Raw genomic sequence first — 113748 nt, forward strand, 5'->3', positions numbered from 1 at the left:
CGGCCCTGGGTACTCGCTCGCGGGAATCAACACCTCACGAGGGGATTCCCTACACGTGCGCGAAGGCGGAACAGAATGCCGCCGCGATCTGGTTCTTCAACGATTGCAAGAGGTGAGTCCTCGATCACGTCCATTGTGGAGGCTCACATACCTTCGCCGACGACAGCGGCGAACCGCTCCGGGGCGCCGGGGCGAGGGTTCACCCCCGGCCCGGCACGTCGGGCCGGTGGAGCGCGGCAACGCCGCCGAGCCCGTTGGCGCCTGAGCGGCCGACTGTGCGCCGCGTGGCCGAGCGGACCGTCAACCGCCCGGTCTGCCGACGCGCTGAGTCCCAGTGGCGGTGTCGGTCGGGCGTCGAGCGGGTAATGGTGGGTGACGGCGTCGCAGCCGAGGACCGGGGTGGAGGAGCGGCCGTGCACGGGGATGTCGATCAGCAGCCGGTGACGGTCGAGGACGTGGGTGACGACGGCGTGGTGATCGCCGCCGTGCACGGCGACTTCGACGTCGACAGCTTCCGCGACGTGCGCGAAGCGTTGTTCACCTGCCTCAACGGCCGGGCGTCCGCGCTGGTGGTCGACCTGGGCGACGTGGGGTTCTTCGGGTCGATGGGCATCGCGGTGCTGGTGGAGGCACGGCAGCGCGCCGACGTGGTGGGGGCCGGGTTCGCCGTGGTGGCGGGCAGGCGCACGGTGGCGCGGCCGATCCGGATGACCGACACCGAGGACCTGCTGCGGCTGCACCGCACCCAGGACGAGGCGCTGGCCTCGGTGCGCGGCCGGTCCGGGCAGGAGACGGACACCGGGTTCTCGTGGTGGTCGTCGTGACGCCGCCCCGGTTCACGCCGCCCGCTCCGCACCGCCGCTGGTCACGTGGCCGAACGCGGCCATCGGCCCGACCTGTCGGCATCCTGGCGTAGGAGGCCCACCGGCCCCCGGCTCGACTACGCTCGAAGGGGCGGAGGGAGCCGGCGATGACGGACGAGGAGCTCGTGGTCGAGTTCGCCCTGACCCGACTGGACAACCCCGGGCTCGACCTGGAGGAGATCGCCGCGCTCGTGGTCCGCCGGGTCGGTCACGACCGCATGCTGGAGTTCGCCTCGCGGAACCTGGCCACGCGCGGCGAGCTGCGGGGCGCGGCGTTCCCGTCCGCGGTCGAGCACGTGCTCCGGGTCGTGCTGACGCTGCGCGGTCCCGCCGACTGAACGGCTCAGAGCGCCTTCACGGGCGCGCGGTCGGCGTACTCGACCAGCAGGTCGGCCAGGTGGTCCTCGATCGGCATGGCGGGCGGCACGGGGCGTCCTGGACGACGGCCGGCGACCAGGTCCGAGACGAACACCGTGACCGCTTCCGGCGACGGCAGCACCGGCGGGCCGAGGTAGGTCAACGCGACCAGGTCCGCTCCCCGGCCGACCTCGATCCCGGCGCACCACCCGGTGTGCTCGTCCCACACCAGCGCCAGGTCCTTGTCCGGGTGCCGCGGCACCCGTTGGTCGAGGGCGATGTACGCCGTGGCGTCCGGCGCGCACTCGTACCAGCACGACTCCAGGTCGACGCCCAGCCTCCTGGCGATCAGCCGCAGGTACTGCCGCAGGCCCCGGTCCTCCGGGCCGTCCGCCTCGATCCCGACCATCGACGACCTCCACCCGCGACGGGTGCCGCCACGGCAGGCCCGCCATCTCAATTGGGCCCAGTCTGCATCCACTCGACGACCGAGGGCATTAGGCCGTTCGGATGAGACGTGGTGACGTGGAGTGTCCACCGATCGGCGTAGCCCGAGGTTTCAGACGCTGCGCAGCACCGAGACGACGACGCCGAGGACCTCGGCCCGGTCTCCGTCGATGACGTCGTACGCCGGGTTGCGCGGCTCCAGGAGCACGTGGCCGTTGCGACGTCGGTAGACCTTCACAGTCGCTTCACCGTCGATCATCGCGGCCACGATCTGGCCCGAGTGCGCCTCGGGCTGCTGCTTCACCACGACGATGTCGCCGTCGCAGATCGCCGCGTCGACCATCGAGTCGCCGCGCACCCGCAGGCCGAACACGGCGCCGCGACCGGTCAGCTCGCGCGGCAGGGTCAGGACGTCGTCCACGTGCTCCTCGGCCGCGATGGGCGTGCCGGCCGCGATGTGGCCGACCACCGGCACGGGCACCGAGTCGGCGGCCTCGCGCGTCGACGGCTCCCGCAGGAACAGTCGCACGTCCATCGGCCGGGACACGGCGGCGCCGCGCCGCAGGAAACCCTTCTCCTCCAAGGCCGCCAGGTGCTTGGACACCGAGGACGACGACCGCAGGCCGACCGCGTCGCCGATCTCCCGCGTGCTCGGCGAGTACCCGTGCCTGACCACCCAGTCGCGGATCGCGACGAGGATCCGCTGCTGACGCGGCGGGAGGGTGGAGGTGTCCAGGTGCTCGAAGGCGTCAAGATCGTCGTAGGCGGTCACCTGCGGAATGATAGAGCGGGGCGCCGACGGCCGCGCGCAGGCATTGGGTTGCCGGACCGGTCGCCCGGCAGAACCCCGTGCCGTCGTCGTCCCCCGGGAGCACGACTTCCGCGTGCCGCGCCCCGACCACTGTGGACGCCCCGCGGTACCAGGACGACCCGCTCGGCCGAGCACGCCGAAGGAGTGACCTCCGACCTGGCGGTCGACGTCGGAGATCACTCCCGCAGCGTCACGTCACCGCGATTCGTGGGCGTCCACGGCGAGTTGCCGCAGTTCGGCCGTGCACATCATGAACCGGTCGGTCGGCAGGTGCTTGAAGTAGTAGCCCACGTCCGCCCCCAGCGCGAACACGTGGACCGGGACCCCGGCCCGCCTGCCCGCCTCCGCGGACTGGCGCAGCCCGGACATGACGGCCGGGTGCCGCGTCTGGTACGAGGAGGCGACCCGGTGGTTGCCCCGGTCCGCGGCGAGGTAGAACTGGGTCAGGTCCTTGGTGCCCATGAAGATCTCGCTCGCGCCCGCCTCGCAGAACCCGGTCACCGAGTGGACCGCGGCGGGAGTCTCCACGAACACCGACAGCGGCACGTCGTCGGGCAGTTCCAGCCGGTCCCGCAGGCGCAGGAACTCGTCCTCGTCGTTGATGAACGGCACCGCGAAGCTCACCCGGTCCACCTCCGGCCCGAGCCGTTCCCGCACGTAGGCGCGCAGGGCCCGGAACGCGTGCGGGTAGTGCGGCTCGTGCAGCAGCCAACGCGCGCCGTGCAGGCCCAGTTCCGGGTTGGACTCGTGGTCGACGTCGACCACGCTGGTGATCTGCGCGGCGTCGTCGGACCGGAGGTCGAGCAGCCTCATCACCAGGCGTTGGCCGGGGAGGAGCTCCTTGACGATGGCGCACAGCTCCGCGCCGATCGCGGCGCCGTAGCGCTCGGCCTCGGGAATGCCCGCGCGGAGCGCGTCGAGCGGGCTCAGCCCCGAGGAGAGGCAGACGAACTCCTCGCGGATGAAGAACGAGGTCACCTGGTCGACGCGGGGTTGGATCGCATTCGTCGATTGGATGTCGGTCGCGTCGGCGATGACGACGCAGACCGAACGGAGGTCTTCGGGGGTGACGGTGGGGTATTCGACCGATTGCGCCGCGACGTCGGCTTCGCCGAGGGTGACCGACTCGCGGTCGGTCCGCACGGTCACGTTGCCGATCAGCCCGGCGAGTTCGGCGTGCGGAATCCGGAGCACCGGAATTCCCCGCGATCGGCACAGGGATTCCATGTGACCGGTCCGGCCGCCACCGGAACAGACCACGGCGGCCGACTTGACGATCGTGTCGTACAACTCGGGGCCGAGCATGTCGACCACGAGCACGGAACCGGGCAGGGGTCTTCCGGTGTGATTGGCGATGCCGCGAACACTCGTCGACGGCGAACCGACGAGCAGGACCCCTGGGATCTCGCGCGGGCTCACAGCACCCTCCTACCGATTCCGGCCGATTTGCGGACCTGGCGGGCGAGTCGGCCTGGCTGCCGACCTTCGGGGCCGACGTCGTGGCGCACGACGTCGGCCCCGGGTTTGCGTCGAACACGACGAACCATGGTCACGAGCCTCGCAGTCGGCCGACCGGCGCGGCATCTTCTCTCGTGCGAGGTAGTGGTTCATTCGTGCCGTATCGGCGGGAGCTCTTGGGCAATCGCGGAGTAGTCGGCGGGGTCGGGGGTCGCGTAGAAATGGTGGAGCGGGGCCCGGTTCAGCCGACCGGCTCCACCGCCCCTTCGAGACCCAGCAGGAAACGGAGTTCGCGCGGGGTCACGGAGAGGTCCGTCAGCTTCGTGGTGGCGGCCGAGTTCACCGCGAACCGCAAGGCCCGGTCGGTCGGCGGCGTGGCGCTGTCGCGGGTGGCCAGGGCCCGGACCCGCTGGATGGACTCCTCCAGCAGGGCGGCCAGCGCTTGGCGGTCGTCACGACGGCGGGCGGCCATTCGCCGGACGTCGAGCGTGACCGAATGCGAGACGGCCTCGCGCAATTCGGGATCGGCCGTTTCGGTCAACGCGCCGACGAGCCCGCCTGCGCTCTCGTCGAAACACGATTCGAGCCGGTGCAGCGTGGTGGCCGCGACTTCCACCGAGTGGTTCTTGATCGCGGCGAGGTTGAACGTGAACGCGCCGGTCCGACCGTTCCGGATGATCTCGTCGCCCTCGCGCGGGCTGCCGACGACGGAAACGGGACCGGACGGCGTGCCGTCGTGTCCGAGGAGTCGGCCGCAGGGATCGACTTCGAGACCGCGCCCGGTGCGCCGGTGCGCGACGGCGATTCCCTTCCGCAGCAGGTTCGACCACAGCGTCGAGTCGGCGCGCTCGTAGTTCGTCTCGCGCCCGAAATTCGAGACGACGAGGTCCGCCTCGATCGTCCGCGTCGAGCCCTGCCCCGCGACGGACAGGACGAGCGTGCCCGTTCCGGTCGCCCGGATCTGCTGCACGCGACCGGTGGTGAGCACGATCTGCCCGCCTTCACCCATGGCCGCGTCGACGATATTCGTGGTATAAGCCATTGCGCTCACCCGAAGCACGGCCAAGAGGCTCCCGTAGCTGTCGAGAAGCGCGCGGAGCTCGTCCGTGGGAATTCGCTCCAGGATCGCGGGCAGGTAAGGCTCCCACGACTTGGCGACCCGTTCGGTCACCACGACCGGAGATACTTCGGGATGCTCGCGGGTGAGGATCGCACACGCGCGGTCCCATTCTTCCCGGAATCGGCGGACGAATTCCTCCCGCCCTTCGTAGCTGTCGGCGAGCAGTTGCGGCGCCGGTAACTCGAGCACTTGGTGCTGGTGGTTCGACGGATAAGTGCGGGGCGTCAGCCCGGAACCGGAGATCATGTGGATCCGACCTTCGTGCCCCTGGCGTAACAACAGCGTCGCCGAGTCGTACGCGCTGAGCAACGTGCCGACGATGGCCACGACGCCGTCCTTGCGCACGTCGAGCAACCGCTCGATACCGCTCTTGGAATACGGGCTGCGCACGAACGCCGGGTGCCCCAGCACCTCGGCCGCGAACGCCGGGTACTTCGTCTCCAACCCGGTGGCGAGCACGACGTGGTCGGCCTCGAGGACCACTCGCCCGTTCCCGGCGCCGTCGGACGGGTCGGCGAGGCCCTCCACCACGACGTGCGCGTGGTCGTCGAAGACCTCCACGTCGACCGCTTCCCCGTCGACCTCGACCAGCGTCACACCCGCCGCCGCCTCGCGGACGGCCTCGGCGAGGCGGCTCTCCAGGTAGTCCTGGTAGATCCGGCGCGGCGCGGGACCGGACTCGGTGAACTCGAAGTCGCGCCAGTCCCGCGGCCAGTCCGACCGGTCGGCCTCGTGGTTGGCCCAGCGGATGAAGTCGTCGACGTCCTCGCGGAATGCCGACATGCGGCCCGCCTGGATGTTGAACACGTGGTGCCAGTGGTTGCTCTCGCGCTGGTACGCCACGCCGGAGTTCCGGTAGTCCGGACGGCGTTCCACCAGGACCACCTCCAATGGCTCGCGGGCGAACCGGAGAAAGCGGATGGTGGTCGCGGTGCCGGCCAAACCCGCTCCGACGACGACAACCCGGCGGAACCGGTCCAAGCTTTTCACCATGCCACCTCTGTTTCCCTCTGGCGCTACCCGCCGAAGCCCGGGCCGACGCAGCCGAAGCCGCGCCGTTGCGGACCGCGCATTGGGTGATCGGCCAGTAGAATACCGTCGATCATGCGAGGTGGACATGCCGTGAGTGCCGCGTGACCCAATCGTTCCTCGGAATTTCGCTCGGCCGCACCGGGCGTTCGACGCGTTCGACGCGACGATCACCGCCGCTCACGGCGCCAGGACCGGATCCGGGGTCGTCCACGATGGATGTCCACGCATTCCCGAAGCTATTCCCGCAGGGGTGCTTGACAATTCTCCGCGCGCCCCTCCGACGGCGAATCCGCAGAAGTGCGGACAAAGCAGCGGAGGCTGCCGACGGCGGTGGGTCGAGGACCTCTCACGACAGCCGGGAGGGGCAGGCGTCAGGAACCGCTCGACCGCGACGCGGCGGACGTCATCAGCGCTTCGGCCAGACCCCGTCCCCGCTTGGCGGGACCGTCCGCGCCGAACGACTGGCCCGACGCGTGCAGGCCCTCGAAGACCAGCATCAGCCGGTCGGCCAGCTCGTCCGGGTCCTCGACCTCGAGCTTGCCGGTCAGCTCGCGCATCCGCTCCCTGGTCCACGTCTTCGCCACGAGGGCGTTCTGGTGCGCGGGCAGCTCGGGCTCCGGGAACTCGGCCATCGAGATGAGGAACTTGCAGCCGCGGAACGTCTCCGAGGAGAGCTCGTTGATCACGATGTCGAACACGGCCAGGATCTGGTCGCGCGGATCGGGGCCCGCTCCCTCGACCGCGGCGGCGAACTGGGTGCGGAACTCGATGTCGGCGCGCTCGACGTAGGCGCCGACGAGGTCGTCCTTGGACGCGAACAGCCGGTAGAGGGTGGTCGGCGCGACCCCGGCCTCGGCCGCGACGAGGTCGACGCCCGTCGCGCGGATCCCCCTCAGGTAGAACAGGTCCCCGGCCACCCGCAGTACGTGGGACCGGGTCTCGGCAGCGGTTCGGTGCACGGGTTCCCCTCGCCATCACCATGCTAGGGACGGTTCCCTAAAGTCTACTCCCGCACCACTGGCCCCACTATTCCCCGAGAGATCCACTCGCCGCGGCGACCGCGCACCGGGGCCGGCTCACCCCTCGCCGCGGCCCGCGAGCCACGTGGTCCGGCGCGACGCCTCGACCTCGAACGGCAGGCGCACCACGGCGACCGGCGGTCCGGCGAGGTCGGCCGCGTCCAGCACCAGCACCTCGTCACCCGCGACGGCGACCACCCAGCCCTGGCCCTCGTCCTTGCCGCCGGGCACGAACACCGGCTGGCCGGGAGTGGCGCCGAGCTCGCGGCGCCACGTGCAGCCCAGCGCCACGTCGTGGCGGACGATCGCGTCGCCCGCCGTGCCGAACACGAAGCGGTGGCGGCGGCCCGCCAGGCGGTCGTCGACGACGCCGACGTCCATCGCGGGCAGCTCGACCCGGCGCACGCCGCCGGTGGCGAGGTCCAGCGTGTGGCGACGCAGCACGCCCGGCGCCCAGACGGCGTCCACGACCACACGACCGAGGTCCTCGTAGGCGTTGACCAGGGACAGCACCTCTCCCCCGGCCACCTCGAACCAGAGCGGCCGGCCGTAGGCGAGCAGGCCGATGCGCGTCGGGCCGGTGGCCGGGCCGGAGTACGGGTCGCGCAGGCCGACCAGGTCGGCGGCCCGGCTGTAGTACGGGGCCGAGTCGAAGACGACCACGAACCGGTCCGTCACGCCGACCGCGCGCATCCGCGGCGCGCCGTCCAGCGGGAACGGCTCGGCCCGCAGCACCTCGCCGTCATCGGCGAGCGTGACGTGCTCGGCGTAGCCCAGGTCCGGGTGCGACACGGCCGTGTGCCACACCTCGCCGTCGAAGACCGGGCGGGCCATCGTGGCGCCGGAGGGCAGGTCCGCCGGCGCGAGGGCGGCCGGCCTCGGACCGCGGTACCACCGCGCGCCGTCCGGCCCGAGCCGGACGCCCGACACGCCGTACTTGCCGGACCAGACCAGAGCACCGTCCAGCTCGGCGGGCAGCGCACCACGCACCACCAGCGCCTCCGCGACCTCCCGCACCGACGCGACCACGCCAACCACCCCGTCCCGACGTTCCATAACACTGTCTTACTACTATTTATAGCGGCGTTATGGAACGCCGTCAAGCCGATCCGGCCCCTCACGGCACGTGTACCCGGACGGCCTATTGCGCCAATCCCCCGTCCCGCCCGTCGGACGCGCGGCGGCCCGGCCGGCCGTCACAGCTGGTCACCCAGCGGGTCGGGCGCGCTCGTGGAGGACTCGATCCCGGTCCTCGTGCCGCCACCGGCGTCGAGTCGGCGGCGCCGGGTGACGTCGTGGTCGAGCTGCCGCGCCAGGCGCGGGATGGTGGTCGAGGTCAGGTAGCCGTCGGCGCCGGCGTCGAGCATGCGCCGGACCGGGCCGTGGTAGCTGACCGCGAGGCCGTCGTCCTCGACCTCGGTGACGATGACGCGGGCTTTCGGGAACATCGACCGGAGCAGGCCGATCAGCTGCGGGCTGCCCGGCGGCGCCAGCAGCACGTCGGCCGTCTTCGGCGCCGCGTGCAGGTCGAGCACGATGTAGTCGTCGCCGAGGGCGGCGGACAGCGACGCCCGGGCCGACCTGGACAGCTTCATCGCGGTGGCGACCACGGTCACGTCGTGCACCGACGGCCCCGGTCCGGCGTCCACGCGCGGTCCGGCGGTGGCGGTGACCGTCGCGATCGGGCTGCCCCCTCGCGTGACGACCAGGCTCCCGCCGGGGCCGAGGGCGTCGATGAGCCCGACGACGTCCTCGGGCAGCCGGTTCGCGTCGATGTGTCCGCGTTCGTCGATCATGTCCATGGGACGGGTAGGACCCCTGCGGCGTTGGCCGGAGGGCGGTCCGGACCGAGCGGCAGCTGAACCCGTCCGGCGTATCGCCCACACCTCGCGCCGACTCGCAGGTCAGGGCGTCTTACCTGCCTTCACCCGATCGACGCGCGCCTTGACCTGGGTGTTCCGGGGGCCGACGCGGGGAGGTGCCCGTAGCCGTGCGCGACGACCCGAGCCTCGGCGAACGCATCAGACGAGCCCGGTCGGCCCGCCGACCCACCCGGGCGCAGCCGGCCGAGGAGGCGGAGGTCGGCGTCGACCTCATCCGGAAGCCGGAGCAGGGCGTCCGGCACGGGTGACACGCTGTGCGGGCGAGGAACGTCTCGGCGTTGTCCCGGGCCAGGCTCGGCGTGGACGTCGACGTCCGCGGCACGCCGGGTGCTGTTCGAGATCTCCAGTGCGAGCGCGGGGGTTCGGCGGGCACACGTGGTCTGGCCGAACTGATCCCGGACACGGCAACGGCACCTCGCTGTGGGGCGAGGTGCCGTTGGGAGGCGCCGCGAGCTACAGCGGCACGTTGCCGTGCTTGCGCGCCGGTGTCGGGCGACGCTTGTCGCGCAGCATCGCCAGACCCCGGGCGACCGCGGACCGGGTGTGCGCCGGGTCGATCACGTCGTCCACGAGGCCCCTCTCGGCCGCGTAGTACGGGTGCACGAGCTGTTCGGAGTACTCCGCCAGCAGCTCGGCCCGCAAGGCGTCCGGGTCGGCCGCCGCGGCGAGCTCCTTGCGGAAGATGACGTTCACCGCGCCTTCCGCGCCCATCACCGCGATCTCGTTGGTCGGCCAGGCCAGCGCCAGGTCCGTCCCGATGGACCGGGAGTCCATCACGATGTACGCGCCGCCGTACGCCTTGCGCACGATCACCTGGATGCGCGGCACGGACGCCTCGCAGTAGGCGTACAGCAGCTTCGCACCGTGCCGGATCACGCCCGCGTGCTCCTGCGCCGTGCCCGGCAGGAAGCCCGGGACGTCCACAAGGGACACGAGCGGGATGCCGAACGCGTCGCAGAACCGCACGAACCGGGCCGCCTTCTGGGACGCCTCGATGTCCAGCACGCCCGCGAACACCAGAGGCTGGTTGCCGACCAGCCCCACGACCGCGCCGTCGATCCGCCCGAACGCCACCACCACGTTGCGCGCCCACCCCTCGTGGACTTCGAGGAACTCCCCGTCGTCCACCAGCTCCTCGATGAGCGTGCGCATGTCGTAGGGCTTGTTCGGCTCGACCGGCACGATCGAGGCGAACTCCGGCCGCACGTCGTCCACCGCGCCGACGGCCTCGCGAGCGGGCGGCGACTCCAGGTTGTTCGACGGCAGCATCGACACCAGGTAGCGGACGTCCTCCAGGCACGACTCCTCGTCGTCGTGCACGAACGACGCCACGCCCGACAGCTCGCCGTGCACCGACGCGCCGCCCAACTCCTCGTGCGTGACCTTCTCCCCCGACACGGCCTGCACCACGTCGGGACCGGTCAGGTACATCTGCGCGGTGCCGCGCACCATGAACGTGAAGTCGGCCAACGCGGGCGAGTACGCCGCGCCGCCGGCGGACGGACCGAGCACCACCGCGATCTGCGGTATGACGCCGGACGCCTCGACCTGGCGGCGGAAGATGCCGCCGTAGCCGTCGAGCGCCATCACGCCTTCCTGGATGCGCGCGCCGCCGCTGTCGTTCAGCGCGATGATGGGCGAGCCGGTGTCGATGGCCATGTCCATCACCTTGTGGATCTTCGCCGCGTGCGCCTGGCCGAGCGAACCGCCGAAGATGGTGAAGTCCTGCGCGTAGACGAACACGCGCCGTCCTTCGATGGTGCCCGAGCCCGCCACCACGCCGTCGGTGTGCGGGCGGTGCTCGGACACCTTCAGCCCGTGCGCCTGGTGCCGCCGGTAGAGCTCGATCTCGGTGAACGAACCCGGGTCCAGCAGCATCTCCAGGCGCTCACGCGCCGTGTGCTTGCCGAGCGAGCGCTGCCGGCGCACCGCTTCGGTGTTGGACACCGCGCGGTCGCGCAGGTCGTCGTTGCGCTCCCGCAACAGGTCCATCGTGCGGATGGGCAGTTCGGGCCGGAAGTCCGAGTGCCCGTTGACTTGGTCGATCCCTGAAGTGGTCATCGTCGGCCTGCCTGGCGATCGGTCACCGCACCGGTGTCGGCGAGCCACCGCACCGTGTCGGTGACCGTGTCGGCGAACGGACGGGGTTTGAGGTCGAGCGTGCTCGCGGCCGGGTCGACCCGGACCGCCGCGCCGACCGTGGCGATCGCGCCGTACTCGGCGGGGATGTGCCACGGCCAGAAGGGTTGCACCAGGTCGACGAACCGCCCCACGGGCGTCATCATCGCCGCGGGCAGGAAGACCGCCGGCAACGCGCGCCCGGTGGCCTTCCTGATCCCGTCGAGGTACTCCCTGATCGTCAGGTAGTGCCCGGGCCCGAAGTGCCGGCCCGTCACGTCCGGGGACAGCAGCGCCGCGTGCAGCGCCGCCGTGTCCCGGACGTCGCCGATCTGCAGCCCGCCCGAGGGCCACATCGGCATGATCCCGCGCAACGTGTTGCGCAGCCGCTCCACCTGGTCGCCGAGCTTCGGGTCGTGCGGCCCCAGGAGGGGCGGCGGGTAGCTGACGACCACCGGCGCCCCCTCCTCCTGGTGCCGCCTCGCGATGGCTTCCGACGCGGCCTTGGTCGCCGCGTACGGCTCCCGGGTCGTGCCGACCGGCGACTGCTCGCGGATCACCCGCACCCCGGGCCCGAACAGCGCCGCGATGCTCGACACGTGGACGATGCGGCCCGCACCGGCACGGCGGGCGGCGGACAGCACCACCTCCGTGCCGTGTGCGTTGGTCCGCAGCATCTCCGCCCGCCTGCGCCGGTCGAACGAGTACACCGACGCCGCGTGGACCACCGCGTCCGCGCCGCGCACCGCCGCGTCGACCGACCGCTCGTCGGTCACGTCGCCGACGACGACGTCCACGGCGTCGGGCGGCACCTCCAGCGGTCGCGTGGCGGCGTCCACCGCGTCCGCGTCCCGGACCAGCAGTCGGACCCGGTGGCCGGCGCGCACGAGCTCCGCCACCGTGTGCGAGCCGACGAAACCGGTACCTCCGGTGACGGTCACCAGCATGTGCACTCCCTCCCGAAGCGGGCGGACCCGCGGGTCAGACCTGGTGGAACGAGCTGCTGTAGAACAGCAGCGCCGACGCGTCCGCGCCGCGGCTGGAGCTGAGGACCTGCCCCACGAAGATCGTATGGTCCCCGCCCTCGTGGAACTGCACCAGCTCGCACTCCAGCCAGGCCAGCGAACCGTTCAGCAGCGGCGCGCCGGTGTGCGGCCCCTCGATCCAGTCCACCGCGTCGAACTGCTCCGGCCCGAGCGGCCGGCGCTTGTCGGCGAAGAACTTCGCGGTGTCCCGCTGGTCCGCGCCCATGATCGACACGCCGAACCGCTTGGCGTTGGAGATCGCGTCGTGCATCACCGCCGAGTGCGAGATGCAGCAGAGCACCAGCGGCGGGTCGAGGGACACCGAGGTGAACGAGTTCGCCGTCATGCCGTGCGCGTGCTCGCCACCGACCGTCAACACCGTGACCCCGGTCGCGAACAGGGACATGGCGTCCCGCAGCGAGGTCTCCACCATCGTGGGCGCCGCCTCGTACATGTCCGTCATCCCCCCAGCCCGGCGCGGGCCAGCGCCGGGGCCTCGGCGTAGGGCGCGAGCGCCTTCCGCAGGTCTTCGGGCACCCGGGAAGGCACCGTGTTGGTGTTCGGGCCGCGCATGCACGCGATCCGCTGCCTGCCCTTGGCGACCAGGACCTCCTGGCCACCGGTGACCTTGACGTAGTCGAAGCTGAACTGGACCTGCGTCTGGGTCAGCTCCTCCAGCCGCATCCGCACCGACAGGTCGTCGAAGAGGGTGATCTCGGAGAAGAACTCGCACTCCACCTTGAGGGTGAACAGCTTGAGGTCGTCCTGGAGGTCCTGCAGCACGCTCGGCGCCTTCTCCTTCAGGAACATCTCCCGGCACCGCCCCTGCCACCGCAGGTAGTTCACGTAGTACACGTTGCCGACGAGGTTGGTCTCCTCGAACCCGACGGTGTGGCGGATCTCGTAGTAGTCGGTCATGTCAGCTCTCCTCGCCCACGAGCACCGCGAACACCACCGGCTCGGCCCGGTCGATGACGGTGGTCACCCAGGTGGCGACCTTGGCGTCGCCGGTCGACAGCACGGCCCAGCCGTCCGGGTGGACCCGGTCGACGGTCAGCGCCTGCGTGGTGGAACCGGTCTTGCGCAGGCACTCCAGGGCACTCCACACGCGGGTGCCGGAGATGGCCGCCGTCTCGCCCACCTCGGAGGCGAGCAGGTCGCGCACGGCGATCAGGTCGGCGCCGAGCAAACCGGACCAGTCCTCCTCCGACCGGGCGATGGCCTCCTCGACGTCCACGCCGAGGGTGCCGCCCGGGGCCGCCGCGACGAACGTGACGCCCGCGCTGTGCGACGCGGACACCTCGGCGCCGTCGACCTCGGGCTTGCCGTCGGGCCGGTAGTGCACCTCGACGGGACGGTCCAGCGCCCGGCTGAGCGCGAGCGCGGTCTGCGCGCGGCGCTCCGGCGAGGCGTCGGTCGGGTCGGGCTCGACCACGACCGCGCGGCTGCCGCCCAGGACCCGCTCCAGCGAGCGCTCCAGGTACGAGCCGAGCATGGTCGGCGTCCACGGTCCCGCGCCGTCGCGCTTGCGCACGGCCCGCAGCACCAGGCCCTCCCACCGCTCGACGAGCCGGCCGTCGGGGTCGCGCACGTCGAGGTCGTAGGTGTAGCTGTCACCGTCCTGCGACCGCTCGCGGGCGTCCAGCACCACGTACTGGGCCAGCTGGTCGACCGGCGCGGCCAGGTAGAGCCGCTCCACGCTCTGCGGCAGCAGCGTGGCGTCGGGGACGCAGCACTGGATGGCGTGCATCATCACGTCGCGCGTGCCCGGGTCGGCCAGCATCCGGTCCTGCGGCAGGAACGGCGCGAACCAGGTGGCCACGGACGTCGTGGCGACCTCGGCCACCGCGTGCCGGGCGCTCGCCCGCCGGTAGCCCTGCAACCGCTGGAACCGCTTGCCCTGGAACAGGACGCTGCCGTACAGCTCGGTGACCGGGTCGACCGGCACCAGCGGCAGCACCGGAGCGCCGTCGACCACGTCGCCGGGGATCGCCGGCCGCGGGAACCGCAGTCGGGCCCGGAAGTGGTCGGCGGAGAACCCGGTGTCCTCGGCCCTGATCGCCACGTCCACCGTCTCGGCGTCACGGGCCAGCGCGGCGATGCGCACCGTCAGCGATCCTCCCGGCCGCACGACCACCGGCCGCAGGAACTCCACGTCCTCCAGCATCGGCGGCGCGTCGTGCCCGGTGAGGGCGCTGGCCACCTGGGTCATGGCCTCCATGCCGATGACCGCCGGGAACAGCAGGTCGCCTTCGAGCAGGTGGTCGCCCAGGTACGGGTCGCTGCCGTCGGACAGGTCGGCCTCGGTGACCAGCTCGACCGCCGGGTAGTGCACCAGCACGCGGTCCACGAACCGGGCCAGCGGCAGCTCGGTGCTCGCCATCTCCAACGTCGGCAGGCCCGCGGCGCGGCCGGAGACCACCAGCACGGGGCCCACGGTCGGGTCGGCCAGCACCTCGCGCAGCACCGCGATGCCCGCGTCGGTGGAGATCGGCGTGATGCCGTCGCGCATCAGCGCCTCGACCACGCCCAGCCGCTCGCCCATGCCCGCGCCGGACCAGACCGACCACTCCAGGGCCAGCACCCTGGCCTGCGGGTGCTTCACGCCGAAGTCGACGGTCAGCTCGCTCATCCAGTCGTTGGCGGTGGAGTAGTGCGCCTCGCCGCGCAGCCCCGCCCGGCCGATGATGCTGCCGAACGTGACCAGGAGCTTGATCCGCTCCGGGTCGACGGCGTCGAGCACCGCGTTGAGGCCGGTGATCTTCGGCGCCAGCGTGGCGTGGAAGTCCTGTTCGGACAGTCCCGTCAGCGCCTTCGGCTCGTTGCGGCCCGCGCCGTGCAGCACGGCGGTCACCTCACCCAGCTCGGCGCGGAACTTGGCCACCGCGACGGCGATCTGCTCGGTGGAGGTCACGTCGGCCCGCTCGTAGCGGTGCTTGATGCCCGCCGCGGTCATCCGGGCGAGGTTGGCCGCCAGCTCGGGGTCGGCGGCCGGGTCGGCCCGACCGATCAGCGCCAGGGACGCGCCCGAGTCGGTGGCCATCGCGATGGCGCACTCGGCCGTGATGCCCTTGCCGCCACCGGTGACCAGCAGCACGTCGTCCGAGTCGAGCGGCGATCCCTCGGCCTGACCGGACACCGCCCGCAGCACCGGCACGGTCCGCACGCCGTCGGCGTCGTACCGGACCTGCGAGAAGTCCGTCGTGGCCGCGACCTCGGCCGCCACCCGGCGCACCGCGTCGGTGTCGTCGGCGAGGTCGACCAGCGTCACCGGGATGTGCGGCGCCTCCAGGTGCAGCGTGCGGGCCAGGCCCGACGCGCCGAGCTTGTGCTGCACGACCGCGAGCCTGCGACCGGACGCCAGCACGTCGCGCGCGGCCTCCAGGAACAGGCCGACGTGCGCGTCACCGCCCTCCGGCGGCAGCAGCAGGAGCACGCCGTCGCCGGGCAGGCCGGCCTTCAGCGGCTCGGCCAGCGGGTGGCCCTCGGGCGCGTAGACGGTCCACTCGCCCACCGGTCCGGGCGTCGCCGCGAGGAGCTCGCGCTCGACGTGCTCGACCAGGAACGGCCGCACCCACGGCGCGACGCCGGGCACCTCGCCGTTGTCGCGTTCGTCGGTGTGCGCCGTGTCGGCCAGGTTGTCGATCAGCTCGGCGAGCTCGCCCATCCGCACGGTGGCGAAGTTGGTCGTGCCCTCCAGGGCCGGGCGGCCGAGGCTGCGGGTGACCTCGTTGACCAGCTGGCCGACCGTGATGGAGCTCAGGTGCAGGTCGTCCAACGGGTGCGTGTTCGCGGTGATGGCCTCCAGCGGCAGCTCCACGCGCTCCGCGGCCAGGCGGCGCAGCAGTTCCAGCGTGGACTCGCCGTCGGAACCCGTGGTCGCCTCGGACTTCGCCGCCTTGGCCGCCGCGGAGGCGGCCTGCTCGGCCGAGCGCACGTTCGAGTCGAGGGCCGGCGCCGTCTCGCAGGGGCTCGCCAGGAACGTCATCGAGCCGTCCAGCGGCAGGTCGCGGATGACCCGGTCGTTGAACAGGACCTCCGTGCGGACCGGCGCGCCGAGCACGTGCGCGGCGGCGACGACGGTCAGCAGCGAGGTGAGCGAACCGCTGTCGGTGTCGACGGAGAGCGCGGGCTTGTCGGGCGCGATCTCCTCCAGCAGGCCGGTGAGGACGCGGCCGGGGCCGACCTCGACGACCAGGTCGGTCACCGCGGCGGCCTTGCCGGCGGCCTCGTGGAACCGGACCGGGAGAGTGATCTGGTCGCGCAGCAGCTCGCGCAGGTCGGTGCCCGGCTCCAGCACGTCGCCGGTGACGGTGGAGTGCACCGGGCGGATCAGCCGGCCGAAGTCGAAGTCGACCAGCCGCTCCGCCATGGCCTCCGCCGCCGGGGACACCAGCGGCGAGTGGAACGCGTGGGAGACGTTGATCCGGGTCGCCTGCACGCCCGCGGCCCGGGCCACCGCGCACACCCGGTCGACGGCCTCGGCCGGGCCGGACAGCACGGTCTGCGCCGGGCCGTTGTAGCCGGCGATCACGACGTCCTCGCCGGCCGCCAGCTCGAGCGCGCGCTCGGGCGTCGTGCCGAGGCCGGCCATCGCGCCGCCGCCCTTGCTGGCGCTCGCCATGACGCGACCGCGCTCGGCGGCCAGCGACAGCACCCGGTTGGCGCTCAGCGCGCCGCCCCAGTGCACCGCGGACAGCTCGCCGAGGCTGTGCCCGACCGCCGTGTGCGCCTGGATGCCCAGTTCCCGCAGCACGTTCAGCGCGGCGAGGGAACCGGCGACGATGCGCGGCTGCGCCACCTCCGTGGCGACCTGGTCGCCGTCGGTCGGCAGGCCCGCGGCCTGGAAGACCTCCTCGGCGACGGGGAAGCGGCGGCGCAGGGCGCCGACCACACCCCGGCCCGAGCCCTGGCCCGGGAACAGGAACGCCAGGCGGGGCTCCGAGGCCCGCTCGTCGAGGAACACGCCGTCGGCGGCGTCGAAGAGCGTGGTGCCCTCGCTCACCGCGACGATCAGCTTCTCGACCTTGCGCTCGGCCTCCTCGGGCGTGCGGGCCACGACCGCGCCGCGCAGCGCCGAGCCGGTGAGCCGCGCGGCCAGCGCCGACGCCAGGTCGCCGAGCTCGGCGAACGCCAGCTTCGGCAGCAGGGCGGCGACCTCGGCGACGCGGTCCTTCAGCGTCGTGCGGTCGGGCGCGTCGAACAGCAGCACCTCGGCGTCCTGGCGACCGGCGACCAACGCCTTCGTGCGGACGTCGAGCTGCTCGCGGCGAGGCGCGTCGGGCGCGGCCTCCAGGGCGATGTGGGTGTTGATGCCGCCGAAGCCCATGGCCGACACGCCGGCGCGCACCGGCTGGTCCTCCGGCCACAGCTCGGCCTCGACCGGCACGTACATCACGGCGTCGTCGGCGGTCAGCTTCGGGTGCGGGTCGTAGTGGCCCGTGCCCGGAGGGATGACCTGGTGGTGCACGGCGAGGGCCGCCTTGATCAGTCCGGCGACCCCCGCCGCGGCCTTGGTGTGCCCGAAGTTGCCCTTGACGGTGCTCAGCGCGGCGGGTCGGGCGTTCGGGTCGGCGTTGCGGCGGGCCGAGGACAGCGCCTCGATCTCCGTCTCGTCGCCCAGCGCCGTGCCGGTGCCGTGGCCCTCGAAGTAGGACACCGACTCCAGGCCGTAGCCCGCGCGGCCGTAGGCGCGGTGCAGGGCCAGGCGGTGGCCGTCGGCCTCGGGACGGGTGATGCCGCCCTTGCCGTCCGACGAGACGCCCCAGCCGGCGATGGTCGCGTAGATGCGCGCGCCCTTGGCCAGGGCGTCCTCTTCTCGCATCAGCACGAGCGAACCGGCGCCCTCACCCGGCCAGAAGCCGTTGGAGTCCTTGTCGTAGACCTTCATCACGCGCTTGGCCAGCGCGCCGGTCTTGGCGAAGCCGATGACCTCGAACGGGTCGATCGACAGGTCGACACCGCCCGCGATGGCCACGTCCATGTCGCCCTCGACCAGCGACTTGGCGGCGGTGGCGACCGACAGCAACGACGAGGAGCACGCGCCGTCGACGGTGTAGCCGCCGCCGCGCAGGTCGAAGTAGTTGCAGATGCGGCCCGCGATCGTGTTCGCGAGGCCACCCGCCAGGGTGTCCTCGTTGATCTCCGGGAACGGGGCCTTGTAGTCCACTTCCAGCTCGCTCAGGAAGCCCGCGATCTCGTCCTCGGGCCAGCCCTTGCCGGCCAGCGCCGCGGCGACCGTGCGCCGCACGTACGGCCAGCGCAGCCGCATGATGTTCGCGCGGGAGAACTCACCGGTGAGGCTGTTGCCCAGCACCACGCCGGTGGACCGCTTCGGCAGGCCCTCGCCGTCGGGAAAACCCGCGTCGGCCAGCGCCTGGGCGGTCACGTCGAGCGCCAGCCAGTGCGTCAGGTCGGTGGAGCGGAATGTGCTGCCCGCCACGCGGTAGTGGACGCGGTCGAACTCGAAGTCGCGCAGCACCGCGGCCTTCGTGCTGTAGAAGCGGTCGGGCGCCTCGGGGTCGGGGGAGTAGTAGTCCGCCTGGTTCATCCGCTCGTCGGGCAGCCTGCGGAAGGCCCGACGACCGGCCAGTACGTTTTCCCACAGTTCCCCTGTGGAACCGGCATCGGGGTAGCGCAGGCCGATGCCGACGATTGCGATCCGCTCACTGCTCATGCTTTCACCGTCTTTGTGGACATCGGGGATTCGGGATAATCCGTTAAACGGCCGTGCGCATACACAACAAAGGCTCACGGCACTTCGGAAAATGTGCTCGACTTAATACTGCACGACCAACCGACGGCTTGCTTCTCCTATTTTGCCCTCTGACCTGCGCTTTTCCATAACAGCGTGATTCGATTTCTCCGCGCAACGGCGGTCGCGCCGCCACGTCGGCCACCTCGGCCGTCCGCCCCCGACCCACCCGCCGAGGACCGGCGGACCTGCGGGTTCCGGCCGCCCGAACCCGGCTCGACGTGGTGGATCCGTTCGGCCCAGCAAGTGCGCACGATCGAAGAAATCCACGTTGCATCACACTGAGATGCTTCCCGGGCCCCACCAAAGGCGCTGGTCACCGGGCACCCGTCGACCGCACCGCACCGCTCCGGAGAGGGATCACATGGCGCGCACCGGCACCAACCAACAAGACCGACTGGAGCCCACACCGACCGTCGGCACGTCGACGTTCGTCACCGGCAACTTCCCGCGCAGGCGCGGGCTCATCGTCCTGCTCGCCTCCATCGCGGGCTTCCTGCTGACCGTCGTGTGGTCGGCGCACTTCGTCGACTCGGTGATCGGCGACAACGTGGCCAACTCACTGCTGGGCCACGACGCCAAGGAGACCCCGATCCAGGGCATCGCGGCCGGCATCGCGTTCGCCTTCGTCAGCGGCATCGCGGGCACGTTCACCGCGTGCAACATCGCCGCCTTCGGCGCCGTCGCGCCGATGCTCGGCTCCACCCAGACCCGGTGGGCGAAGCTCGCCGCCACGCTCAAGCCGATCGGGTGGCTGTCCGTCGGCATGATCCCGGTGTCCGCGCTGTACGGCGTGCTGGTCGGCATCGTCGGCACGCGCATGCCGCAGTTCTCCACCGCGGCCAACGCGCCGGGCACGCTGAGCAGCCGCAGCATCCAGTCGTTGATCGTGTTCGGCGTCATCGGCCTGGTGATGTTCTACCTGGGGCTCGCCGCGCTCGGCCTGGTGCGCGACCCGTTCCGCAAGATCTCCCAGCGGTTCCCCAACGCCCCGATGGTGTTCATGGGCGTGCTGATCGGCGGCTTCCTGATCGGTCGCCCGTTCGGCCTGTTCCGGAAGATGTTCCGCGACGCGGCGGAGAGCGGGAACCCCCTGTACGGCGCCGCCGCGTTCACCCTCCAGTCGGTTGGCAACATCATCATCATGGCCCTACTGTTCCTCGCGCTGGCCTACTTCACCGGCGGCCGTTTGCAGCGGTGGCTCACCGCCAAACCGAGCAGGATCGCCACTGTGACGGCCGTCGCCCTGATCGTGGCCGGCGTCTTCACCTTCATGTACTGGGACATCAGGCTGCTGGCCCGGCGGGAGATCATCCCCTGGTACCCGACGGCTCCGTGGGCCTGATCACTTCGAGGGGAACAAGGACACCATGGGCATTCCGACCGAGCCGATCGGCAGCGTCCCGCGTCCCGCGGAGCTCGTGCAGGGCTTCCGCGACCACGCGGAAGGCCGGATCGACGCCGCTGCGCTGCGCGCGCTGACCGACAAGGCGTTAGCCGACACGGTGAGCCGGTTCGAGGCCACCGGTTCGCCGGTGGTCACCGACGGCGAGCAGGACAAGCCGAGCTTCCTGACCTACCCGGTGGCGGGCATCGCCGACCTGGCGGCGGGCGGGCCGGTCGTGCCGTTCGCCGACGGGCACACCCGCCAGCTGCCCGTGCTCACCAGCGGGCCGTTCCGCTACGCCGCGCACGCCGTGGACCAGCTGCGCAACGCGCAACAGCTCACGTCGCTGCCGGTGAAGCAGCCGGTGATCGCGCCGTCGGCGTTGAGCCTGCTCTACCCGGCCGACGGGATCGACGGCTACTCGCGCGACGAGTTCACCGCCGACCTCGTCAACGAGACCGAGGCCGACATCCGCGCCTGCCTGGACGCGGGCGCGGCCGTGGTGCAGCTCGACTTCACCGAGGGGCGGCTGTCGCTCAAGCTCGACCCGTCGGGCGGGTTGCTGCGCGACTTCGTCGCGCTCAACAACGCGGTGCTGGAGCGGTTCTCCGAGGCGGACCGGGCCAGGATCGGCGTGCACACGTGCCCCGGCGGCGACTGGGACTCCACCCACAGCGCGGACGTCGACTACGCCGACCTGCTGCCGGAGCTGTTCCGGATCAAGGCCGGCCGGTTCTACGTGCAGCTGGCGAGCGAGCCCGACCGCCGTCGGGTGCTCGCGGTCATCAAGGAGCACCTGCCCGCCGACGCGCGGATCTTCATCGGCGTGACCGACTCGATCGATCCCCGGGTGGAGACGGCCGAGGAGGTGCGGGACCGGGTGCTGGAGGCGGCCGAGTTCATCCCCGTGGACCGACTGGGCACGTGCGACGACTGCGGGTTCGCCCCGTTCGCCGACGACACCTCCACCTCGCGTGACACGGCGTTCGCCAAGATCTCCGCGCGCGTCGAGGGCACGAGGCTGGCCACGGAGGCGCTCGGGGTCTGATCGGCGCCGCGCGACGTCGGCACGGCCGTGCAGCCGTGCCGACGTCGTCGGGTCGGCGAGCCCCGTCCGGACGGCTCGCGCGCCACCGCCCGCACCGGACGCTCGGCGCGGGCAGTGGCGCACCGAGCGGGCAGGTGGCGGGGTTCGGCCGAGGAGGAGGTGCATCAGCGTGCTAGCGCGGAGAGGGCACGGCCAGTTCGGCGCCGGGCGAGTTGCGGGTGTCCAGCTCGGGCAGCGCGAGCAGGATCGGCAGGTCCAGCGCGCACGACGCCCTGGTCTCGATGTCCGCTTCCGCGGTCCGGCCCGTCCACACGGTGACCGCCTCGGTGGCGCCGACGAACAGCGGCCGTCGCTTCGACGGGTTCGGGTCGAGGTCGTCGACCGCGACCACGGCGGCCCGGAGGTGGAACTTCCCCTCGGGCATCGCCTCCAGCCGGTACGGCCCCGCGCCGTCGCGGATGTCGCACGCGACCGGGATGCCCTGCGCGATCGGGTCCTTGAACGCGCCCACGTACACGCGCACCGGCGTCCCGGTCTCCGGCACGCCGACCCACCCGGCCACCGCGCCGGCCCGGGTGTCGTTCGCGGGTCCGGAGAACGACGACAGCGACAGCATGCCGCCGGAGGACAACGCGCGGTAGCGGGCGGGCGGCACGCCGACGCTGCGGGTGAAGCGGCTGGTGAACGTGCCGAGACTGTTGTACCCCACCATGTACGAGATCTCGGTGACGCTCAACGACGTCTCCAGCAGCAGCTGCTTCGCCTTGGTGAGGCGGACGGCGGTGAGGAACCGGCCCGGCGAGGTGCCGGTCAGCGTCCGGAAGACCCTGGAGAAGTAGAACTTGCTCAAGATCGCGGTGTCCGCCATGTCGTCCAGCGAAAGCGGCTCGTGGTAGCGGTTCCACATCGTGTCGATCGCGCGCTCTACCGCACTCTGCACAGCACTCCTCCATCCCCCTCGGTCAAGCGGTCTCGACGAGCGCCCCGGACGGCGGCGGTCTCCCGCTCCCCGTGGCCCGCCGTCAACCCGGATCGGACCCCCGCCGACCCGCCGCGCGCCGCGGCCAGGTCCGCGCGGTCACCGGACAGGTCCGGCACAACACCCCGCCCGACGCGGCCCCCCTGGACCTGCGCCCACCCGGTGTGGAACTCGGCCGCGCCCCGGCGACCGTCGAACGGCAGGCGGTCGCGGACCGCGGCGCACGTCGTCGAGCCGGCACGGGTGGCTCGGCGAGACCGGCGTTCCTCCGACGACGGCTCGACGTCGAGCGGTCGACGTGCTTCGGCCACCTCCGCACAACCCGTGGAGCACGTCCGGCCGACGCCCACCGCCGGTGTCCCACCGGTGAAGCCGCGCACCGGGGACCCGGTTCCCGGCCCGAACGGCGCCAGGACCCGGCGCCGCGGCGACCAGTGCAGGTTGGCCAACGTGTCCTCCCGTCGCTCTCCGGGCCGCCGCGGCCGGCGGCCCGATCGAGGATGCACCCCGGGTGCGAACCGATCTACTCCACGCTTGCGGTGCGGGCGGCGGAACGGCGCCTACCGCCACCCCGCGCCCACCGCCGCGGGCTCCTGCGCCCGATCGCGCAGCCGGACGTTGACCCGCAGGTTCTCCCCCGCGCCGACGGCGATCGTGTGCCCCAGCCCGCCGGCGAGCACCACCCCGGGACCGGGGCGCGCACCGCGCAACGCGACCGCGATGCAGCGGGTGGCCGTGGCGCCGACCACGAGCTCGCGGTCGAGCGGACCTTCGACCAGCGTGCTGGGCGCCGCCCCGACAGCCGGGATCAGGTCGTCGATGATCCCCACGGTGACCACCGACGCGTCGGCGTGCGCGGGCACGTCCAGCGTGCCGACCACCGAACCGCTGCCGCCGAACCGGGGCGTCGGCATCGCGCTGAACACTCGCGAGCCGGTCTCCAGCGGATTGTCGAGATCCGGCAGCGCGACGGCCGCCAGCAGACCGCTGACCTCGGGGTTGCGGTACTGGGTCGGCGAGAGGCCGACCGCACGGGTGAACCTGGTGGTGAACGTGCCGACGCTGCTGTACCCGATCGTAGAGACGATGTCGGCGACGGTCATCCACGTGGTCAACAACAGCCGTTTGCCCTCGAATAATCGGACGGCCGCGAGGTACCGGCCCGGCGGCATGCCCACGGTCGCGTGAAACATGCGGGAGAAGTGGAACGGACTCACCAGCGCGGCAGCTGCGACATCGCGCAGCGTAAGTGGTTCGTAGTAGTTGGAGCGCATCAGCTTGATGGCGCGATGGACGGCATCGTGCACAGTCTTTACCTTTCGGCCTGAATTGCGATCGGATCATTCGCGGCACGGCGCCACCACAGCCGGAGAACACGAACCGGCTGATGGGAGCCGTTGGGAAAGCCGCGACGGTGCGGCGGAGCCTATCCGTACCCACCCATTTCCGGGAATACGGCGGCACTTCTCGCTGGCCCGATCTTCACCACCCCAGATGGCCTTTGTGCGAAGCCCCCATAACTCCGCACCGTGAAGGACGCTAGCAGGGCCGGGTGCCGCTGGTAATTACCCGGGAACGAGAACCGCAATCTGCGAGACGCCTGTAGGCCGTTGTGCCCAACCCGCAGGGCCGCACGGACGCACGCGGACGCATCCGACCACCGAACAGCCCCGCCACTGGTCACCAAGAGTGACCGCTCGTAGACGTACCCCCGAGGGCTCCCGCCCGTCCCAGCGGGAATCACGCCCGTCAACGCCGGCACACATCCGTCCGCAGTGGTACGGATCACCTGACAGGCGTCGCGACCGTCGCCACCAACGGCGTCGCACTGTCACCCGAGGCGTCCTGCCGGCCGCGCCGGCCACCACTCCCCTGCCCCTGATGAGCGATGCCACGTCAGCTGGCATCACAGCCAGTGACCACCGCCTGGAAATTCCACCCGACCATTCCCTCCATTAGCCTACCAGCGAGTCGGGACCCCCGTCGCGGCACTCGACGCGAAAGTCGGGGCACTGCCACCAGGCTTCCACATCGGGATCCCGCAGGCCGGCACCGCGGTCCACGTCCTCCGCACGACCGCAGAACCCGGCCGATAGATCACCCTCGAAAGCCCACTGCCCGGCGTTATGCCCGGCGACTTCGCGACCGATTCCCCAATTTCCCCGGTCGATCCGGAGCACTCGCGAAAGCACCCCCTTGCTTGACCGATGCGACCTGCGTTAGCGTTAGCGGACACGATGCTAGGGATGGTTCCCTCACATCAACCGAACCGTCGACCGAAGCCACGGGCGAACGTCCGACAACCGGGCGCCCCGAAGCCGACCACCGGGGCCGGAAACGGGAAGGTGGGAATGAGCGCAGAACCGAGGATCGGCGGCCGGCGGGCCGCCGGCGGCTCCGCCGACCCCAAGCCCCCGTCGATCTCCGTGGCCGCCAGGACGACCAGCTTCATCAAGCCCATCGCGGACTCGGCACCCCAGGCCGGCTCCGCGGTGGCGCCCGCGGTGGTGGAGAGCGCGGCGCACCGAGTCGCCCGCTCCACCACGGGCGAGGCAGCGGTAATCCCCCGACCGCTGCCTCGCCCCACACCGCACCCGTCGGCGCGGTGACGGAACGCTCCGATGTAGACGGTCGCCGGCCGTTCCCCTTCCGGCGCTTGGCCTTCCACCGCGTGGCCTTCCACCGCGACGACGCCCCGCTCCGCAAGAGCGTCACGGACGTCGGTTCGGCTTGCCGAACGGTTCCCGCGATGGGCGAATCGGGCGTCGAAGCACGGCGACCACGCCACGTCACCGCGATGCCGGGCGTCGACGCGGCCGCGCCGCCGCGCCGCTCCCGACGGGGCCCGTCCGCCCGCCGGCCGCGCGACCGATCAGCGCGAACACGCTCCGAGACCGTTGACCACGCGCCGCGACGATCCGGGTCGTTCCGGCCGCGTTCCGGTCGGACCCGGGGGTGTCCGACCGGAACCACAGGCTCGCGCGGGAGCCGGTGACCCTCGATGGGGGCGAGGAAAAGTCACACGGATGCCGCAGGTTAGCATAACAACGTTACACAAAGAATAACGGCGTTGTGCAACACTGTCAAGGTGAGTCCTCGCAAGCTGGATCCCGGAACCCGAGCCGCCCTCGTCGACATCGCGGCGAGACTCCTCGCCGAGCACGGCGCCGAGGCGCTGTCGACCAGGAAGATCGCCGCCGAGGCCAACACGTCGACCATGGCCGTCTACACGCACTTCGGCAGCATGAGCGGGCTCGTGCGGGAGATGGTGCACGAGGGTTTCGCCCGCCTGGAGCGCCAGTTCGCCCGGGTGCGCCGGACCGACGACCCGGTGGCGGACATGGTCCTGCTCGGCTACGCCTACCGGCAGAACGCCAAGGCGAACTCCCACCTGTACGCGGTGATGTTCGGCGGGCAGTCGCTGGCCGGGTTCTCCCTCACCGAGGACGACCGCCAGTACGGCCGGTACACGCTCGTCACGGTCGTCGACTGCGCCACCCGCTGCATCGAGTCGGGCCGGTTCCGCCAGAACGACCCGCTGCTGATCGCCCACGAGATGTGGATCGCGACGCACGGCCTGGTCAACCTCGAGCTCGGCGGCTACCTGATCGACCCGGTCGACGCCGACCGCTGCTACGACTCGATCCTCAACGGCCTGCTCATCGGTGTCGGTGACGATCCCGCCCTGGTGGCCGCCTCGATGGCGGCGTCGTCCAAGCGCAGGGGGAGCGAGGCCGAGGCCGACTCGGAGCCGGCGGGCGCGGGCACCCGGCGCTGACCGCGCCCCGGGCCCGGCGGACAGGGCGCAGGGGCCCACGTGAACGCGGGCAGCCACCGGCCCTGTCGTCGGTCCGGCGAGGCGATCCGCGTGGTGGGTGCGCACCACGAGGTCGCGCACCGTCCACTCCGGACGCACCCGCACGTCCGGCTCCCGCCGGCCGGCGGCGCCGCGAGGTTCCCGGACGGCGCGGTGCGCGAGGTCGTCCGCCATCCGCGCTTGACTCGGTTCGCGCTCCTGGCCGGCGCACGGCGTGGCCAAGCGTCAGGTTCCGCGGTGCGGCAGCGCGCAATCGGGTGAACGCCGTCGTGTGTCCGACTCACCTCACAATCCGGAGCGAGTCGTGCGGACGCACCGGGTCCCGCGACATTCCGCGCCGCCGCGGGTAGCTACGGCGCACCGAAGGGCCATTGGGCCATTCGCGAGCCACTGGGCCGTTCGCCCGCGCTGAGTCGTCCCGAAGGCCCGCCGTCCCGGCCGGGACGGCGGGCCTTGTCGGAAATCCCCGTCAGCTCGCGGCAGCCGCGTCCACTGCCACCGTGCGGATGTACTGCAGTGCGAGCAGGACCGACGGGTCGAGCGCGTCGATCGGGCGCAGGTTCAGGTCGACGTTCTCGACCCGGGCGCCCGGCCTGACCGACACCGGACCACAGGACGCCACGTTGAGCGTCCTGCTCCGGCCTAACGACCCCATGCCCGAAACAGCGCCCCGCCCCAGCGCCACAGAATGGGCCTGCAGGTGCCAGGTGCCGGGCGGCACGTCGGTGAGCACGTACGGTCCCGGCCGCTGGAGCATCGAGCAGTGCACCGGCTTCCCCCGCGGCACCTGTTCCGGGAACAGGTTCAGGAAGATGATCGCGGGCGGGCTGCCCAGCGGCACGCGCACCTCCCCCTGCACGGTGGACGAGCGGGTGTCGGGACCCCGCCTGGCCAACGGGGTCGGCTGGGTCAGCCCGCCCAGCTGGCGGTACGTCGTCGGCGGAACACCGACGGCGGCGCGGAACTTCGAGCTGAACGTGCCGACGCTCGTGTACCCCACCCGGTGGCTGATGTCGGTGACGGTCAACGAGGTGCACACGAGCAGCCGTTTGGCCTCCTGCACCCTGATCGCGGCCAGGAATCGACCCGGCGAGACGCCGGTAACACGCTGAAAGGTTCGTGAGAAGTGGAACTTGCTGTACATGGCGGTTCGAGCCATGTCGTCCATCGTGAACTGCTCGCCCAGGTGCTCGTGCATGAAGTCGATGACCCGACCTACCGCCCGTTCTATTACACCCTCCACTACGACCCCCATTCGTAGTCAATGACCGGTGAATCCCGCCGCCCAAGCAGGCGGACGACTCATCGCAACGCGATCAATCGGCGCGCCGGCGAGCGGCACTTCCCCAGTGAACCGCCAGTAAACCCCAGTGAAACCCCAGTGTCCCCAGGTGCTGACGATTTCGGGCAAGCTACCAGGGGCGCGACAGCCTGCACAAGCAGCAAAGACGGCGTTGACGAGCACGTCCGGTGATGATCCCTTGCCCCATCCGATGGAATCGTGAACGCTCCTCGCCTCCATTTACCGCGCGCACTGGACTCACATTCCGTCATCAACTGGACTCGGCTACTGCGCCTTCCGGGTGATGCCGGCGACCACGGCTCAACCACCCGGGTCGGACCTCCGACCACCCGATCGGCGGCCAGAGGTCGTCCCGACAGATATGGCGGCGACCGGCCGCGACGCGTTTCAGCCGAAATGTCGCAATCGGGAGGATGTGCCCGCCCCCACCCGGGGAGGAACGTCGGGACAACGGCCGATCGCGGCACAACGGCCATTCCGGCCACCGCCGACCTCGTCGGGGTCACGGCACGGCGGTTGAATTCCGTGACGCGGCAAGGCAGATCCGGCTCACCACCAGGCCTGGCAGCGGGCGGCGGGAACACCCTCCCGCGGACCGCACAGCACGGCGCGGCGCGCCCCGGCGGGTTGGGGCCCGCGGGGCGCGCGCGTCCGGCCGCGCGGATGGGCCGGTACCAGCCCATCCGCGCCGGCGGCGGTCACTCAGCGGACCGCCAGAGCGCTCCGCTCGGACGAGCTGGGGGTCCCGTCGCGGAGTCGGAGCACGGCATCGGCACGGAGTCCGGCCACCGGGCCGGTGCGCGGCGACACGACCTGACAGGTCGCGGCCACTGGCACCCCCGAAGCTTCGGTCCGCAGTCGACGTCGTGAACCACACGCTACCGATCTTGGTCCTAAAAAGCAACTAACTGGTACGCAGTTCGTAGCAGGAGCGGTCCGACGCTCGCGACACCTCGACGCCTTAGCACCCGCACCGCGGTTCCCGCTTCCTGCGAAAGTGTGCATTTCTTCCGCTGGTGGAGGTCGTGAGAGCAGTTCGCGCAACCGCAAACCAGAAGAGGAGCAGCGCATAGGAACGCTATATAGTCGACGTGCGGTTGCCGCGCGGTCATCGGGGACGACCACCGTACCGGCGCGTGGACCAGTGACCTTCTCCACGATTGCGCACTCCGCACGATGGCGTTCTTGGCGCGCCCCGAACCCGGTATCGTCGCTGGTCAGGGCAATTGGCCCGATCGAGGCCGGCGCAGCAGGAGGAATCCATGGTCGACACTCAAGCCCATACCCATTCGACGGGTGGTCCGCTCAACACGATCCGGCACAAGCCCGCGCTCTACGCCTTCACGTTGATCGTGCTCGCGCACTGGGCGGAGCACATCACCCAGGCCGTGCAGATCTACGCGTTAGGTTGGCCCGTGCCGCAGGCCAAGGGCGCGCTGGGCCTGTGGTTCCCGTGGCTGGTCACGTCCGAGGTCATGCACTACGGCTACGCGCTGGTCATGCTCGTGTTCCTCTTCGCGCTGCGGAAGGGGTTCGTCGGCCGCTCGAAGACGTGGTGGACGGTCGCGCTCGGCCTGCAGTTCTGGCACCACATCGAGCACCTGCTGCTGTTCATCCAGGCGTCCGCCTCGACGAACCTGCTCGGCAAGCCGGCGCCGACGAGCATCATCCAGCTGATCATCCCGCGGGTGGAGCTGCACCTGTTCTACAACACCGTGGTGTTCATCCCGATGGTCATCGCGATGGTGCTGCACATGCGGCCGTCGCCGGAGGAGCGCTCGGAGATGCAGTGCTCGTGCGCGGTCGGCGCGTCGGCCTGATCACGTGCACAACCACGGCGCCGTCGGCCTGCCGCTCGGCTTCACCCTCCTGCGGCTGATCCTGCTCGGCGCGGTGACCGTGGTCGCGGGTTGGGCCCTGGTCCGGCCGTTCGTGCCCGCCGCGTCGGGGTTGTCGACCCGGCGGGCGGTCACCGGGTTCGCCGGCATCGGCGGCGTCGTGGTGCTGCTCATCGCGGAAGCGTCGTGGATGCCACCGCCGGCCGCGGTGGCGTTGATCGGTCTGCTCGCCGTGCCGCCCGCGTTGCGGGTCGAGCGGCCGGTGATCGGCCGGCTCGTGGTGGTGGCCGCCGTCCTCGCGACGGTGGCCGCCGGCACGTGGTTCGCCGGACCGCCGTCGTCGTTCGCCTACATCACGTTGATGGCCGCGTTCGTCGCGGTGTCCTGGCTCGCGCTGTGCCCGCCGACCGCGATGGTGCGCGTCGTCGGCGCGGCGTTGGGCCTGACCCTGCTGGCGGGCCTCGGCCAGGTCACGATCGCCGGGCAGCTCTCCACCCCGGCCGCCGGCGACCCGCTGCTGACCCGCGTGGCGCTCGGCGGGGGCCCGGTGGACGTCCTCGTCGTGCCGCACATGCCCGGCTGGAACATCGTGCACACCACCGACGCACCGCTCTCGGTCGGCAACGCGCCGAACGCCCTGGTGCCCGCGCAGCCGCGCGACGGGACGACGGGCCGGTGGGCGTTGGTGTGGCTGCCGGAAGGGCGCAGCGACCTGTGGCTGGACCGGGCAGGCACGCGGACCACCGTCCCGGTGGACACCGGCCGCGTGGCGTGGTCCGGCCCGGACGTCCGCGGCGCGGAGGGTCCGGACTACGCGTCAGCGGTGTTGGCGGCGAAGCTGATCGGCAAGCGCGGCGACCTGCCGTGGCCCGGCCTGACCGAGGCCGACGCGGCGGCGCTGCGCGCGGCGGTCGCGTCGATCGGCGGGCCGTTCTCCGTCGTGGCGGACGACTCGCGGCGCGCGGCCGAGGCGGAGGCGGTGGTGCGCGAGGAGGCCGCACGCCTGGGCCACGCCGTCACACCCGGGTCGTCGGACGCCCTGGTGCTCGGCGGCACACCGCCACCGGACGCGCGACACCACCTCGCGCCGTGGCTGACGCCACCGGACTTGACCACGCCCGAGGCACGCCGGTACGCGCAGACGCTGTCGGCCGCCTTCCCCGGCGCCACGCCGTCCCGCTCGGGCCTCGCGGCCTGGTCCGGCTGACGGTCCTACCGCGGCTCGTCGTCGCCACCGAGCTCGACCGCGCCGAACACCTCGTGCAGGCTCGCGTAGTCGGTCGTCGGTATCGCCCGCAGCGCCTGGACCGCGGTCGGGTCGCCCTTGCGGATCGCCGCGTCGAGCAGGTCGTCCTTGCTCGCCGGGAAGTGGACGTCGGTCAGGCAGTCCTTCAGGTGGTCGCGGGTCAGCGTGCCGGCCATGACTCCTCCAGCTCTCTCGCCTGCCGGTGCGGTACCCGCGACCCCGGCCGCGAAACGCCTACCTGGTCGGCACGCGCACGACGACCATCCCGTCGAGCAGCCACGCGTCGATCCGCTCCACGTCCACCTCGGCCGGCACGGTCGCGCAGTAGTAGTAACCGCGAGGGGAATCGGCCGGGCGCACCGTGATGCCCACCCGGTCGCGCCGGATCGGCGTGCCGTCGGGCCGCAGGTCCCGGTCGCGGATCTCCACCCGCACGTCGCGCGGTCGCACGTCCTGCAGCAGGGTGGCGAAGAAGTAGGCCTGCTCGGTCACCGCGACGTCGACGAGCAGGGGCCGCTCGTCGGCCGTGGCCAGGTCCCACTCCCGGCCGAGGTTCCGACCGATCCGGTCCCACCACACGTCCATCTCCGCCACCGGATCAGGCCCGCGGCTGGGCCCCGTGCCGGGGTCTCGGCGTCGGACTGTCAGCCGCTCGACCACGACGCCACCTCCCGTTTACCTGGTCCTCACAGTGGGAAGTACCCCGGTCGAGGAACGTCCATGCTCGGTCGAACGGGTGAACCGACACCGTCCGTGGCGAAGCTGACGGGTGAACGCGATTCGGCCGAACGCGCCGGGGTACTCCACCCGGGCAAGCGACCGTCCCCAGGAGCATGGAGGAGGACCCGCCCATGCACCGCGAGAGCAGCAAGCACGGCCCGATCAAGGACGACGAGCTCAAGCACGAGTTGGAAGGCACGTTGCGCGGCAACCGCCCGAGCAGGGCCGAGGAGTGGCGCGATCCCGAGCCGCCCGCGGACGACGACGTGACCGTGCCCGGCATCGACGAACCGCGGTAGCGCCGCGGGGACAGACCCTCCACTTCGGACGGTTCACCCGTGAACCGTCCGAAGTGCCTTGTTCGTTGTTGCTCGATCCGCCGCCGGGGCGTTGACCACGGGGCGGGGCGTCATTAGCGTCGGTCACGTGACCGCTGAACGCATCGCTCCCGTTGTCCCGACAGACGACCTCGCCGGCGCGGTCGAGCGGTGGTCCGCGTTGCTCGGCGTCGCGCCGACGTTCGTGGACGGCGACCGCTGGGCGCAGTTCGACGTGGCGGGCGGGCGGCTCGCCCTGTCCGGCGCGGACCGCGTCCACGACGGTCCGGCCGTGTTGGTGAAGGTGCCCGACCTGGACGAGGCGCGAGCCCGCGCGCAGGCCCTCGGGTTCCGGGTCGGCGACATCACCACCGGCCCGCACGAGCGGCGTTGCGTGGCCGTGGGACCCGACGGGTACGCGGCGATCCTGCACAGCCCGTTGGGCTGAGCGCTCCCGTCACCGGCGGTCGCGTGGCCTGTCGCCGCGGCGCGGGATCAGCGCAGCGGCCTGACGACCGCTCGGGCCAGGGCCTCGGCGTGCGCGCGTGGTGCGGCGGCGGCATCGGGGCCCTCGGCGTAGTAGCGCAGGAACGCCTCCTGGAAGCACGCGCCGACGAGCAGTGACGCCGCCGCGTCCGGATCGGCGTCCGGTGCGATCCGGCCGAGCGCCCGTTCGGCCCGCAGGTACTCGGCGAACGGCGTGGCGGCCTTCTCCGGACCGCCGCCGTGCCTGCTCATCGCCACCCGGTGGGCGGCCATCCGCTGCGGGTCCGAGAGCAGCGCGGCGAGCATCGGGATCGACCGCTGGTAGAAGTCCAGCACCGCGTGCGCGAGCTCGGCGAGGTTGTCCTCGACATCGCCCTCGCCCGGTCGGACCGACACCCGGGACAGGCCGGGCAGCCGTTCTTCCAGCACGGCGAGCAGCAGCCGTTCCTTGTCGCCGAAGTACTTGTAGAGCGTGGGTTCGGAGACCTCCGAGGCGTGCGCGATCTCCTTGGTGGTGGCCTGCGCGACGCCGCGCGTGCGCAGGATCTCCGCCGCCGCGTCGAGGATCCGTTCTCGGGTGCCCATGCCGTCCCACCTCACCGTTTGACAGGTTAGTGAATACTAGCCCCCCATAGGGGCTAGTATTCACTAACCACTCTGGGGGCGGCATGTCGAGCGGGAAGCGGGCGATCATCGCGCTGTGCGCGGTGCTGGTGGGAGTGCTCGGCGTCGCGGGCGCCGTGGGGTACCTGGCGTTCGTCCGGCCGCCGGTGAACCCTCCGGCCGAGGCGTGCGGCGGGGAGGGCGTGCCGGGGTCCGGGCCGGTCGTCGTCGCGGCCGGCGCGAGCACGACCAGGGGGACGCTCGGCGCGGACTGGGTGGGCGCGCTGCGCGATCGCGGGCACCGGCTGGTCAACGCGGGCGTCAACGGCCACACCACCGCCGACCTGCTGGCCAGGGTCGACGCGGACGTGGTGGCGTGCCGACCCGACGCGGTCACGCTGCTGATCGGGACCAACGACGTGCGCGGCGACGTCCCGCTCGACGAGTACCGGGCCGACCTCGGCGCGATCGTGGCGCGGGTGCGGTCGGGGACGACCGCCCGGATCGCGCTGCTCTCGTTGCCGCCGCTGGGCGAGGACCTCGACGGCGCCCTCAACGTGGAGCTGCGTGACTACAACGCGGTGGTCGAGGAGATCGCCACCGAGGCCGGCGTGTCCTACCTGCCCCTGCACGAGCGGATGGTGGACGCGCTCCGGGAGCGGGACGACGAGCCGACGCCTTTCGGGTTCGACTTCGGGGTGGCCTACCTGGCCGCGGCCGAGCACCACCTGCTCGGGCACGAGTGGGACGAGGTGGCGCGGGGCAACGGCCTGCGCCTGCTGGTGGACCACGTCCACCTGAGCGACCGCGGCGGGGCGATCGTCGCCGACCTGGTCGACGGGTGGCTGTCCACACCGGACTCGGGCCGGTAGGTCCGGTCCCCCGACCCGCGCGCACGCCGGCGCACGCGGGTCGGGGGACCGGGGATCAGGAGATGGCGCCGACCGTCAGCAGCACGTTCGCGTAGTGCCGGCCGTCACCGGTGGCCACGCACACCGCCAGCTCCGGTGCGCGGCAGGCCGCGTAGAAGTCCTGCCGCGCCAGCGGTTGCAGCGGCAGGCCGGGGCCGAGCACGCGCTCGTAGTCGGTCCACGCTTCCGGCGTGCCCAGGTCGTCGGGCCGCATGGTGTGCACGGCCTCCACCGGGATCGCCGACAGCACCGGCTCCAGCACCTCGTCGACCGTGACGAGGCCGGGGCGCAGGTTGAGGTGGATCACCTCGGCGCGGTGGTGGACGTTGGTCCGGTGCGCGTAGTTGGCGTCCGCGAGCAGGACCTTGGACCCGTGGCCCGCCGTGGCCAGGGCGTGCAGCAGCGGCGGGTGGATCAAGGGGAAGCGCAGCACTTTTCGGTCACTCCAGGATGAACGTGGCGTCGGCGCGTGCGACGGCGTCGGGTGCGGTGGTCAGGTTGACGGTCGTGCCGTTGTGGCGGATGTACTGGCCGGGGAAGTTGGTCGACTCGAAGGACACCGCGGAGGCCGAGGCCAGACCCGCGCGGCGGTGGAAGGAGGCGTCGGCGCGGAAGACGGCGCTGCCGTCGTTGCGCTCGACCCACATCTCGTGGTTGCGGTGCCGCAGGTAGTAGCCGGGGAAGTTGGTCGACTCCAGCGACACCGTGCCGGAGCCGTTCAGGCCCGTCACGACGCGGAACTGCGAGTCGGCCAGCGGGTTGACGTTGGCCTCGATCCGGCCGCGGTACTCCCAGTGCCGGATGAAGCGGTCGGGGTAGTTGTACGACTTGAGCCGCACGGGCGTGACGCCGTCGGCCACCGGGATGCCGAAGTTCGGCGTGCCGTCGGAGTTCCAGTAGACCTTCTGCACGCGGGTGCGGCGGTTCGGGTCGCGCAGAGGGTCGCCGGAGATGTCGCGGTAGCTGCGGTCGTGGTAGACGAGGATGTCGCTCTGCCCGTCCTCGGAGACGGTGAACGAGTTGTGCCCCGGACCGTACTGGCTGGTCGACGCGTTGGACGCGAACACCGGGTTCGCGCTCTTGGTCCACGACGAGGGGTTGAGCAGGTCGGCGGACGCCGACGCGGTCAGCATGCCGAGGCAGTAGTTCGCGTCCGTGGCGCTGGCGGAGTAGGTCAGGAAGACCCGGCCGTCGCGCTGGATCACCGACGGCCCCTCGGCCACCTTCACCCCTCCCCTGGTCTCCCACGCCAGCGTCGGCACGGTCAGCCTGGCCACCGACCCCGTGATGGACCACGGGGTGGCGCCCATGCGGGCGAGGTAGAGGTTGGAGTTCGTGGAGATGCCGGGCTCGGCCTGCGCCCAGGTCAGGTACCGCACGCCGTTGACCACGAAGGTCGACATGTCCAGGGAGAAGCTGTCCCACGGGACGTTGACCTTGCCGCGCTCGGTCCACGTGCCGGTCAGCGGGTTGGCGCTGCCGTTCTCCAGCACGTAGGGGCGGATCCGCCAGATGTCGTCGGTCCGGCCGGCGGCGAAGTAGACGTACCACTTGCCGTTGATGAAGTGGATCTCCGGCGCCCAGATGTGCGCGCCCATCTCACCCGACGAGTGCTTGCGCCAGATCACCGACTCCGGGGCGCCTGCCAGGCCCTGGATCGTGGTCGCCCGGCGCAGGACGATCCGGTCGTACTCCGGCGCGGTCGCGGTGAAGTAGTAGTAGCCGTCGGTGTGCTTGAAGATGTGGGGGTCGGCCCGCTGGTTCGCCAACGGGTTCGTGTACTGCACGGCCGGCGAGGCCTGCGCGGCGGGCGTGATGACGACCAGCCCCGCCAGCGCGGTCACGGCCACCACCGCGACCACCGCCAGCCTGCGGGCTGCCCACCGGGGAACGGCACTGTTCATCGGGTCCACTCCATCGTGGCGCGTCGGGATGCGGCTGTTAACGCTAACAGCGCGGGTCGTCAAGCCTCAATACCTCTTTACGAGACGATTGAGGCTTGAGAACCGTGGAGCCGCGTCCGCGTGACATTCGCACGCCAAAGCGGCTGGTTACCGGCATGATCCGCAGCCAGGGCTGGTGTTAGCGATAACATTGCGCTACCTTCGCCGACAGCGCGAGCACCGACTTGCCGGGTGGGCGGACGCGACTCTCCCCCGTCCGCACACCCGGCCCCCACTCGAAATCCGCCGTGGACTCGCCGGGTCACACCGCCAGCTCGTCGACGACCCGCCGCAGTCGCACGGCACGCGCGGCCGGCGTCCTGGCCTTCATCAGCCGGAGGAGCAGCGCGTACTGCCCCGTCCGGCCGAGCCGCTCGAACCGCTCGCGCGCGCGTTCGTCGCCCGCCAGCGCCTCTGCCAGGTCGGGCGGCACGGTGGCGTCGCGCTGCCGCTCGTAGGCCGCGTCCCACCGGCCGTCGGCCCTGGCCGCCTCGATCGCGGCGAGGCCGGGTTCCCGCACCCGCCCGGCGGCGATGAGCGCCTCGGCCTTCTCGACGTTGACCCGCGACCACGAGCCGCCCGGTCGGCGCGGCGAGTAGCGCTGGAGGTAGTGGTCGGCGTCGAGGCCCTTGCGGTGGCTGTCGATCCACCCGAAGCAGAGGGCGACGTCGAGCGCCTCGGCGATGGTGACCGACGTCCGGCCCGACCCCTTCTTGGCGATCTTGAGCCAGACGCCGTCACTCGTGCCGTGGTGCTCGGCCAGCCACGACTCCCACTCCGCGGCGTCGGCGAAGTCGAGGGCCGGGGTGTCGGTGAGCGCGTTCATGGGCCCATCGTGCGGGGTGAAAGTGCTCACCGAGTGAGCACTTTCAGGCATCGGACTCGCGCCGCTCCGCCATCGTGTCGGGCGCGGACTCGGGGACCTCGGTCCGCACGTCGGAGTCGCGCAGCACCTCGCGCGCCTGGGCCCGCGGGTCGGCGCTGCCGGTCCGCCGTTCCTCGGGCAGCAGGTTCGCCCTGGTCCGGGACCTGCGGTCGACGTCGTTGCGCCGGTCGAACACCGCCGGCCGGTCGAGGTCGTGCGCACGCCTGACGCGCGCCTCCTCGGCCTCCGGGAGGTCCGTCGCGCCGAGGTCGAGCGGTTCCTGGTGCGTCATGGCCTAGCCATACCCCAACGGCCGCCGGTTGACGCGCGTGCGATCACGGCGCGACCCCCGTGCGGTCACGACGTGGCGCGGACCCGGTTGTGGTGCCGGCGCGCCTTCAACCGGTTGCCGCAGCCCGTCATCGAGCACCACAGCCGCCTGCCGGTGCGCGAGACGTCCTGGAAGTGCAGCACGCACTCCGGGTTCGCGCACTTGCGGACGCGGTCCGGCGCCGCCTCGCGCAGCACGACGAAGTCGCGCAGGCATGCCCAGGCGGCACGCCACCGCGGGTCGGCGACGTCGTCGTGCTCGACCGGGCCGCGCTCGTCGACGGTCAACCGCACCCGGCCGTGGTCCAGCAGCGCGTTCAGGGCGGCGTGGTCGGCCGGGTCCGCGATCACGGCGGCCACCGCGGCGCGGGCCTCGCGGAGCGCCCGCCGCGGCACGGGCCGGGCGGGGTCGAGCTCCCGGTCCGCGAGCCACGCGGCGGTGAGGTCGTCGTGGTCGAGCAGGTCGTAGGCGACACCGCCGGCCACCCACCGGGTGTTCAGCAGGTCGATGCCCAGGGGTTGGTCCGCCAGCGGGCGCGCGGGCCACCCCTTGGCCAGCAACGCGCCGGTCACGGCGTCATCGGCACCGAGCACCGGGCACACCTCCCCCGATCTAACCGTTCCGAGTCGCTTGACAGGTTAACACGAGCCTGCTTACCTGGGCGCATACCTAACCGTTCAAATCATTTAGAACGGTTAGAATCTTCCAGTCAGGAGCAGCCGATGACCTCGTTCCGGTACGCCGACATCAACGGGCAGCGCGTGTTCTACCGGGAGGCGGGCCACCCCGACGCGCCCGTCCTGGTGCTGCTGCACGGCTTCCCCACCAGCTCGCACATGTTCCGCGAGTTCATCGGGGCACTCGCCGACCGCTACCGCGTGATCGCGCCGGACCACGTCGGCTTCGGCCACAGCGCCGCGCCGTCGGTCGACGAGTTCGACTACACGTTCGACGCGCTCACCGACATCACCCTCGGCCTGCTGGACCACCTCGGCGTGCGGCGGCACGCGCTGTACGTCCAGGACTACGGCGCACCCATCGGCTTCAAGATCGCGTCACGCCACCCCGACCGCGTCACCGCCGTCATCACGCAGTCCGGCAACGCCTACACCGAGGGCTTCACCCCGTTCTGGGAGCCGCTGTTCGCCTACGCCGCGAACCCCGGTCCCGACACCGAGCCGGCGGTGCGGGCCCTGCTCACGCTCGACGCCACCCGCTGGCAGTACACCCACGGCGTCAAGGACCCGGGCCGGATCGACCCGGGCACCTGGGCGCACGACCAGGCCCTGCTCGACCGGCCCGGCAACGCCGAGGTGCAACTGGCCCTGTTCCGGGACTACCGCAACAACCTCGACGCGTACCCGGTGTTCCAGCGGTACTTCCGCGAGACGCAGGTCCCGCTGCTCGCCGTGTGGGGGCGCAACGACGAGATCTTCGGCCCGGACGGCGCGCTGGCCTACCGGCGCGACCTGCCCGAGGCCGAGATCCACCTGCTCGACGCGGGCCACTTCGCGCTGGAGGACCAGCTGGACACCATCGCCGGGTACACCCGCGGTTTCCTCGGCCGGGTCCTGGGCTGATCAGACGGCCTGTGAGCGCTAACAGCACCAGCTGTTCCAGGTGCACAGCCTGCCTGTTATCGCTAACAGGCAGGCTTGCCCGCCTCGCCCGGCCTGCGCTACGGTGCCCAGGAAGCGCTCCCAGTCCGGCCGAACCGGCAGGCGACCGGGAGCGCGTCACGATTCCTGCTCGCAAGGAGGCGACGCACGGGTCCGCGCAGGCTGTCCGCTGCCGGGTCGAGGCGCCGAGCCTCCCCGTTCCCAGCACCGCTCCAGTCCATTCAGGACATTAACGCCGCCGCGTCCAGTCCACCCCGAGAGTATCGAGGAAACCGTGGCTGCATTGAGAAAACGCGCTCTCGCCACCTTCGCCACCGCACTCGCCATGACCGGCGTGACCGTCGTGGCCGCGCCCCCGGCGTCGGCCTACCCGGGACCCGGCGTGGTCACCGGCGACACCCGGGTGCACGACCCCAGCGTCGTCAAGAGGCCCGACGGCACCTACCTGGTCGCGCACACCGCGGACGGCATCGGCCTGAAGACCTCGACCGACCGCACCGCCTTCCGCAACGCGGGAGCCGCGTTCCCCAACGGCGCCTCCTGGACCACCACCTACACCAACGGCAGCCGCAACCTCTGGGCGCCGGACATCTCCTACCGCAACGGCCAGTACTACATGTACTACTCGGCCTCGTCGTTCGGCTCGAACCGGTCGGCGATCTTCCTGGCCACCAGCCCCAGCGGCAACGCGGGCACGTGGACCCACCGCGGCCTGGTCATCGAGACGCGCACCAGCGACAACTTCAACGCCATCGACCCCGACCTCGTCGTGGACGACCAGGGCCGCTGGTGGCTGAGCTTCGGCTCGTTCTGGTCCGGTCTCAAGATGATCGCGCTGAACCCGTCCACGGGCCTGCGCTCCGACTCCACCGTCCGCGCCATCGCCGGCCGCAACGGCGGTGCGATCGAGGCGCCGAACATCGTCAAGCGCGGCAACTACTACTACCTGTTCGTGTCGTTCGACTACTGCTGCCGCGGCGCGCAGAGCACCTACCGGATCATGGCCGGCCGGTCGACCAGCGTCACCGGCCCCTACGTCGCCCGCAACGGCACGGCCATGACCTCCGGCGGCGGCACCGAGATCCTCGCCGGCCAGGGCAGCGTCCACGGGACCGGGCACCAGGACGTGTTCTCGGACGCCGACAGCGACATCCTCGTCTACCACTACTACGGTGACGACGGTGCGTCTCGACTGGGCATCAACCTGCTGGCCTTCGATTCCGCTGGGTGGCCTTACGTCCGATGATCGTCGACCGGCTGTCCGCCACCGTCCGCCGCGGCTCGCGGCGGGCGGTGGCGGCGGCCCGGATCCGCGGCACCCGTTCGGTGGGAGCACGGCTTCCAAAGTGGGCATTGACGTTGGCGCAACCTGCTCGTAGCCTCCCGGAAAGCGCTTTCCCCTCTGCACCGCGCGCCACGCCCTGGGAGCGGTCGAGACCGGAGGAACCGAATGGGTGCACTGAAACGTTTCAGAGGCCGAGTCCTGGCGACGTCGATGGTCGCGTTGTTGGCAGTCGCCTGTGGCGGCAGCGGCGGCAGCGGCGACGAGACCAAGGCCGGTCCCGCCACGCTGCGGTTCTCGTGGTGGGGGAACGCCGAGCGCGCCGAGTTGATGCAGAAGGCGATCGACCTCTTCCAGAGCAAGAACCCGGAGATCAAGGTCACGCCCAGCTTCCAGGAGTTCGAGGCGTACTGGCAGAAGATGGCCACCGAGACCGCGGGCGGCAACGCGCCGGACGTGCTGCAGATGGACTTCGCCTACATCCGCGAGTACTCGGACCGCAACGCGCTCTACGACCTGAAGAAGCAGGACGGCAAGAACCTCGAGCTCGGGGACCTGCTCGAAGGGCTCAAGGGCGCGGGCGAGATCGACGGCAAGCTGTACGGCGTGCCGACGGGCGGCAACACGTGGGGCTACATCTACGACCCCGCGTTGTTCGCCCAGGCCGGCGTCGCGGAGCCGAAGGAGGGCTGGAGCTGGGACGACTACCGCGCCACCCTCAAGACGATCGCGGACAAGACCGGGGTCTCCGGCGGCGGCAACTACGTCGGCAGCTACTACAACCTGGAGCTCCAGCTGCGCCAGGAAGGCGGGCTGCTGTACACCGAGGACGGCAAGCTCGGTTTCGACAAGGCGCGCTTGAAGGAGTTCATGGAGGAGGGCAAGGCGCTGGCGGACGGCAAGACCGTGCTGCCGATCGAGAAGGGCGTGCAGATCAAGCCCGCGTTCGCGCTGGAGCAGAAGCTGGTCGCGGGTGACCTCGGCTGGGACAACTTCATGTCCCGCTACGCGAAGGCCAACCCCGGTCTCAAGCTGGGGCCGGTGCCGACCGACAAGGCGGGCACGTCCGGGCAGTACCTGAAGCCGTCGATGCTGCTGAGCGTGTCGCAGAAGACCGACCACCCGGCGGCGGCGGCCAAGCTGGTGTCGTTCATGGTCAACGACCCGGAGGTCGGCAAGATCTTCGGCGCGAACCGGGGCCTGCCGCCGACGAACGCGCAGCGCGCCGCGGCCCAGCTCGAAGGTCCGCTGGCCGCCGTGGCGGCGTACGAGGACGGTTTGAAGGACAAGTTCGGCAAGACGCCTCCCGCGCCACCCAAGGGCGCCGGCACGTTGGAGCAGGCGTTCATCCGGATCACCGAGGAACTCCAGTACGGCCGCATCACCGTGGACGAGGCGGTCGACCAGTTCTTCACCGAGGCGGAAGAGACCCTCGGGTCGTGAGCCGGGCGACGATCGCGCCGGACCGGCGCGCCGAAATCGCCACCGACGGCGGGGCGGGTCCGCGCAAGCGGGCCCGCCCGTCGGGCGACGGCCTGGCGGGTTACCTGTTCCTGTCACCGTGGATCATCGGGATCGTCCTGCTGACCCTCGGGCCGATGGTGACCTCGCTGTACCTCTCGTTCACGGACTACGACCTGTTCAACACCCCGACGTGGATCGGGTTGGAGAACTACCAGCGGATGTTCTCCGACGCGCGGTGGCTGCGGTCGGTCGAGGTCACCGCGATCTACGTGGCGCTGGCCGTGCCGATCAAGCTGGTCGCCGCGCTGGCGGTGGCGATGCTGCTCAACAGCAAGCGTGGTGGCCAGGGCTTCTACCGGGCGGCGTTCTACGGGCCGTCGCTCATCGGCGGCAGCGTCGGCGTCGCGATCGTGTGGAAGATGATGTTCAGCGACGACTCGGTGGTCGACCAGCTGCTGCTGCGGTTCGGCATCGACACCGGCGGCTGGGCGGGTAACCCGGACTTCTCGCTGATGATGCTGGTGCTGCTGGCGACGTGGCAGCTCGGCGCGCCGATGGTGATCTTCCTGGCCGGGCTCAAGCAGGTGCCGCGGGAGCTGTACGAGGCGGCGCAGGTCGACGGCGCCGGCCGGGCGCGGCGGTTCTGGTCGATCACGTTGCCGATGATCTCGCCGGTGCTGTTCTTCAACCTGCTGCTGGAGACGATCAACGCCTTCCAGGTGTTCACGTCGGCGTACGTGGTGGGCGGGCCGAACGGGCAGCCGGCGGGCAGCACGTTGTTCTACACGATCTACCTGTTCGACCGCGGTTTCGGCGACTACCGCATGGGTTACGCGTCGGCGATGGCGTGGATGCTGCTGCTCGGCGTCGGCCTCGTCACCGTGTTCCTGTTCCGCACCGCACGGGGTTGGGTGTTCTACTCCGGGGACTCGGGGGACAAGCGATGAGGCAGTCGTTGACCAGGGTGCTGTGGCACGTCGGCGTGCTGGCCCTGCTCGCCGTCGTGCTGTACCCGATCGTGTGGGTGGCGGCGGCGACGTTCAAGCCGTCCGAGACGATCATCGGCAGCCTGCAGCTGTTGCCGACCGCGCCGACGCTCGCGAACTACGAGCGGGTGTTCGAGGGCGTGGTCGGTGTCGGCGTCGGCCGGTTCTTCTGGAACTCCGCGGTGCTGGCGGTGCTGTCGGTGGTGGGCACGGTCGCGTCGTCGGCGTTGGCGGCGTACGCGTTCGCCCGACTGCGGTTCCGCGGCCGGACGGTGCTGTTCGGGATCATGATCGCGACGCTGCTGCTGCCGTTCCACGTGTTGATCATCCCGCAGTACGTCGTGTTCCAGAACCTGGACCTGGTGGACACGTACGTGCCGCTGCTGGCGGGCAAGTTCCTCGCGTCGGAGGCGTTCTTCGTCTTCCTGATCGTGCAGTTCATCCGGCAGCTGCCGCGTGAGCTGGACGAGTCGGCGAAGATCGACGGTGCGGGGCACTGGATCGTGTTCTGGCACATCATCCTGCCGCTGTGCCGGCCGGCGCTGATCACCACGGCGATCTTCACGTTCATCTGGAGCTGGAACGACTTCTTCGGGCCGTTGATCTACCTGAGCACGCCGGACAAGTACCCGCTGCCGTTGGCGTTGCAGTTGTTCATCGACGAGTCGACGGGTTCGGACTTCGGCGCGTTGATGGCGATGTCGATGCTGGCGCTGGTGCCGGTGATCCTGTTCTTCTTGTTCTTCCAGCGGTTCCTGGTGGAGGGTGTGTCGACGTCCGGGCTGAAGGGGTGAGCCGGTGAAGCGGTTCTCGTTGTTCGGCGAGTGCTTGATGGCGGGGTTGCTGGTGCTGCTGGCGGCCCTGCCGGTGGTGACGTTGGTGCCGGCGCTCGCGGCCGGGTGCGCGCACATCAAGGCCCACGTCGACGGGGAGACCACGTCGGTCCGGTCGTTCTTCGAGCGGGTGCGGTCGGCGTTGCCCGGTGGGTGGGTGGTGTCGGTCGGGGTGGTCGGCGGCTTCGCCGTGCTGGTGGTGGACGTGGTGTTCTTGCGGACGCGGGTCGCCGGTGGCGGTGTCGTGGCCGTCGTCTGCGGGGTGGCGGCTGTTGGTTTGGCGGTGGTCGTGCTGCGTGCGGCGGCGTTGTGGTCGGCGGGTTCGCGGTGGCCGTCCGTGATGCGGGAGGCGGGGCGTCGTGCGGCGTCGGATTTCGGCGGCTCGCTGCTCTTGGTGATGTCACTGGCCGTGATGCTGATCGTGACGTGGCAACTGCCACCGCTCCTGCTCCCGATGGTCGGCTGCGTGCTGATGGCGGCAGTCGCCGTGGACCGCAGGCACAGCCCGGTCGCCGAGCACCCACTTCCCCGCTAGACTGCCCCTGACCAGCCTTTATCTGCCACTACCACGTCCACGATCGAGTGAATCTGAACCCGATCATCAACACCACAACGCCGTTGTCGCCGACGTGAGACGTCGATTGAAACAACAAGGCCGGCAACCAACCCCTGCCCTGCCCCACCACCCGGGGTGACCAAGGCACCGCCGCCCAACCCGGAGGCCGGGGAAGTGGATGTGCAGCCGCCCCGGGGTTCCGCGAGCCGGCCGGACGCCATGCCGGGTCAGTCGTCGCGGAGGTGTGCGCCCAGCCGGCGACGATGCCCGATGCGGACGCCGCGGCTGGTGTCGGCGGAGTCGGGCACTCGGCCGGTCGGACGTCGGCAGGCCACCGGTCGGACATCGGTCGAACGTCGGCCGGGCACCCCATTCCCACGCCCCGCACACCCGCGCGTGGTCGCGCGGTTAGGCGGCCGGGGTGGTGGTGACATGGCTGGGAGGCCTGTTGCGGGGCCGGGCTGGGGTTGGCGGGGTGGGGTGGGTCGCGGCCAGCCGGGGCCGTGCAGCCGGTTACGGGTGGGTCGGGCCACGGGCGGAGGTCGGTGTGGGCGGCCGGGTGTCGCCAGATCGGTGAAGTGGGGCGGTCGGGTGGGACGGGTAGTGCGGTGGCCAGGTGGGCGAGCAGGCCCGTCGGGTCAGAGGGTGGACCCGGTGGCGGGCTCAGGCGAGTCGGGGTCAGGCGAGTCGGGGTCCGGAGGGTGGGTCAGAGGGTGGGTCAGGTGCTGGCGCGGAGGATCAAGGTGGTCGGGTAGAAGGTTTGCGGGGGTGTCGGTCGGTGGTTGAGCACGGCTGTGGCGGCGGCGGTGGTGATGGCTTCCACGGGGTTTGTGGTGGTGGTGAGGCCGGGGTGGCTCAGGGCGGCGTAGGCGATGTCGTCGAAACCTGCGACGGCGACGTCGCCCGGCACGTCCACGCCCTTGCGGCGCAGGGCTGTGAGCACGCCGAGGGCGGACAGGTCGCCCAGGGCGAAGATCGCGTCCGTGTCCGGCCAGCGGGTCATGATCTCGGTGGTGGCGGACTCGCCGGTGGCCGCGGTGAAGTCGCCGGCGGCCAGGCGGGGTGGGGTTCCGGCGTCGGCGAGTGCGCGGCGGTAGGCGGTGAGGGCGCGTTCGGTGCACGGGAGCCATTGGGGGCCGGTGATCATGGCGATTCGGCGGCGGCCCGTGGTGATGAGGTGTTCGATCATCTTCGTGGTGCCGGTGGCGTTGTCCACGTCGAAGGACGGCACGTCGCGGGTTCCGATGCCGATCGACGCGATCCGGCCCCGGGCGGATCGGGGGATCGTGGCCAGCGCGGGCATGGTGGGATTCACGACGATCACACCGCCGATGTCGCGGTTCTCGGCCAACCTGCCCAGTTCGGCGGGGTCGTGCAGCGGGAGCCAGTGGAGGGATACGCCGACCTCACCCGCGGCAGCAGCGGCGGCGGTGGTTACGCGGGCTACGTAGGGGTCGTTGAGGACGTGCGAGGTCTGGCCGCCGACGGCCACCGCGATGCGGGTACCGCTGCGGGTGGCCAGGGCGCGGGCGACGGGGTTGGGGACGTAGCCCAGTTCGCGCGCGGCGGCGAGGACCCGGTGGCGGGCGGACGCTGAGGCCGGGCCGCGGACGCTCAGGGCGCGGGACGCCGTTGCCACCGACACGCCGGCTCGCCGGGCCACGTCCGACAAGGTCGGTTCCTGCCCATTCGACAACGCCTGCTCCCGCGCCTTCGACGAGGTCGGTTCCCGCCCCTTCCCGACCTCGGCCACGGCAGCGAGTTTGCCAGGCCCCGCCCTTGTGGTGGAAGCGCTTCCACGTATGAGGTCACGACGCACTGCCACGCATGAGGTCGCGAAAGGCCTCGACGTGTGCGGCACGGGTGTCGGGTCGGTTCTCGGACACGAGGATCGGGAGGTCGGGGGAAGGAGCCCGCATGTCGCGGAGCGAGGTGACGTCGGGCGGCGTCAGGGGTGCCGTGGTCGGGGTCGCGGTGACGTTCGGGCTCAACGGGGTCGCGGTGGCGTCCTGGTTCGCCCGCGTCCCCGCCGCCCGCGACGCGTTGGGTCTCGGCGCGGGCGCGCTCGGGCTCCTGCTGCTCGCCATGTCGGCGGGCGCCACGGTGGCGATGCTCACCGCCGGCGAGGTGACCCACCGCCTCGGAGCACGGCGAACGGTGTGCGTGTCGACCGTCGGGGTGTCCGCCGGGCTGGTCGTCGCGGGCGCGGCCATCGGCGTCTGGCCGTCGACGACGGCGACGGCGGTCGGGTTGTTCCTGCTCGGGTACGGCTCGGGCACGTGCAACGTGGCGATGAACGTCGAAGCGGCTGCCGTCGAGCGGGTGGTCGGGCGCACGATCATGCCGCGGTTCCACGCGGTCTGGAGCCTGGGCACGGTGGCCGCCGCCGGGTTGGCCGCGGCGGCGGCCTGGCTGCGCCTGCCGGTGACCGCGCACCTGGCGGGCGTCGCCGTCGTCACGTTGGCCGGCACGGTCGCCGCCGCGCGGTCGTTCCGGCGCCGGCACGGCACGAGCAACGCGAGCGGCGAGAAGAGCGGTGTGCCGGCGGCCTGGCGGGAGCCGCGCACGTTGCTGATCGGGCTGCTGGTGCTGGTGCTGGCGTTCACCGAGGGCACCGCGAACGACTGGGTCGCGGTGGCGTTCGTGGACGGGTACGCGTTCGGGCCGGTGGCGGGCGCGATCGTGTTCGGCGTGTTCGTGACCACGATGACGTTCGGCCGGGTGGTCGGCACGGTGGCGCTGGACCGGTGGGGACGGGCGCCGGTGCTGGTCGGCACGATGCTGCTGGCGATCACCGGGACGACCCTGGCGGTGCTGGGCGGCGCGCCGGCGGTGGCGGTGGCCGGGGTGGCGCTGTGGGGCCTCGGCACGTCGCTCGGCTTCCCGGTCGGCATGAGCGCCGCGGCCGACGAGGAGGACCGGGCGGCGGCACGGGTCAGCGTGGTCGCGGTCATCGGGTACACCGCGTTCCTGGCCGGGCCGCCGGTCGTCGGTCTCCTCGGGGACCAGGTCGGCATCCTCCGGGCGCTGCTGGTCGTGCCGCTGCTGCTGGTCCCGGCGCTCGCCCTGGTCCCCGTCCTCCGCCCTATTCCGTCCGCAAAGCCGTTGCCGTAGACGTCTTCGCCGCCCACGTCGCCGGTGGCAACGCGCCCACGATCGCGATCAGCGCGCCGCCGATGCCCAGCAGGAGCAGCGACAGCGGATCGTGCACGGCGAGGGCCGACACGGGCAGGCCGATCCCGGCGCTCTCCCCCATCACCGGCAGCACCGCCCGGTGCAGCGCGACCCCGGCGGGCACGCCGACCGCACCGCCGAGCACCCCGATCACGACGACGGAGGCGATCACCATCGCGATGGTCTGCCGGGGCGTCATGCCGAGTGCTTTGTGGACGCCCAGGTCCCGGATCCGTTCCCGGGTGTCGAGCACGACGGCGTTCAGCACCCCCATGGCGGCCACCGCGACGAGCATCAGCGTGAGGACCGCGGTCAGGCTGTTGATCAGGATGACGACGTCGCTGGCCTGGTCGGGTCGACCGGGCCGCGCGGTCGCGCCGAGCGGCTTCAGCGCCGTGTTCAGCCCTTCGACGTACGAGGTGACGTCGGTGCCGGGCCGGACCGCGATGTAGTGGCTCGCGTCCGTCGACCCGGACGTGAACGTGGCCGCGTCGGTCAGCACCACCATGCCGTCGTTGCTCATCTCGAAGACGTCACCGACGATCAGCACGGTGACCGACTTCCCGCCGTCGTTCAGCGTCACGGTGTCGCCGACCTCCGTGCCGGTGGCGGCGAGGAACGGCTTCGGCGCGACGGCTTCGCCCGGTCCCGTGAACCACCGGCCGGACACCATCTGGTAGCCGTCCCAGGTGGCGTCACCGGTGAACGAGACGAGCTCGGTCGAACCCGCCACCCCGCTGACGGTCACCTGCGTGCGGCTGGTGCGGTAGTGCGCGCGCGTCCCGGCTTGGGCGCTGATGGCGTCCGAGACCGCGACCGGGTCGGCTTTCGGCTTCGTCGGGCGGGAACCGAGACCGGGACCAGGACCGGGGCCTTGGCCGGGACCGCCGCCCGGCCCGTCCACCCCGATCGTCACGTCGGCCGAGTTGTGGTTGCGGGCGATCTGGATCTGGTTGAGCGACGACGCCAGCCCGACCGCGAACGTGACCGCGGTGGCACCGAACAGCACCGCCGCCACCATCGCCGCCGCACGGGCGGGCCGCGCGAACGGACGGGCGAGGCCGAGCCCTACGGGTCGCGGCACGGCCAGTCGGGCGGTCAGCGCGGCGGCCCACCGGCCACGGCCGGGACGCGGCGTGCGGCCGACGGCGATCGCGTCCACCGTGCGCAACCGACCGGCGCGCAACGCGCTCACCCACGCCGTCACCGACACCAGCGCCAACGCGGCGACGGCCACCACGACGTTCACCCACGGCGCCACGGTCAGCGTCACCGCGCCGTAGACGTCCTCGGTCTCGGCCAGCACCGGGATCGCGAGCAGGTTGCCCGCCACGACGCCGATCGCGGTGCCGACCGCCGCCGGGATCAGGGCCTGTGCCATGTACGCCCACACGACCTGCGCCGGGGTGAAGCCGAGCGCCTTGAGGATGCCGATCCGCCGCGTCCCCGCGCCGACCGCGCCCGCGACCACGTTGCCGACCACGAGCAACGACATGACCAGCCCCAGCACGCCGAACGCGACCAGGAACGGCACGAACACCGCGATGGTGCGCTCGGCCGCCCGCTTCAGCACCAGCCACGACTGCGAGCCGGTCAGCGCGCCCTCGGGCAGCGCCGCCGCCACCGCCGCGCGGCCCGCGTCGACCTGCTCGGCCGTGTCGGCGGACGCGAAGCGGTACAGCACCTGGTAGCCCCCGGGCGAGGTGATCCAGGACGGTGGCACCCAGCCGTCGGCGGTGCGGCTGACCGAGCGGGCCACGCCGACCACGGTCAACGACGAGCCGTCGGCGAGGGGGATGCGGCGGCCGACGCCGGAGCCGGTCGGCGAGTGCGCGTGCGGGCTCTCGGCGGACACGACGACCTCGCCGGGCGCGTCGGCCCACTCCCCGTCGGTCAACGTCACCGCGTCCACGGGTCCGCCGCCGGGATCGGCCCGACCCACCAGGGTCAGCGGCGCGGGGTCGCCGGGCCCTTCGTCGCTCGGCGTGACCGACGTGGTCGGGAACGGCCCGGCCGACGCGGTGACGCCCGCGACGGGGGCAGACAGCTGCTCCGCCGTCACCTTGCCCGCGTCGAACTGCGCCGACAGGTGCACGCCGCGCTGCTCGGCGAACGCGTCGTCGAACGGCGCGGTGGACGCCACCAGCAGCGACCCGCCGAGCACGGACGACGTGACGGCCATCGTGGTGGCGAGCCCGATCACCGCGGTCTGCACCCGGCGCCGCGCGACGCCCGAGCGCACGACCCGCCCCAGCCCGCTCATCGGGTCGGCTCCACGACGACGTCGCCGGCGATCCGGCCGTCGACCAGCTGGATCGTGCGGCGCGTGCACGACCGCGCCAGCGCCAGGTCGTGCGTGACCACGACGAGGGTCTGGCCGTCGGCGTTCAGCTCGGTGAGCAGCGCGCTGACGTCCTCGCCGGAGGCGGTGTCGAGCGCGCCGGTCGGTTCGTCGGCGAGCAGCAGCGCGGGCCGGTTCATCAACGCCCGCGCGACCGCGACCCGTTGCCGTTCGCCGCCGGACAGGCGTCCCGGGTAGGCGCGGGCGTGCCGCGAGACGCCGAGCTGGTCGAGCAGGTCCGCCGCGCGCCTGGCCGCCTCGCCGCGCGCCATGCCGGCCAGTTGGGCGGGCAGGACCACGTTGTCGGCCACGGTCAGGTCGTCGAGCAGGTTGAAGAACTGGAACACCATGCCGATCCGGGCGCGCCGGTAGCGGGCGGACGCGGCCTCGCCCAGGCCGTCGACCCGCACGCCCGCCACGGTGACCGTGCCGGTGTCGGGCCGGTCAAGGCCCGCGATCAGGTTGAGCAGCGTGGACTTGCCGCTCCCGGACGGGCCGAGGATCGCGACGGCCTCCCCGGCCCGCACGGTCAGCGACACGTCGCTCAACGCCGGTGGCCCGTCGTCGTACCTGCGGCTCACGTCGCGCAGTTCGATCACCGGCGTGGTCATGGTCGGCTCCCTGGTTCGTCCTCGATGTGGCGCGGTGGACGCTAGGAGCGGCGCGGATCCGGGCGCGTCGGTCGGCCGGGGCATTTCCGGTACCCCACCGGGATGAGCGCGGCGCCGCGTCATCCTTGGGATGTAGTCGAGCGGTGTAGGCGCGGTGGTCGCCCGGGTGGATGTCCGGTGGTCGCCGGTCGGTGAGAATGGCCGGGTGACGAACGCGGCGGTGGTGACCCGACTGCGGGCCTGGGCCGCGCTGGCGGTGCTGCCGACGGGCCCGCTGCCGCGGCCCACGGTGCGCAACTACCTGTTCGACGCCGTGGTGGCGCTGGTCGTCGGCATCGCCTCGGTGCAGTACGCGATCAGCACGCAGGACGTGCCCTCGCGCGTCATCGTCGGCGGCGTGCTGCAACCGATCCCCGTGCCCCCGCCGCCGCAACCCGACACGTTGTTCGGCGCGGTGGTCATCGCGGTGGCGGCGGCGGTGGCGTTGGCGCTGCGCCGCCGTTATCCGCTGGCCGTGCTGTGGGTGGTGCTGTACGCGACCTTGGCGGCCCCGTCGGAGACGCCGCGGCTCACGTTCTACGCCTGCGTCATCGCCGCCTACTCGGCCGCCGCGTACAGCCCGCACCGGCCGCCCGCGTTGGCGAGCCTGCTGGTGACGGTGCTGGTGGTGGCGGTGTTCCGGGACTCCGAGCTGCCGGTGGTGCCGAACGAGTACGTGCCGCTGCTGATCCTGGTGCCGCTGATCGTGGCGGCGAACGGCCTGCGCACGTGGAAGGTCCGCACGGACGAGGGCCGGGCGCAGGTCTCCGCGCTGGAGCGCGAGCAGGCCGAGGCGTTGCACCGGGCGGTCGAGCACGAACGGGCCCGCATCGCCCGCGAGCTGCACGACGTGGTGACGCACCACGTCAGCGTGATGACGATCCAGGCGGGCGCGGCGCGCAAGGTGATGGCCTCCTCGCCGGGGCAGGCGAAGGAGGCGTTGCTGGCGGTCGAGGCGGGTGGACGGGCGGCGATGACGGAGTTGCGGCACGTGATGGGGCTGCTGACGGTGGACGGCGCCGACCAGGCCGACCTCGCGCCGCAGCCGGGGCTCGACCAGCTGGCGGCCCTGGTCGCCCGGCTCCGGGACAGCGGGGTGCCGGTCGAGTCGAGGGTGACCGGGCAGCCGCGCCCGCTGCCGTCCGGGGTGGAGCTGGCCGCGTACCGGGTGGTGCAGGAGGCGTTGACGAACGCGGTCAAGCACGCCTCCGGCGGGTCGGCGGCGGTGACCGTGGACTACGGCGTCGACCACCTCCGGGTGGAGGTGGTCGACACCGGTGGCGCGCCCGGTCCCGGCGCGGCCACGGGCAACGGGCACGGGCTGATCGGGCTGCGGGAGCGGTTGGCCGTCTACGGCGGCACGCTGGACGCCCGGCCACGGCCCGGCGGCGGCTACCACGTCACCGCGTCGATCCCGGTGGAGGCGCCGTGAGCGCCCCGCTGCGGGTGGTGGTCGCCGACGACCAGGTGCTGGTGCGCACCGGTTTCCGGATGATCCTCACCGCCGACGGCATCGACGTGGTCGGCGAGGCCACCAACGGCCTGGAGGCCGTGGAGGCGGTGCGGCGCACCGTGCCCGACGTGGTGCTGATGGACATCCGGATGCCGGAGCTGGACGGCCTGGAGGCCACCCGCCGGATCCTGACGGGCGCGGAGTCCGAGCCGCGCGTGATCATCCTGACCACGTTCGACCTCGACCACTACGTCTACGCCGCGTTGTCGGCCGGCGCGAGCGGGTTCCTGCTCAAGGACGTGACGCCGGAGCACCTGGTCGCCTCGGTGCGGATGGTGCGCTCCGGCGACGCGTTGCTGGCGCCCGCCATCACCCGACGCCTGGTGGAGCGGTTCGCGAACCGCGGCGCGGACACCGCGTCGTTGCACCGGGACCTGGCCGCGTTGACGCCGCGTGAGCTCGAGGTGCTGAGCCTGCTGGCGCGTGGGCTGAGCAACGCCGAGCTGGCCGGGAAGCTGCACCTGTCCGAGGCGACGGTGAAGACGCACGTGGCGCGCATCCTGGCGAAGCTGGGCCTGCGCGACCGCGTGCAGGCCGTCGTCGTGGCCTACGAGACCGGGCTGGTCACGCCCAGCGGCCACGGCTGAGGGCTCAGCCGAGGAACCGCACGTCGGGGTGCCGGTCGGACGGTCCGTCGAGCAGGCGCTGCGGCCGGTGGCGCAGGTGGTGGTCGAAGAACGCGGTCAGGTAGGCGCGCTGGGCGGCGGTGCTGCGGGCGGGGTCGACCGTGCCGACGACCGGCGCCGTCACCGCCGGGTCGAGGCCGAGGTGGGCGGCCAGTCGCGGCACCAGCGACTGGTGGTCGGTGAACGACGAGTGCTCGCCGTCCGGCAGGTGCAGCTGTCGCACCCAGGCCCGGTGGCCGGCCAGGAACCGCTGCCACGACAGGTCGGACGCGGCGCTGTGGTCGCCCGCGCTCATCAACAGGAACGGCCGGTCCAGCCCTTCGTCGGCGACCCGGCCGAAGTCCCCGGTGGCCTGGTCGTAGGCCATGCTGCCGTCGAGGTTCGCGCCCGCGTCGATCCGGCGGTCGGACACCATGGTCTCGCCCGCGGTGAACCCGCCCGCCGAGTGGCCGACCATGCCGACCCGGGACAGGTCGAGCGACCGGCCCAGGCCCGGCGGCAGGCGACGTCGGCCCGCGTCCGGGTTGCCGCCGGCGGCGAGGACCGCCAGCCGGTCGAGCACGAAACCCGTGTCCCGCGTGCGGGTCGCCATCAACTTCTTGTTGACCTCGGTCGTCAGCGGCGGCACGGCGCGCGGCGCGACCCGGCCGTCGGGGAACCGCACCGCGAGCGGCTCGTGGGTGTGGTCGATGGCGACGACCACGTATCCCTTGCTCGCCAGCTGTTCCGCGATCCCGGTGCCCAGGGCGCGTGGGTTGCCGCGGCCCGGCGAGTACAGCACGACGGGCCGTCGACCGGGGACGGCGGGCACGTCGGGGACCGAGTGGGTGGCGAAGCCGTAGTCCAGCTCGGCCGGGTCGATGCGCAGGGCCCTGGCGTCGCTCGCGGCGACCGCTTCGGCGACGGCGGGCGGCATGAACGGCGCCGCGTCGTTCGCGCTCGGCGTGGCGGGGTACCGGACGGTGACCATCAGTTCCCGGGTGGTGTCCGGCAGCCACGGGTCCGGGCGGGCGTGGTCGACGAGGTGCAGTTCGGTGGCGCCCACCGCGTGGGGGCCGGTGGGCGCGGGGAGCTCGAACCTCACCGGCGACGGTGAAGCCGCCGCGGGCACGGCCGCGGCCAGCGCCACGCCGGCGAGCAGGGTCGGCACGAGCAATCGTTTTCCAGTCACCGGACGAACTTAGGGCGGCTCGTCCGCGCGCCGGATCAGGACGATCACCCAGCGACACCCTGAGGCAGCCACTAGGTGACGTCCCGGCCGGTCCACTGTGGAGTGTCGAATGCCCCGGCGACCTCCCGTGCCCGGCGGCGGTGTCCGGCGGCCTGCTCGTGCCGGCCGAGCGCGGCGGCGAGGGCGGCGAGGTGGTGCGCGGTCGGGCCGAACGAGACCAAGCCGCTGCCCGCGCCGGCGAGTTCACCGGCCGCCGGGAGGAGCCGGTCGTAGAGGCGCGCCATCACCTGCCGGTCCCCCGCTTCGACGGCGATCACCGCGTGCAGGCACGTCCGGGCCTCGAACAGCAGGTCGTGCGGCGAATCGGGGACGACGGCCGCGAGGGCTTCGGCCCGCCTGCCCCGCGCGAGCAGGACGACCGGGCGCGCCCACGGCTCGTACGGGCCCCAGTCGGCGTCCGGCACGTCGCCGAGGCTCAGCAGCGCCAGCGGCAGGATGCCGTGTTCCAGGCCCGGCATCCCGGCGCCGGAGAGGCGGGACGCGGCGGCGCGGTAGGCGGCCCTGGCCTCGTCCCGCCGCCCGGTCACGGCCAGGCGCAGCGCGGCGTACCAGGTGGTGAAGACGCCGACCAGCGGCAGGTCGTGCCGGTCGGCGAGCGCGTCGGCCGCGGCGGCGTGCCGGTCGGCGGCGGCCAGGTCGGCGAGCGCGGCGTGGGACTGCACGAGGATCAGGTGGGCGAGCACCTCGAACGTCACCAGGCCGTGGCGGGCGGAGAGGTCGAGCAGCTCCGCGCCGATCCGGGCCCGGTCGGGTGCGAGTCCCGCCCGGTGGAACGTCTGCAGGAAGCGGCCGTTGAGCGCCAGGGCCAGCAACGACGGGTCCGCCAGGTCGCGGGCGATGGCCTCGGCTTCGCGTGCCGCTTCCCGGCCACGTCGTCCGGCGTCGGCGCGTCGTTCCACGGCGATGGTGACCAGGAGGCGGGCGCGTTCGGCCTCGTGGCCCGCGGGCAGGGCGTCCAGCGCGCGTTCGGCCGCCTCGGTGAGGCGGGCGGACAGGGCTTCGTCGTCGTTGGTGGTCCAGAGCGCGGGCACGTCGAACGAGCCGATCGTGCGGGCGGTCAGCACCGGGTCGCCGCCCACCTCGGCGACGGCGTCCGCGCGGCGCCGGCGGGCCTGTTCCAGGTCGCCGGTCACGGCCAGCGCCCGAACCAGGCCCATCACGGCTTCGAGGCGGTCCTGTCCCGTCCGCTCCAGCGTCTCCCGCCACCACGTGGCCGCTTGGTGCGGCGCGGACCGGCGTTCCGCGCGTTCGGCGGCGGCCCGGGTGTAGCGCGCGGTGCGTTCGGCGGCGGCCCGGTTCCCGGCGCGCAGGAGGTGCTGCGCGATGGCCTCGACGTCGTCGGGGCGCACCCGCTCGACCACGTCGGCGGCCGCGGCGTGCCACCGGGCCCGGCGGGCGTGCGCGATGTCGTCGTACAGCGTCTCCTGCACGAGCGCGTGGGCGAACCGCAGGCGGTCGGCGTCCGGCTCCACCAGGAAGCCCGCGAGCAGCGCCGACTCGACGGAGTCCAGCACCGCGTCCTCGTCGCCGGCGAGCGGGATCAGCACGTCCAGGTCGATCTCCCGGCCGAGGACCGACGCCTGGCGCAGGTGGGTCCGCGCGGTCTCGGTGAGCTGGGCGAGGCGGTGGCGCAGGACGTCGCGGACGCCGGCGGGCACGGTGCGCAGGGCCGGGTCGGTCTCCCAGAGGCGGGTCAGCTCTCGGACGAAGAACGGGTTGCCGCCGCTGCGGGTGTGGATCGCGCGGACGTCGGCGTCCGTCGGCTCGCGGTCGGTGGTGGCCTCGACCAGTTCGCGGACCTCGGGTTCGGTCAGGCCGCCGAGGTAGACGCGGGTCGGCTCGGTGCGGGCGGCCCGGCCGAGGGCCTCGGTCAGGGCGGCGGAGATCTCGGTGGAGCGGTAGGCGCCGACGATCAGCACGCGTCCCGCGTCGGGGTCGGCGGCCAACGACGTCACCAGGGCGAGGGTGTCCTCGTCGGCCCAGTGCAGGTCGTCGAACACCAGCAGGACCGGTTGCCGGATCCCGGCCAGGGACTCGGCGATCGCGCGGTGCCGCTCGAACCGGCCGGCGGGCGGATTCGCGTCCAGCGCAAGCGTTTCCGCCATCCGCGTCCACGGCCAGGCGGCGGGCGCGTCCTCGGTGGACGTGCCCCACGCGGTCGCCCAGCCGGCGGCGGCGAGCCGTGCGGTCAGCTCCTCGGCCAACGCCGTCTTGCCCGCTCCGGCCGTGCCCGAGAGCAGCGCCAGCCGCCGGCCCGTGCGCGCGGCCCGTTCCAGCTCGGCCAGCTCGTCCGTGCGGCCGATGAACGGCGTGGACCGGGCGGGCGGCGGTTCGGGCGCGAGGGTCGGCGACTGGGTGAGGATGTCGGTTTCGAGCTGCCGGAGGGCGTGTCCGGGGTCCACGCCGAGTTCCGCGCGCAGCACGTCGCGGGACTGGCGGAGGGTGGCCAGCGCCTCGCCCTGGCGCCCGGTCCGGTAGAGCGCGAGGGCGAGCAGCCGGCGGCCGTCCTCGCGCAACGGGTGCGCGGCGACGTGTGCCCGCAGGTCCGGCACCGACTCCGCCGCGAGGCCCAGCGCCAGCGCCGCCTCGGCCCGCCGTTCGACGGCCAGCAGCCGCACCTCGTCCAGCCTCGCGGCCTCGCCGAGCGCCCAGGGCCGATCGGCGAACTCGGCGTAGGCGGGGCCGCGCCAGAGTTCGAGCACGTCGTCGAGCAGCGCTTTCGCGTTCCCGGGCCGACCGTCGGCCAGCAACCGGGCCGCCTCGCCGACCGCTTCCTCGAACCGCCGCGCGTCGACGTCTTCCGCCCGCAACGCGTACCCCGGCGGCACGGTCACCAGCAGCCGGGGCGGCGTCCGGGGCGGGCGGTCCGGTTCGAGGGCCTTGCGCAGCGCGCCGACGAACGTCTGGACGGCGCCGAGCGCACCGTCCGGCGCGTCGTCGTCCCAGAGGTCGTCGATCAACCGCGTGACCGGCACCACGCGGCCCTTGGCGACGAGCAGGCGTGCCAGCACGGCGCGGTGCCGCGGCCCCTTGAGGTCGAGCGGCCCGCGTTCGCCCACGGCCTCCAGCGGGCCCAACACCCGGAAACGCACCATCGCGGGACAACGTATCCGACCTGGTCGGCGCCTGCCTCGGGGTGCTGATCGGTTGCTGATCGAGCGCTGATCGGGGTCGCTGAGAGTGGGCCGTGCAACCGCACCGACCAGCAGGAGCCTCACATGATCTTCAACCAGCAGCGCGTCACCGTCGCCGACGGCGTGGCGCTCAACGTCGCCGTGGGAGGCTCGGGCAGCCCCGTCGTGCTGCTGCACGGCTTCCCGCAGACCCACCTGATGTGGCGGCACGTCGCCGCCGACCTGGCCGCCGACCACACCGTCATCTGCCCCGACCTGCGCGGGTACGGCGACAGCGACAAGCCGGCCGACGACGGTCGGGCGTACTCGAAGCGCAGGATGGCCGCCGACGTCGTCGCCCTGGCCCGTGCGCTCGGGCACGACCGGTTCGCGCTGGCGGGCCACGACCGGGGCGCGCTGGTCGCGATCCGGGCCGGGCTCGACCACCCGGAGGCGGTCACGCACCTGGCCTCGCTGGACGTGCTGCCGACCCTCGACATGTGGGACGTCATGCACGGCGCCACGGCGGCCATCGGGTTCCACCTGTACCTGATGGCCCAGCCGCCGGGCCTGCCCGAGGCCATGATCAGCGCCTCGGCGGACGCGTTCTTCGGCCACTTCCTGGACGTGTGGGCCAACGACCCGGCCGCGATCCCGGCCGACGTCCGCGCCGCGTACCTGAAGGCGTCCCGCGAGGCGGTCCCGTCGATCGTCGCCGACTACCGGGCCTCCGCCACCGTGGACGTCGAGCACGACCTGGCCGATCGGGAGGCGGGCAACCGGCTGCGCATGCCGGTGACCGTGCTGCAGCAGGACTGGGGCTCGGCCCTCGGCTTCGACGCCGCCGGCCGGTGGCGGGAGTGGGCGGCGGACCTCGAGCACCGCACCGTCACGTGCGGTCACTTCATGGCCGAAGAGGCGCCCGGCGAGGTCGTCAAGGCGTTGCGCGACCTGCTCGCGCGCTAGACGCCCGCACCCGCCCCGCGCGTGTCGAACCTCCAGCGCCCGCGTGTCGAACCTTCAGGACACGCGTGTCGAACCTTCAGGACGCGCGTGTCCTACGTCCAGGTACCCCGAGTTCAACGCTCAGGACGGGCGCCCGTGTTCTGAGCGTTGAACTCGGGTGTTCTGAACGTAGGACACGGTGGGCCTGAACGTAGGACACGCGGGGTCGGGAGGTTCGACGCGCGCGGGGTGGGTGGTCACGAGGGGGGTTGGGGTTCGGGGGGTTTGGGGCGACGGGCGCGGAGTGAGCCGGGGCGCGCCGTCACCGACGGGTCGCGCCGCGTCCTGGCCAGGCTCGCCACGGTCACCACCGCCAGCACGACCACGATCACGCCGAGGCTGAGCAGCGTCGGCACCTCCGGCACGCGCGGGTCGAGGTCCTGGTGCGCCCAGTGCAGGATCAGCTTCACCCCGATGAACGCCAGGATCAGCGACAGGCCCGTCGACAAGTACACCAGCCGGTCCAGCAAACCCTTGACCAGGAAGAACAACGCCCGCAGCCCGAGCAGCGCGAACGCGTTGGCGACGAACACGACGTACGGCTCGGACGTGATCCCGAAGACCGCCGGGATCGAGTCCAACGCGAACAGCACGTCGATGCTGCCGATCGCCAGCAGCACCACCAACAGCGGCGTGGCCATCCGGCGGCCACCGGCGCGCGTGAACAGCTTCCCGCCCTCGTAGTCGTCGGTGATCGGCAGCACCCGGCGCGCGGTCTTCACCACGACGTTGTCCTCGACGTCCGGGTCCTCGTCACGGTGCCGGAACAGCTGCACGGCCGTGTAGAGCAGCAGCAAGCCGAACAGCAGGAACACGAACGAGAACAACGCCAACAACGTCGCGCCGATCGCGATGAACACCGCCCGCAACGCCAGCGCCAGCACGATGCCGAACGTCAGCACCTTGTGCTGGTGCTCCTCCGGCACGCCGAACGTCGACATGATGATCACGAACACGAACAGGTTGTCGACCGACAGGCTCTTCTCCACCAGGTAGCCGACGAAGTACTCGGTGCCGGCCTGCCCGCCGTGCGACAGCGCGAACCACACGCCGAACAGCAGGGCGAAGAGCACGTAGAACACCGACCAGGCGGTCGCCTCGCCGATCTTGACCCGGTGGGGGCGCACGACCGCCAGCACCAGGTCCACCGCGAGCAGCAGGAGGACGAGGCCGATCGTGAGCGCCCAGGTGAGCCCTCCGATGTCCGCCACGATCAGCAGTCGAGGTCGCGGTGGTCGGAGGTGGGCGGGATCGGCGGCGGGATCGGCTTCGGCGGCACCGGCTCGGGTCCGGACGGCTGCGGCCGGCGCGGGACGGGGTCCGGGGCCAACGGGTCGGGCGGGTCCGGTTCGTGATCACGGGACAGTGGGGCGGCCGCGGTCGGCTGGTGGTCGCGGAGTTGCGGGTTCACGCGTCCCCTCCTCGTGGAGTCGTTGTGTCGCGGTGGACGATGGCGACCGAGCACGGCGCGTGGTAGAGCACGGCGTGGCTCACGGAGCCGAGCAGCGCACGGCGGACCGCGCCGCGGCCGTGACTGCCCACGACGAGCAGGTCGGCGTCACGGGCGTGCTCCAGCAACGCGCGCCCGGGGCCGTCGAAGGCCACCGCCCGGCTCACCCGCACCTCCGGGCGCGCCTCGCGGTGACCGGCCACGGACCGGTCCACCAGCGCCTCCGCCTCGGCCTGCACCTGCGGCAGGTCGGACCGCGCCGCCCGGATCGGGGCCACGGCCTCCACCGGCAGGTCGGCCCACGCGTGCACGGCGAGCAGGTCCCGCCCGTGCCGCGCGGCGAAGTCGAACGCGAAGCCGAGGGCGCGCTCGCTCGTCGGCGACCCGTCGACCCCGACGAGCAGGTCGGCGTCGCGGCCGAGCGTGCTCAGGGCGTCGGCCGGGTGGCCCTGCTCCAGCCGGGTCCGCACCTCCAGGCCCGCGCACAGCGCTCGGCAGTCCGCGGCCACGGCGGCCGGCTCCCGTTCGGCGTGCCCGCGCACCGCCTCCTCGGTCATCGCCTCGGGCAGTGGCACGGTCGTGGACGTCAACGCCAGGTCCGGCATCGGCACGCGGAGCACGTCCACCACGAGCAACGCGCACCCGCGCCTCGCGGCCTCCCGGGCCGCCCAGAACGCCGCCAGGCGCGCCTGCTCCGAACCGTCGAAGCCGACCACGACCGCACCGCGACCGTCGCTGTTGCGCGGGTCGGCCATGCCACCACCTCCGCCGTCGCCGGAGACCGCAGGAGTACCCGGCGTGCGGATGGCGTAACCGATGCCCTGCCCGCGCCGGGCGTAACGCCGAGCCGGACGGGGACGACGCCACGGTCACACGCAGGTCCAACGAGAGGGCGTCGTCCATGACCGACCGGCATTGGCAGGGTGCGGAGCTCGCCGTCGACACGACCGAGGTGCGCGGCCTCGCGGTCACCCGTGTCGCCGGCGAGATCGACCTGGCGGGTGTCGACCTGGTCCGCGCCGAGCTGGACGTCCAGCTGGAGCTGCGGCCACCGGTGCTGGCGGTGGACCTGACCGACGTGACCGTCCTGGGCTCGCTCGGCATCGCGGCCCTGCTCGACGCCCACCACCGCGCGGTCGCGGCCGGCGTCCGGTTCGCGATCGTGGCGAGCCACCGTTCGGTGGTCCACCCCTTGCGGCTCACCGAGGTCGACCGGGTGCTGACCGTGGTGCCGACGCTCGACCAGGTGATGCCCGGCTGACACCGCCGGGTGTCGCCCGGCCGTGACGCGGGTAGCCCGACGTGTGGCGTCGTTGCCCATCGCCCGCGAGTTCACCGCGTTCGGCCTCTCGCACTGGGTTGTGCTCGGGCTGTTCGCGGTGGGCGCCGCGGCCGTGGTGGCGCTGGGCCGCACGCGCCCGTCACGCCGCTTCTCCCGCGTGTTCGCCGCGGTCGTCCTGCTGCTCCAGGTCGGCATCCACGCGTACCTGGTGCTGCCGCCGCGCTGGAACGTCCAGCACTCGCTGCCGTTGCAGCTGTCCGACCTGGCCGGGCCGGTCGCCGCGTACGCGTTGTGGTCGCAACGCCGGTGGGCGTTCGCGCTCACGTACTACTGGGGTCTGACGTTGAGCGTCCAAGCCCTGGTCACGCCCGTGCTGCGGGTCGACTTCCCGGACTTCGGGTTCCTGCTGTTCTGGGCCACGCACCTGTTCGTCGTCTGGGCCGCCATCTACCTGACGTGGGGCCTGGGGCTGCGGCCCGACTGGCGCGGCTACCGGCTGGCCGTGCTGATCACGGTGGCGTGGGCGGCGGCGGTGTTCGCGCTCAACACGGCGCTCGGCTCCAACTACGGCTACCTCAACCGCAAGCCGTCGACGGCGTCCGTGCTGGACCTGCTCGGCGACTGGCCGTGGTACCTGGTGCCGGAAAGCGCTTTCGTGCTCGCGGTGTGGGCGTTGATGACGTGGCCGTGGACCCGCCGGGGTGACCGGACGGCATGAGCGAGCACGAGGACATCGCCCGACGCCTGCTGGACCGGCCGGGCGGACGTGCGCCGAGCAGGCGGGCATCCGGCTGGCGGACACGCCCGTCGCCGCTGGACCGGCTGCTCGTGCTCAGCGTGCTGCTGTCCACCCGGATCCGCGCGGACATCCCCGTGGCCGCGGCACGGGAACTGGCCTCGGCGGGCTGCACCACCCCGCGCGGCACGGCGGGGACGACGTGGCAGCGGCGCGTCGACGCGCTGGGCCGTGCCCACTACGTCCGTTACGACGAGAGCACCGCCACCGCGCTCGGTGAGGGCGCCAACTGGTGCTGGACGACTGCGAGGGCGACCTGCGCCGGCTGCGCGAGGACGCGGGCGGTGACGTGGCACGCCTCCGGGCGTCACTCGAACGGACACCCCGCCTGGGTCCGGTCGGTTCGGCCATCTTCTGCCGCGAGGCGCAGCAGGTGTGGCCGGAGCTGCGCCCGTTCCTGGACGACAAGGCGCCGGCGGGCGCCGGGCGCGTGGGGCTGCCCGCCGACCGCAACGCGCTGGCCCGGCTCGTGCCCGCCGACGACCTGGCCCGGTTCGCCGCCGCACTGGTCCGCGTCACCCTCGACAAGGGCCTCGCCGAGGAGTTGGCGCAGGACGGCAACGGTCAGGCGCGCACGCCCTCGCGCAAGTCGAGGGAGCGGCGGGTGCGGGCGTAGTGCACCACGATGCTCACCGTGGCCGCGAGGAAGACGAGCTGCGTGAGCGTGCGCGGCAGCAGGGCGTCGCCGAACGACGGTGAGAGGCCCTTCTCGGCGGCGTAGACGTTCGCCGGGAACATGCCCACCAGCATCGCGGTGAGCCCGGCCGCCGCCCACGGCGCGGTCCGGCGCCACAGCACGCCCACCGCGCCCGCGAGTTCCAGCACGCCGGTCGCCGTGATCACGAGACCGGGCGCGGGGACGGCGGGCGGCACCATCGCGATCAGCTCTTCCCGCATGCCGATGAAGTGCGCGAGACCGGTCGCGACGAACATCGCCGCCACACCGCACCGCACGGCGAACGGCCAGGCCGGGACACGGGTGACGCCGACGGCCCGCAGGCCGACCAGAGCGAGGGTGACGACGACGAGGATGACGAGCGGTGCCACGGCACTCCTTCGAGAACGCGAACTTGACAGTGACAAGATTCCCTGCGACCAGGCAACTTGTCAATGACTAGATCGCCGGTAGGCTGCCGGGGTGACCACGGAGCGCCCGTACCACCACGGGGACCTGCGCCGCGCCGTCCTGGACGCGGCCGTCGAGGCGATCACCGAGCACGGCCCCGCCGGCGTCGGCCTGCGCGACCTGGCCCGGCGGGTCGGGGTGTCGCACGCGGGGCCGGTGCACCACTTCAAGGACAAGGCGGGCCTGCTCACCGCGCTCGCCGCGGAGGGCTTCACGCTCCTGGCCGACGCGCTGGACGCGACGGTGGCGGCCGGCGGCGACATCGTCGACCTGGGCGCGGCCTACGTGCGCTTCGCGGTCGGGCAGCGGGCGCACTTCGAGGTGATGTTCCGGCCCGACCTCTACCACGGCGACGACCCGGCGTTGACCGCGGCGCGCGACCGGTCCGGGGCGGCCCTGGCGGGCGGTGTCGCCGACCGGCCCGACCCGGAGCTGGCGTCGGTCGCGGCGTGGTCGCTCGTGCACGGCTTCGCGACGCTGTGGAACACCGGCGCGCTGTCGCGGACCGATCGCGACCCGGAGGCGATGGTGCGGGCCTTCGCGGGTTCGATGTTCCTGACCTAGCCGACTTCACCACGGGGGCACGTCGTCGACCGGGCCGTCAGCGGCCCTCCACCAGGTCGCCGAGGTCGCGCAGCGTCCCGGTGACGGCGCGCAGTTCGACGAGGGGGAGGCGGGCGGCCAGGTCGTTCGCCCACTCCGCCTGGCGCAGCTCGACCTCGCGCAGGGCCGACCGGCCACGCGGGGTGAGCGCCAGCAGCCTGGCCCGGCGGTCGAGCACGTTGTCCCGGAACTCGGCCATGCCGTCGCGGACCAGGCCGGCCGCCGTCTGCCGGACGGCCTGCCTGGTCAGCCCCATCACCCGCGCCACCTCCGCGATCGTGCGCGGCCCGTGGTCCACCACGCCGAGCACCTGCCACCGGGCGCTGGTCAGGCCCGCGGGCTCGGCCAGCCCGTCACCGGCGGCGAGGAGCAGGCCGTTCACCCGGAACACCTCGACCAGCAGGCTCGAGAACTCCCGACCCTGATCGGACAGCGCAGTCATACCGGGCAATCTGGCAGTTTGACAGGTACCTGTCAAAAAACACGGTGGACGGCGACACCCCAGGCGGACGAGCATGCGCGCCGTGACAGCGGACGACGTGCGCTTCGTCGAGCTGGACGGCCGGGTCATGGCCGCCCTGCTCGACGGTGACCTGACCACGGCCGGGATCGACCTGACGGACTACTTCCTGACCGACCGCGCACGCTGGCTGTGGCGCTACCGGCTGGGCCAGATCGCCGCCGACCCCGGCCACGCCCGGTGGATGGCGCGGCTCGCCCTCGTCGACGGCGGCGCGGTCGTCGGGCACGCCGGGTTCCACGGCCCGCCGGACGAGGTGGGCATGGTCGAGATCGGCTACTCCGTCGACCCCGCGTTCCGCCGCCGCGGCTACGCCAGGGCCGCGCTGGTCGAACTGCTGCGCCGGGCCGCGGCCGAACCCGGTGTCCGGACCGTGCGCGCGACCATCGGCCCGGACAACGAGGCGTCCCTGGCCACCATCGCGGGCTTCGGGTTCGTCGAGGTCGGCGAGCAGTGGGACGAGGAGGACGGGCTGGAGCTGATCTTCGAACGCCCGGCGGCGTAGCGCCGGGTGTCACCGGTCGGCCAGGTTCCGGTTGGACAGGAACCGCAGGTACTCGTCGTGGTCGAGCGGGTTGCCGTCGGTCCTCGCCCTGGTCGGCGCCGGACCGCGGACCCGGCGGGCGGGCCCCGGCTCGTGCCAGATGCTCCCCTCGCCGCGGGTCAGGCCGGGCAGGGCGGCGGCGAGGTCGTGCAGCGACCGGGCCGGGATGTCGCCCGGCACGAGCCACGCCGGGCCGGACTCCACGGCCGGGCCGAGGTCCGCGCCCAGCGAGAGCAGGAGACCGGTCACGGCGCTGAGCGCGTCGTCCGGCACCTCGACCTCGACCGTGCAGCCGGGCTCGTGGACCGCGCTGCCGGCCTGCCGCAACGCCCGCAGCACCACCACCGGCGTCAGGTGGCGGAAGTCGGCGGCGACCGTGTTCGGCGCCTGGTACCCGACGTGCGTGATCGTCACCGCGCAGTCGGTCACCTCCCACCCGTGCAGGCCCTGCCGGAGCGTCGACGTCACCGCCTCCTCGATCGCCCGGTGGTACGCCTTCGGCAGCAGGCCGAGCTGGGCCTGCCTGGTGAAGGTGTTGCCGGTGCCCGGCGGCAACGGCTCGACGCGCACGCCCACCGTCTGCCAGAAGTCGTTCGGTCCGCGCGGGGTGAACTCGTGCACCGACTCGCCCCGGCCCACCGGCCGTTCGAAGTACACCGGCCGGGCCTGCTCGAACACCGCCTCGATGCCGAACTCGCGCGCCAGCCGTTCCGCGATCACCTCCCGCTGCACGGCCCCGTAGAGCAGCACGGACGTCGCGCCGCCACCGGCCGCCCGGGTCCGGATGAGCGGGTCCTCGTCGGCCAACCTGGTGAGCGCGGCGTGCAGTTCGGCCGCCCGGTCGGGCTGCTCGGGCCGGACGACCGACTCCAGGATCGGCGGCGAGAAGTGCGCCCTCGGGCCGTCGTCGTCCGCGCCCAACCGGTCGCCGACGCGCACCTGCGGCAGACCGCGCAGCTTGCCGATGTCGCCCGCGGTCAGCGGACCGGGACCACCGCCGACGACCTCCAGCCCGGCGACGCGCCCCCGGTGCTCCTCCACCGCGCCCGAGGCGTCCCGCCGCCGGAACGCCACCTGCTGCCGGCCGTGCACCGTGCCGGAGAACAGCCGCACGTAGGCGACCTTCTCGCCCTTGCCGGTGCGCTCGACGGCGAACACCGTGCCGCGCAGGTCGTCGGACGGCGCCGGGCGTGGCGCGAGGAACCGCCGCACCCCGTCGGCCAGTTCGGCCGTGCCCGCGCCGGACACCGCCGAGCCGAAGTACACCGGGTGCACCAGCCCTCGGCACGTCTGGTCCCGCAGCGGCCCGGACACGTCCTCGGGCACGTCGCCGTCGAGCACGCGGCCCAGCAGCTGGAGGTCGTGCTCGGCCAGGAGTTCGGCCGCCTCCGCCGGGAACGCGCCGTCTACGGACGAGCGGGCGACGACGCCCGCGTCACGCGTGCCGAGCCGGTCGACCCGCACCATCGGCACGACGGCGGGCGTGAGCCTGCGGCGGATCTCGGCGAGCAGGTCGTCGTGCCGCGCGCCCATCCGGTCGATCTTGTTCACGAAGAGCAGCGTGGGCAGGCGCAGCCGCCGCAGCGAGCGCATCAGCACCCTGGTCTGCGCCTGCACGCCCTCGACCGCCGAGATCACCAGCACGGCGCCGTCGAGGACGGACAGGGCGCGTTCCACCTCGGCGATGAAGTCCGGGTGCCCCGGCGTGTCCACCAGGTTCACCTGGAGGTCGCCCAGCACGGGATCGCGCAGCCTGAACCACGCGACGGCGGAGCGGATCGTGATGCCGCGGCGGCGTTCCAGCTCGCCGCTGTCGGTCTGCGTGTCACCGCCGTCGACGCTGCCGAGCCGCGGGATCGTCCCGTGGTCGAACAGCAGCCGCTCGGTGAGGCTGGTCTTGCCGGCGTCGACGTGCGCGAGCACGCCCAGGTTGAGGGTTCGAGTGGGAATGACGGTCCTCGAGGGTGTGGGAAGGGGCACCGGGACGGAGCACACCGTCGAGTCGCCGCATCTCGTTCCTCCTCAAGGCTCGATCACCTGCCGCGGCACACCGTAGAGCGGACGCCCGGATCGCGCCGGCCGATTACCGCCGGGGGTCCGACGCCGGGGTTCACCGGCGGAAAGCACGCCGGGGCACGGGCGTGGTCTGCCCGTGCCCCGACGTGCCGACCGGTTCCGACCCGTTCCCAACAGGCGTGGAACCGTCCCCCGTGTCCCCCTGATCCCCCCGGATCCCTCGTCCCCCACTTCCCCGACCTGCATCAATGGTGATCGACACCTCGTCCGGGAACAACGTCGCACCCAGGCCGCTCCGGGACCCGGTTGATTGCCGGGTTCCGGCAATCAAGCCCGCGCGCACCACTCGGCCGCCATACCACGCTTCGACTAGTCAGAAAATCTCCCACTTGGCTGCTGTGCGGTAACTTGCCGGCACCTAAGCTGCTGTCCGACGACCCCCTGCAGCAGCCCTTCACACCGATCCCCGGTGACCCCGGGTCGGCGAGGGCTGCCCGTCGAAAGGACAGTCCCCCCATGCGTACCGGTCGCTTCCGCGCCGCCGTCGTGGCCGCCGCCACGGCACTGCTCGCCATCACCGGCGCGACCACGGCCTCGGCCGCACCCGCCGAGGCCGTCCAGGACACCGTCTTCTCCCCCGCCGCCGACACCCCGGTCACCGCCCTGGTCACGAAGCTGACCCACGCCGAGGCCGCGGCCCGCTTCCGCGCCGCCGGCATCACGTGGTCCTCCAGCGGCGGGTGCAGTGACCGCAACAACCCGACCTGCACGTCGTTCTCGCAGATCAACCTGCCGACGGTGCAGGGCGCGGAGACCCTCAAGCGGGCCACCGGCTGCGCGCTGAACATCACCGGCGGCACCGAGACCGGGCACGCCAGCGGCACCTACAGCCACTGGAACGGCTACAAGCTCGACTACAGCCTCTCCACGTGCCTCGGCAACTACATCCGCGGCACCTTCACCTACATCGGTGGCAACAAGTGGCGCTCCGGCTCCGGGAACGTCTACTTCCTGGAGAGCAACCACTGGGACGTCACCTACTACAACTGCGGCGGCTGCTGACACCGCCGCGTGGAAAGGGGGACCGGTGGCGCGACCGGTCCCCCCTCTTCACACCCGTTCGGTCACCCGAAGGCCTTCACCTCCAGCAGCCCGACCGAGTCGGCCCCGCTCTGGAGCACGACCCGCAACCGCGTCGTGCTCACCGGCGTGAACGTCACCTCCTGGTAGGCGTCCACCGCCACCGGGTACCCGCTCGCACCGGCCACGTCGACGTAGGCCGACCCGTTCCAGTGCTGCAGCTTCCACGACGCCGGCACGCGCACTCCCCCGTTGTCGTCGAAGAAGTACACGCGCGCCGACCGCACCGACTGCGCCGAGGGCCACGTCAGCTCGGCCCACTGCTCGCCGGTGTTCGGCCAGGTGCCCCACCGCGGGTTCGCGGTGTCGTCGGACGACGGTGGGTCGATGCCGTCGTTGATCGCGGCCACCGACTCCCACGGCGAGGTGTACGACGCCGACGGCGTGGCGGACCCGGCCAGGTTCGGCGGCGGTTGCGGATCCGTGCCGCCGCCCCGGTTGTAGGCCTTCACCTCGGTCAACCCGGTCTTGAACCCGGACGCGTGCGTCACCTGGACCCGGATCCGCTGCGTGGACACCGGCGTGAACCGGACCCGGTTGTAGTTGGCCTTCGGCGTCGTCGGCGTCTTGCTCTGCGCCGCCGCGGCGACCCACGCCGAGCCGTTCCAGTACTCGACCGCGTACGACGACGGCGCGCGGTACCGGTTGCCCGCCCGGTCGTCGCGGAAGTGCAGCCGCACCTCGTCGACCGTGCGCTGCTGCCGGAAGTCGATCTCGTACCAGTCCGAGGAGTTGGGCGAGCCCGACGTGCCCCAGAGCGGTTCGTTGATCGGGAACCCGTCCACCGCGGCCCCGACCGACGTGCCGGACGCCGTGTACGACGCCGTGACGCCCGCGCCCTGCGCCAGGTTCGGCGTGGTGGAGGTCAGGTCCACGCCCGCCTTGGCGAACATGTCCACCATCCGCGCGCTGCCGTGCGCCACGTCCTGCGGCGCCTGCAACCCGGTGACCGGCACGCTGTGGTTCACCGTGCCCGCGCCGGACGGGAACGTGACCTCGCCGTTCGCCGGGTTGTAGAGCACGCGGGTCAGCCGGTCGACGGTGAACGCGCGCGTGCCGTCGAGGTAGACCGAATAACCCTGCGGCACGCCGTTGTAGCGGGTGACGCCGTCGGCCGGGTCGTCCCACACCACGCTCAGGTCCATGTTGCGGTAGCGCAGGTTGTTGACCGCGAAGTGCGACCAGCCGATGGCGATCGGGGACAGCTCGATCCGGGTGTCGGTGCGCGGGCGCAGCCCGGCCACGTCCTCCACCACGGTCCAGTTGCTGCTGCCCAGGATGTTGTGGTGGATCCACGAGCGGTAGTCGATCGTCTTGGCGCCCGCGTTCCAGTTCGCCCAGAACTCGTTGGCGTCCGGCCACTGCGTGTTGCCGCCGACGTACTGCGCCCAGGTGTTCCAGTAGAGCAGCTTCTTGTAGTCCTCCGCGGTCATCCACTGGTTCGGGTAGTTGCGCAGCACCGAGGAGTACAGCCGGAACTGGACGGTGGAGTTGATGGTGGAGAAGTTGTTGGAACCGGGGTGGCCCGCCTGCGCGGCCTCGGCCTTGTCACGCTGGTTGGCCGTGTAGAACGGGAACACCGGGTACTCGGCCGGGTCCGCGAACAGCCGCAGCGCCTGCTTGTACTGGTCGGTGTTCGGCATCAGTCCGACCGAGAACGGGTAGTAGTTGTTGATCTCCTTCCACGGCACGTGCGCGTTCGTGGCCACGTGCTTGTGCTCCAGCAGCTGCCGCGACGGGTTCCACAGCGTGTTCACCACGCCGTTGCGGATCCGGTCGGCAAGCGTTTGCATCTCGCTCGCCTTCGCGGTGTTGCCGACCAGCGCGTACGCCTGCTGCGCGGCCACCGCGCCGCTCCACACGTACGCCGTCTCGGCCCGGTCGAGGTTGCCCGCCCGCCAGTCGAACGACACCGCGTCGGCGTCGTTGCCGGTCATGGCGCCCCAGTCGTACTCGATGACGCCGTTGTTGTTGGTGTCGAAAGTGGACAGTTGCCCCTTCACGTCACCTTCGGCGTACTTGGCCAGGTTCCCCGCGACGGCGGGCCGGCCGCCGTGGATCTGGTAGCTGCGCCACGCCGCCTCGGAGATGTACTGGGTGTAGGAGTTGGACCAGTTCTCCGGGTCGCCGGGGTTGTCCATGAACCGGCCGCCCTTGGACGACTGGCCGACCGACAGCCACGGACCGTACGAGTAGACCGGGTCGCGCAGGTACTTCAGGTCGTCGATGTGCATCGGCTGGGTCAGCGCGATCGCGTTGTTGTAGCCGGTGACGCCCTCGATCGAGACCGGGAACTGGAAGTCCTGGCCCGGGATGTCCACGTCGAGGTGGTTGAAGCGCATGAGCCACCAGCGGTAGTAGACGTTCTTCTTGATCGCCGGGTCGGGCACGTCGATGTAGGGGATGTGGTCGGCCCACCAGCGGTTGTAGTCGCGCACGTGGGTGGCGAACGCGACCGACGGCGAGTGGCCGCGGTAGGCGTTGTACTCGGTCAGCGACTCGGGGATCTCGTCGGTGACGAAGCCCATCACGACCTTGGTGGTGGTCGACTGGCCCGCGCCCAGCGTGACCGACCTGGTCAGCGCCCCGCTCGCGGCGGTGAACCCGTCGCCGGCCAACCGCGGCCGGATGGTGGTGAGGTTGTTCTTCACCTGCCGCGATCCGGTCAGCTCGGCGCCGCTGACCGTGGTCGCGTACGGCGAGGTGACGCGCAGCGGCAGGGTGGCGGACGCCGAGCCGGTGTTCGTGACGGTCAGGTTGGTCACGGCGACGTTGTTGTGGGTGATGAACTTCGCCACCTCCACCCGAACGCCGGCGCCGGTGTAAACGCCCTTCCAGTGGCTCGGGGCCTGCCACCGGCTCGCCACCTGCTCGGTCAGCGTCCCGGAGCCCACGGTGACGGCGTAGGCGTTCTGGCTGCTGATGTTGTCCCAGTACGCGGCGTTGCCGCCGAAGCCGATCACGGCCGGGTTGTGGGTGTACATGAACGCGCCGCGACCGCGGGTCATCAGCCACGGGCCCGCCGGGTCGTTGCCCGGACGGGCGAGCAGGCGGTCCATCCAGAAGTCCGTGCCGCCGCTCTCGGCGTCGTAGATGGCCTTCATGGTGCTGCCGGTGCTGTAGCCGACCGGCGGCGCGGGGATCGACGGCCCGCTGAACGTCGGGTAGCCGATGGTCTGGGCGGCGGAGGCGCTCTGGACCGGCACGAGGAGCGCGCCGAGCACCACCGCGGTCGCCAGCCGTCGGGTCACGCCTGGAAGGCTTGCCATTCCAACACCCCCGTCGAGAAGTCGGGCTTCGAGGTGATCGACAACCGCAGTCGAGTGGTGTTCACGGCGGTGAACGTGGTGGTGTTGAACGTGTTGCCCGCCACGCCGCACGCCGACTGGCCGGGCACGTCGACGTACGCGCCGCCGTTCCAGTACTGGACCTTGCACGACGCGGGCAGGTCGATGCCCTGGTCGTCGTCGAACCAGTACGTGGCCACCTTGTCGACCGACTTGGCGGTCGGCCACTGGTACTCGACCCACTGCGTGCCGCGCTCGGGCCAGTTGCCGTAGGCGAGGTTCGAGCGGTCCGCGGAGTTGGCGGGCGTGCCGCCGTTGTTGAGCGCGGCCAGCGACTCCCACGCCGAGACGTGCGAGGTGGACGCGGTCGCCGAGGTGGCCAGGTTCGTGCCCGTGCCGGGGTCGCCGCCGGGGTTCGGCGGCGGTCCGGTCGTGGTCTGGGTGACCTTGCGCATCGTGCCGTCGGCGTTGAAGTGCAGCAGGTCCACCGCGACGGAACGGCGGAAGTCGCCGCCGCCGGGCGCGTTGGCGTTGTGGTAGACGATGTACCACTGCCCGTTGAACTGCACCACGCCCGCGTGGTTCGTGGTCGACGAGACCTGGTCGAGCGCGACGCCGCGATGGGTCCACGGCCCCAGCGGGCTGGTGGCGGTGGCGTAGCGCTGGCAGGCGTAGTTGGAGTTGGTGACGCAGCCGCCGGTGTCGTTGGCCGCGTACATCAGGTAGTAGAGGCCGTTGCGCTTGAACATCCAGGGCGCTTCCCAGAAGTTCGCCAGGCCCTGCGGCGTGGTCACCGCGCCGTCCAGCTCGATCATGTTGGGCTTGAGCTTCGCCGCCCGAGCGCCCCAGTAGCCGCCCCAGTAGATGTAGGACTGGCCGTCGTCGTCGGTGAACACGGTCGGGTCGATGTTCAGCCCGGACGAGTTGGGCGTGCCGTCGCTGATCAGCGGACCGCCCTTGGCGTCGCGGAACGGCCCGAGCGGGCTGTCGCCGACCGCGACGCCGATGTCCATCCACCCCGCGCCGTTGCCGTTGACCGAGGTGTACCAGTAGTACTTGCCGTTCTTCGCCTCGACCTCGCCGGCCCAGGCGTCCGCGCCCGCCCACGGGAAGGTGCCGATGTTCGCCTTAGCCCCGTGGTCGGTCCAGGTGGCGGCGTCGGTCGAGGACAGCACCCGCCACTCGCGCATGACGAAGTTGTTGGTGCCGGTGGGCGCTTCGTCGCGGCCGGCGTAGATGTACACGGTGTTGCCGACGACCAGTGGCGCGGGGTCGGCGGTGTAGATGTTCGTGATGATCGGGTTGGCCGCGATCGCGGCCGGTGCGACGGCGGCGGAGGCGACGAGCGCGAGTGCCGCGCCCAGCTTCACCGCCCGATGTCGGGTGCGCATGGGTGAGTCCTAACGGTGGGGGTGGTGGACTGGTGCCGCGACCGGACGACGCGGTGGAGGTCTCCGGTCGCGGCGCTAACGGCCGGTCGCGTGCAGGTCGGCCACTTCGGCGGCGGTGAGGGCGCGGCCGTGGACCCGGAAGCCGTCCACGGCGCCGTCCAGGTAGGGGTCGCCCGCGTACTGGGAGCGCCCGATCCAGTTCTGCGTCGTGCTGCCGAGCGCGGACGGCCGCACGGTCAGCGCCGTGTTGCGGGCCGCCTCGACGCCGTTGACGTAGAGCACGCCGAGGTTGCCCGTCTGCGTCACGGCGACGTGCGTCCACGCGCCGGCGGGCAGCGGTGACGCCGCGTCGATGCGCTGCTCGGCGCTCGCGCCGCCGGTGGTGATGGCGAACCGGACGCCGCCTGCCGAACCGCGCGGGGTGAGGAACAGGTAGGTGCTGGTGCCCGCGCCGAAGTCGAACACGCGCGCCCACGTGGTCACCGTGCCCAGCCACACCCAGGTGGCCACGCTGAACGCCGTCGCACCCGCCAGCAGGCCAGCGGGCAGCAGCACGTGCTCGCCGGCCCCGCCGAGGTCGACCGCCGAGCCGGTGCGTCCCGTGGTCCACCGCGCGCCGCCGGCGAGGGTGGCGGTCCGGCCGTTGCCGGTGGCGTCGGCCGCCACCGAGCCCGCCGCCTCGTCGAACGGGTAGTGCGCGATGAACGGCGGCGGAGCGGGCGTGTCGGTGACGTTCCAGTAGACCGTGTAGCGCTGGCCGTGCGTCTGGTAGAACGGCTGCAGCGTCACCTGGCCCGTGCTCGCCGTCGCCGTGTACCGCAACGGGGTCGTCGTCGCCCGCAGGGTCGCGGGCTGCAGCGTCGGCATCGACGTCAGGTTGGTCGTGCCGTAGCCGCCGGCGAGCACGATCGGGCCGTGCTTGACCACCTGCGCGGCCGGGTTGTCCGGCGCGGGCTCCCGGGTCAGGGCCATCGGCAGGCTGAGGTCCACCACGTCACCGCTGCTCCACGTCCGGTCCAGGCGCGCGTAGGTGCCCGGCACGGTCGGCACGTCCTGCACCACGCCGTTGATCTTGAGCTGGGCGCCCGCGGCCCAGGACGGGATGCGCACGCGCAGGTCGATCGGGCCGGACCCGGTGACGGTGAGCCGGGTGGCGGCCGACTCGGGGAACGCGGTGTCCTGCCGCACGGTGATCGCCCGGCCCGGCCAGGTGAGCACCGAGGCGATGAACAGGTTGACGTACAGCGTGTTGCCGGCGTGGAAGTAGGTGCTGTCGCCGTGCTTGGTGTTGGTCTCCATCCCGGTGCCGTGGCAGCAGGTGAAGTCCTGGTAGTCGTTGCTGTACGAGCGCTGGCCGCCGGGTCGCAGCGGCACGTAGTAGCTGTGGTGGCCGTGCGCGGACGCCGGGTTCTGCCCGCCGAGCAGGTGGTTGTAGAGCGCCTTCTCGTGGAAGTCGAAGTACTGGGCCCTCGGGTCGGTGCGGAACAGCTGGCGGGTCAGCTTCAGCATGTTGTAGGTGTTGCAGCACTCGCACGTGTGGTCCGACAGCTCCGACGCGATCCGACCTGGCGCCTTGAAGTACTCGCCGTTGGAGTTGCCGCCGATGGCGTAGGTGTGCGTGCCCACCACGATGTTCCAGAAGTTGGTCGCGATGTCGCGGTACCGGGTCAGGCCGGTGGCGTGGTACTCGCGGATCGCGCCGACCGCCTTCGGGATCTGGGTGTTGGCGTGGTAGCCGTCGAGCCGGTCGGTGTCGGCGGCCAACGGGTCGAAGATCTCGGCGTGGTCGAAGTACTGCGCGGCGGTGAGGTGCGCCGGGTCGCCGGTGAGCTGGTAGAGGTTCGTCAGCACCTCGTTCATGCCGCCGAACTCCGTGTCGAGCATGTTCTGCCGCTGGGTCGGCGTCAGCCGCCCGTTGCGCCAGCCGACCCACGTGGCCATGCGGGTCAGGACCGTGAGCGCCTGGGCGTTGCCGGCCAGCAGGTGCATGTCCAGCAGGCCCGCCATGATCTTGTGCAGGGTGTAGTAGGGCGCCCAGACCTGCTGCCGGGCTTCCACGCGGTCGATGAAGCTCTCCGGGAACGCGGACAGGTAGCCGGTGTTGAACCCGGCGGCCTGGGCCCGGTCCTGGCAGGTGGCGAGTTGGGCGACCAGGTAGTCGCCCTTGGTGCGGAACGCGGTGTCGCCGGTGCTCGCGTACGCCTGGGCGAGCGCGGTGAGCACGTGGCCGGTGGAGTGGCCGCGCAGTTCGGTGGTCGGTGACTCCCACCCCCCACAGGGGACGGCGGAGGACGGCAGGCCGACGTTGAGGCGGAACGTGTGCAGCAGCCGGTCGGCGTCGAGGAACTTGAGGTAGGCGTGCGTGCGGGAGGTGTTGGTCTGGAACGGTCCGGCCAGCAGCGCCACCGCGCCGAGCGGGAACGCGTGCGCCGACGCGCCCGTGTCCGGTCTCGCGGCTGCCTTGATCGGACCGGTGCTGTTCGGGTCGGCGGCGGCGGTGGTGCTCAAGGCGGGCAGGGCGGTGGCCGAGGCGACCACCGCGCCCGCTCGCAGCACGGCACGACGTGATGGAGTGGGCAGGGACATGCGCGTCACCTTCCGTGACGTGGCGGCACAGGACTCGCGGTGGGGAGGAGGGCCGGCGCCCCCGCGGGCAGGCGGGGGGGGGCGCCGGGGTCGCTCAGCGGCCGTAGCGGCTCTTCAGGTGCCGCCACCAGTCGCGGAACATCCACGCGTCGAACTCGGTGATGTTCCGGGCGCTGCCGGCCTTCATGATGAAGTTCGACACGCCGGTGGGCGTCCAGTCGTAGAAGTCGTCCAGACCGAACGTGTGCCCGATCTCGTGCAGCAGGATCGTCATGTCGGTGCTGCCGAGGTTGTTGACGAAGTACTCGCTGCCCATCCGCTGGCCCCAGTCGCCGCCCGCGCCGCCGCCCATGCCGGCGGTCAGCCACAACGACTGGTCGTAGTGCCGGGGCACCCCGCCGGGGCAGTTGCGGTACTGGCCGTCGCGGACGAAGAACCGGCCGCACTGCTCGGCGCACTGCGGTGCGTTCTCCCGGATGTTGTTGACGTAGATGTCGACCGAGTTGTCGCTCCACTGCAACGTGGTGCGGTCGCGCACCGCCCAGCCGACCACCTTGATCGGGACCTGCGCGTAGGGCCAGTTGTTGTGGCCCACCATCAGGTCCGTCCACTTCTTGTACTGCTCGGCGAGCTTGGCGTGGATGCGGTCGCGCAGCGAGGCGCTCACCGGCGCCGACGAGTCCCACCGCACGCAGAAGTTCAGGTAGCCGCCGTTGACGAAGACCTGGTCCCAGCCGTAGTTGCGGAACCCGTACAGGTTGCCGTACGTGCTCTCCTGGTGCGACCACACCTGGTTCAGCGGGGTCACCAGGTTCGACGGCGGGCTCCACGTCGCCGGGTTGGCGGCGGCCGTGACGTCACGTGCCTGCTCGGCCTGCGCGACGCCCGCGCCGCTCACCGCCAACGCGAGGACCACCGCGCCGAGCACCGTTCTCATCCATGATCGTGACACGATCATCTTCCTTCCGATTGCCGGACGAAGCAGCATCGGACAGCGGGGTCAGCCCTTGACGGCGCCTGAGGTGAACCCGCGGACGTAGCTGCGTTGCATGGCGGCGAAGAGCACGAGGCAGGGCACTGCCATGAACACCACCCCCGCCTCGAGCGCGGCGTAGTCGATCGACCCGTGGCTCGCGGTCCGCATGTTGACCACGGCGAGGGTGGTGGTGAACTTGTCGGTCGAGTTGAGCAGGATCAGCGGCGCGAAGAACTCGCTCCACGAGGTCAGGAACGCGAACAGGCCGACGGTCACCAGGCCCGGTCGCACGGCGGGCAGCATGATCCGCACGAGCGTGCCGGCGCTGGTGCAGCCGTCGACCCGGGCCGACTCCTCCAGCTCCAGCGGCACGGCCTCGAACGAGTTGCGCATCATGAACACCGAGAACGGCAGCTGGAACGTGATGAGCACCAGGCTCAACCCCACCAGCGAGTCCTCCAGTCCCAGCCACCCCAGCAGCACGTACAGGGCGATCAGGATCGTCGCGTACGGCACCATCAGGATCGCCAGCGTGAGCAGGAACAGCACGTCGCGGCCGGGGAACCGGAACCGGCCGAACGCGTAGCCGCCCAGCGTGGCGGTGAACAGCGTGCCGCCCACCGTGAGCGCGCTGACGACCACGCTGTTGAGCACGTGCTTCAGCTGCACGCCGTTGGCCGAGGTGAACAGGCGGTCGTAGTTCTCCAGCCCGAACCCGGTGTCCGTGCGCACGGACGCGAACGCGGCCCACACCAGCGGGAACAGGAACAGGATCGCCAGCGCCGCGCCGGTGACGTAGTAGCCCCGGCGGTTGCCCGTGGTGGTCCTCACGACGACCTCCGGCGCAGCACGCGGAACTGGATGGCGTTGAACACCACGAGCACGACCAGCAGCACCACCGAGATGCCCGCGGCCGAGCCGAGGTCGAGCCGGATGAACGCCTCCCGGTAGATCACCATCACCAGGGAGGTGGTGCTGTTGTCCGGCCCGCCGCGGGTGAGGATCCAGAACTGGTCGAACGCGAGCAGCGAGCCGGTCGTCATCACGGTGAGCACCAGCGCGATCGTGGGCCGCATCAGCGGCACCGTGATCCGCCGGAACGTCTGCCACCGGTTCGCGCCGTCCACCCGTGCGGCCTCGTAGACGTCCGGCGGGATCGCGTGCAGCCCGGTCAGCAGGATCAGCATGGTGAACCCGGCGAACCGCCACAGCACCAGCAGCACCGCGGACCCGAGCGCCGAGCCCGGGCTGCCGCTGGTCCACGACACGTACCCGTCGACCAGCCCGAGCCACGACAGCAGGTCGGTCACCGGCCCGATCTCGTCGCTGAGCAGGCCGAGGAACAGCAGGGACGCGCTGGCGAACCCCACCGCCGTCGGCAGGAAGAACGCGGTGCGGAAGAAGCCGACGCCCGGCCGCCGGTGCTGCACCAGCAGCGCCAGGCCGAACGCGACCACGAACAGCAACACCGTGATGATCACCGTGTACTTGACCGTGAACCAGGCCGCCGAGCGGAGCAGCTCGTCCTCGGTGATGCCGCTGTAGTTGGCCGGCGCGTTGAACTTCGCCTTGCCCAGCAAGGGCCAGCGGTGCAGGGACATCCAGACCACGAGCGCCAACGGCACCAGGAAGAACAGCCCCACCACCACGGCGGTCGGCGCGGCGTACGCGGCGCCGACGAGCGCGCGCAGCCGACGTCCGCGCCGCGCCGGTCGTGACTCCGGGCGCGGTCGAGGTGTGCGTGCGCCCGGTGCTCCCGTCGGTCCCGGGTGTGCCGTCGTTGCCGGGTGTGACGTCGTCGTGGACATCCGAGCCTCCGGTGGCCGCTCAGCCCTGCTGGAGCGACTTGGTGATGGCGGTGTTGCCGTCGGCCAGCGCCGTGCCCGCGTCACCGAACAGCGCGCCCCGGACGGTCTGCAGCCACGGGCTCTGCGGGTCGTTGAACGAGACGTTGAAGTTGCGCGCGTACGGCGTGCGGCCCTTGGCCACCAGGCTGTTGACCAGCACGGTGCGCGGGTCGGCCGAGGAGTACTTGTTCTCCGCCAGGTCGGTGCGGGTGGGCACGCCCTTGTTCTTGGCGACGACCTCGACCTGCGCCTCGTCGGACGTGGTCCAGGACAGGAAGTCCCACGCCTGCTCGGCCTTCTCCGTGGTCGCGCCGATGCCGAGCGCGTCACCGCCGACGAAGGTGGACTCGCCGCCGGTGAGCCCGCTGATCGGGGCCACGCCCAGCTTCAGGCCCTTCTGCTCCAGCGCGTCCAGCCAGACCGACGGCGCCGGCGCGATGCCGACGTTCCCGCTCTGCAGCGCGCCGAGCCAGGTGGGACCGGCCTCGTCCTTCGACGCGGGCGCGGCCACGCCCTGCTCGTACAGGTCGCGGTAGAGGGCGAACACGTCGGCCATCTCCGGCGAGTCGACCTTCGCCTCCTCGCCGTCGGGGTCGAGCACGTCGCCGTTCGCCGCCCACACCGACGGCCACAGCGTGAACTCCACGCAGCCACCGCAGTTGCCGCCGAAGTACGTGCCGTTGACGTCGCCGCCGAGCTGGTCGACCTCGCGCGCGTGGTCGGCGAACTCGCGCAGGGTGCGCGGCGGTTTCTCCGGGTCGAGGCCCGCTCTGGCGTAGAGGTCCTTGTTGTACAGCAGCACGGACAGGTCGATCGTGTGCGGCAAGGCGAAGTTCGCGCCCTCCCACGTGCCGGCCTTCAGGTGCGACGGCGCGAGCCGGTCCTTCACCGGCAGCGCGGCGAGCCGCTCGGTGACGTCGGCCCACAGGCCCTGGGAGGCGTACTGGGGCGCGAACACCACGTCGGCCGCGAACAGGTCGGGCAGCGACTTCGCGCCCGCCGCCGACGCGAGCTTGGCCGGGTACTCCTCGTTCGGGTAGGCGGTCACCTCCACCTTGTTGCGGTGGGTGGCGTTGTAGGCGTCGGCGTAGGCCCTGGACACCGATTCGGTCGCCGCGCGGGTCCACAGCGTCAGCACCGCGCCGTCGTCCGCGCCCGCCGGGCCCTCGGCTCCCTGGTCGCCGCACGCGGCCAGCACCAGCACACCCGCCGCCACGGCGGAGGCAACACGAAGCCCTCTGGTTCTCACCGGTCTCTCCTTTGAGCACGGTCCGGGTGGGTCATTGGTCGGTCAGGTCTTGGGCAGCCACACCCGCATGGTCGACGGGCCGCCGCGAGCCCAGCGGTGGTACGGCACGAGGGTCAGCGGGGTGGTCGCCCGGGTGCTGCCGCCGGTCGGCTCCGGCGGGCCGTAGGGCCACCCGTCCGGGCCGGGCACGTCGAACCGGGCGCGGACCTCGACGCCCGCCTCCGCGTCGACCGGCGGCACGGTGTCGTCCACGCGCAGCGCGTCGAGGTCGGCCTCACCGCCGGACTCGGCGCAGTACACCAGCGGCCCGCGTTCCACGGCCACGCACCCGCGCGTCGCGTCGATCCTCGGGTCGGGCGCGGTGAAGCGGGGCCGAGTGGGCAGCTCCAGCCTGATCTCCTCGCCGACCGCGAACGACCGGTACACGACGATGTCGCCCACCGGCACCTGCCGCCGTCCGTGGGTGGTGACGAGCTCCGCGCCCGCCGCCCACCGCGGCACCCGCAGGGTGATCGACCACGGCTGGTCGTCGGTCCTGGTCACGCGCACTGCCACCGTGCCCTCGTCGGGCAGGCCGGTGCGCACCTGCAAGCCCACCTCACGGCCGTCGTTGAGCCGGGTGGAGATCTCAGCGTCGACGTACTGGTGCAGCCGCACGCCCGTGTCGTCGGCCGTGACGAGGTAGCACGAGAGCCCGGCCAGCAGGCGTGCCGCGTTCGGCAGGCAGCACGACACCTCGAACCACGGCGCCCTCGGCCCGCCGCCGAACCCCAACTGCTCCTCGTCGTCGGCCGGCGCGGCGGTGAGCGTGCGCTGGTGCAGGGTGTGGGCGTAGAAGAAGGACCGGCCGTCGTCGCCGATCGCGGTCGCGACGACGTTGTAGAGGATCCGCTCGATCACCTCGTCGTAGCGACCGTCGCCGGTGGCCAGCAGCAGCCGCCAGGCCAGCATGATCGCGGCCACCCCGGCGCACGTCTCGGAGTACGCGCGGTCCGACGGCAGCACGAAGTCGTCGCCGAACGCCTCGTCGGCGTGCCGCGAACCCATGCCGCCGGTGAGGTAGGTGCGCCGGGCCAGCGTCCGGTCGAACTGGGCGGCGACGGTCTGGAGCAGCTCGTCGTCGCCCGTCTCGACCGCGACGTCCACCGCGCCGGCGGCCAGGTAGAGCGCGCGTACGGCGTGGCCGTGCAGGACCTCCCCCTGCCGGACGGGCCGGTCGTCGCTGAAGTACGACCAGCCGAAGTGGTGGCGCGGCAACGTCCGGTGGCCGCGGCGTTCGACGAAGAGGGCGGCTTGGTCCAGGTAGCGCTGCTCGCCGGTGAGGCGGGCCAGTTCCACGAGTCCGAGCTCGATCTCCGGGTGGCCGCAGACGCCGGGCGTGCCGTCGGGTCCGAACGCCTCGCAGACGTGGTCGGCGGCGCGGCGGGCCACGGCCAGGAGCGGGTCGGCGTCACCGCCGCGGGTGCGGGCCCGGGCGACGGCGGCTTGCAGCAGGTGCCCGGTGCAGTAGAGCTCGTGGCCCCACAGCATGTCGCTGTACCGGGCGGGTTGGCCCGGGCGGCCGAACGCGGTGTGCAGGTAGCCGTCCGCCGCCTGGGCCGCCGCGATCACGCCGGTCAGCTCGGTGATCTGCGCGTCGAGGGCTCCGGGCGCACCCGTGCGGCCGACCTCCCAGGACATCGCCTCCAGCAGCTTGTAGACCTCGGAGTCGGTGAACTCCCGGCCGCGGCGGGAGGCGGAGGTCGCGTCCGGGCCGGCGAAGTTGCCGGTCCAGCCGAGCCGGTCCATCCACGACCGGGCGTGCGGGATGGTGGCGGTGGCGTTGACGGCCTGGCGGGCGTGCCAGAAACCGCCGGTGATCCGGACCTCGTCCTGGCCGAGCGGGCGCAGCTTCCCCCGCGACGGCACGACGGGACGTCCCCCGACGGCAGTGGTGTCCGGCGACGTCACTGTCATCCCAACCTCCCGCGGATCGTGTGCCCGTCCAGCACTCTGGCAGCCGAAAACCTTTTCGGCAATCATCCTTGTGGCGGCTCGGGAATGTCGTCCACGATGGCGGTTCACGGTCGTGAAGAGCGCCTACAATCGATTCGGCGTTCGACAAACTTTTCGAAAGGCTTTCGATGGGCAGACGGCGGTCCGACGCGGTGACCCTCAGCGACGTGGCGCGGCTGGCCGGCGTCTCGATCTCCACCGCGTCCAAGGCCATCAACGCCAGGGACGAGGTCGCGCCCGCCACCCGCGAGCGCGTGCTGCGTGCCGCCGCCGAGCTGTCGTTCCAGCCCAACGCCCTGGCTCGCGGGTTGATCTCGGGGCGGACGCGCACGATCGGGCTGCTCACCGACGAACTCGGCGGCCGGTTCGCCATCCCGATCCTGCTGGGGGTGGAGAACGCGTTGGCCAACGAGCAGATGTCGGTGCTGCTGTGCGACGCGCGCGGTGACTCGATCCGGCGCAGGCACTACATCAGCACGTTGCTGGCCAGGCAGGTCGACGGGTTCATCATCCTGGGCGACGACAACGACATCCGGCCGTCGCTGACCCGGGACATCCCGGTGCCGGTCGTGTACGTGTACTGCGAGTCCAGCGACCCGGACGACCTGTCGGTGATCGCCGACGACGAGGGTGGCGCGCGGCTGGCGGTGGAGCACCTGGTGTCGTTGCAGCGCAAGCGGATCGGTCACATCACCGGACCTCAGACGTATCGCGCGGCCCGTGACCGCGTGACCGCGTTGCACCGGGTGCTCGGCGAGCACGGGTTGGGGCTGGCGGGCGGCGCGCCGCTGTACGGCGAGTGGTCGCAGCGCTGGGGACGGCACGCGGCCCGGGTGCTGCTCGCCACCGATCCCGAGGTGGACGCGGTGTTCTGCGGGAACGACCAGATCGCGACGGGTGTCGCGGACACGTTGTCCCGCTTGGGGAAGCGGATACCGGAGGACGTGGCGATCGTCGGCTACGACAACTGGGAGGACTTCGCCGCCGACTGCCGGCCGCCGTTGACGACCGTGGACCTGGACCTGGAGCGGTTGGGCACGACGGCGGCGCGGTACCTGTTCGACGCGTTGGACGGGCGCCGGCCGTCCGGGGTGATCCGGCAGCCGTGCCGGCTGGTCGTGCGCGAGTCAACCTCGGCGATCGGGCGTGCGTGAGCCGGGTTCGTCGGTGTCGTGGGCGTTGTCGGGTCCGTCGGGTTCGAGGAAGGCGGCGATGCCGTCCAGGACCCGGTGCAGGCCGAAGTCGAACCAGCCGTCGAGGTCGGCGGTGGTCGGCGGGTCGGCGGCGGCCAGTTCGGTGAGCCAGGGGTAGCGGTTGGAACCGACCACGCCCCCGAGGCGGCCGAGCCGGGCGTGCCACCAGCTGCGCGAGCTGACGCCGGTGTCGCGGGTCGCTTCGAACTCGGCCACCGCCATCAGGGCCGTGCCCTGCACGTACCCGCTCACCAGCAGGTAAACCGGGAGCGCGGTGCGGTGGTCGAGGGCGAGCGCGGAGAGGAACCGGTCGACGGTCTCCAGGAGCGCGCGGCTCAGTGGCGGCCGGGTGGTGGCGAGGGCGGTCAGCGACCACGGGTGTCGTTGGTAGAGCGCCCATTCCTCGCGGGCCTCGTGCTCGAGCAGGGCGCGCCAGCCGGTCGCTTGGGGCGGGGGTGGGCGGTGTTCGGCGAGGACGGCGTCGACCATGGCCGTGACGAGGTCGTCCTTGCCGGACACGTGCTGGTACAAGGACATCGTGGACGTGCCGAGCCGGGCGGCGACGAGTCGCATCGAGACGGTGGCGAGCCCTTCGGCGTCGGCGAGTCGGATGGCCGTGCGGACCACCACGTCGCGGTCGAGCGGCACTCCGCCCACTTTGTCCACAAATGACCGCTTGGTGCGCGCGCCGTCCTTGCGCGCGCGGTACGCCCGAGCCTGGCAGGCCCTGCCGCAGTACCGCCGGGGTCGGCCTCGGGTGGGTTGCGCCAGCTCGGCACCGCACTGCGCGCAACGCACGGTCGACCTCCCTTTCGTCACGCCCGGGTTGTGTGACGTATCCCCTCGAACACGCTTGGGTCCCTGGCAACACTGGTCCTGTGTACAGCGTACGGAGGATCGCCGATGTCGATGAGCTCGACCGGATCGCCCCGGCCTACGCGGCAGCGTGCGCGGACGAGGCCGTGACCGCGTGGGCGATGGCCGGCCACGACTTCACCGAGCTGTTCCGCGAGTGGCTGGCGCACGCGGTGACCGAGCAGGAGGTCGTGGTCGCCGAACGTGACGGGGTAGTCGTCGGTGTGTCCACGTGGATGGCGTTGGAGTCCGCCGAGCCCTTGCGGCGGCAGGCGGAAGCGGTGGCGGAGCAGGCCAGGGCGAACCCGGCGTTGCGGCGGATGGCGGCGGTGGTCGCGCTCCCCCACCCCGACGTGCCGCACCTGTACCTGGCGTCGATGTCGGTGGCCCCGGAGAGCCGGGGGCGAGGCGTGGGCTCCGCCATCCTGCGCCACCGCCTCACCCGCGCCGACACCGAACGCCAACCGGCGTACCTGGAAGCGAGCACCGCGCGCAGCGCCGCGCTCTACGCCCGGCACGGCTTCACCCCGTCCGGAGCCCCGTTCGCCCTCCCCGACGACGGCCCACTCCTGCGCCCACACTGGCGCCTCCCGCACTAACCCGCGTGTCGTACGTTCAGAACCCGCGTGTCCTACGTTCAGGACGCGTGTGTCCTACGTTCAGGACGCGTGTGTCCTACGTTCAGGACGCGTGTGTCCTACGTTCAGGACCCCCGAGTTCAACGCTCAGGCGCAAGCGAAGCGGCCCGGAGCCGGTTCGGCTCCGGGCCGCGGTGCAGCGCGGTCAGACGGCGGCGGGCACCTTGTCCTGCGCCGACTCCGCCGAACGGCTCGACGGCGACGGGGTGGTCGCGGTGCTGCGGAAGCCGCGCAGCCGCAGGCTGTTCGACACCACGAACACCGACGAGAACGCCATCGCCGCACCCGCGATCATCGGGTTGAGCAGTCCGGCCGCCGCCAGCGGCAGCGCGGCGACGTTGTACGCGAACGCCCAGAACAGGTTGCCCTTGATCGTGGCGAGGGTCCGCCGGGACAGCCGGATCGCGTCCGCCGCCGCACGCAGGTCACCCCGCACGAGCGTCAGGTCGCTCGCCTCGATCGCCGCGTCGGTGCCGGTGCCCATGGCCAGGCCGAGGTCGGCCTTCGCGAGTGCGGCGGCGTCGTTCACGCCGTCGCCGACCATCGCGACGACCTTGCCCTCGGCCTGCAGGCGCGTGATGACGTCGACCTTGTCCTTCGGCAGCACCTCGGCGATGACCTCGGTGATCCCGACCTCGGCCGCGACCGCACGGGCCGCCGCCTCGTTGTCACCGGTCAGCAGCACGGGGATCAGGCCGAGCGCGCGGAACTGGCGGACGGCTTCGACGGACGTCGGCTTCACGGTGTCCGCCACGACCAGGACCGCCCGCGCCTCACCGTCCCAGGCCACCAGGACGGCGGTGCGCCCCTGCTCCTCCGCCGCGCGCTTGGCCTCGGCCAGCGGACCGTCCAGGTGGACGCTCCACTCGGCCAGCAGCCGCTCACGCCCGACGATCAGCGCGTGCCCGTCGACCACGCCCTGCACGCCCAGCCCTTCGAGGTTCTGGAAGTCCTCGACCTCGGGCAGCTCGCCCGTGCGCTCGAGAGCACCGGCCGCGACGGCCTTGGCGATCGGGTGCTCGGAGGCGTGCTCCAGAGCACCGGCCAGCCGCAGCACCTCGTCCTCGTCGACGCCGGGCGCGGCGTGCACCGACACCAGGCTCATCCGCCCGGTGGTGACGGTGCCGGTCTTGTCCAGCACCACGGTGTCGACGCGCCGGGTCGACTCCAGCACCTCCGGCCCCTTGATCAGGATGCCCAGCTGCGCGCCGCGCCCGGTGCCGACCAGCAGCGCGGTCGGCGTGGCCAGGCCCAAGGCGCACGGGCACGCGATGATCAGCACCGCGACCGCCGCCGTGAACGCGCCCGACACGCCACCGCCCGCACCGAGCCAGAACGCCAGGGTGCCGACCGAGAGCGCGATCACGATGGGCACGAAGATCGCGGAGATCCGGTCGGCGAGCCGTTGCGCCTGCGCCTTGCCGTTCTGCGCGTCCTCGACCAGCTTGGCCATCTGCGCGAGCTGGGTGTCGCCGCCGATCCTCGTCGCGCGGACCACGAGCCGGCCACCCGCGTTGACGGTCGCGCCGACCACCGCGTCACCGGGACCGACCTCGACCGGCACCGACTCGCCGGTCAGCATGCTCGCGTCGACCGCCGAACTGCCGTCGGCCACGACGCCGTCGGTGGCGATCTTCTCCCCCGGCCGGACCACGAACCGGTCGCCGACCGCGAGCTCGCCGGTCGGGACGCGGACCTCGCGCCCGTCGCGGAGCACGGCGACGTCCTTCGCGCCCAGCTCCAGCAACGCCCGCAACGCCGCGCCGGCCCGCCGCTTCGACCGGGCCTCGAAGTAGCGACCCGCCAGGATGAACGTCGTCACCCCGGCCGCCACCTCCAGGTAGATCGCGCCGGCGCCGTCGGTGCGCGAGATCGTCAGCTCGAAGGGGTGCGTCATGCCGGGCTTGCCCGCGGTGCCGAACAGCAGCGCGTACAACGACCAGGCGAACGCCGCGATCGTGCCCATCGAGATCAACGTGTCCATGGTGGCCGCGCCGTGGCGCAGGTTCGTCCACGCGGCGCGGTGGAACGGCCACGCGCCCCAGACCAGCACCGGGGCCGCCAGCGTGAGGGAGATCCACTGCCAGTAGGTGAACTGCAGCGCCGGGACCATGGCGAGCAGGACCACCGGGACGGAGAGGACCGCGGACCCGACCAGCCGCTGCCGGAGCGTGGCGGTCGGGTCGTCGTCGGTCGGGGCGTCGGGGGCGTCGGCCGAGGGGTCGGGCCGGGGCAGGGTGGCCTGGTAGCCGGCGGCCTCGACCTGCTCGACCAGGGTCCGGGGGTCGAGGTCGGCGGGGAACGTGACGCGCGCCTTCTCGGTCGCGTAGTTCACCGTCGCGGTCACGCCGTCGAGCTTGTTCAGCTTGCGCTCGATCCGGGCCGCGCACGAGGCGCAGGTCATGCCGGTGATCGCCAGTTCGATCCGCGTGTCAGCCATGGCCGTGCTCCTCCTCCGACTCTTCGGCGTGCGGCTCTTCGACGTGGACGCCATCGGTGTCCACGGTGAACTCGGCCGTGCGCACGACGCCGTTGTGCTGGAAGTCCAGGAACAGCCGGTAACCACCGGCCGACGGCACCTCGGCGACGAACGCGATCTCCGGACCGGCCGGCGTCCTGCCGTCGCCGGGAGCGCCCTCGGGGTGCACGTGGAGGTAGGCCAGGTCGCCCTCACGCAGCGCCACCAGGTGACCATACGCCGCCAAGTAGGGCTGCAGGTCGGTGACCGGCACGCCGTCCTTGCTCACGCTCAGCCGCACCGACGAGGCCTTGCCGGGCACGAGGTCGCCGTCGAGGCGGACCTGGTAGCCGTCGACCTCGGCGACGCGGGAGGGCTCGTAGGCGCGCGGTTCGAACACGCCCGCCGCGTCGACGTCGACACCGAGCGTGACCCCTTCGCCACCGGTCGGCTTGAAGTCGGCGAACACGCGGTAGCTGCCGGCGTCGGGCAGGTTCAAGGGCACGGTCCACGTGCCGTCCGGCGCCATCTCGGGGTGGACGTGCCGGAAGTTGGAGGTGTCGCGGCGGACGGCGATGAGGTGCATCCGCTTGTCGTGCTCGACGTCGAAGGCGGTGACGGCCGCGCCGTCGGGGCCGAGGACGCGGAAGGAGAAGGAGTCGGTTCCCGTGGTCAGCGTCGTGTCGGTGGGCGTGAGGGTGTAGCCGCCCCTGGACGACGCCAGCCCCGCGGGCTGGTCGTTCCGCGCGGTCTCCGCGACGGTGCCGCTGTGGTCGTCCCCGTGGCCGGCGCCCTCAGCACCGGACGTGCCGTCGTGGCCGCTCCGAGCGGCTTCGGCGGCGAAGGGACCGACAGCGCTCCCGGCCGCCCAGGCGCCACCGGCGACCAGGGCGAGTACCGCACCGTAGGCGGAGAGCTTCGCTGCTGTGTTCATTGGTCAGTCCTCGAGACTGGTGGAGCCCGCCGGTTCCGACGGGCTCCGGGTCGGCTGCTGTGCCGTGGTCATGCGGGTGGTCGGACCCGGACCGGGTTCGACCGGGTTCGGTCGCCGGCTCAGCCGGCGAGGGCGTAGCCCGCTTCCTCGACGGCCGCGCGGACGTCCGCCTCGGCGACCGGGGCGGCGCTGGTCACCTTGACCGCGCCCGTCGGCACGTCGACGGCCACGCCGGTCACGCCGTCGATCTTGGTGACCTCTTCGGTCACGGACGCGGCGCAGTGGTCGCAGGTCATGCCGGTGACGGTGAAAGTGGACTCGGCCATCGGGTGCTCCTGGGTTCGTTGATCCGGTTCGGGTTCGGGCGGCTTGCGGACTGCTAGGAGCGCACCAAGCGGGCGATCGCCTCGCTCGCCTCGCGGACCTTGGCGTCGGCGTTCTCGCCACCCTGGGTGAGGGCATCGGCTACGCAGTGCTTCAGGTGCTGGTCGAGCAGCCCGAGGGAGACGGCCTGGAGCGCCTTGGTCGCCGCCGCGATCTGGGTCAGGACGTCGATGCAGTACTCGTCGTCCTCCACCATTCGCTGCAGCCCGCGGACCTGCCCCTCGACCCGGCGCAAGCGCTTGAGGACGTCGTCCTTGTCGGAGGTGTAACCCCGCATGTCCACTCCCTTCGGTCACCGGTAGCGTGCCCGTCAGGGATATTCATACCCCCGGGGGGTACCTGAGTCAACCCGGGTGTCAGGTGGGGTGACTGGCGTCACCCACGAATGGGTCATGGGCCCACCCTACCCCCGTACTGTATCGGCGATCGGGTAGCGGAGGGCAGGGCAGCGGGGGCCGGGCAGCGGGGGCCGGTGTGACGGCGGGGTCGGCCGGGAGGGTGCGGCGGGTCAGGCGGTGCAGCGGAAGCAGAAGTGAGGGCCGACGGGGCGGTCCAGGCCGTGCCAGCCCGCGGCGACGGCCTCCGCCCAGAGCGCCTGCCATCTGGTGGCGGCTTCATCGGGCCGGTTGTGCACACGTCCGCAGTGGTCGCAGATCAGGACGAGCGCGGACACGTCGTGGTCACCGGGGATGGCGGTCACAGTGCGGGGGTCGACTTCCTCGTCGGGTGTGGTGCAGGCGGTGGGGAGGTCCTGGCAACCCCGGATTCTCGCGGTGGGGCGGAGGCAGGGGGCCGGAAACGCCGCGCGCGAACCTTGCGATCAGCTTGCGATCCCTGCGGGGTGGTGCGGTGTCCGGCAACCTGGTGCAGGTGCGGGTCAGTCCGGCTCGATGTGACGTGGGGCCCTTGCGGGCACCCCAGGCAGGCCGAAGCCACGCCGGATCGGGCCCAGGTGGGGTGGTTCCGGGTCCGTTGTGGGGCGGTGGCGCGGTGGTGGGTGAGAGGCCTCGGTGGGGTGGGTGCGGATGCGTCGGTTCTCGTTGCGTTGGCGGGTCGCGTTGGTCATGGGGCTCGGCTCGGTGTTGTTGACCAGTGCGGTGGCGGTGGCGGTGTGGAACCTCACGTCCGGTTACATGTTGCGCCAGCGCGAGCAGAGCGCGGTGCGGCAGGCAGAGGTGAACGTGAGGTTGGTCGACGCGGCGTTGAGCAGTGGCTCGGACGGGTTGACGGGGTTGTTGACGGGACTGACCACCGGGCCGGACTCGACCGTGCTGCTGTTCCACGGCGGCCAGGTGCTGACCAGTGGGCGGCAGGTGGACGCGCAGGCGGTGCCCCGGAGGCTGGTCGACCTGGGCAGGGCGGGCACGCCCGCCGCGCAGCGGCTCATGGTGGACGGCATCCCGGTGCTGGCGGTGACGTTGCCCATCGGGTCGACCGACGGCGCCTACGTCGAGCTGGCGCCGCTGGTGCAGTTGGACCGCACGTTCCGCTTCCTCAGCGCGCTGCTCGTGGCGGTCACGGTGGTCAGCGGCTTGCTGGGGGTGGCGCTCGGCTCGTGGGCCAGTCGGCGGGCGCTGCGGCCGTTGACCGAGTTGACCAAGGCCGCCTCCCGGATCGCGGGCGGTGACCTGGGGGCGCGGTTGCCCACGCAGACCGACCCGGATCTGACCTCGTTGGCCGCCACGTTCAACGCGACGGCCGAGGCGCTGGAGCAGCGGGTGCGGCGGGACGCGCGGTTCGCGGGCGATGTCAGCCACGAGTTGCGGTCGCCGTTGACGACCATGGTCAACGCCGCCGAGGTGCTGCGCCGCCGGCGGGTGGAGGTGCCCGGCACGGCGGGCAAGGCGCTCGACCTGCTGACGTCCGAAGTGGACCGGTTCGCGCGGATGGTGGTGGACCTGCTGGAGATCTCCCGGGCCGACCAGGACGCCGAGGACCCGGCGTCGGAGACGATCGACCTGGCGTCGCTGGTGGCCAACGTGGTCGCGGCGCGTCCGGGCGGTCCGGTCGCGCTCGACACCGGGTCGCCGCCGCCTCAGGTGCTCGGCGACCGCCGCCGGCTGGACCGGGCCGTGGACAACCTGCTCGACAACGCCGAGCGGCACGCGGGTGGCGTGGTGCGCATCGGGGTGTTCTCGCGGGACGGCAAAGCGCGGATCGAGGTGGACGACACCGGGCCCGGTGTGCCGCCGGAGCTGCGCGATCGCATCTTCGACCGCTTCGACCGGGGCGCGCGGGCCGGTCGTCGTGGCGCGGACACGGGGAGCGGCCTCGGGTTGGCGTTGGTCGCGCAGCACGTGCAGCGGCACGGCGGCACGGTGCGGGTGGAGGACCGGCCGGGTGGTGGAGCCCGGTTCGTGGTGGAGCTGCCGGAGGCCCGGAGATGAAGGGCGCGACGATCTTGCTGGCCGTATCCTTGCTGGTCACGGGGTGTGGCGTCACCACCCAAGAGGAGCCGCAGCCGTTGGTCACGTCCACCGCCAACCCGATGCCGACGCCGACGCTCACCCAGCGTCCCGACCCGACCACCTCGACCACGGCCTCCCCCACGCCGACCGGGTAGGCGGCCACGGCCTCCGGCGCGCGAGGAGCCGGCGGCACACTCGGCCGACCGGCGCGACGCCGGCCCGGATGATGGGGCCATGCGCAGGCGGGTGTTGTCGGTGGTGGCGGTGGTCGCCATCATCGTGACCGTGGTGTTCGGTGGCGCGTTCGCGTTCCAGCGCAAGCTCGTCTACCTGCCGACCGGTGGCCCGTTGCCCGGTGCGGGTGAGGTGCTGGACGGCGGGCGGGACGTCACGCTGACCACCGGTGACGGGGTGAGGTTGGCGGCTTGGCACTTCCCGGTGGAGGCGGCGCGGGCGACGGTGTTGGTCGCGCCCGGCAACGCCGGCAACCGGCGCCTGCGCGTGCCACTCGCCCGGGCGCTGACCGCGCGCGGGCTGTCGGTGCTGTTGCTGGACTACCGGGGTTACGGCGGCAATCCCGGCGACCCGACGGAGGCCGGGTTGGCGCTGGACGTGCGCGCGGCCCGCGAGCACCTGGTCCGGGAGGCAGGCGTGCCACCCGACCGGTTGATCTACTTCGGCGAGAGCCTCGGGTCGGCGGTGGTGGCGGAGCTGGCGGTCGAGCACCCGCCGGCCGCGTTGGTGCTGCGGTCGCCGTTCACGGACCTGGCGTCGGTCGGCGCGCGCCACTACCCGTTCCTGCCGGTCCGGTGGCTGCTGCTGGACGAGTTCCCCACCGAACGGCTCGTGGCGCGGGTGGACGCGCCGGTCACCGTCGTCTACGGCACGGCGGACTCGATCGTCCCGCCCGAGCAGAGCCGAGCGGTGGCGACGGCGGCGGCGCGTGGGCGGTCCGTCGAGGTCACGGGGGCCGACCACAACGACCGCGTGCTGCTGGACGGCGCGCGGTTGATCGAGGCGATAGCCGAGGCGGCGTGAGCTACCAGGCGTCCTCCGGCCCGTCGTCGGGCAGCGGCACGACGCGGTTCTGGTCGGCGACGTCGGCCGGGTCCGCCTCGGGCACCTCCGGCGGCTCGGGGGCGTTCCCCTGGCCGACGGCGGCCTCCTCGTCGACGATCCCGGCGTCGGGCTCGGGCTCGACGGTCCGCAGCTGATCGGGCACGTCGTTCCACGGCTTCTCGGTCACGGTGATCCTCCACAACGGCGCGGGCAGGACGGCGCCCGCTGCGACAAGCGTCGCAGCGGGCGGGCGGGTACGACGTCCAGCAGGGGATTCACACACCATCGGGGGACTCAAACCCGTGGCCCACCCGATCGCGTCACGAGACGCGGGGTGGGCGCTCGCGCCCGGGAACAGGTGGACGCGCCACCTCGACGAAGGGGCAAGGCCTCCGCTGCTCCGGATCACCTGCTCGAATCGGACACACCGTCCGAACGGCCACCGTGTGAGCACTGCCGGTCGGGGCCTGCTGACGGTTCCCCACGCGGGGGCGGCGCTCGGCGGGGCGGCCGAAGTCGTCGCCGTGCGCGCCGAGCCGCGGGGCAGGCTCGGCGCGTGCGGCGGCTCCGGGTCAGGTGGTCCAGTCGGCTGGCAGGCCGGAGACCGCGACCTTCTCGCCGGTCGCGCTGATGTGCGCGGTCCCGTCGCCCAGCCTGAGGTCGGTCAGGGTCAGCTCGCCCCAGCGCGGGGGCAGGTGAGGACGGGTGGTGAGCGTGCGGTTGGGGACGTGGGGCTCGAGGCCCAGGCAGGAGCGGACCAGCAGCAGCGGTGACGCGCTGGCCCACGCCTGCGGCGAGCACGACGTCGGGTAGGGCACGGGTGGGCTGAAGTCGTCGCGGGAGAAGCCGCAGTACAGCTCGGGCAGGCGTCCGCCGAACGCGGCGGCGGCGTCGAGCAGGCCGTCCGCCAGGCGGTGGGCGAGGTCGACCGCGCCGGGCAGGTGGGAGTAGCGCAGCAGCCCGGCCACCGCGATGGCCGTGTCGTGCGGCCACACGGAACCGTTGTGGTAGCTCATCGGGTTGTAGGCGCCCATCGACGACGCGAGCGTGCGCAGGCCGTAGCCGGTGTCCATGTCGGGCTCGGCCAGCCGCCGGATCACCGCGGCCGCGTGCTCGTCGGTCGCGATGCCCGACCACAGGCAGTGGGCGGTGTTGCTGGTCAGCGCGTCGACCGGCTGCTTGCGGCCGTCGAGCGCGACGGCGTACCAGCCCCGGTCCGGCAACCAGAACGCCTCGGCGAACCGGTGGCGCAGCTCGTCGGCCCGGTGGCGCAGGCGGGCGGCGGTGACGTCGTCGCCGAACCCCTCGGCCAGCTCGGCCCGCGCCCGCAACGCCGCGTAGGTGTACCCCTGGACCTCGCACAGCGCGATCGCCGGGATGGCCGGTCGGCCGGGGGCGTCGTTGACGCCGTCGAAGCTGTCCTTCCAGCCCTGGTTGGCCAGGCCCCGGTCGGTGGCCCGGCGGTACTCCACGAACCCGTCGCCGTCGCGGTCGCCGTACCGGTCGACCCACGCGAGCGCGGCGTCCGCGGCGGGCAGCAGGGAGCGCACCACGTCGGGGTCCGCGCCCCACCGCCAGACCTCGGCCAGCAGCATCACGAACAGCGGCGTGGCGTCGACCGTGCCGTAGTAGTGGTTGCCGCCCAGCACCGCCGTGCTGTCCGGGCCCAGGCGCAGTTCGTGCAGGATGCGGCCGGGCTCCTCCTCGGTCAGCGGGTCGACCACCTTGCCCTGGGTCTCGGCGAGGGTCTGCAACGTGCCCACCGCCAAGCCGACGTCCAGCGGCAGCGCCATCCACGCGGTCAGCAGGCTGTCGCGGCCGAACAGGGTCATGAACCAGGGCGCGCCGGCGGCGACGAACGGCCGGCCGTCGCGCGTCGGGTCGTGGATCTGGAGCGCGCCCAGGTCGCTCTCGGTGCGGCGCAACACCCCCGTCAACACCGGGTCGCTCGCGGTGACGAGGGTGCTGGCCGCGCGCCACGCCCGGATCTTGCGGGCGGGCGCGCTGGCCTCGACCCGCTCGCCGCGGTGGAACCGGGGCGGCACCGGCCGGCCGGACACGGTCGGCTGCACGGCCACCTCGGTGGACCACCGGCCGCCCGCGGGCACGACCACGTGCCAGCTCACCGTGCCCGGCGCCACCACGGGCTCGGCGGTGGCGGTGACCAGCACCCCGCGCGAGCCGTCCTTCCGGTCGCGCAGCACGAGTTCCGACCCGGCGGCGGTGGCGTCGGCGCCGCCGTGCACGGCCCGGCCCTCCTTGACCGCGAACAGGTCGGCGAAGTCGGCGTCCACGTGCAGCTCCAGCCGCACGGCGGTGGCCTCGCGACCCAGGTTGTCGACGGTGATCGTCTCGCGCATCCCGTCGCCGACCAGCCGTTCGCGCACCAGCAACAGGGTGCTGTCGGCGAGGCCCGCGGCGGGTGGGCGGCGCAGCGCGAACCGCGCGGCGAACGCCTCCGGGTGCGAGACCGACAGCGGGTGCGGCGTGCGGCCGTCCAGCCGGAGCTGCCACCGCGACACCACGCGCGCGTCGCGGAAGAACAGGCCGTGCGGCGTGCCGGGCTCGATGTCGCCGGTGCCGGTGGAGAGGCAGAAGGTGCTGCCCTCCACCAACGTCGTGGTGCCGCCGACGGCGCCGGTGAACACCGGTTCGCCCGCGTTGAACGGTTCCGGTGGCAGGTCGGCCGTCACGCGCGGTCCCCGGAGGCGTGCAGGGCGGGCCCGCCGTCGGCGTTGCGCTCGTAGACCCGGTCGAGCGCGTTGTCCAGCGCGGCGTAGTCGCGGCGCAGCGCGGTGAGCGAGCCGTCGGTGTCGAGCGCCCCGCGGTAGGCGGCCTCGTAGCCGGCGCCGAGGCCGTCCACGTCGAAGCGCGCGGCGACGTGCGCCCGGCAGGCGGCCGGGTCCAGGTCGCGCACGTCGTGCAGCGCGGCCACCAGTTCCTCGGGATCGTCCCGGACCAACCCGGTCACGCCGTCCACCACCACCTCCGGCACCGCGCCCGCCCGCAACGCCACCACCGGCGTCCCGCAGGCCATCGCCTCGATCATCACCATGCCGAACGGCTCTTCCCAACGGATCGGGAACAGAAGACACCGTGCGGCGGAGAGGAGGTTGCGCTTCTCGGTCGCATCGGCGACGCCGAAGACGTGGTCGCGATCGGTCAGCCGGGGACGGACCTCGGCCTCGAAGTACTCCTTCTCGACCGGCTCGGCGCACTTGCCCGCCAGGACGAGCGGCACGCCGGCGGCGTGGGCGGCCTCCAGCGCCAGGTGCGGCGCCTTGTCGGGGTGGAAGCGCCCGAGGAACAACGCGTAGTCCTCCTTCCGCGAGCGGAACGGCCAGTCGCGCAGGCGCAGCGCGTTGTGCACGGTGGCGACCCTGTTCAGCTCGGGCGCGAGCACGCGCTGCCGGTCGCTGATCGCGACGAGACGGACGTCATCGCCCAGTTCCCGGTAGTAGCGGCGCATGTCGGCGTCGACGGGACCGTGCACGGTGGCCACGGTCGGCAGGCCCGTCGCGGCGAACGCGGGCGCGTTGAGCGGACCGGCGAGGGTGTGGTCGTGCACGACGTCCAGTCCCTCGGCGGCGGCGAGCCGTTCGACCTCGCGGCGGACCGCGGCCGCGTGCACGACTTCGGGGAAGGGCTCGCCGAGGCGCTCGGGGACCGTGCGGTCCCAGACGGGGACGAAGCGGGCCCTGGTGCCGGGTTTCCCCGCCCCGAGCAGGGTCACCGAGTGACCGCGGGCGACGAGGGAGTCGGCGAGATCGGCGACGACGGCCTCCACGCCGCCGTAGGCCTTGGGCGGCACGTCGAAGTACGGTGGGGCGACGAGCGCGACGCGCAACCGGTCGCTGACGGCCCGGTGGGAAAGCGTTGCGGTGGAAGGCAGCTTGCTCAAGTCGACCTCCGATCCAGCGAGCGGACCCTGTTTGGCACTCTTCGACCGAGAGTGCTAACAAGGATCGTGGGCGGTGCGCAACACCCGCCGCCGCGAACATGACGTCGATCACGGGAGGGGTGCTGCGGTGAGCGCGGTGGACGGGGACCTGGTGCCGTTGCGGGCGGACTTCGACGTGGTGTGGCGCGGGTACGACCGCGGCCACGTGCGGCGCTACGTCGAGGGCGTCGAAGCCGAACTCCGCGTGCTCGCGGTCGATCGCGACGCGGCCGAGGCCCGGGCCGACGACCTCGCCAGTCAGCTCGAGACCGCCCGCGCCGAGATCCGCGTGCTGCGGGAGCACATCGACCGGATCTCCCGCACGCCGATCGAACCGGACGCGCTCACCGAGCGGTTGCGGCGGATGGCGGAGCTCGCGCACGAGGAGGCGGCCGAGATCATCACGCGGGCGCGGGTCGTCGCCGAGAACCACTGGGCCACCGCGGAACGGGCCGCGACGCGGGTGCGCGAGCGGTCGGAGCGGCTCGTCGCCGAGCTCGACGCGCAGCGGCGGCAGGCGGAGGCCGAGCACCGGACGTCGATGAGGGAGGCCGGTGAGCGGCTCCTGGCCGCGACGCGGCAGGCCGAGCAGCGCAGGCGTGAGCTCGACGAGCGGGCGGCGGCGGTGCGCGAGGAGGCCCGGGTCGACTTCGAGCTGGCGATGAGCGCGCGGCGGGCCGAGTCGATGGCGGCGATGGCCGCGCAGGAGGCCGCCGCCCGGGCGCGGGCGGATCAGCTGGTCCGCGCGGCCGAGGAGCACGCGCGGCGGATCGTGACCGAGGCGCGGCAGCGGGTGGACGAGCTGCGCGCCCGCCGTGACCGCATCGCCGCCGGGTTGCGCGACGCGCGGGCGCTGCTGGCGGAGGCGAACCCGTTGCTGCACGCGCCGCTGGACGAGATCCCCACCCAGCGGACGGGTTCGGCCGTGGCCGAAAGTACAGCAGAGGCTGTATAGTTCGGCCGGTGCTGACGTGTGAAACGCGCGAGACCGCGCTCGCCCGGCTCGGTCGGGCGCTGGCCGACCCGACCCGGTGCCGGATCCTGGTCGCGTTGCTGGACGGTCCCGGCTACCCGGCGCGGTTGGCCGAGCAGTTGGGCCTGACCAGGTCCAACGCCTCCAACCACCTGTCGTGCCTGCGCGGCTGCGGGCTCGTCGTGGCCACCTACGAGGGCCGCCAGGTGCGCTACGACATCGCCGACCCGCACCTCGCCCGCGCCATCGGCGAGCTGCTCGACGTGGTCCTCGCCGTCGAACCGACGGAGGACTGCGCGGACGACGCGGTGGTAGCGCGGTGACCGCCGAAACGTCACCGACGCCCGCGTCCACGTCCACGTGCGCGGACGGCTGCTGCGCCGTCGAACCCGCACCGGTCCTGGCGCCGGACCGCCGCGCCGCGCTCACCCGTCGGGTCCGCCTGCTGGTGGGCGCCACGATCACCTACAACGTGGTCGAGGCCGTGATCGCGATCAGCGCCGGCACGATCGCCTCGTCCACCGCGCTGATCGGCTTCGGCCTCGACTCCGTGGTGGAGGTCGCCTCCGCCACCGCCGTCGCCTGGCAGTTCTCCGCCAAGGACCACGAGGCCAGGGAACGGGTCGCGCTGCGCGTGATCGCCCTGTCGTTCTTCGCGCTGGCGCTCTACGTGACGGTCGAGTCGGTCCGCGCCCTGCTCGGCGCGCAGGCCGCCGACCACTCCGCGGTCGGCATGGTCCTCGCCGCCGTCTCGCTGGTCGTGATGCCGGTCCTCTCGCGCGCGCAACGCACGGCGGGCCGTGAACTCGGCTCGACCAGCGCCGTCGCCGACTCCAAGCAGACGCTGCTGTGCACGTGGCTGTCCGCCGTCCTGCTGGCGGGACTGGTCCTCAACAGCACCCTCGGCTGGTGGTGGGCGGACCCGCTGGCCGCGCTCGTCATCGCCGCCGTGGCGGTCAAGGAGGGCCGCGAGGCCTGGCGCGGCGACCACTGCTGCTGATTCGACGCGGGAGGTCCCAGCGGTGCGGACCCGCGACTCCCACCGGGCCGGGATTCCCGGTCCGCCAACCAAGTGATCCGGGTATCCGCAGGTCTGCCCGCCCGCGACTTGACCTGCGGGAACTGCTGCCGTCAGCACTCCACCATGTGACACATGTCAGGTTGATGACGTCACTTGGAGCTTGTCTTCCTGATTGACTGCTTCAGGCTCGTAGCTTCATACAACCCACCCACGGCACCCCCTCCGGCACGCGCCCCGCGCCACTGGTCCACATCGGCTCGTTTGCGCAGATCAGGAGTGGGAGCACTCCCAGAGGGCCCACTAGGACTGGATGGGTTGTCCAGTCGCTGGACTTTGTGTCTAGACTGCGGCCATGACGGCCGACGCGATCCTCGAGGTGCTCAAGGCCGTGGTGCCCGGGCTGGCGGCCACGTTCGGGCGGTCGTGCGAGGTGGTGCTGCACGACTACCGGCAGCCCGACCGCTCGGTGGTCGCGGTGGCCGGAGAGGTGACCGGGCGGCGCGTCGGCGGGGCCATGAGCGAGATCGGGCTGGCCGTGCTCGCCGCCGGCGACGAGGCGGTCGACGAGCTGAACTACCTGACCCGCACGCCGGACGGGCGATTGGTCAAGTCGTCCACGATGCCGTTGCGCGACGAGCACGGCACGGTGTTCGGCGCGCTGTGCGTGAACCTGGACGTGACGTCGTTGCGCCAGGTCGGCGACCTGCTCGCGGACCTGGCCGGTGGTGGGGGCGCGCCGACGGCCACCACGTTCACCGACGACGTCGAGGAGGTCGTCGACGCCGTGGTGCGCGCCGAGGAACTGGCCCTGGCGAAACCGGTGGCGGGCCTGGGCAAACCCGAGCGCCTGCGCCTGCTGCGCGCCCTCGACCGGCGCGGCGTGTTCCACCTGCGCGGCGCGGCGCCGAAGGTCGCGGCACGGCTCGGCATCTCGCGCGCTTCCCTCTACGCCGACCTGGCCGCGTGCCGGACCGAACCGACCGATGAGGAGCGATGACCCCCTACCTGCTCGTGGACGAGGCGAAGGTGCGGCGCAACGTCGACCGACTGCGCGCCCACCTCGACGCGCTCGGAACCCCCCTGCGCCCGCACGTGAAGACGGCCAAGTCGGTCGACGTGGCCCGCTTGGTGTTCGACGGCGGCACGGGGCCCATCACGGTCTCGACGCTGCGAGAGGCCGAGGCGTTCGCCGACGCGGGGTTCACCGACATCGTCTACGCGGTCGGGATCGCGCCGGCCAAGCTGGACCGGGCGCTGGCGTTGCGGCGGCGCGGCGTGGACCTGGTGGTGTTGCTGGACAACGTCGCGCAGGCCCGTGCGGTGGCGGAGGCGTCGACCGCTTCCGGGATCGCGATCCCGGCCCTGATCGAGGTCGACTGCGACGGCCACCGGGGCGGCGTGCTGCCCGGCTCCCCCGATGTCGCGGAGATCGCCGCCGCGCTCGACGGCGCGGAACTGCGCGGCGTGCTGACCCACGCCGGCGAGTCGTACTTCTGCTACACCCGCGACGCCCTGGTGAAGGCGGCGGAGGCCGAACGCGCCGCCGCAGTCCGCGTGGCCGAAGACCTTCGCGCGGCGGGGCACGCGTGCCCGGTGGTGAGCATCGGCTCGACGCCGACCGCGCACGCCGTGGCGGACCTGACCGGCGTGACCGAGGTCCGCGCGGGCAACTTCGTGTTCTTCGACCTGGTGATGGCGGGCATCGGCGTGTGCTCGGTGGCCGACCTCGCGCTGTCCGTCGTGGTCACGGTGATCGGCCACCGACCGGGCAAGATCATGACCGACGGCGGCTGGATGGCCACCTCGCGCGACCGCGGCACGTCCCGCCAGCCGGTCGACCAGGGCTACGGCCTCGTCGCGCCGCTGGACGGCCCGCCGTTCGAAGACCTGCTGATGACCGACGCCAGCCAGGAGCACGGCACCCTGGCGATGCGGCCCGGCAGCGACCGGCCGCTGCCCGACCTGCCGGTCGGCACGCGGGTCCGCGTGCTGCCCAACCACGCGTGCGCCACGGCCGCGCAGCACGACACCTACCGGCTCGCCGGCGACGCGGGCACGACGTGGCGGCGGGTGAACGGCTGGTGATCTTCCTGTCGGAGGAGGAAACGCGCGCGCTCGTGACGCGGGAACTGGCCTACGAAGCCGCCCTGTCGGCGTTGCTGGAGGCGGCGGACGGCGGTGTGCAGTTCCCGGCCGTGGTCGGTCACGGGTCGTCGCCCGCGAACCGGTTCACGGTCAAGTCGGCCGCCGCGGCGCGGGCGGCCGGGGTGAAGATCGGCAGCTACTGGCCGGGCAACAGCGAGCGCGGGCTGCCCCGGCACAACTCGGTGATCCTGCTGTTCGACCAGTCCGCGGGCCGGATCGCGGCGGTGATCGAGGCGGGCTTCGCGAACGCCTTCCGCACCGCCGCGGCCGACGCCGTGGCCGCCGACGTGCTGGCCCGGCCGGACGCGCGGTCGTTGGCGGTCTTCGGCACGGGTCCGCAGGCGTGGCACGAGTGCGTGGCGCTGGCCCGGGTGCGCGACCTGTCGGTCGTCCACGTGGTGGCGCGCGACGCCGGACGGGGTGCGCGGTTCGTGGCCGACCTGGCGGCGGAAGGGCTGGCGGCGGTGCTGACCGGGCCCGAGGAGGCGTGCCGGTCGGCGGACGTCATCGTCACGGCGACGACCGCCCAAGCCCCGTTGTTCGAGGCGGCGTGGGTGCGCCCGGGCACCCACGTGGCGAGCATGGGCTCCGACGGCAAGGGCAAGCAGGAGCTGCCGGTGGAGCTGCTCGCGTCCGCCCGGCTGTTCTGCGACTGGCCCGCGCAGTCCGTGGCCATCGGCGAGTTCCAGCACGTGCCCGACGCCCGGCCGACCGCGGTGGGCGACGTGCTCGCGGGCCGGGTGGAGGGCCGGTCGTCGCCCGAGGACGTGACGGTGTTCGACAGCTCGGGCATCGCGTTGCAGGACCTGCACCTCGGTGTGGCCCTCCTGCGCGCCGCCGGGCTCACCCCGCCACCGGCAGGGTGACCGTGCGGTGGCGGGCCGGGTGGGGTGCGGCGCGCCCGTCCGGTCGGCGGTGAAGGCGGTCGACGACAGCCTGCGAGTGTCTACTGTGGACTGACAGCCGCGCGGTGCCGCTACGACCCCGCGCGACGTGGCCGGCAGGTTCCGGCCGCAACGGGGCAGGTCGCGGGAAACCTGCCACGATTGGCGGCATGTCACCATCCACCGTGGACCGGCTGCTGCTCGCCGGTGGGTTGCTCGCCGCGCTGGCCACGGCGGGCTGCGGCCCCGTGTCAGGAACCGCCGTTCCCGCTCCGATGACCGCCACTACGACCACGACGACGACCACCACCACCACTCCCCCGGCGCCGACCGCCGCGGACGGCGCGAACTACGCGGCGTGCGCGGACGGCACGTGCGAGGTGGCGTTGTCCGGCCCGGTGGACATCCCGCTGGGCGGGGCGGCCGGACCGGGCACGTTCGCCGTGCGCGCGGTGCTGGCGGACGGGATCGAGTTCGAGCTGACGTCGGCCATCGGCGGTGGCAGCGGTTCGCTGAAGGGGCACTGCACGGCCACGTTCGTGCCCGGTGGCGGTGGCATGTCGTGCTCGAACAAGCCGTCACCGCCGCCCGAGCCCCGCGCGGGCGTGCTCGCCGTGCAGATGGTCGGCGTCGTGGACGGGACGGCGGTCGTGCGGCTGGTCACCGGGTGACGCGCGGCTCAGCCGAGCTGGTACCCGACCTGCCGCACGGTGTGGATGAGCGGCGGCTGGCGCAGCTTGCGGCGCAGTCCGGCCATCAGCACGTCCAGCACGTTGGTCGCGGGCTGCGCCATCTCGTCCCACGCGTGCCGGATGAGGTCGGCCCGCGACACCGGCCGCCCCGCGTTGGCCAGCAGCAGCTCCAGCACCAGGTACTCGCGCCGGGTCAACGTCAGCAGCACGCCGGCGCGCCGCACCTGGCGCGCGCCGGCGTCCAGCTCCACGTCCGCGTGCCGCAGCACGGCGGGCCGCTCGATCTCGCGGCGGTGGCACAGCAGGCGCACCCGCACCACCAGCTCCTCCATCGCGAACGGCTTCACCAGGTAGTCGTCGCCGACCTCCAGGCCCTCCACCCGGTGACCCACGCCGTCCAGCGCGGTGAGGAACAGCACCGGCACCCGCAGCCCGGACTGCCGCCGTTGCCGGACGTAGGCCAGCGTGTCGACGCGGCCCGACGTGCCGCGGCCGGGCACCATGCGGTCGAACACCGCGCAGTCGTAGGAGTTGACCGCCAGCGCCTCGTCCGCGCTCGCCAGGTCCGCCGCCGTGTCGACCGCGAAACCCGCGCCGCGCAACGACACCGCCACGGCGAACAGCAGGTCCGTCTCGTCCTCGGTCACCAGGATGCGCACCTCACCACCGTAGTCATCCCGCGCGTTGCAGCAGCCAGCCCCGGTCGGCGGCCTTGGCGCCCGCCTGGAACCGGCTGCGCGCGCCGAGGCGGTTCATGATGTCGGCGACCATGCGCCGGACCGTGCGGACCGAGACGTCCAGCCGCGCGGCGGCGGCCTCGTCCGTGCTGCCGGCGAACAGCAGGGTCAGCAGCTCCTGCTCGCGCCGGGACAGCTCGCAGTCGTCGGCCACGTCGTACGCGGCCACCGCCTCCGGCCAGACCCGCTCGAACAGCTCGACCGCCGCGCGCACCACGCTGGGCAGCCGGAACACCGCGACGCCCTGGTCGGCCGGCAGCACGGCGGCGACACCGTCGACGACGACCGCGTCCATCGGCACCTGCGGCAACGTGCGCACGTCGCACGGCGCCAGCGTCAGCGCCGAGGGCCGCAGCGCGTCGGGCAGCAGCACCCGGTAGCGCACGCCGCGCCGCAGGTTGGCCTGGTCGATCCGGCGCAACGACATCCCGCCGGTCGCCATCACGACGACCTCCGCGCGGGCCTTGGCGAGCAGCGCGTCCACGCCGGTCGGCAACACCTTGATCACAGGACACCTCCGATCAGCAGCGAGGCGGCGACGCCCCGGGCGTGCAGTCCATCCAGTCGTTCGAGTCGTACGTGTGCGGAGAGCATTCCGACGGCCGCTTCCACGGCGGCCTCGGCGGCTCCCGCGATGCGCACCACGGCGTCGTCCGCGGTCAGGGCGACGGTCACCGCGACGCCGGGCGCGGCGGTGAGCAGCCAGTCGACGGCGGCGCGGGCGGTCGTGCCGGGCAGCCGGAAGCAGGCCTGCGCGACGGGCCCGCTGTGCCAGTACCGCCAGTCCTCGCGGACTTCCCGGTGCCCGGTCACGTGACCGAGCGCGGCGATGGTGGTGACCAGGTCCTCTTCGGCGAGCAGGTCGGCGGTCACGCCGCGGCGGCGCAGCTCGCGGCGGGTGCGGCGGGTCGAGTTGCCGAGCACGCGGACGACTTCGTCGTCGTGCCAGAGCTCCGGCGTCCGCTTCGCCTGCACGGCGACCCAGGCCCGTGGTCGCCGCACCTGGCCGCGCCCGACGTGCAGGACGACCCGGACGTCCGGCCCGGCCAGCCCGGCGAGCACGCGGGGTGCGGCCAGCCGTGGTCGCAGCACCGCCACCACCCCGCCGGGCCCGTGGACGTGGTCTCCCTCCACCCACGCGCCGGGCGCGACGACCTCCAACAACCCACCGCTGCGCCGCCGCCGGACCCGGAACGCCACGTACCGCGCGGCCCACTCGGACACCCACCGCCGCCGCCACCGGCCCAACGCCAGGACCAGCACGACCGCTGCGGCGATCCACAACGGCACCGCCACGGGCCACGGCGACCCGACCCCGAACAGCACCGCGAGCACGGCGAGCTGGGCGCACACGAACCTGGTCATCGCGACTCCCCCGACACCCGGACCCGGTTCGCACGACCGGGACCGACGCCCGGCCGAACGCCCGGAGCGCGCACCGCACCGCCGGCCCCCGCGCCCGAACCGCTGCCCGGCACCGACAACAGTCCAGCCGTCCACCCCGGACCGACACCGACACCGCCGCCGAACCCGCCACCCGAGCCGCCCATCACGCCGCCACCTCCCGCCGCGCCCGCACCAGCTCCGGCCCCGGCTCGACGCCCAGCTCGGCGGCCAGGAAGTCGCACACCCGCTGGTACTCCGACAGCGCGTTCGCCCGCCGACCGGCCGCGTGCAGCGCCCGCACGAGCCGCGCCCACGTCCCCTCCCGCAACGGGTCCTCCGCGGTCAGCGCCCGCAGCACGGCGATCGCCTCACCGTGCCTGCCCACCGCCGTGTACGCGTCCGCCAGCCGCTCCCGCAGCTCCCACCGCAGCTCGTGCAACCAAGCCGTCGCCGTCAACGCCGTCTCCGCCCGCAACTCGGCGAACGGCGTGCCCCGCCACAACTCCAGCGCCGACGTCAGGCAGCCGACGGCCTCCGCACCGGTCACCCCTCGAGACCGGTCCAGCAGTGAGCGGGCGACGTCGGCGTCCACCTCGCCCGGCGCGACGTGCAGCCGGTAGGACCGCGGCCTGGCGTCGATGCGCCCGGCGGGCACGACCTGCCTGAGCTGCCAGACGTACGTGCGCACGTTCCGCGAGGCCGACGCCGGGACGGCCTGTTCCTGCCATATCTCGTCGATCAGCTCCTCTAGGCTGACCCAGGCGTTAGCGTGCAGGAGCAACGTGGCCAGCAGGGTGGCGGGCTTGCGCGGCCCGGCTTGCGGGCCGAGGACTCGGAAGATCACGCCACGAACGATCCGTCACGACACATGAGGTTCTGATGACATGCGGGTGATGGTGGTGGAGGACGACGAGAACCTCCGGGTCGCCGTGGCGGCCGAGTTGCGCGGCTCCGGGCTGGACGTCGACACCGCGGGCGACATCCCCGCCGCCGACCGCGCGTTCGCCCGCACCGACTACGCGTGCGTGGTGTTCGACCGGATGCTGGGCGACGACGACGCCATCGACTACGTCCAGCGGCAACGCGCAGGCGGCTGGACGACGCCCGTGCTCTTCCTCACCGCGCGGGACGCGGTCGGTGACCGGGTGGCGGGCTTCGCCCACGGCGGCGACGACTACCTGGTCAAGCCGTTCGCCGTCGAGGAGTTGACCGCCCGGGTGCACAAGCTGTGCCGCCGCGCGGGCGTCGGGCGGCCGACCGTGCTGCGCCACGCCGACCTCGAGGTGGACTGCATCCGGCACGAGGTGCGCCGCGCCGGCGTGCTGCTGTCGTTGTCCGGTAGGGAGTTCGCGGTGCTGGAGTACCTCGCCGCGCACGTCGGGCAGGTGGTCACCCGCACCGACCTGATCGAGCACTGCTGGGACGACGAGCCCATGGCCAACGTGGTGGAAGCCGTGATCAAGAGACTGCGCCGCAAGCTGCACGGGCCGGAGCTGATCCACACCGTCCACGGGCACGGCTACCGGTTGGGCGCCGCATGAGCGGCGGCATGAGCGGCTCCGCGGCGCGGTTGCGCACCCTCCGACGGCTGCTCACCGTCCTGTTCACCGCGATGAACACCGCCGGACTGCTGGTGTTCGCCATCCTGGTGATCGAGAACGACGGCGACCAGGGCGTCGACAAGCTGGACGCCGACCTGCACCGCGTCACCGACGTGGTGAGCAGGCTCATCGACTACGACGACTCGCTGATCACCGCGGACCTCGTGGGCGACCCGGTGAACCGCAACTGCCCCCAGTTCGTGATCCTGCCCGGCGGCGCGACCCGCGAGTTCGGCAGCCACCGCAGCGAACGCACCTGCGTGAACGCCGACATGGGCGTGCTCAGCGCCCTGGCGGCCACGGCCGTGAGCCAGGAAGCCCTGGTGACCGGCCCGAGGGACGGCCTGCGGGTCCGCGCCCAGCCCGTGAAGACCGCGGACGGCGAGGTGGTCGGCGCGATCGTCGCCTATACCGACCTCGCCCCCGAACAAGCCCGCCACCTCGGCACGGTGTGGCGCGTGGTGGGCGGCTGCCTGGTCCTGGTGGTCGCGCTGGGCCTCGCCGGGCACGTGCTGTCGGGCCGCGCGATCCGGCCCGCCGCGGCGGCGTTGGAGCAACAAGAGGTGCTGCTCGCCGAAACGGCACACGACCTGCGGACGCCGGTGGCCGCGCTGCGCGCCTTGGCCGAGACCGCGATGCGCAACCCCGACCAGCACGCCGAACTGCTGCCGCGCACGGTCGGGCTGGCCGCGCGGATGGGCGGGATCATCGACGGCCTGCTGGTCCGGGCCCGGCTGGCGGCGGGTGTCGAGCACCTCGCGATCCAGCCGATCTGGCTGGACCAGCTGGTCGCGGTGGTGGTCGAGGAGACGCCCGCGCCGGACGTCGAGGTCACCGTCGCCGCCGCGCCGACCATGGTCAACGCCGACCCGACCCTGCTGCAACGCGCGATCGGCAACCTGCTCGCCAACGCCCTGCGGCACGGTCGCCGCCCCGACGGCGACGCGAAGGTCCACATCACGGTCGCGGGCGGCCGGGTGACGGTGGCCGACAACGGGCCGGGCATCGACCCGGAGGCGGCCGAGCGCGTGTTCGACCGGTTCACCACCTCCGGCGCGTCCGCCGGGCTCGGGCTCGCGATCGTGCGCTGGGTCGCCCTGGCGCACGGCGGCACGCTGCGGGTCTACAACGCCGAGGAGGGCGGGGCGATCTTCGAGCTGTCCCTGCCGGTCAGCGGACCGTGAACGTCTCCCACGGCTTGAGCCGCACCCAGTCGTCGTCCACCAGGTACGCGAGGTAGTACGTGTACCGGCCAGGGGTGTCGAAGGAACGCCGGAACGTGATCTCCTGCGTGGTCGTGCCGATCGCGTGGTCGCGCACCTCGGGGAAGTCGTGCGAGGTGTTGGTCGAGCGCTGCACGACCTGGACGGTGAGCGCGCGCACGGTGATCGGCCGGTCGGCGGCGACCGAGGCGCGCACCACGACCTCGTCGCCCGCCTCGGGCAGCCGGGGCTCCAGGCTGAGCGTGGCGACGACGGTCGGCGTCGGCGGCAGGTCGGCGACGGGCACGTCGCGCTCACCCGTCAGCAGGACCGCGAGGACGAGCACCACCACCAGCGCCGGCACGCCGAGGAGCAGCAGGAACCGGGAACGAGACAAGGGCTGGACCGTTTCTGTATCGGGTGCCATACGCTACGTGATCGCAGACTAGGGGGTCGGTGTTATGGGGATTTCCGCGAAGTGGCGTGGCCGTGTGCCGGTCGCCTTGCTGACCGCGGGCAGCCTCACCGTGGTCGGGCTGGCCATCGGTGGGGCGTCGGGTGTGCCGGAGCTGGAGTTCCTGAAACCGGGGCACTGGGTGCTGAACTCGGCGCTGGGCAAGGTGTTCCACGTCGACGGCTCGACCAAGCAGGTCAACGCCGAGGTCGCCGTGCCGGGCGCCGACCGGGGCAGCCTGGTGGTGCAGAGCGACACCAGCGGCTACGTCGTCGGGCGCGGCAAGTACACCGAGTTCGGCAAGTCGACGCTGCGGGTGGAGGGGACCACCGCCGCGCCGACCGACGACGAGGTGCCGGTCGCGCTGGAGGTCGCGGGCGGCCCGTACCTCGTCTACCGCGAGGCGGGCAAGGTGGTGCGGCTCGGTGCCGACCACGCGGAGCCGATCTCGACCAACGAGCGGCTGGGCAATCCCGTGGCCACCCCCGACGGCACGGTGTGGCTGCACTACACGCAGAGCGGTCGGCTGTGCCGGTTGTCGCCGGGCACGACCGCGCCGTCCTGCCCGGCGACGGTCGCCGAGGGGCACACGGGCGCGCTGTCCGTCGTCGCCGACAAGCCGGTGTTCATCGACACCACGTCCGACACGATGCACCTGGCCGAGGACATGAGCCGGATGAGGCCGCTCGGCGCGGACGTGCCCGACGACGCGAAGATCGGCCCCGGCGACGTGGCCGGCCGCGTGCCCGTGCTCGACCCGAGGGGGAAGCTGCACCTGGTCGACAGCGCCGACGTGGTCGGCGACCGGCCGCCGGCGGAGACCGTCGTCGTGCCGCTGGAACCGGGCGACTACAGCGAGCCGCTGTCCACCGGCACCACCGTGGCGGTGCTCGACCAGCGCAACGGCACGCTGCACACCTACGACAGCACCGGCGGCAAGCACCAGAAGACGCCCGTGCCCGCCGAGCGCGGCACGCCCCGGTTGACCAAAGGCGACGACGCGCGCGTCTACGTCGAGGGCGGCGAGGGCAAGCACGTGCTGGTCGTCGACCCCGAGGGCAAGGTGACGCCGGTGCCGGTGAACGGCACGCGGCTGTCCGCGTCCCGAGGGCAGTCGCCGACGGAGACGACGGCCCAGACGACCACCACGCAACTGCCGCAGGGCGACCAGCCGACGGTCCAGCTGCCGACCGCGCAGCAACCGACCCGTCGGCAGACCCCGCCACCGCCGCCGGTGGTGCCGGCCAGCCCGCCGGGCATGCCGGGCAACCTCCAGGTGTCCATCACGACGCAGGTCGTGGACGCGACCGTGACCTGGGCGGCGGCACCGGAGAACGGCGCCCCGATCACCGCCTACCACGTGTCGTGGAGCCGGGACGACGGTGCCCAGCAGGGTGCGACCACGGTGTCCGGCAGCGGGCCCCTGTCCTACGTCATCGCGGGCATCTGGTCCGGCAGGGACGTCCCGTTCACGGTGACCGTGGTCGCCGAGAACAGCGCGGGACGCGGGACACCCGCCACGGTCCGCGCGGCACCGCAGCCGTCCCCGAGGTCGATCAACCTCTCCAAGGGGCCCCCGGCGGAGAGGTGCTCTGAACCCGACTGCTACTGGATGCACGTCGTCATGACGGGTTTCGAGCCTGAAACGTCCTACGACGCCTATCCGCACTCGACGGCCGACGGCTACGACAACCCCGGACACGGCATCACGACGGATGCCGAGGGACGGGCGGTCTTCGACGCCTTCTACTACTACGGCGTCGGCCACACCGTCTGGGTCACCGTCGGCGACGTCGAGTCCAACCGCCTGGAATGGAAGTGAGAAGGATGCGCGCGGCCGAGGCCTACCGGGCGATCGCGGACAACGTGCAGCGGGTCGTGCGCGGCAAGCCCGAGCTGGTGCGGTTCGCCGTGGCCGCGCTGCTGGCCGAGGGGCACCTGCTCGTCGAGGACGTGCCCGGCCTGGGCAAGACCACGTTGGCGCGGTGCCTGGCGCGCAGCGTCGGCGGCACGTGGAACCGCATCCAGTTCACCCCCGACCTGCTGCCCGGCGACGTCACCGGCGTGACCGTGTACCACCAGAAGACCGAGCGGTTCGAGTTCCACCCCGGCGGCGTGTTCGCCAACGTGGTGCTGGCCGACGAGGTCAACCGGGGCACGCCGAAGACCCAGTCGGCGCTGCTGGAGGTGATGAGCGAGCGGCGGGTCACGGTCGACTCGACGGCGCACGAGGTGCCGCACCCGTTCCTGGTGGTGGCCACCCAGAACCCGATCGAGATGGAGGGCACCTACCGGTTGCCCGAGGCGCAGCTCGACCGGTTCCTGATGCGGTTGTCGGTGGGGTACCCGGACCTGGCCGCCGAGGTGCTGGTGGTGATGAGCGACGCCGCGCGGGTCGGGCCGGACGACCTCCAACCGGTGATCGACATCCCCGCGCTGCGCGAGGCGATCATCGAGGTCCGCGGCTCGCACCTCGCGCCCGCGATCGTCGAGTACGCCGTGCGGCTCGCCGCGGCCACCCGCGAGCACGCCGCCGTGCGCTGGGGCGCGAGCCCGCGCGGCAGCATCGCGCTCGTGCGGGCCGCGCAGGCGTTGGCCGCGACCGAGGGTCGGCTGTTCGTGACGCCGGACGACATCAAGGCCGTGGCCGAGCCGGTGCTGGCGCACCGGTTGGTGCTGACCCCCGACGCGGAGCTGAACCAGCGCCGGCCCGCCGAGGTGGTCGCGGAGGTGCTCGGCACGGTCGCGGCACCGCTCGCGGCGGGCTGACCGGTGCGGTTGACCCGGCGCGGCGTCGCCGTGCTCGTCGTGGCCCTGCTGTGCGGTGTCGGCGGTTTCCTGGCCGGCTACCCGGTGTTCCAGGCGTTGGCCGGGCTGTCGGTGGGCGCGGTGCTGGCGGCGTTCCTCGTCGCGGCCCGTCGTCCGCGCGTCGACGTGCGGCGGGACGTCTACCCCGACCGGGTCGAGCGCGGCAAGCCCGCGTTGGCGCGGCTGGACGTGCGGCACGCGGGCGGCGGCTTCACCGCGCGGGACCGGTGCGGTCCGCACGTGCGCGGCGTGGTCGTGCGGGCGGACGCGGTGTACCGGTACGAGTTGCCGACCACGTCGCGCGGCAAGCACACGGTCGGTCCGCTGGCGATCGAACGCGCCGACCCGCTCGGCCTGGTGCGCAACCTGGTGGACACCGGCGACACGGTGACGCTGTGGGTGCACCCCCGGCTGCACCCGGCGCGGCCGTTCGCGGGCGGCTACCGGCGGCACCACCACGACGGCCCGACCACCGACCAGTCGCCGCGCGGCTCGCTGGACCTGCGCGAGGTGCGCGAGTACGTGCCCGGCGACGAGGTGCGGCTGGTGCACTGGAAGGCGACCGCGCGGACCGGGAAGCTGATGGTGCGCGACTACGCCGACCCCGACCAGCCGCGGTTCACGCTGCTGCTGGACACCCGGCACGCCAAGGGTTTCGAGGAGGCCGTGGAGATCGCCGCGTCCCTGCTGCACGCGGGTGTCGTCGCCGGTCGGCACGGCCGGCTGCTGACGCCGTGCGGCGCGGACGTGACGGTGCGGGGCGGCGTCTTGGGCGCACGGCGGCTGATGGACGAGCTGTGCGTGCTGGACGTGCGGCCCGGTTCGGCCTTGCCGTCGCGTCCGCCCGGCAGCCTGGTGGTGGTGACGGCGGGTCCGCTGGACGCGATCGCGCCGTTGCGGCCTGATGTCGTGTTCTCGCTCGGCGGTCCCGGCGAGGTCGCCGACGCGCGGGTGATCTGGGCGCCGGACGCCGAACGGGCGGTGCGGCGGTGGAACGAGGCGGTGGGGTGAGCGTGGCCGTGAGGGGATCGGTCGCCGTGCACGCGGCTGCCGCGGTGGCGGGTCTGCTGTTCGGGCCGGTGTTCGGGGTCGGCGCGTTGCTGCTCCCGGTCGGCGCGGCGGTGCTGCCCGCGTTGGGTGTGACGTTGTGGCTGCGGTCGCGTGAGGCGTGGCGTGCGGTGGCGGCGGCCGTGGCGGGGCTGGCGGGGTTGCTCGTGGCGTTGCGCGCCGACCCGTCGGCGGTGCTCTCCGGTGTGACGGAGTCGTGGCGGCTGGCGTTGCAGACGACGTGGCCGGCGCGGCCGGAGCCCGAGGTCGTCGTGTTCGTGCCGCTGCTGGTGCTGGCCGCCGCGGTGTTCGGGGTCGAACTGCTGCTGCGGCTGCGTGCGCCGCTGGTCTCGCTCGTGCCCGCGTTGGGTGTCGTGGTGTTGAGCCAGGCCTACGCCGCGGCCGGTGGTGTGGCGGCGATCCTGGCGGCGCTGGCGTTCGCGGCCTGCGGGGTGGTGGTCGTGGCGCGGGACGTGCCGTGGGCAGCCGTCGCGCTGGGTGTCGTCGGCGCGGTGGCGCTGGGTGTGGTGTCGACGGGTCCGGCCTGGTCGTTGCGGACGGGCGAGTCCGCGCCGCCCCTGGCATCGGCGCGGGTGGCCAGTCCGCTGGACCTGCTGGCGTCGCGGTTGGCCGACCCGTCGACGCCGGTGTTCGAGTACGCGTCGGCCGACGCGGAGCCCGTCGACCGGTGGCCGATCGCGGTGCTGGACGAGTTCGACGGGGTGAACTGGACGCCCGGTGGCGAGCTGCGGCGGATGGGCGCGGGGCTGCCGGACGGCGTCGGTGGTTCGGTCTCCCGGTCGGCGCGGGTGGAGCTGCTGGGGTCGTTGGGCGGTCCTTGGCTGCCGAGCCAGGCGCGCCCGGCCGCCGTGGACGGGGTGGACGCGCTGGTCGACCCGGCGCGTGGCACGTTGCTGGCGGAGCACGCTTCGGCGTACACGGTGACGTGGTGGGAGCCGCGGGTCGAGCCGGAGGCGTTGATGGGCAAGGCGATCGACCCGTCCGCGCCGGGCGGGCTCGCCGGTGTCGGCGCGGTGCCCGCCCAGGTGGCGACGTTGGCGAAGGACGCGGTGCGGGGCATGCGGTCGTCGTTCCAGACCGCGTTGGTGCTGGAGCAGTTCATGCGCCGCGAGTACGAGCTGGTGACGTCCGGGAACCTCCCGGACGGGCACGGTTGGCCGCAGTTGGAGCGGTTCCTGCTGGCAGACAAGCGCGGGACGAGCGAGCAGTTCGCGGCGGCCTACGTGGCGTTGGCGCGGGTGCTGGCCATCCCGGCGCGGTTGGTGGTCGGGTTCGCCGGGTCGGGTGACGGGTCGGTGGTGCGCAACGGCGACGCCATGGCCTGGCCCGAGGTGGCCGTGGCGGGTGTCGGGTGGGTGGCGTTGGACCCGACGGGGTCGGCGCGGGTGTCGTCGGCTTCGGCGGGGTTGTCGGAGGTGACGGAGGAGGCGCGCGACCAGCTGCCGCCGGTGGAAGACCTGGCGCCGCCCCAGCTGCCGCCACCGGGTGACGACGACGTCGACCCGCCGGTGCGGGTGCCGTGGGCGGCGTTGCTGTGGCTGGTCGTCCTGCCGCCGGCGGGGTGGTTGGTCGGTGTGCCGCTGGTCGCCGGGGTGCGGTCGTGGCGTCGGCGGCGTTCCGGGACGGTGGCGGACGCGTGGGCCGAGGTGCGCGACCGCCTTCGTCGGCACGGGGTGGCGGTGACGTCGGCGATGACGGTCCGGGACGCCGCGGTGGCCGCGCGGCCGGTCGTCGACCGGTCGACGGTGGAGGCGCTGTCGGGTCTGGCGGTGGCGGTGGACGCCACGATGTGGTCGGGTGCGCCGGTCGACGCGCGGGCGCACGCGTGGGCTTCGGCGCGGGCGGTGCGGTCCGGGTTGGCCCGCCGTCCCGCGAAGGCGCGGTTGCGGGCGTTGTTCCGGTACTGAGCTACCTGCCGCAGACCGCGTCGCGGATGCCCTTGGGCTGGCTGACGTAGACGTTGTCGCGGTCGGTGCCCTGGACCTCGAAGCAGTACTTGCGACCGGGCTCGACGGTGATCTGCGTGGTCTGCTCGCGCAACTGCACCGTCGCCCGGTTGGGTTGGCCTTCGGGCGCGACGATCACCACGTAGTCCAGCTCCACCGAGCTGCGCCAGGCGAGCCGCACCTGGTCGCCGGTGTCCTCGACCACTTCCAGCTCGATCTGCACCGCGCCGTTGCCGTCGGGCGAGTTCATGGTCGGCGCCGCGGGCGCGGGCGGTGGTTCGTCCTCGCCGAGGAGGAGGAACGGCGCGGCGGCGAACAACGCCAACGCGCCCACGATGCCCGCCACCAACCCGAGCCGCCCGGCCCGATCGGACTTCTTCCCGGTCGGCTTGACCTCGGCGAGGGGCATCCGCACCGGTGGCGCGGGTGGAACGGCCAGGTAGGTCTCCGGCGGGTCGGACGCGGGTGAGGTGGACGCGGGCGGGGTGAACGGAGGTGGGGTGAACGGGGGCGGGTTGAACGGGGGCGGCGTCGAGGCGGGGAAACGCTCGACCACCGGTGAGCCGGTTTGGTGGGGAGGAGTCGAGGGCGGCACTTCGTTCGCCGGGAGGTGCGCGGAAGGGCTCGGCGGTGGACCGAAAGGCGACTCGGCCGGTGGCGCGGGCTGGACGCTTCCCGGCGCCGGCGGGCCGAAGGACGGCTCAACCGGCGGGAGGTGGCCCGGCGGCGGGCCGAGAGGCGGTGCAACCGGCACCGGTGCGGACCCGGTGCCGACCGGCGGCGGCGCAGGCGGCGTGTGGTTCGGCGGCGCGTAAGGCGATGAGGTCGGTGGTGGGGCGTAAGGCGATGAGGTCGGTGCGGCCGGTGCGGTGGTGGGCATCGTGAACGGCAGGTTGGGGGCCGGTGCGTAGGTCGTGTCCGCGAAGTCGTCGAAGCCGACACCGGCGATCGCCGCCAGTCGTGCCGCCACGTCCGTCGGGCGGGCGTCCGGCTCGCCCGCCAACAGCGCGCGCACCAGGTCGGCCAGGCCCGCGGGCACGTCGGCGCGCGTCACCTCCGGCACCGGAGCGCCCAGCACGCGCAGCAGGTGCTCCTCCGCCCGCTCCCCCATCCGCCCCGGGTACGGCACCTCGCCCGTCAGCGCCAGGTACAGCACGGCGCCCAGGCCGTACAGGTCGGTCCGCGCGTCGCGCACCGCGTCGCGCACGGTCTCCGGCGCGGCGAAGTCCACCGGCGGGTCGGTGGGGAACGCGCGGCGCGCCACCAGCCCGCCATCGGCCAGCACCGGCTCACCGGACGCGCGGAACAGGACGTTCGTCGCGGTGACCCCGCCGTGCACGAGGCCGGCGGCGTGCGCGGCGGCCAACGCCTCCGCCAGCACCTGCCCCAGGTCCAGCACCTCGGCCACCGGCAACGCGCCCTCGTGCCGCACCCGCGCCGCCAGCGAGTACCGGCACAGCTCGGAGCACACCGCCGTCACGCCGTCGGCCAGCTCCTCGACACCGCGCACGACCGGGGTGAACGGCACCCGCCGCCACTTGCCGATCTCACGTTCCAGCGCGACCCGCGTGCGGCGGTCCAGCGCGACCGGGAACACCTTGTACGCGGTCCCGGCGCCCGCGTACACCGTCGCCACCGGGCCGTTGCCCAGCGGTACCAGGTGGTTGCCTTGAGGATTGGCCATCGCGGTGCTCATTGTCCCCACGGTGCCGCAGCGCGTCCAGCCGCCGGGCCCCGTGTCCGGTAGCTGCCGCACGACCACCACAGGCGGCGCGGCCGGTCCATCGTGACGCGCATGAACACCACAGGGCTGGTGCGGGTGACGATCGCCGCACCCCACCGGCGCATCGACTTGGCGCTGCCCGAGCACTCGTCGGTCGCCGAAGTGCTGCCGGGGCTCCTGAAGCACGCGGGCGAACCTCCCGCCGACGACGGCTGGCTGCTGCGCAGACCCGACGGGACCCCGCTGGAACTCGGCCGCACGTTCGCCTCGCACCGAGTGCGCGACGGCGAGGTGCTCCACCTCGCGCACCGCCGCACGGAGTGGCCGGAGCTGGAGTACGACGACCTGGTCGACGTGATCGCGTCCGGGCTCGGCCGCACGTGGGGTCCTCGGCACACCCGGCGAGCCGGTCTGCTCGCGGGCGGGTTGCTGGTGCTGCTCGGCGTCGTGCCGATGGCGGCCCTGGGTTCGCCGTGGTGGTCGTGGGGTCTGGCCGCACTGCTGGTGACGACGGGCGTCACGTGCGCGCGGGCGTTCGGCGACGCGGGTGCGGGCGCGGTCGTGGCGGCGACGGCGCTGCCGTTCGCGGGACTCGGCGGCGTGCTGTTCGTCGGCGTCGGACCGGGCCTCGGCGCGCCGCACGTCCTGACGGCGTGCTCGGCGGTGGCGGTGGTGGCGGTGCTCGCGTTGATCGGGGTGGCGGAGAAGGCGGTGTGGTTCACCGGCGCGACCACGGCGGCGCTGCTCGGCGCGGGCGGCGCGTGGTTGGCGGCGGACGTGCTGACCGGCGTCGAAGCGGCGGCGGTGGTCGCGGGCGCGGCGCTGGTGTTCTCGCCGCTGTGCGCGCCGTTGGCGATCCGGCTGGGCCGGGTGCCGTTGCCGACGTTGCCGCGCACGCCCGCCGACCTCCTCGCCGACCCGCCGCGACCGGCGCGTGCGGCGGTGCGCGAGGCGGTGGTGCGTGCCGACGGGCTGCTGACCGGGATGCTGGCGGGTTGCGCGGTCGTGGTGGTGGCGTGCGCGGTCCTGTTGACGCGCGGTGACGTGTGGGCGACGGTGCTGCTGGGCGTGCTCGGTGTGGGGCTGTTGCTGCGCGCCCGGTTGTACCCGGCGGTGCGGCAGCGGGGGCCGCTGCTCGGCGCCGGCCTCGCGGTGCTGGCGGGTCTGCCGACGGGACCGGCGGTGATCGGGATCGGGGCGCTGGTGATGGTGGTGGGTCTGGCCAGGGTGGAGCGGAACGCGCGGCTGTCGCGCTACGCGGAGCTGCTGGAGGTCGTCGTGGTGATCGCGGTCGTGCCGGTGGTGTGCGCGGTGCTCGGTCTGTACGGGTACCTGCGCGGGCTGGGGGGCTGAGGCG

At 72.5% G+C, this 113748-nt stretch carries 105 protein-coding genes and 2 pseudogenes (1 of these 107 running past the window's edge); 48 read left to right on the forward strand and 59 right to left on the reverse strand.

Annotated features, from left to right (window positions below):
- The first annotated feature begins 413 nt into the window (after window positions 1-413).
- Window positions 414-824: an STAS domain-containing protein gene (locus AB0H12_RS17900; RefSeq protein ID WP_499623924.1), complete on the forward strand. Its 411-nt coding sequence runs from the start codon at window positions 414-416 to the stop codon at window positions 822-824.
- A 146-nt stretch (window positions 825-970) separates the two neighbouring features.
- Entirely contained in the window at window positions 971-1201 is a 231-nt protein-coding gene (locus AB0H12_RS17905) for a hypothetical protein (protein WP_230568999.1), read from the forward strand.
- A gap of 5 nt (window positions 1202-1206) precedes the next feature.
- On the opposite strand, the gene AB0H12_RS17910 is transcribed toward AB0H12_RS17905, so the two are convergent.
- From AB0H12_RS17910 to AB0H12_RS17945, 8 genes and pseudogenes are all read right to left on the reverse strand, one after another.
- Window positions 1207-1629, reverse strand: coding sequence for a DUF6292 family protein (locus AB0H12_RS17910; protein ID WP_499623925.1), 423 nt, complete (start codon window positions 1627-1629; stop codon window positions 1207-1209).
- Between the two features lie 150 nt (window positions 1630-1779).
- Window positions 1780-2439 carry a transcriptional repressor LexA gene (lexA, locus tag AB0H12_RS17915; protein WP_499623926.1) on the reverse strand — a complete coding sequence of 220 codons (660 nt, stop codon included), beginning with the start codon at window positions 2437-2439 and terminating at the stop codon, window positions 1780-1782.
- Between the two features lie 234 nt (window positions 2440-2673).
- Window positions 2674-3672, reverse strand: coding sequence for a putative PEP-binding protein (locus AB0H12_RS17920; RefSeq protein WP_499624117.1), 999 nt, complete (start codon window positions 3670-3672; stop codon window positions 2674-2676).
- A gap of 6 nt (window positions 3673-3678) precedes the next feature.
- Window positions 3679-3897, reverse strand: a pseudogene (locus AB0H12_RS17925) (PEP-utilizing enzyme); the annotation flags it as partial.
- A 280-nt stretch (window positions 3898-4177) separates the two neighbouring features.
- A complete protein-coding gene (locus AB0H12_RS17930; protein WP_499623927.1) occupies window positions 4178-6175 on the reverse strand; it encodes an FAD/NAD(P)-binding protein in 1998 nt (665 codons plus the stop codon).
- A 284-nt stretch (window positions 6176-6459) separates the two neighbouring features.
- A complete protein-coding gene (locus AB0H12_RS17935) occupies window positions 6460-7047 on the reverse strand; it encodes a TetR/AcrR family transcriptional regulator (RefSeq protein ID WP_499623928.1) in 588 nt (195 codons plus the stop codon).
- 117 nt (window positions 7048-7164) lie between these two features.
- Entirely contained in the window at window positions 7165-8136 is a 972-nt protein-coding gene (locus AB0H12_RS17940) for a carotenoid oxygenase family protein (protein ID WP_499623929.1), read from the reverse strand.
- Window positions 8137-8303: 167 nt separating this feature from the next.
- A complete protein-coding gene (locus tag AB0H12_RS17945) occupies window positions 8304-8909 on the reverse strand; it encodes a hypothetical protein (RefSeq protein WP_499623930.1) in 606 nt (201 codons plus the stop codon).
- A gap of 188 nt (window positions 8910-9097) precedes the next feature.
- Between AB0H12_RS17945 and AB0H12_RS17950 the strand changes: the two genes are divergently transcribed.
- On the forward strand, window positions 9098-9238 hold the full coding sequence (locus AB0H12_RS17950) for a hypothetical protein (protein WP_499623931.1): 141 nt from the start codon (window positions 9098-9100) through the stop codon (window positions 9236-9238).
- Window positions 9239-9443: 205 nt separating this feature from the next.
- Here AB0H12_RS17950 and AB0H12_RS17955 read toward each other — a convergent pair whose 3' ends face one another.
- The 5 genes from AB0H12_RS17955 to AB0H12_RS17975 all read right to left on the reverse strand — a co-directional run bounded on the left by AB0H12_RS17955 (window position 9444) and on the right by AB0H12_RS17975 (window position 18809).
- A complete protein-coding gene (locus AB0H12_RS17955) occupies window positions 9444-10982 on the reverse strand; it encodes an acyl-CoA carboxylase subunit beta (protein WP_499624118.1) in 1539 nt (512 codons plus the stop codon).
- A 65-nt stretch (window positions 10983-11047) separates the two neighbouring features.
- Complete coding sequence (locus AB0H12_RS17960) at window positions 11048-12055, reverse strand: SDR family NAD(P)-dependent oxidoreductase (RefSeq protein WP_499623932.1); 1008 nt, start codon at window positions 12053-12055, stop codon at window positions 11048-11050.
- Between the two features lie 34 nt (window positions 12056-12089).
- The gene (locus AB0H12_RS17965) at window positions 12090-12596 is read right to left on the reverse strand and encodes a flavin reductase family protein (protein ID WP_499623933.1); all 507 of its coding nucleotides are present in this window, start codon (window positions 12594-12596) and stop codon (window positions 12090-12092) included.
- Entirely contained in the window at window positions 12593-13051 is a 459-nt protein-coding gene (locus AB0H12_RS17970; RefSeq protein WP_230568990.1) for an acyl-CoA thioesterase, read from the reverse strand. The genes AB0H12_RS17965 and AB0H12_RS17970 overlap by 4 nt, the downstream gene beginning before the upstream one ends.
- Window position 13052: 1 nt before the next feature.
- Window positions 13053-18809: an SDR family NAD(P)-dependent oxidoreductase gene (locus AB0H12_RS17975; protein WP_499623934.1), complete on the reverse strand. Its 5757-nt coding sequence runs from the start codon at window positions 18807-18809 to the stop codon at window positions 13053-13055.
- 442 nt (window positions 18810-19251) lie between these two features.
- Between AB0H12_RS17975 and AB0H12_RS17980 the strand changes: the two genes are divergently transcribed.
- Window positions 19252-20232, forward strand: coding sequence for a hypothetical protein (locus tag AB0H12_RS17980; RefSeq protein ID WP_499623935.1), 981 nt, complete (start codon window positions 19252-19254; stop codon window positions 20230-20232).
- Window positions 20233-20257: 25 nt separating this feature from the next.
- The gene (locus AB0H12_RS17985) at window positions 20258-21322 is read left to right on the forward strand and encodes a cobalamin-independent methionine synthase II family protein (RefSeq protein ID WP_499623936.1); all 1065 of its coding nucleotides are present in this window, start codon (window positions 20258-20260) and stop codon (window positions 21320-21322) included.
- A 172-nt stretch (window positions 21323-21494) separates the two neighbouring features.
- On the opposite strand, the gene AB0H12_RS17990 is transcribed toward AB0H12_RS17985, so the two are convergent.
- The 3 genes from AB0H12_RS17990 to AB0H12_RS18000 all read right to left on the reverse strand — a co-directional run bounded on the left by AB0H12_RS17990 (window position 21495) and on the right by AB0H12_RS18000 (window position 23575).
- Window positions 21495-22262 (reverse strand): helix-turn-helix transcriptional regulator, encoded by a 768-nt coding sequence (locus tag AB0H12_RS17990; RefSeq protein WP_499623937.1) that lies wholly within the window; start codon window positions 22260-22262, stop codon window positions 21495-21497.
- Window positions 22247-22750, reverse strand: coding sequence for a hypothetical protein (locus AB0H12_RS17995; protein WP_499623938.1), 504 nt, complete (start codon window positions 22748-22750; stop codon window positions 22247-22249). The genes AB0H12_RS17990 and AB0H12_RS17995 overlap by 16 nt, the downstream gene beginning before the upstream one ends.
- Window positions 22751-22861: 111 nt before the next feature.
- Complete coding sequence (locus AB0H12_RS18000) at window positions 22862-23575, reverse strand: helix-turn-helix domain-containing protein (protein WP_499624119.1); 714 nt, start codon at window positions 23573-23575, stop codon at window positions 22862-22864.
- Window positions 23576-24652: 1077 nt separating this feature from the next.
- Here AB0H12_RS18000 and AB0H12_RS18005 point away from each other — a divergent pair.
- Together AB0H12_RS18005 and AB0H12_RS18010 are read left to right on the forward strand one after the other, a co-directional pair.
- Window positions 24653-24910: a hypothetical protein gene (locus AB0H12_RS18005; protein ID WP_499623939.1), complete on the forward strand. Its 258-nt coding sequence runs from the start codon at window positions 24653-24655 to the stop codon at window positions 24908-24910.
- Between the two features lie 479 nt (window positions 24911-25389).
- Window positions 25390-26079 carry a TetR/AcrR family transcriptional regulator gene (locus AB0H12_RS18010; protein WP_499623940.1) on the forward strand — a complete coding sequence of 230 codons (690 nt, stop codon included), beginning with the start codon at window positions 25390-25392 and terminating at the stop codon, window positions 26077-26079.
- 508 nt (window positions 26080-26587) lie between these two features.
- Here AB0H12_RS18010 and AB0H12_RS18015 read toward each other — a convergent pair.
- The gene (locus AB0H12_RS18015; protein WP_499623941.1) at window positions 26588-27373 is read right to left on the reverse strand and encodes a helix-turn-helix domain-containing protein; all 786 of its coding nucleotides are present in this window, start codon (window positions 27371-27373) and stop codon (window positions 26588-26590) included.
- Window positions 27374-28683: 1310 nt separating this feature from the next.
- Between AB0H12_RS18015 and AB0H12_RS18020 the strand changes: the two genes are divergently transcribed.
- Together AB0H12_RS18020 and AB0H12_RS18025 are read left to right on the forward strand one after the other, a co-directional pair.
- A complete protein-coding gene (locus tag AB0H12_RS18020) occupies window positions 28684-29241 on the forward strand; it encodes a hypothetical protein (RefSeq protein ID WP_499623942.1) in 558 nt (185 codons plus the stop codon).
- Between the two features lie 4 nt (window positions 29242-29245).
- On the forward strand, window positions 29246-30466 hold the full coding sequence (locus tag AB0H12_RS18025; protein WP_499623943.1) for a DUF6239 family natural product biosynthesis protein: 1221 nt from the start codon (window positions 29246-29248) through the stop codon (window positions 30464-30466).
- A 5-nt stretch (window positions 30467-30471) separates the two neighbouring features.
- On the opposite strand, the gene AB0H12_RS18030 is transcribed toward AB0H12_RS18025, so the two are convergent.
- Together AB0H12_RS18030 and AB0H12_RS18035 are read right to left on the reverse strand one after the other, a co-directional pair.
- Complete coding sequence (locus tag AB0H12_RS18030) at window positions 30472-30681, reverse strand: DUF2795 domain-containing protein (protein WP_499623944.1); 210 nt, start codon at window positions 30679-30681, stop codon at window positions 30472-30474.
- Between the two features lie 58 nt (window positions 30682-30739).
- Entirely contained in the window at window positions 30740-31090 is a 351-nt protein-coding gene (locus tag AB0H12_RS18035) for an Hsp20/alpha crystallin family protein (protein WP_499623945.1), read from the reverse strand.
- Between the two features lie 266 nt (window positions 31091-31356).
- Between AB0H12_RS18035 and AB0H12_RS18040 the strand changes: the two genes are divergently transcribed.
- Together AB0H12_RS18040 and AB0H12_RS18045 are read left to right on the forward strand one after the other, a co-directional pair.
- A complete protein-coding gene (locus AB0H12_RS18040) occupies window positions 31357-31524 on the forward strand; it encodes a hypothetical protein (RefSeq protein ID WP_499623946.1) in 168 nt (55 codons plus the stop codon).
- A gap of 127 nt (window positions 31525-31651) precedes the next feature.
- Window positions 31652-31990 carry a VOC family protein gene (locus tag AB0H12_RS18045; protein WP_499623947.1) on the forward strand — a complete coding sequence of 113 codons (339 nt, stop codon included), beginning with the start codon at window positions 31652-31654 and terminating at the stop codon, window positions 31988-31990.
- 47 nt (window positions 31991-32037) lie between these two features.
- On the opposite strand, the gene AB0H12_RS18050 is transcribed toward AB0H12_RS18045, so the two are convergent.
- The gene (locus AB0H12_RS18050) at window positions 32038-32613 is read right to left on the reverse strand and encodes a TetR/AcrR family transcriptional regulator (RefSeq protein WP_499623948.1); all 576 of its coding nucleotides are present in this window, start codon (window positions 32611-32613) and stop codon (window positions 32038-32040) included.
- 83 nt (window positions 32614-32696) lie between these two features.
- Between AB0H12_RS18050 and AB0H12_RS18055 the strand changes: the two genes are divergently transcribed.
- Window positions 32697-33503: an SGNH/GDSL hydrolase family protein gene (locus tag AB0H12_RS18055; RefSeq protein ID WP_499623949.1), complete on the forward strand. Its 807-nt coding sequence runs from the start codon at window positions 32697-32699 to the stop codon at window positions 33501-33503.
- 55 nt (window positions 33504-33558) lie between these two features.
- Here AB0H12_RS18055 and AB0H12_RS18060 read toward each other — a convergent pair whose 3' ends face one another.
- The 5 genes from AB0H12_RS18060 to AB0H12_RS18080 form a co-directional block, all read right to left on the reverse strand.
- Window positions 33559-33975, reverse strand: a complete 417-nt coding sequence (locus AB0H12_RS18060; RefSeq protein WP_499623950.1) for an RbsD/FucU family protein — start codon at window positions 33973-33975, stop codon at window positions 33559-33561.
- Between the two features lie 7 nt (window positions 33976-33982).
- The gene (locus AB0H12_RS18065) at window positions 33983-35446 is read right to left on the reverse strand and encodes a family 43 glycosylhydrolase (protein WP_499623951.1); all 1464 of its coding nucleotides are present in this window, start codon (window positions 35444-35446) and stop codon (window positions 33983-33985) included.
- 301 nt (window positions 35447-35747) lie between these two features.
- Window positions 35748-36311, reverse strand: coding sequence for a YdeI/OmpD-associated family protein (locus AB0H12_RS18070; protein WP_499623953.1), 564 nt, complete (start codon window positions 36309-36311; stop codon window positions 35748-35750).
- Window positions 36312-36354: 43 nt separating this feature from the next.
- Entirely contained in the window at window positions 36355-36642 is a 288-nt protein-coding gene (locus AB0H12_RS18075; RefSeq protein WP_499623954.1) for a hypothetical protein, read from the reverse strand.
- Window positions 36643-36707: 65 nt separating this feature from the next.
- Window positions 36708-37274, reverse strand: coding sequence for a CGNR zinc finger domain-containing protein (locus AB0H12_RS18080; protein WP_499623955.1), 567 nt, complete (start codon window positions 37272-37274; stop codon window positions 36708-36710).
- A gap of 129 nt (window positions 37275-37403) precedes the next feature.
- On the opposite strand from AB0H12_RS18080, the gene AB0H12_RS18085 reads away from it, so the two are divergent.
- From AB0H12_RS18085 to AB0H12_RS18110, 6 genes are all read left to right on the forward strand, one after another.
- Window positions 37404-38261, forward strand: a complete 858-nt coding sequence (locus tag AB0H12_RS18085; RefSeq protein ID WP_499623956.1) for an alpha/beta fold hydrolase — start codon at window positions 37404-37406, stop codon at window positions 38259-38261.
- A 313-nt stretch (window positions 38262-38574) separates the two neighbouring features.
- On the forward strand, window positions 38575-39546 hold the full coding sequence (locus AB0H12_RS18090) for an arabinan endo-1,5-alpha-L-arabinosidase (RefSeq protein WP_499623957.1): 972 nt from the start codon (window positions 38575-38577) through the stop codon (window positions 39544-39546).
- A gap of 261 nt (window positions 39547-39807) precedes the next feature.
- The gene (locus AB0H12_RS18095) at window positions 39808-41025 is read left to right on the forward strand and encodes an ABC transporter substrate-binding protein (protein WP_499623958.1); all 1218 of its coding nucleotides are present in this window, start codon (window positions 39808-39810) and stop codon (window positions 41023-41025) included.
- Entirely contained in the window at window positions 41022-41993 is a 972-nt protein-coding gene (locus tag AB0H12_RS18100) for a carbohydrate ABC transporter permease (protein ID WP_499623959.1), read from the forward strand. The genes AB0H12_RS18095 and AB0H12_RS18100 overlap by 4 nt, the downstream gene beginning before the upstream one ends.
- A complete protein-coding gene (locus AB0H12_RS18105; RefSeq protein WP_499623960.1) occupies window positions 41990-42826 on the forward strand; it encodes a carbohydrate ABC transporter permease in 837 nt (278 codons plus the stop codon). The genes AB0H12_RS18100 and AB0H12_RS18105 overlap by 4 nt, the downstream gene beginning before the upstream one ends.
- A gap of 4 nt (window positions 42827-42830) precedes the next feature.
- Window positions 42831-43400 carry a hypothetical protein gene (locus tag AB0H12_RS18110; protein ID WP_499623962.1) on the forward strand — a complete coding sequence of 190 codons (570 nt, stop codon included), beginning with the start codon at window positions 42831-42833 and terminating at the stop codon, window positions 43398-43400.
- A gap of 739 nt (window positions 43401-44139) precedes the next feature.
- On the opposite strand, the gene AB0H12_RS18115 is transcribed toward AB0H12_RS18110, so the two are convergent.
- Window positions 44140-45174 (reverse strand): LacI family DNA-binding transcriptional regulator, encoded by a 1035-nt coding sequence (locus AB0H12_RS18115; RefSeq protein WP_499623963.1) that lies wholly within the window; start codon window positions 45172-45174, stop codon window positions 44140-44142.
- Between the two features lie 164 nt (window positions 45175-45338).
- On the opposite strand from AB0H12_RS18115, the gene AB0H12_RS18120 reads away from it, so the two are divergent.
- A complete protein-coding gene (locus AB0H12_RS18120) occupies window positions 45339-46535 on the forward strand; it encodes an MFS transporter (RefSeq protein ID WP_499623964.1) in 1197 nt (398 codons plus the stop codon).
- Here the strand turns inward: AB0H12_RS18120 and AB0H12_RS18125 are convergent.
- Together AB0H12_RS18125 and AB0H12_RS18130 are read right to left on the reverse strand one after the other, a co-directional pair.
- Complete coding sequence (locus tag AB0H12_RS18125; RefSeq protein ID WP_499623965.1) at window positions 46507-48858, reverse strand: ABC transporter permease; 2352 nt, start codon at window positions 48856-48858, stop codon at window positions 46507-46509. The genes AB0H12_RS18120 and AB0H12_RS18125 overlap by 29 nt on opposite strands.
- On the reverse strand, window positions 48855-49547 hold the full coding sequence (locus tag AB0H12_RS18130; RefSeq protein ID WP_499623966.1) for an ABC transporter ATP-binding protein: 693 nt from the start codon (window positions 49545-49547) through the stop codon (window positions 48855-48857). The genes AB0H12_RS18125 and AB0H12_RS18130 overlap by 4 nt, the downstream gene beginning before the upstream one ends.
- Window positions 49548-49752: 205 nt before the next feature.
- Between AB0H12_RS18130 and AB0H12_RS18135 the strand changes: the two genes are divergently transcribed.
- Window positions 49753-51018, forward strand: a complete 1266-nt coding sequence (locus AB0H12_RS18135; RefSeq protein WP_499623967.1) for a sensor histidine kinase — start codon at window positions 49753-49755, stop codon at window positions 51016-51018.
- Entirely contained in the window at window positions 51015-51686 is a 672-nt protein-coding gene (locus tag AB0H12_RS18140; RefSeq protein WP_499623968.1) for a response regulator, read from the forward strand. Before AB0H12_RS18135 ends, AB0H12_RS18140 begins: the two co-directional genes overlap by 4 nt.
- 4 nt (window positions 51687-51690) lie before the next feature.
- Here AB0H12_RS18140 and AB0H12_RS18145 read toward each other — a convergent pair whose 3' ends face one another.
- Together AB0H12_RS18145 and AB0H12_RS18150 are read right to left on the reverse strand one after the other, a co-directional pair.
- Window positions 51691-52896: an alpha/beta hydrolase family protein gene (locus tag AB0H12_RS18145; protein WP_499623969.1), complete on the reverse strand. Its 1206-nt coding sequence runs from the start codon at window positions 52894-52896 to the stop codon at window positions 51691-51693.
- Window positions 52897-52967: 71 nt separating this feature from the next.
- Window positions 52968-56051, reverse strand: coding sequence for an ATP-binding protein (locus AB0H12_RS18150; protein ID WP_499623970.1), 3084 nt, complete (start codon window positions 56049-56051; stop codon window positions 52968-52970).
- Window positions 56052-56174: 123 nt separating this feature from the next.
- Here AB0H12_RS18150 and AB0H12_RS18155 point away from each other — a divergent pair, with 123 nt between their 5' ends.
- Window positions 56175-57035: an alpha/beta fold hydrolase gene (locus AB0H12_RS18155; RefSeq protein ID WP_499623971.1), complete on the forward strand. Its 861-nt coding sequence runs from the start codon at window positions 56175-56177 to the stop codon at window positions 57033-57035.
- A 236-nt stretch (window positions 57036-57271) separates the two neighbouring features.
- Here the strand turns inward: AB0H12_RS18155 and AB0H12_RS18160 are convergent, their stop codons facing one another.
- Genes AB0H12_RS18160 through AB0H12_RS18170 form a run of 3 tightly spaced genes read right to left on the reverse strand, consistent with a single transcriptional unit; the run spans window position 57272 to window position 59279 of the window.
- Window positions 57272-58285 (reverse strand): TerC/Alx family metal homeostasis membrane protein, encoded by a 1014-nt coding sequence (locus AB0H12_RS18160; RefSeq protein ID WP_499623972.1) that lies wholly within the window; start codon window positions 58283-58285, stop codon window positions 57272-57274.
- Window positions 58286-58287: 2 nt separating this feature from the next.
- On the reverse strand, window positions 58288-58485 hold the full coding sequence (locus AB0H12_RS18165; RefSeq protein ID WP_499623973.1) for a hypothetical protein: 198 nt from the start codon (window positions 58483-58485) through the stop codon (window positions 58288-58290).
- Window positions 58482-59279: a universal stress protein gene (locus AB0H12_RS18170; RefSeq protein WP_499623974.1), complete on the reverse strand. Its 798-nt coding sequence runs from the start codon at window positions 59277-59279 to the stop codon at window positions 58482-58484. The genes AB0H12_RS18165 and AB0H12_RS18170 overlap by 4 nt, the downstream gene beginning before the upstream one ends.
- A 146-nt stretch (window positions 59280-59425) precedes the next feature.
- Here AB0H12_RS18170 and AB0H12_RS18175 point away from each other — a divergent pair, with 146 nt between their 5' ends.
- The 3 genes and pseudogenes from AB0H12_RS18175 to AB0H12_RS18185 all read left to right on the forward strand — a co-directional run bounded on the left by AB0H12_RS18175 (window position 59426) and on the right by AB0H12_RS18185 (window position 61218).
- Window positions 59426-59785 carry an STAS domain-containing protein gene (locus AB0H12_RS18175; RefSeq protein WP_499623975.1) on the forward strand — a complete coding sequence of 120 codons (360 nt, stop codon included), beginning with the start codon at window positions 59426-59428 and terminating at the stop codon, window positions 59783-59785.
- A 43-nt stretch (window positions 59786-59828) separates the two neighbouring features.
- Complete coding sequence (locus AB0H12_RS18180; RefSeq protein ID WP_499623976.1) at window positions 59829-60524, forward strand: YwaF family protein; 696 nt, start codon at window positions 59829-59831, stop codon at window positions 60522-60524.
- Window positions 60521-61218 (forward strand): annotated as a pseudogene (locus AB0H12_RS18185) (endonuclease). Before AB0H12_RS18180 ends, AB0H12_RS18185 begins: the two are co-directional and overlap by 4 nt.
- Here AB0H12_RS18185 and AB0H12_RS18190 read toward each other — a convergent pair.
- Window positions 61167-61649 (reverse strand): DoxX family protein, encoded by a 483-nt coding sequence (locus AB0H12_RS18190; protein WP_499623977.1) that lies wholly within the window; start codon window positions 61647-61649, stop codon window positions 61167-61169. The pseudogene AB0H12_RS18185 and the gene AB0H12_RS18190 sit on opposite strands and share 52 nt — an antisense overlap.
- A gap of 91 nt (window positions 61650-61740) precedes the next feature.
- On the opposite strand from AB0H12_RS18190, the gene AB0H12_RS18195 reads away from it, so the two are divergent.
- Window positions 61741-62292, forward strand: coding sequence for a TetR/AcrR family transcriptional regulator (locus AB0H12_RS18195; protein WP_499623978.1), 552 nt, complete (start codon window positions 61741-61743; stop codon window positions 62290-62292).
- Between the two features lie 37 nt (window positions 62293-62329).
- Here AB0H12_RS18195 and AB0H12_RS18200 read toward each other — a convergent pair whose 3' ends face one another.
- A complete protein-coding gene (locus AB0H12_RS18200) occupies window positions 62330-62773 on the reverse strand; it encodes a MarR family winged helix-turn-helix transcriptional regulator (protein WP_499623979.1) in 444 nt (147 codons plus the stop codon).
- 73 nt (window positions 62774-62846) lie between these two features.
- Here AB0H12_RS18200 and AB0H12_RS18205 point away from each other — a divergent pair, with 73 nt between their 5' ends.
- The gene (locus AB0H12_RS18205) at window positions 62847-63356 is read left to right on the forward strand and encodes a GNAT family N-acetyltransferase (RefSeq protein WP_499623980.1); all 510 of its coding nucleotides are present in this window, start codon (window positions 62847-62849) and stop codon (window positions 63354-63356) included.
- A 9-nt stretch (window positions 63357-63365) separates the two neighbouring features.
- Here AB0H12_RS18205 and AB0H12_RS18210 read toward each other — a convergent pair whose 3' ends face one another.
- Window positions 63366-65390 carry a GTP-binding protein gene (locus tag AB0H12_RS18210; RefSeq protein ID WP_499623981.1) on the reverse strand — a complete coding sequence of 675 codons (2025 nt, stop codon included), beginning with the start codon at window positions 65388-65390 and terminating at the stop codon, window positions 63366-63368.
- A 537-nt stretch (window positions 65391-65927) separates the two neighbouring features.
- On the opposite strand from AB0H12_RS18210, the gene AB0H12_RS18215 reads away from it, so the two are divergent.
- Complete coding sequence (locus AB0H12_RS18215) at window positions 65928-66473, forward strand: hypothetical protein (protein WP_499623982.1); 546 nt, start codon at window positions 65928-65930, stop codon at window positions 66471-66473.
- 62 nt (window positions 66474-66535) lie between these two features.
- Here AB0H12_RS18215 and AB0H12_RS18220 read toward each other — a convergent pair whose 3' ends face one another.
- The 8 genes from AB0H12_RS18220 to AB0H12_RS18255 all read right to left on the reverse strand — a co-directional run bounded on the left by AB0H12_RS18220 (window position 66536) and on the right by AB0H12_RS18255 (window position 79843).
- Complete coding sequence (locus AB0H12_RS18220; protein WP_499623983.1) at window positions 66536-69802, reverse strand: discoidin domain-containing protein; 3267 nt, start codon at window positions 69800-69802, stop codon at window positions 66536-66538.
- Entirely contained in the window at window positions 69799-71229 is a 1431-nt protein-coding gene (locus AB0H12_RS18225) for a glycoside hydrolase family 43 protein (RefSeq protein WP_499623984.1), read from the reverse strand. Before AB0H12_RS18225 ends, AB0H12_RS18220 begins: the two co-directional genes overlap by 4 nt.
- Window positions 71230-71304: 75 nt before the next feature.
- Entirely contained in the window at window positions 71305-73815 is a 2511-nt protein-coding gene (locus AB0H12_RS18230) for a beta-L-arabinofuranosidase domain-containing protein (RefSeq protein WP_499623985.1), read from the reverse strand.
- 94 nt (window positions 73816-73909) lie between these two features.
- Window positions 73910-74767, reverse strand: a complete 858-nt coding sequence (locus AB0H12_RS18235) for a hypothetical protein (protein WP_499623986.1) — start codon at window positions 74765-74767, stop codon at window positions 73910-73912.
- 48 nt (window positions 74768-74815) lie between these two features.
- Window positions 74816-75622, reverse strand: a complete 807-nt coding sequence (locus AB0H12_RS18240; RefSeq protein WP_499623987.1) for a carbohydrate ABC transporter permease — start codon at window positions 75620-75622, stop codon at window positions 74816-74818.
- A complete protein-coding gene (locus AB0H12_RS18245; protein ID WP_499623988.1) occupies window positions 75619-76434 on the reverse strand; it encodes a carbohydrate ABC transporter permease in 816 nt (271 codons plus the stop codon). The genes AB0H12_RS18240 and AB0H12_RS18245 overlap by 4 nt, the downstream gene beginning before the upstream one ends.
- Before the next feature lie 184 nt (window positions 76435-76618).
- Complete coding sequence (locus tag AB0H12_RS18250) at window positions 76619-77887, reverse strand: ABC transporter substrate-binding protein (RefSeq protein ID WP_499623989.1); 1269 nt, start codon at window positions 77885-77887, stop codon at window positions 76619-76621.
- Between the two features lie 42 nt (window positions 77888-77929).
- A complete protein-coding gene (locus tag AB0H12_RS18255) occupies window positions 77930-79843 on the reverse strand; it encodes a glycoside hydrolase family 127 protein (protein WP_499623990.1) in 1914 nt (637 codons plus the stop codon).
- A 167-nt stretch (window positions 79844-80010) separates the two neighbouring features.
- On the opposite strand from AB0H12_RS18255, the gene AB0H12_RS18260 reads away from it, so the two are divergent.
- A complete protein-coding gene (locus AB0H12_RS18260; protein ID WP_499623991.1) occupies window positions 80011-81036 on the forward strand; it encodes a LacI family DNA-binding transcriptional regulator in 1026 nt (341 codons plus the stop codon).
- Here AB0H12_RS18260 and AB0H12_RS18265 read toward each other — a convergent pair.
- A complete protein-coding gene (locus AB0H12_RS18265; protein WP_499623992.1) occupies window positions 81010-81723 on the reverse strand; it encodes a TetR/AcrR family transcriptional regulator in 714 nt (237 codons plus the stop codon). The two genes, AB0H12_RS18260 and AB0H12_RS18265, sit on opposite strands and share 27 nt — an antisense overlap.
- 230 nt (window positions 81724-81953) lie before the next feature.
- Here AB0H12_RS18265 and AB0H12_RS18270 point away from each other — a divergent pair, with 230 nt between their 5' ends.
- Window positions 81954-82529 carry a GNAT family N-acetyltransferase gene (locus AB0H12_RS18270; protein ID WP_499623993.1) on the forward strand — a complete coding sequence of 192 codons (576 nt, stop codon included), beginning with the start codon at window positions 81954-81956 and terminating at the stop codon, window positions 82527-82529.
- Window positions 82530-82713: 184 nt separating this feature from the next.
- Here the strand turns inward: AB0H12_RS18270 and AB0H12_RS18275 are convergent, their stop codons facing one another.
- The 5 genes from AB0H12_RS18275 to AB0H12_RS18295 form a co-directional block, all read right to left on the reverse strand.
- The gene (locus AB0H12_RS18275) at window positions 82714-85008 is read right to left on the reverse strand and encodes a heavy metal translocating P-type ATPase (protein WP_499623994.1); all 2295 of its coding nucleotides are present in this window, start codon (window positions 85006-85008) and stop codon (window positions 82714-82716) included.
- On the reverse strand, window positions 85001-85960 hold the full coding sequence (locus AB0H12_RS18280; protein WP_499623995.1) for a DUF8832 domain-containing protein: 960 nt from the start codon (window positions 85958-85960) through the stop codon (window positions 85001-85003). Before AB0H12_RS18280 ends, AB0H12_RS18275 begins: the two co-directional genes overlap by 8 nt.
- A 119-nt stretch (window positions 85961-86079) precedes the next feature.
- Window positions 86080-86286: a heavy-metal-associated domain-containing protein gene (locus AB0H12_RS18285; protein ID WP_499623996.1), complete on the reverse strand. Its 207-nt coding sequence runs from the start codon at window positions 86284-86286 to the stop codon at window positions 86080-86082.
- Window positions 86287-86339: 53 nt separating this feature from the next.
- Window positions 86340-86621 carry a metal-sensitive transcriptional regulator gene (locus AB0H12_RS18290; protein ID WP_499623997.1) on the reverse strand — a complete coding sequence of 94 codons (282 nt, stop codon included), beginning with the start codon at window positions 86619-86621 and terminating at the stop codon, window positions 86340-86342.
- Between the two features lie 231 nt (window positions 86622-86852).
- Window positions 86853-87044 carry a hypothetical protein gene (locus AB0H12_RS18295; RefSeq protein WP_499623998.1) on the reverse strand — a complete coding sequence of 64 codons (192 nt, stop codon included), beginning with the start codon at window positions 87042-87044 and terminating at the stop codon, window positions 86853-86855.
- A gap of 325 nt (window positions 87045-87369) precedes the next feature.
- Between AB0H12_RS18295 and AB0H12_RS18300 the strand changes: the two genes are divergently transcribed.
- The 3 genes from AB0H12_RS18300 to AB0H12_RS18310 all read left to right on the forward strand — a co-directional run bounded on the left by AB0H12_RS18300 (window position 87370) and on the right by AB0H12_RS18310 (window position 89790).
- Window positions 87370-88731: a sensor histidine kinase gene (locus AB0H12_RS18300; protein ID WP_499623999.1), complete on the forward strand. Its 1362-nt coding sequence runs from the start codon at window positions 87370-87372 to the stop codon at window positions 88729-88731.
- Complete coding sequence (locus AB0H12_RS18305) at window positions 88728-88907, forward strand: hypothetical protein (RefSeq protein ID WP_499624000.1); 180 nt, start codon at window positions 88728-88730, stop codon at window positions 88905-88907. The genes AB0H12_RS18300 and AB0H12_RS18305 overlap by 4 nt, the downstream gene beginning before the upstream one ends.
- A 79-nt stretch (window positions 88908-88986) precedes the next feature.
- Window positions 88987-89790 carry an alpha/beta hydrolase gene (locus AB0H12_RS18310; RefSeq protein WP_499624001.1) on the forward strand — a complete coding sequence of 268 codons (804 nt, stop codon included), beginning with the start codon at window positions 88987-88989 and terminating at the stop codon, window positions 89788-89790.
- Window position 89791: 1 nt separating this feature from the next.
- On the opposite strand, the gene AB0H12_RS18315 is transcribed toward AB0H12_RS18310, so the two are convergent.
- The 3 genes from AB0H12_RS18315 to AB0H12_RS18325 all read right to left on the reverse strand — a co-directional run bounded on the left by AB0H12_RS18315 (window position 89792) and on the right by AB0H12_RS18325 (window position 93712).
- On the reverse strand, window positions 89792-89998 hold the full coding sequence (locus tag AB0H12_RS18315; RefSeq protein WP_499624002.1) for a hypothetical protein: 207 nt from the start codon (window positions 89996-89998) through the stop codon (window positions 89792-89794).
- 385 nt (window positions 89999-90383) lie between these two features.
- Window positions 90384-92504 (reverse strand): amylo-alpha-1,6-glucosidase, encoded by a 2121-nt coding sequence (locus tag AB0H12_RS18320; protein WP_499624003.1) that lies wholly within the window; start codon window positions 92502-92504, stop codon window positions 90384-90386.
- Window positions 92501-93712 carry a glycosyltransferase family 4 protein gene (locus AB0H12_RS18325; RefSeq protein WP_499624004.1) on the reverse strand — a complete coding sequence of 404 codons (1212 nt, stop codon included), beginning with the start codon at window positions 93710-93712 and terminating at the stop codon, window positions 92501-92503. Before AB0H12_RS18325 ends, AB0H12_RS18320 begins: the two co-directional genes overlap by 4 nt.
- 127 nt (window positions 93713-93839) lie before the next feature.
- Here AB0H12_RS18325 and AB0H12_RS18330 point away from each other — a divergent pair, with 127 nt between their 5' ends.
- The 7 genes from AB0H12_RS18330 to AB0H12_RS18360 all read left to right on the forward strand — a co-directional run bounded on the left by AB0H12_RS18330 (window position 93840) and on the right by AB0H12_RS18360 (window position 99445).
- Complete coding sequence (locus AB0H12_RS18330) at window positions 93840-94706, forward strand: hypothetical protein (RefSeq protein WP_499624005.1); 867 nt, start codon at window positions 93840-93842, stop codon at window positions 94704-94706.
- An 8-nt stretch (window positions 94707-94714) separates the two neighbouring features.
- Window positions 94715-95047, forward strand: coding sequence for a Cd(II)/Pb(II)-sensing metalloregulatory transcriptional regulator CmtR (cmtR, locus tag AB0H12_RS18335; protein ID WP_499624006.1), 333 nt, complete (start codon window positions 94715-94717; stop codon window positions 95045-95047).
- On the forward strand, window positions 95044-95724 hold the full coding sequence (locus AB0H12_RS18340; protein WP_499624007.1) for a cation efflux transmembrane domain-containing protein: 681 nt from the start codon (window positions 95044-95046) through the stop codon (window positions 95722-95724). The genes cmtR and AB0H12_RS18340 overlap by 4 nt, the downstream gene beginning before the upstream one ends.
- A gap of 373 nt (window positions 95725-96097) precedes the next feature.
- Window positions 96098-96742 carry a helix-turn-helix transcriptional regulator gene (locus AB0H12_RS18345; RefSeq protein ID WP_499624008.1) on the forward strand — a complete coding sequence of 215 codons (645 nt, stop codon included), beginning with the start codon at window positions 96098-96100 and terminating at the stop codon, window positions 96740-96742.
- Window positions 96739-97830 (forward strand): alanine racemase, encoded by a 1092-nt coding sequence (locus AB0H12_RS18350; RefSeq protein WP_499624009.1) that lies wholly within the window; start codon window positions 96739-96741, stop codon window positions 97828-97830. Before AB0H12_RS18345 ends, AB0H12_RS18350 begins: the two co-directional genes overlap by 4 nt.
- On the forward strand, window positions 97827-98756 hold the full coding sequence (locus AB0H12_RS18355; RefSeq protein ID WP_499624010.1) for an ornithine cyclodeaminase family protein: 930 nt from the start codon (window positions 97827-97829) through the stop codon (window positions 98754-98756). Before AB0H12_RS18350 ends, AB0H12_RS18355 begins: the two co-directional genes overlap by 4 nt.
- 188 nt (window positions 98757-98944) lie before the next feature.
- Window positions 98945-99445 carry a hypothetical protein gene (locus AB0H12_RS18360; protein WP_499624011.1) on the forward strand — a complete coding sequence of 167 codons (501 nt, stop codon included), beginning with the start codon at window positions 98945-98947 and terminating at the stop codon, window positions 99443-99445.
- Window positions 99446-99453: 8 nt separating this feature from the next.
- On the opposite strand, the gene AB0H12_RS18365 is transcribed toward AB0H12_RS18360, so the two are convergent.
- From AB0H12_RS18365 to AB0H12_RS18380, 4 genes are all read right to left on the reverse strand, one after another.
- Window positions 99454-100125 (reverse strand): response regulator transcription factor, encoded by a 672-nt coding sequence (locus AB0H12_RS18365; RefSeq protein ID WP_499624012.1) that lies wholly within the window; start codon window positions 100123-100125, stop codon window positions 99454-99456.
- A gap of 13 nt (window positions 100126-100138) precedes the next feature.
- The gene (locus AB0H12_RS18370) at window positions 100139-100711 is read right to left on the reverse strand and encodes a helix-turn-helix transcriptional regulator (RefSeq protein ID WP_499624013.1); all 573 of its coding nucleotides are present in this window, start codon (window positions 100709-100711) and stop codon (window positions 100139-100141) included.
- Entirely contained in the window at window positions 100708-101568 is an 861-nt protein-coding gene (locus AB0H12_RS18375) for a type VII secretion protein EccE (protein ID WP_499624014.1), read from the reverse strand. The genes AB0H12_RS18370 and AB0H12_RS18375 overlap by 4 nt, the downstream gene beginning before the upstream one ends.
- Window positions 101569-101752: 184 nt before the next feature.
- A complete protein-coding gene (locus AB0H12_RS18380; protein ID WP_499624015.1) occupies window positions 101753-102433 on the reverse strand; it encodes an AfsR/SARP family transcriptional regulator in 681 nt (226 codons plus the stop codon).
- A gap of 40 nt (window positions 102434-102473) precedes the next feature.
- Between AB0H12_RS18380 and AB0H12_RS18385 the strand changes: the two genes are divergently transcribed.
- On the forward strand, window positions 102474-103130 hold the full coding sequence (locus tag AB0H12_RS18385; RefSeq protein WP_499624016.1) for a response regulator transcription factor: 657 nt from the start codon (window positions 102474-102476) through the stop codon (window positions 103128-103130).
- A gap of 8 nt (window positions 103131-103138) precedes the next feature.
- Complete coding sequence (locus AB0H12_RS18390) at window positions 103139-104374, forward strand: sensor histidine kinase (protein ID WP_499624017.1); 1236 nt, start codon at window positions 103139-103141, stop codon at window positions 104372-104374.
- On the opposite strand, the gene AB0H12_RS18395 is transcribed toward AB0H12_RS18390, so the two are convergent.
- Window positions 104361-104789, reverse strand: coding sequence for a hypothetical protein (locus AB0H12_RS18395; protein ID WP_499624018.1), 429 nt, complete (start codon window positions 104787-104789; stop codon window positions 104361-104363). The two genes, AB0H12_RS18390 and AB0H12_RS18395, sit on opposite strands and share 14 nt — an antisense overlap.
- A gap of 94 nt (window positions 104790-104883) precedes the next feature.
- Between AB0H12_RS18395 and AB0H12_RS18400 the strand changes: the two genes are divergently transcribed.
- Genes AB0H12_RS18400 through AB0H12_RS18415 form a run of 4 tightly spaced genes read left to right on the forward strand, consistent with a single transcriptional unit; the run spans window position 104884 to window position 110629 of the window.
- On the forward strand, window positions 104884-106668 hold the full coding sequence (locus AB0H12_RS18400) for a fibronectin type III domain-containing protein (protein WP_499624019.1): 1785 nt from the start codon (window positions 104884-104886) through the stop codon (window positions 106666-106668).
- Between the two features lie 5 nt (window positions 106669-106673).
- Window positions 106674-107615: an AAA family ATPase gene (locus AB0H12_RS18405; protein ID WP_499624020.1), complete on the forward strand. Its 942-nt coding sequence runs from the start codon at window positions 106674-106676 to the stop codon at window positions 107613-107615.
- Window positions 107616-107618: 3 nt separating this feature from the next.
- A complete protein-coding gene (locus tag AB0H12_RS18410) occupies window positions 107619-108665 on the forward strand; it encodes a DUF58 domain-containing protein (protein WP_499624021.1) in 1047 nt (348 codons plus the stop codon).
- Window positions 108666-108673: 8 nt separating this feature from the next.
- Entirely contained in the window at window positions 108674-110629 is a 1956-nt protein-coding gene (locus tag AB0H12_RS18415; protein WP_499624022.1) for a transglutaminase TgpA family protein, read from the forward strand.
- 1 nt (window position 110630) lies between these two features.
- On the opposite strand, the gene AB0H12_RS18420 is transcribed toward AB0H12_RS18415, so the two are convergent.
- The gene (locus tag AB0H12_RS18420; RefSeq protein WP_499624023.1) at window positions 110631-112364 is read right to left on the reverse strand and encodes a serine/threonine protein kinase; all 1734 of its coding nucleotides are present in this window, start codon (window positions 112362-112364) and stop codon (window positions 110631-110633) included.
- A 99-nt stretch (window positions 112365-112463) separates the two neighbouring features.
- Between AB0H12_RS18420 and eccD the strand changes: the two genes are divergently transcribed.
- Window positions 112464-113744, forward strand: a complete 1281-nt coding sequence (gene eccD, locus AB0H12_RS18425) for a type VII secretion integral membrane protein EccD (protein ID WP_499624024.1) — start codon at window positions 112464-112466, stop codon at window positions 113742-113744.
- Window positions 113745-113747: 3 nt separating this feature from the next.
- On the forward strand, window position 113748 holds a 1-nt sliver of the coding sequence (gene eccB, locus AB0H12_RS18430) for a type VII secretion protein EccB (RefSeq protein WP_499624025.1). 1409 nt of this gene lie beyond the right edge of the window; a 1-nt sliver of its 1410-nt coding sequence is all that appears in the window; the start codon is cut by the window's right edge — 1 of its three bases falls inside, at window position 113748; its stop codon lies beyond the right edge, outside the window.

This window comes from Actinosynnema sp. NPDC023794 (assembly GCF_040639675.1).
Lineage (GTDB): Bacteria > Actinomycetota > Actinomycetes > Mycobacteriales > Pseudonocardiaceae > Actinosynnema > Actinosynnema luteola.

What these genes read in the sequence shown, in the direction of transcription:
- AB0H12_RS17905 (WP_230568999.1), top strand. Translation starts at nt 971, where the DNA reads ATGACGGACGAGGAGCTCGTGGTCGAGTTCGCCCTGACCCGACTGGAC.
- AB0H12_RS17910 (WP_499623925.1), bottom strand. Translation starts at nt 1,629, where the DNA reads ATGGTCGGGATCGAGGCGGACGGCCCGGAGGACCGGGGCCTGCGGCAG.
- AB0H12_RS17930 (WP_499623927.1), bottom strand. Translation starts at nt 6,175, where the DNA reads ATGTCCACCTCGCATGATCGACGGTATTCTACTGGCCGATCACCCAAT.
- AB0H12_RS17945 (WP_499623930.1), bottom strand. Translation starts at nt 8,909, where the DNA reads ATGGACATGATCGACGAACGCGGACACATCGACGCGAACCGGCTGCCC.
- AB0H12_RS17955 (WP_499624118.1), bottom strand. Translation starts at nt 10,982, where the DNA reads ATGGACCTGTTGCGGGAGCGCAACGACGACCTGCGCGACCGCGCGGTG.
- AB0H12_RS17960 (WP_499623932.1), bottom strand. Translation starts at nt 12,055, where the DNA reads ATGCTGGTGACCGTCACCGGAGGTACCGGTTTCGTCGGCTCGCACACG.
- AB0H12_RS17965 (WP_499623933.1), bottom strand. Translation starts at nt 12,596, where the DNA reads ATGACGGACATGTACGAGGCGGCGCCCACGATGGTGGAGACCTCGCTG.
- AB0H12_RS17970 (WP_230568990.1), bottom strand. Translation starts at nt 13,051, where the DNA reads ATGACCGACTACTACGAGATCCGCCACACCGTCGGGTTCGAGGAGACC.
- AB0H12_RS17975 (WP_499623934.1), bottom strand. Translation starts at nt 18,809, where the DNA reads ATGAGCAGTGAGCGGATCGCAATCGTCGGCATCGGCCTGCGCTACCCC.
- AB0H12_RS17980 (WP_499623935.1), top strand. Translation starts at nt 19,252, where the DNA reads ATGGCGCGCACCGGCACCAACCAACAAGACCGACTGGAGCCCACACCG.
- AB0H12_RS17985 (WP_499623936.1), top strand. Translation starts at nt 20,258, where the DNA reads ATGGGCATTCCGACCGAGCCGATCGGCAGCGTCCCGCGTCCCGCGGAG.
- AB0H12_RS18000 (WP_499624119.1), bottom strand. Translation starts at nt 23,575, where the DNA reads ATGCGCTCCAACTACTACGAACCACTTACGCTGCGCGATGTCGCAGCT.
- AB0H12_RS18005 (WP_499623939.1), top strand. Translation starts at nt 24,653, where the DNA reads ATGAGCGCAGAACCGAGGATCGGCGGCCGGCGGGCCGCCGGCGGCTCC.
- AB0H12_RS18015 (WP_499623941.1), bottom strand. Translation starts at nt 27,373, where the DNA reads ATGGGGGTCGTAGTGGAGGGTGTAATAGAACGGGCGGTAGGTCGGGTC.
- AB0H12_RS18020 (WP_499623942.1), top strand. Translation starts at nt 28,684, where the DNA reads ATGGTCGACACTCAAGCCCATACCCATTCGACGGGTGGTCCGCTCAAC.
- AB0H12_RS18030 (WP_499623944.1), bottom strand. Translation starts at nt 30,681, where the DNA reads ATGGCCGGCACGCTGACCCGCGACCACCTGAAGGACTGCCTGACCGAC.
- AB0H12_RS18035 (WP_499623945.1), bottom strand. Translation starts at nt 31,090, where the DNA reads ATGGACGTGTGGTGGGACCGGATCGGTCGGAACCTCGGCCGGGAGTGG.
- AB0H12_RS18040 (WP_499623946.1), top strand. Translation starts at nt 31,357, where the DNA reads ATGCACCGCGAGAGCAGCAAGCACGGCCCGATCAAGGACGACGAGCTC.
- AB0H12_RS18050 (WP_499623948.1), bottom strand. Translation starts at nt 32,613, where the DNA reads ATGGGCACCCGAGAACGGATCCTCGACGCGGCGGCGGAGATCCTGCGC.
- AB0H12_RS18055 (WP_499623949.1), top strand. Translation starts at nt 32,697, where the DNA reads ATGTCGAGCGGGAAGCGGGCGATCATCGCGCTGTGCGCGGTGCTGGTG.
- AB0H12_RS18065 (WP_499623951.1), bottom strand. Translation starts at nt 35,446, where the DNA reads ATGAACAGTGCCGTTCCCCGGTGGGCAGCCCGCAGGCTGGCGGTGGTC.
- AB0H12_RS18070 (WP_499623953.1), bottom strand. Translation starts at nt 36,311, where the DNA reads ATGAACGCGCTCACCGACACCCCGGCCCTCGACTTCGCCGACGCCGCG.
- AB0H12_RS18075 (WP_499623954.1), bottom strand. Translation starts at nt 36,642, where the DNA reads ATGACGCACCAGGAACCGCTCGACCTCGGCGCGACGGACCTCCCGGAG.
- AB0H12_RS18085 (WP_499623956.1), top strand. Translation starts at nt 37,404, where the DNA reads ATGACCTCGTTCCGGTACGCCGACATCAACGGGCAGCGCGTGTTCTAC.
- AB0H12_RS18105 (WP_499623960.1), top strand. Translation starts at nt 41,990, where the DNA reads ATGAGGCAGTCGTTGACCAGGGTGCTGTGGCACGTCGGCGTGCTGGCC.
- AB0H12_RS18120 (WP_499623964.1), top strand. Translation starts at nt 45,339, where the DNA reads ATGTCGCGGAGCGAGGTGACGTCGGGCGGCGTCAGGGGTGCCGTGGTC.
- AB0H12_RS18125 (WP_499623965.1), bottom strand. Translation starts at nt 48,858, where the DNA reads ATGAGCGGGCTGGGGCGGGTCGTGCGCTCGGGCGTCGCGCGGCGCCGG.
- AB0H12_RS18130 (WP_499623966.1), bottom strand. Translation starts at nt 49,547, where the DNA reads ATGACCACGCCGGTGATCGAACTGCGCGACGTGAGCCGCAGGTACGAC.
- AB0H12_RS18150 (WP_499623970.1), bottom strand. Translation starts at nt 56,051, where the DNA reads ATGGTGCGTTTCCGGGTGTTGGGCCCGCTGGAGGCCGTGGGCGAACGC.
- AB0H12_RS18155 (WP_499623971.1), top strand. Translation starts at nt 56,175, where the DNA reads ATGATCTTCAACCAGCAGCGCGTCACCGTCGCCGACGGCGTGGCGCTC.
- AB0H12_RS18170 (WP_499623974.1), bottom strand. Translation starts at nt 59,279, where the DNA reads ATGGCCGACCCGCGCAACAGCGACGGTCGCGGTGCGGTCGTGGTCGGC.
- AB0H12_RS18175 (WP_499623975.1), top strand. Translation starts at nt 59,426, where the DNA reads ATGACCGACCGGCATTGGCAGGGTGCGGAGCTCGCCGTCGACACGACC.
- AB0H12_RS18200 (WP_499623979.1), bottom strand. Translation starts at nt 62,773, where the DNA reads ATGACTGCGCTGTCCGATCAGGGTCGGGAGTTCTCGAGCCTGCTGGTC.
- AB0H12_RS18205 (WP_499623980.1), top strand. Translation starts at nt 62,847, where the DNA reads ATGCGCGCCGTGACAGCGGACGACGTGCGCTTCGTCGAGCTGGACGGC.
- AB0H12_RS18215 (WP_499623982.1), top strand. Translation starts at nt 65,928, where the DNA reads ATGCGTACCGGTCGCTTCCGCGCCGCCGTCGTGGCCGCCGCCACGGCA.
- AB0H12_RS18225 (WP_499623984.1), bottom strand. Translation starts at nt 71,229, where the DNA reads ATGCGCACCCGACATCGGGCGGTGAAGCTGGGCGCGGCACTCGCGCTC.
- AB0H12_RS18230 (WP_499623985.1), bottom strand. Translation starts at nt 73,815, where the DNA reads ATGTCCCTGCCCACTCCATCACGTCGTGCCGTGCTGCGAGCGGGCGCG.
- AB0H12_RS18255 (WP_499623990.1), bottom strand. Translation starts at nt 79,843, where the DNA reads ATGACAGTGACGTCGCCGGACACCACTGCCGTCGGGGGACGTCCCGTC.
- AB0H12_RS18260 (WP_499623991.1), top strand. Translation starts at nt 80,011, where the DNA reads ATGGGCAGACGGCGGTCCGACGCGGTGACCCTCAGCGACGTGGCGCGG.
- AB0H12_RS18275 (WP_499623994.1), bottom strand. Translation starts at nt 85,008, where the DNA reads ATGGCTGACACGCGGATCGAACTGGCGATCACCGGCATGACCTGCGCC.
- AB0H12_RS18280 (WP_499623995.1), bottom strand. Translation starts at nt 85,960, where the DNA reads ATGAACACAGCAGCGAAGCTCTCCGCCTACGGTGCGGTACTCGCCCTG.
- AB0H12_RS18285 (WP_499623996.1), bottom strand. Translation starts at nt 86,286, where the DNA reads ATGGCCGAGTCCACTTTCACCGTCACCGGCATGACCTGCGACCACTGC.
- AB0H12_RS18290 (WP_499623997.1), bottom strand. Translation starts at nt 86,621, where the DNA reads ATGCGGGGTTACACCTCCGACAAGGACGACGTCCTCAAGCGCTTGCGC.
- AB0H12_RS18300 (WP_499623999.1), top strand. Translation starts at nt 87,370, where the DNA reads ATGCGTCGGTTCTCGTTGCGTTGGCGGGTCGCGTTGGTCATGGGGCTC.
- AB0H12_RS18305 (WP_499624000.1), top strand. Translation starts at nt 88,728, where the DNA reads ATGAAGGGCGCGACGATCTTGCTGGCCGTATCCTTGCTGGTCACGGGG.
- AB0H12_RS18310 (WP_499624001.1), top strand. Translation starts at nt 88,987, where the DNA reads ATGCGCAGGCGGGTGTTGTCGGTGGTGGCGGTGGTCGCCATCATCGTG.
- AB0H12_RS18345 (WP_499624008.1), top strand. Translation starts at nt 96,098, where the DNA reads ATGACGGCCGACGCGATCCTCGAGGTGCTCAAGGCCGTGGTGCCCGGG.
- AB0H12_RS18350 (WP_499624009.1), top strand. Translation starts at nt 96,739, where the DNA reads ATGACCCCCTACCTGCTCGTGGACGAGGCGAAGGTGCGGCGCAACGTC.
- AB0H12_RS18360 (WP_499624011.1), top strand. Translation starts at nt 98,945, where the DNA reads ATGTCACCATCCACCGTGGACCGGCTGCTGCTCGCCGGTGGGTTGCTC.
- AB0H12_RS18375 (WP_499624014.1), bottom strand. Translation starts at nt 101,568, where the DNA reads ATGACCAGGTTCGTGTGCGCCCAGCTCGCCGTGCTCGCGGTGCTGTTC.
- AB0H12_RS18385 (WP_499624016.1), top strand. Translation starts at nt 102,474, where the DNA reads ATGCGGGTGATGGTGGTGGAGGACGACGAGAACCTCCGGGTCGCCGTG.
- AB0H12_RS18390 (WP_499624017.1), top strand. Translation starts at nt 103,139, where the DNA reads ATGAGCGGCTCCGCGGCGCGGTTGCGCACCCTCCGACGGCTGCTCACC.
- AB0H12_RS18405 (WP_499624020.1), top strand. Translation starts at nt 106,674, where the DNA reads ATGCGCGCGGCCGAGGCCTACCGGGCGATCGCGGACAACGTGCAGCGG.
- AB0H12_RS18420 (WP_499624023.1), bottom strand. Translation starts at nt 112,364, where the DNA reads ATGAGCACCGCGATGGCCAATCCTCAAGGCAACCACCTGGTACCGCTG.
- eccD (WP_499624024.1), top strand. Translation starts at nt 112,464, where the DNA reads ATGAACACCACAGGGCTGGTGCGGGTGACGATCGCCGCACCCCACCGG.